This is a genomic window from Microbacterium bandirmense (assembly GCF_037204185.1).
Classification (GTDB): Bacteria; Actinomycetota; Actinomycetes; order Actinomycetales; family Microbacteriaceae; genus Microbacterium; species Microbacterium bandirmense.
In genome coordinates, this window is record NZ_JBBDGM010000016.1 from 1 (window position 1) to 83,652 (window position 83,652).

General features: G+C 67.7%; 76 protein-coding genes, 2 tRNA genes and 1 pseudogene. 44 read left to right on the forward strand and 35 right to left on the reverse strand.

What is annotated here, in order from left to right:
- Nucleotides 1-547 precede the first annotated feature (547 nt).
- Nucleotides 548-790, reverse strand: coding sequence for a hypothetical protein (locus WDU99_RS15010; protein WP_337333346.1), 243 nt, complete (start codon nt 788-790; stop codon nt 548-550).
- A 219-nt stretch (nt 791-1,009) separates the two neighbouring features.
- Between WDU99_RS15010 and WDU99_RS15015 the strand changes: the two genes are divergently transcribed.
- On the forward strand, nt 1,010-1,321 hold the full coding sequence (locus tag WDU99_RS15015; RefSeq protein ID WP_337333273.1) for a hypothetical protein: 312 nt from the start codon (nt 1,010-1,012) through the stop codon (nt 1,319-1,321).
- A gap of 49 nt (nt 1,322-1,370) precedes the next feature.
- Here the strand turns inward: WDU99_RS15015 and WDU99_RS15020 are convergent.
- The 12 genes from WDU99_RS15020 to dnaA all read right to left on the reverse strand — a co-directional run bounded on the left by WDU99_RS15020 (nt 1,371) and on the right by dnaA (nt 14,582).
- Nucleotides 1,371-1,443 (reverse strand) — tRNA-Ala (locus tag WDU99_RS15020).
- 37 nt (nt 1,444-1,480) lie between these two features.
- Nucleotides 1,481-1,554: transfer RNA gene (locus WDU99_RS15025), tRNA-Ile, on the reverse strand.
- A 53-nt stretch (nt 1,555-1,607) separates the two neighbouring features.
- On the reverse strand, nt 1,608-2,405 hold the full coding sequence (locus WDU99_RS15030; RefSeq protein ID WP_337333274.1) for a DUF4097 family beta strand repeat-containing protein: 798 nt from the start codon (nt 2,403-2,405) through the stop codon (nt 1,608-1,610).
- Nucleotides 2,405-3,136 carry a response regulator transcription factor gene (locus tag WDU99_RS15035; protein WP_337333275.1) on the reverse strand — a complete coding sequence of 244 codons (732 nt, stop codon included), beginning with the start codon at nt 3,134-3,136 and terminating at the stop codon, nt 2,405-2,407. Before WDU99_RS15035 ends, WDU99_RS15030 begins: the two co-directional genes overlap by 1 nt.
- A complete protein-coding gene (locus WDU99_RS15040; RefSeq protein WP_337333276.1) occupies nt 3,124-4,464 on the reverse strand; it encodes a sensor histidine kinase in 1,341 nt (446 codons plus the stop codon). Before WDU99_RS15040 ends, WDU99_RS15035 begins: the two co-directional genes overlap by 13 nt.
- A gap of 230 nt (nt 4,465-4,694) precedes the next feature.
- Entirely contained in the window at nt 4,695-5,099 is a 405-nt protein-coding gene (locus WDU99_RS15045; RefSeq protein ID WP_337333277.1) for a DUF3566 domain-containing protein, read from the reverse strand.
- Between the two features lie 20 nt (nt 5,100-5,119).
- Entirely contained in the window at nt 5,120-7,666 is a 2,547-nt protein-coding gene (gene gyrA / locus WDU99_RS15050; RefSeq protein ID WP_337333278.1) for a DNA gyrase subunit A, read from the reverse strand.
- Nucleotides 7,667-7,727: 61 nt separating this feature from the next.
- On the reverse strand, nt 7,728-9,800 hold the full coding sequence (gyrB, locus tag WDU99_RS15055; protein WP_337333279.1) for a DNA topoisomerase (ATP-hydrolyzing) subunit B: 2,073 nt from the start codon (nt 9,798-9,800) through the stop codon (nt 7,728-7,730).
- A gap of 117 nt (nt 9,801-9,917) precedes the next feature.
- The gene (locus tag WDU99_RS15060) at nt 9,918-10,403 is read right to left on the reverse strand and encodes a DciA family protein (RefSeq protein WP_337333280.1); all 486 of its coding nucleotides are present in this window, start codon (nt 10,401-10,403) and stop codon (nt 9,918-9,920) included.
- Nucleotides 10,396-11,574, reverse strand: coding sequence for a DNA replication/repair protein RecF (gene recF, locus WDU99_RS15065; protein WP_337333281.1), 1,179 nt, complete (start codon nt 11,572-11,574; stop codon nt 10,396-10,398). Before recF ends, WDU99_RS15060 begins: the two co-directional genes overlap by 8 nt.
- Nucleotides 11,575-11,627: 53 nt before the next feature.
- Nucleotides 11,628-12,770, reverse strand: coding sequence for a DNA polymerase III subunit beta (gene dnaN, locus WDU99_RS15070; RefSeq protein ID WP_337333282.1), 1,143 nt, complete (start codon nt 12,768-12,770; stop codon nt 11,628-11,630).
- A 417-nt stretch (nt 12,771-13,187) separates the two neighbouring features.
- A complete protein-coding gene (gene dnaA, locus WDU99_RS15075) occupies nt 13,188-14,582 on the reverse strand; it encodes a chromosomal replication initiator protein DnaA (protein ID WP_337333283.1) in 1,395 nt (464 codons plus the stop codon).
- A 319-nt stretch (nt 14,583-14,901) separates the two neighbouring features.
- Here dnaA and rpmH point away from each other — a divergent pair, with 319 nt between their 5' ends.
- The 10 genes from rpmH (at nt 14,902) to WDU99_RS15125 (ending at nt 22,874) form a co-directional block, all read left to right on the forward strand.
- On the forward strand, nt 14,902-15,039 hold the full coding sequence (gene rpmH, locus WDU99_RS15080) for a 50S ribosomal protein L34 (RefSeq protein ID WP_022879826.1): 138 nt from the start codon (nt 14,902-14,904) through the stop codon (nt 15,037-15,039).
- 21 nt (nt 15,040-15,060) lie between these two features.
- On the forward strand, nt 15,061-15,429 hold the full coding sequence (gene rnpA, locus WDU99_RS15085) for a ribonuclease P protein component (RefSeq protein WP_337333284.1): 369 nt from the start codon (nt 15,061-15,063) through the stop codon (nt 15,427-15,429).
- A complete protein-coding gene (gene yidD / locus WDU99_RS15090) occupies nt 15,426-15,776 on the forward strand; it encodes a membrane protein insertion efficiency factor YidD (protein ID WP_337333285.1) in 351 nt (116 codons plus the stop codon). Before rnpA ends, yidD begins: the two co-directional genes overlap by 4 nt.
- Before the next feature lie 3 nt (nt 15,777-15,779).
- Nucleotides 15,780-16,844, forward strand: a complete 1,065-nt coding sequence (gene yidC, locus WDU99_RS15095) for a membrane protein insertase YidC (protein ID WP_337333286.1) — start codon at nt 15,780-15,782, stop codon at nt 16,842-16,844.
- Nucleotides 16,844-17,338, forward strand: coding sequence for a Jag family protein (locus tag WDU99_RS15100; RefSeq protein WP_337333287.1), 495 nt, complete (start codon nt 16,844-16,846; stop codon nt 17,336-17,338). The genes yidC and WDU99_RS15100 overlap by 1 nt, the downstream gene beginning before the upstream one ends.
- 144 nt (nt 17,339-17,482) lie before the next feature.
- Nucleotides 17,483-18,103: a 16S rRNA (guanine(527)-N(7))-methyltransferase RsmG gene (gene rsmG, locus WDU99_RS15105; RefSeq protein ID WP_337333288.1), complete on the forward strand. Its 621-nt coding sequence runs from the start codon at nt 17,483-17,485 to the stop codon at nt 18,101-18,103.
- A gap of 540 nt (nt 18,104-18,643) precedes the next feature.
- Nucleotides 18,644-18,955 carry a GIY-YIG nuclease family protein gene (locus WDU99_RS15110; protein ID WP_337333289.1) on the forward strand — a complete coding sequence of 104 codons (312 nt, stop codon included), beginning with the start codon at nt 18,644-18,646 and terminating at the stop codon, nt 18,953-18,955.
- 530 nt (nt 18,956-19,485) lie between these two features.
- Nucleotides 19,486-20,367: a ParA family protein gene (locus WDU99_RS15115; RefSeq protein ID WP_337333290.1), complete on the forward strand. Its 882-nt coding sequence runs from the start codon at nt 19,486-19,488 to the stop codon at nt 20,365-20,367.
- Entirely contained in the window at nt 20,367-21,395 is a 1,029-nt protein-coding gene (locus tag WDU99_RS15120) for a ParB/RepB/Spo0J family partition protein (RefSeq protein ID WP_337333291.1), read from the forward strand. The genes WDU99_RS15115 and WDU99_RS15120 overlap by 1 nt, the downstream gene beginning before the upstream one ends.
- A 78-nt stretch (nt 21,396-21,473) precedes the next feature.
- A complete protein-coding gene (locus WDU99_RS15125; RefSeq protein WP_337333292.1) occupies nt 21,474-22,874 on the forward strand; it encodes a sugar porter family MFS transporter in 1,401 nt (466 codons plus the stop codon).
- Nucleotides 22,875-22,908: 34 nt separating this feature from the next.
- Here the strand turns inward: WDU99_RS15125 and WDU99_RS15130 are convergent, their stop codons facing one another.
- The 4 genes from WDU99_RS15130 to WDU99_RS15145 all read right to left on the reverse strand — a co-directional run bounded on the left by WDU99_RS15130 (nt 22,909) and on the right by WDU99_RS15145 (nt 26,879).
- Nucleotides 22,909-23,748: a TIM barrel protein gene (locus WDU99_RS15130; protein WP_337333293.1), complete on the reverse strand. Its 840-nt coding sequence runs from the start codon at nt 23,746-23,748 to the stop codon at nt 22,909-22,911.
- Nucleotides 23,745-24,578 (reverse strand): carbohydrate ABC transporter permease, encoded by an 834-nt coding sequence (locus WDU99_RS15135; protein ID WP_337333294.1) that lies wholly within the window; start codon nt 24,576-24,578, stop codon nt 23,745-23,747. Before WDU99_RS15135 ends, WDU99_RS15130 begins: the two co-directional genes overlap by 4 nt.
- Nucleotides 24,578-25,453 (reverse strand): carbohydrate ABC transporter permease, encoded by an 876-nt coding sequence (locus WDU99_RS15140; RefSeq protein WP_337333295.1) that lies wholly within the window; start codon nt 25,451-25,453, stop codon nt 24,578-24,580. Before WDU99_RS15140 ends, WDU99_RS15135 begins: the two co-directional genes overlap by 1 nt.
- A 106-nt stretch (nt 25,454-25,559) precedes the next feature.
- Entirely contained in the window at nt 25,560-26,879 is a 1,320-nt protein-coding gene (locus WDU99_RS15145) for an ABC transporter substrate-binding protein (protein ID WP_337333296.1), read from the reverse strand.
- A 270-nt stretch (nt 26,880-27,149) separates the two neighbouring features.
- On the opposite strand from WDU99_RS15145, the gene WDU99_RS15150 reads away from it, so the two are divergent.
- From WDU99_RS15150 to WDU99_RS15165, 4 genes are all read left to right on the forward strand, one after another.
- Nucleotides 27,150-28,151, forward strand: a complete 1,002-nt coding sequence (locus WDU99_RS15150) for an SIS domain-containing protein (protein WP_337333297.1) — start codon at nt 27,150-27,152, stop codon at nt 28,149-28,151.
- Between the two features lie 21 nt (nt 28,152-28,172).
- Nucleotides 28,173-29,063, forward strand: a complete 891-nt coding sequence (locus WDU99_RS15155; RefSeq protein ID WP_337333298.1) for a PfkB family carbohydrate kinase — start codon at nt 28,173-28,175, stop codon at nt 29,061-29,063.
- A gap of 67 nt (nt 29,064-29,130) precedes the next feature.
- Complete coding sequence (locus tag WDU99_RS15160; RefSeq protein ID WP_337333299.1) at nt 29,131-30,180, forward strand: LacI family DNA-binding transcriptional regulator; 1,050 nt, start codon at nt 29,131-29,133, stop codon at nt 30,178-30,180.
- Between the two features lie 51 nt (nt 30,181-30,231).
- A complete protein-coding gene (locus WDU99_RS15165; RefSeq protein WP_337333300.1) occupies nt 30,232-30,522 on the forward strand; it encodes a tryptophan synthase subunit alpha in 291 nt (96 codons plus the stop codon).
- A 74-nt stretch (nt 30,523-30,596) separates the two neighbouring features.
- On the opposite strand, the gene trxA is transcribed toward WDU99_RS15165, so the two are convergent.
- The 4 genes from trxA to WDU99_RS15185 all read right to left on the reverse strand — a co-directional run bounded on the left by trxA (nt 30,597) and on the right by WDU99_RS15185 (nt 35,851).
- Nucleotides 30,597-30,920, reverse strand: a complete 324-nt coding sequence (trxA, locus tag WDU99_RS15170; protein ID WP_337333301.1) for a thioredoxin — start codon at nt 30,918-30,920, stop codon at nt 30,597-30,599.
- A gap of 62 nt (nt 30,921-30,982) precedes the next feature.
- Nucleotides 30,983-31,957 carry a thioredoxin-disulfide reductase gene (trxB, locus tag WDU99_RS15175; protein WP_337333302.1) on the reverse strand — a complete coding sequence of 325 codons (975 nt, stop codon included), beginning with the start codon at nt 31,955-31,957 and terminating at the stop codon, nt 30,983-30,985.
- Nucleotides 31,958-32,076: 119 nt separating this feature from the next.
- Nucleotides 32,077-33,696: a murein biosynthesis integral membrane protein MurJ gene (murJ, locus tag WDU99_RS15180; protein WP_337333303.1), complete on the reverse strand. Its 1,620-nt coding sequence runs from the start codon at nt 33,694-33,696 to the stop codon at nt 32,077-32,079.
- Nucleotides 33,689-35,851, reverse strand: coding sequence for a DUF6049 family protein (locus WDU99_RS15185; RefSeq protein WP_337333304.1), 2,163 nt, complete (start codon nt 35,849-35,851; stop codon nt 33,689-33,691). The genes murJ and WDU99_RS15185 overlap by 8 nt, the downstream gene beginning before the upstream one ends.
- 87 nt (nt 35,852-35,938) lie before the next feature.
- Between WDU99_RS15185 and WDU99_RS15190 the strand changes: the two genes are divergently transcribed.
- The 4 genes from WDU99_RS15190 to WDU99_RS15205 all read left to right on the forward strand — a co-directional run bounded on the left by WDU99_RS15190 (nt 35,939) and on the right by WDU99_RS15205 (nt 44,476).
- Nucleotides 35,939-37,558, forward strand: coding sequence for a DUF7059 domain-containing protein (locus tag WDU99_RS15190; RefSeq protein WP_337333305.1), 1,620 nt, complete (start codon nt 35,939-35,941; stop codon nt 37,556-37,558).
- A 121-nt stretch (nt 37,559-37,679) separates the two neighbouring features.
- The gene (locus tag WDU99_RS15195) at nt 37,680-38,738 is read left to right on the forward strand and encodes an LLM class flavin-dependent oxidoreductase (RefSeq protein WP_337333306.1); all 1,059 of its coding nucleotides are present in this window, start codon (nt 37,680-37,682) and stop codon (nt 38,736-38,738) included.
- A gap of 24 nt (nt 38,739-38,762) precedes the next feature.
- Nucleotides 38,763-39,299 carry an alpha/beta fold hydrolase gene (locus WDU99_RS15200; protein WP_337333307.1) on the forward strand — a complete coding sequence of 179 codons (537 nt, stop codon included), beginning with the start codon at nt 38,763-38,765 and terminating at the stop codon, nt 39,297-39,299.
- Between the two features lie 188 nt (nt 39,300-39,487).
- Entirely contained in the window at nt 39,488-44,476 is a 4,989-nt protein-coding gene (locus tag WDU99_RS15205; RefSeq protein WP_337333308.1) for a metallophosphoesterase, read from the forward strand.
- Nucleotides 44,477-44,517: 41 nt separating this feature from the next.
- Here WDU99_RS15205 and WDU99_RS15210 read toward each other — a convergent pair whose 3' ends face one another.
- Complete coding sequence (locus tag WDU99_RS15210; protein WP_337333309.1) at nt 44,518-45,834, reverse strand: FAD-dependent oxidoreductase; 1,317 nt, start codon at nt 45,832-45,834, stop codon at nt 44,518-44,520.
- A 76-nt stretch (nt 45,835-45,910) separates the two neighbouring features.
- On the opposite strand from WDU99_RS15210, the gene WDU99_RS15215 reads away from it, so the two are divergent.
- Complete coding sequence (locus WDU99_RS15215) at nt 45,911-46,519, forward strand: TetR/AcrR family transcriptional regulator (RefSeq protein WP_337333310.1); 609 nt, start codon at nt 45,911-45,913, stop codon at nt 46,517-46,519.
- A 23-nt stretch (nt 46,520-46,542) separates the two neighbouring features.
- Here the strand turns inward: WDU99_RS15215 and WDU99_RS15220 are convergent.
- Together WDU99_RS15220 and WDU99_RS15225 are read right to left on the reverse strand one after the other, a co-directional pair.
- Nucleotides 46,543-46,968: pseudogene (locus WDU99_RS15220) on the reverse strand (LuxR C-terminal-related transcriptional regulator); the annotation flags it as partial.
- Nucleotides 46,905-47,954 carry a sensor histidine kinase gene (locus tag WDU99_RS15225; RefSeq protein WP_337333311.1) on the reverse strand — a complete coding sequence of 350 codons (1,050 nt, stop codon included), beginning with the start codon at nt 47,952-47,954 and terminating at the stop codon, nt 46,905-46,907. The gene WDU99_RS15225 and the pseudogene WDU99_RS15220, both read right to left, overlap by 64 nt.
- 167 nt (nt 47,955-48,121) lie before the next feature.
- Between WDU99_RS15225 and WDU99_RS15230 the strand changes: the two genes are divergently transcribed.
- The 5 genes from WDU99_RS15230 (at nt 48,122) to WDU99_RS15250 (ending at nt 53,826) form a co-directional block, all read left to right on the forward strand.
- On the forward strand, nt 48,122-48,691 hold the full coding sequence (locus WDU99_RS15230; RefSeq protein ID WP_337333312.1) for a small multidrug efflux protein: 570 nt from the start codon (nt 48,122-48,124) through the stop codon (nt 48,689-48,691).
- A 53-nt stretch (nt 48,692-48,744) separates the two neighbouring features.
- Complete coding sequence (locus WDU99_RS15235) at nt 48,745-50,232, forward strand: CCA tRNA nucleotidyltransferase (RefSeq protein WP_337333313.1); 1,488 nt, start codon at nt 48,745-48,747, stop codon at nt 50,230-50,232.
- A gap of 81 nt (nt 50,233-50,313) precedes the next feature.
- Entirely contained in the window at nt 50,314-51,666 is a 1,353-nt protein-coding gene (locus WDU99_RS15240) for a GAF domain-containing protein (protein WP_337333314.1), read from the forward strand.
- Nucleotides 51,667-51,883: 217 nt separating this feature from the next.
- Nucleotides 51,884-53,434 carry an acetaldehyde dehydrogenase ExaC gene (gene exaC, locus WDU99_RS15245; protein ID WP_337333315.1) on the forward strand — a complete coding sequence of 517 codons (1,551 nt, stop codon included), beginning with the start codon at nt 51,884-51,886 and terminating at the stop codon, nt 53,432-53,434.
- Entirely contained in the window at nt 53,434-53,826 is a 393-nt protein-coding gene (locus WDU99_RS15250; RefSeq protein ID WP_337333316.1) for a DUF779 domain-containing protein, read from the forward strand. Before exaC ends, WDU99_RS15250 begins: the two co-directional genes overlap by 1 nt.
- Here WDU99_RS15250 and WDU99_RS15255 read toward each other — a convergent pair.
- Nucleotides 53,817-54,158, reverse strand: a complete 342-nt coding sequence (locus WDU99_RS15255) for a hypothetical protein (RefSeq protein ID WP_337333317.1) — start codon at nt 54,156-54,158, stop codon at nt 53,817-53,819. The genes WDU99_RS15250 and WDU99_RS15255 overlap by 10 nt on opposite strands.
- Before the next feature lie 7 nt (nt 54,159-54,165).
- Nucleotides 54,166-55,206 carry a LysR family transcriptional regulator gene (locus WDU99_RS15260; RefSeq protein WP_337333344.1) on the reverse strand — a complete coding sequence of 347 codons (1,041 nt, stop codon included), beginning with the start codon at nt 55,204-55,206 and terminating at the stop codon, nt 54,166-54,168.
- Nucleotides 55,207-55,222: 16 nt separating this feature from the next.
- On the opposite strand from WDU99_RS15260, the gene WDU99_RS15265 reads away from it, so the two are divergent.
- The gene (locus WDU99_RS15265) at nt 55,223-55,636 is read left to right on the forward strand and encodes a VOC family protein (RefSeq protein WP_337333318.1); all 414 of its coding nucleotides are present in this window, start codon (nt 55,223-55,225) and stop codon (nt 55,634-55,636) included.
- A gap of 266 nt (nt 55,637-55,902) precedes the next feature.
- On the opposite strand, the gene WDU99_RS15270 is transcribed toward WDU99_RS15265, so the two are convergent.
- Both WDU99_RS15270 and WDU99_RS15275 read right to left on the reverse strand, forming a co-directional pair.
- Nucleotides 55,903-57,060: a hypothetical protein gene (locus WDU99_RS15270; RefSeq protein WP_337333319.1), complete on the reverse strand. Its 1,158-nt coding sequence runs from the start codon at nt 57,058-57,060 to the stop codon at nt 55,903-55,905.
- A complete protein-coding gene (locus tag WDU99_RS15275) occupies nt 57,057-58,055 on the reverse strand; it encodes a hypothetical protein (RefSeq protein ID WP_337333320.1) in 999 nt (332 codons plus the stop codon). Before WDU99_RS15275 ends, WDU99_RS15270 begins: the two co-directional genes overlap by 4 nt.
- A gap of 84 nt (nt 58,056-58,139) precedes the next feature.
- Between WDU99_RS15275 and WDU99_RS15280 the strand changes: the two genes are divergently transcribed.
- The 5 genes from WDU99_RS15280 to WDU99_RS15300 all read left to right on the forward strand — a co-directional run bounded on the left by WDU99_RS15280 (nt 58,140) and on the right by WDU99_RS15300 (nt 60,154).
- Nucleotides 58,140-58,346: a type II toxin-antitoxin system VapB family antitoxin gene (locus WDU99_RS15280; RefSeq protein ID WP_337333321.1), complete on the forward strand. Its 207-nt coding sequence runs from the start codon at nt 58,140-58,142 to the stop codon at nt 58,344-58,346.
- Nucleotides 58,343-58,783, forward strand: a complete 441-nt coding sequence (locus tag WDU99_RS15285) for a PIN domain-containing protein (RefSeq protein WP_337333322.1) — start codon at nt 58,343-58,345, stop codon at nt 58,781-58,783. Before WDU99_RS15280 ends, WDU99_RS15285 begins: the two co-directional genes overlap by 4 nt.
- A 79-nt stretch (nt 58,784-58,862) precedes the next feature.
- The gene (locus tag WDU99_RS15290; RefSeq protein ID WP_337333323.1) at nt 58,863-59,084 is read left to right on the forward strand and encodes a type II toxin-antitoxin system VapB family antitoxin; all 222 of its coding nucleotides are present in this window, start codon (nt 58,863-58,865) and stop codon (nt 59,082-59,084) included.
- On the forward strand, nt 59,081-59,485 hold the full coding sequence (locus tag WDU99_RS15295) for a PIN domain-containing protein (RefSeq protein ID WP_337333324.1): 405 nt from the start codon (nt 59,081-59,083) through the stop codon (nt 59,483-59,485). The genes WDU99_RS15290 and WDU99_RS15295 overlap by 4 nt, the downstream gene beginning before the upstream one ends.
- Nucleotides 59,486-59,794: 309 nt before the next feature.
- Nucleotides 59,795-60,154, forward strand: coding sequence for an avidin-fold protein (locus WDU99_RS15300; RefSeq protein ID WP_337333325.1), 360 nt, complete (start codon nt 59,795-59,797; stop codon nt 60,152-60,154).
- 72 nt (nt 60,155-60,226) lie between these two features.
- Here WDU99_RS15300 and WDU99_RS15305 read toward each other — a convergent pair whose 3' ends face one another.
- Nucleotides 60,227-60,814, reverse strand: coding sequence for an Lrp/AsnC family transcriptional regulator (locus WDU99_RS15305; protein WP_337333326.1), 588 nt, complete (start codon nt 60,812-60,814; stop codon nt 60,227-60,229).
- Nucleotides 60,815-60,966: 152 nt separating this feature from the next.
- On the opposite strand from WDU99_RS15305, the gene WDU99_RS15310 reads away from it, so the two are divergent.
- From WDU99_RS15310 to rplI, 12 genes are all read left to right on the forward strand, one after another.
- Nucleotides 60,967-62,559 (forward strand): ABC transporter substrate-binding protein, encoded by a 1,593-nt coding sequence (locus WDU99_RS15310; protein WP_337333327.1) that lies wholly within the window; start codon nt 60,967-60,969, stop codon nt 62,557-62,559.
- Between the two features lie 14 nt (nt 62,560-62,573).
- Nucleotides 62,574-63,635: an ABC transporter permease gene (locus WDU99_RS15315; protein WP_337333345.1), complete on the forward strand. Its 1,062-nt coding sequence runs from the start codon at nt 62,574-62,576 to the stop codon at nt 63,633-63,635.
- Entirely contained in the window at nt 63,632-64,540 is a 909-nt protein-coding gene (locus WDU99_RS15320) for an ABC transporter permease (protein WP_337333328.1), read from the forward strand. Before WDU99_RS15315 ends, WDU99_RS15320 begins: the two co-directional genes overlap by 4 nt.
- Nucleotides 64,537-65,328, forward strand: coding sequence for an ABC transporter ATP-binding protein (locus tag WDU99_RS15325; protein WP_337333329.1), 792 nt, complete (start codon nt 64,537-64,539; stop codon nt 65,326-65,328). The genes WDU99_RS15320 and WDU99_RS15325 overlap by 4 nt, the downstream gene beginning before the upstream one ends.
- Complete coding sequence (locus WDU99_RS15330; protein WP_337333330.1) at nt 65,321-66,205, forward strand: ABC transporter ATP-binding protein; 885 nt, start codon at nt 65,321-65,323, stop codon at nt 66,203-66,205. The genes WDU99_RS15325 and WDU99_RS15330 overlap by 8 nt, the downstream gene beginning before the upstream one ends.
- A gap of 85 nt (nt 66,206-66,290) precedes the next feature.
- The gene (locus WDU99_RS15335) at nt 66,291-67,262 is read left to right on the forward strand and encodes a glycosyltransferase family 2 protein (protein WP_337333331.1); all 972 of its coding nucleotides are present in this window, start codon (nt 66,291-66,293) and stop codon (nt 67,260-67,262) included.
- A complete protein-coding gene (locus tag WDU99_RS15340; RefSeq protein WP_337333332.1) occupies nt 67,259-68,611 on the forward strand; it encodes a polysialyltransferase family glycosyltransferase in 1,353 nt (450 codons plus the stop codon). The genes WDU99_RS15335 and WDU99_RS15340 overlap by 4 nt, the downstream gene beginning before the upstream one ends.
- Before the next feature lie 239 nt (nt 68,612-68,850).
- Nucleotides 68,851-70,203: a DUF6716 putative glycosyltransferase gene (locus WDU99_RS15345; protein ID WP_337333333.1), complete on the forward strand. Its 1,353-nt coding sequence runs from the start codon at nt 68,851-68,853 to the stop codon at nt 70,201-70,203.
- Nucleotides 70,204-70,323: 120 nt separating this feature from the next.
- Nucleotides 70,324-70,692: a 30S ribosomal protein S6 gene (gene rpsF, locus WDU99_RS15350; protein ID WP_337333334.1), complete on the forward strand. Its 369-nt coding sequence runs from the start codon at nt 70,324-70,326 to the stop codon at nt 70,690-70,692.
- Between the two features lie 5 nt (nt 70,693-70,697).
- Nucleotides 70,698-71,195, forward strand: coding sequence for a single-stranded DNA-binding protein (locus WDU99_RS15355; RefSeq protein WP_337333335.1), 498 nt, complete (start codon nt 70,698-70,700; stop codon nt 71,193-71,195).
- A 61-nt stretch (nt 71,196-71,256) separates the two neighbouring features.
- Nucleotides 71,257-71,511 carry a 30S ribosomal protein S18 gene (rpsR, locus tag WDU99_RS15360; RefSeq protein WP_071641238.1) on the forward strand — a complete coding sequence of 85 codons (255 nt, stop codon included), beginning with the start codon at nt 71,257-71,259 and terminating at the stop codon, nt 71,509-71,511.
- Nucleotides 71,512-71,523: 12 nt separating this feature from the next.
- Nucleotides 71,524-71,976, forward strand: coding sequence for a 50S ribosomal protein L9 (rplI, locus tag WDU99_RS15365; RefSeq protein WP_337333336.1), 453 nt, complete (start codon nt 71,524-71,526; stop codon nt 71,974-71,976).
- 52 nt (nt 71,977-72,028) lie between these two features.
- Here the strand turns inward: rplI and WDU99_RS15370 are convergent, their stop codons facing one another.
- From WDU99_RS15370 to WDU99_RS15395, 6 genes are all read right to left on the reverse strand, one after another.
- Nucleotides 72,029-72,868: an ABC transporter ATP-binding protein gene (locus WDU99_RS15370; RefSeq protein WP_337333337.1), complete on the reverse strand. Its 840-nt coding sequence runs from the start codon at nt 72,866-72,868 to the stop codon at nt 72,029-72,031.
- Nucleotides 72,865-73,950, reverse strand: coding sequence for an iron chelate uptake ABC transporter family permease subunit (locus WDU99_RS15375; protein ID WP_337333338.1), 1,086 nt, complete (start codon nt 73,948-73,950; stop codon nt 72,865-72,867). Before WDU99_RS15375 ends, WDU99_RS15370 begins: the two co-directional genes overlap by 4 nt.
- The gene (locus WDU99_RS15380) at nt 73,947-74,939 is read right to left on the reverse strand and encodes a putative F420-0 ABC transporter substrate-binding protein (protein WP_337333339.1); all 993 of its coding nucleotides are present in this window, start codon (nt 74,937-74,939) and stop codon (nt 73,947-73,949) included. The genes WDU99_RS15375 and WDU99_RS15380 overlap by 4 nt, the downstream gene beginning before the upstream one ends.
- A gap of 217 nt (nt 74,940-75,156) precedes the next feature.
- Nucleotides 75,157-76,632, reverse strand: coding sequence for a hypothetical protein (locus tag WDU99_RS15385; protein WP_337333340.1), 1,476 nt, complete (start codon nt 76,630-76,632; stop codon nt 75,157-75,159).
- Nucleotides 76,633-76,716: 84 nt separating this feature from the next.
- A complete protein-coding gene (locus WDU99_RS15390) occupies nt 76,717-77,730 on the reverse strand; it encodes a hypothetical protein (RefSeq protein ID WP_337333341.1) in 1,014 nt (337 codons plus the stop codon).
- A 544-nt stretch (nt 77,731-78,274) separates the two neighbouring features.
- Complete coding sequence (locus WDU99_RS15395) at nt 78,275-79,420, reverse strand: hypothetical protein (RefSeq protein ID WP_337333342.1); 1,146 nt, start codon at nt 79,418-79,420, stop codon at nt 78,275-78,277.
- A gap of 499 nt (nt 79,421-79,919) precedes the next feature.
- On the opposite strand from WDU99_RS15395, the gene dnaB reads away from it, so the two are divergent.
- Complete coding sequence (gene dnaB / locus WDU99_RS15400) at nt 79,920-82,496, forward strand: replicative DNA helicase (RefSeq protein ID WP_337333343.1); 2,577 nt, start codon at nt 79,920-79,922, stop codon at nt 82,494-82,496.
- Nucleotides 82,497-83,652 lie beyond the last annotated feature (1,156 nt).

Here is an 83,652-nt window from a genome sequence, read left to right on the forward strand (position 1 = left end):
CGATATGTCGGACGCTTTCACTATCAATGTCACCCAATTCAGACAATCTGACATCATCCGGCACAATATCCTTTTCTGCTTGCGGCATTCCAAGTGCAGGGATGAGTTCGTCGATCGACAACGCGGAACTGTCGCTCGCGACTGCCGGCGTCGCGGCTAAGATACCTGCGATGCAGACCGCTCCAATCGCATATAAAGGCTTCTTAGCTGGCTCATTTTTGTGTGCACTTCGAACCTCCACTATTGATGGACTTTATCGGCCCAAATACTGCTATCCACGTGATACATTCCGGCTTTCACGACTCACCGAGTGTGGGCGTGTTTTGCTTGCGCCTATCCACGTTTAGAGGACTGACCCTCGCCTGGAACTGGCCACCCACGCTATCTGTGCTGGCGCTGACCCGCAACTGGGCGCATTGTCTCGTCGTAGACGCGCGCGTGAGGTAGATGAGGGATGGAGCTCACGTGGACGCAGCGCGAGATGATCGCGAACGTCCAGTTGGCGAAGTGGCCGAAGGGCAGCAATGTTGCAGAAGATTGGGCGAGTTCAACCGATCGTTGCAACATCGTCGGTTTTGAGTGAGTGTATCTGTTCGGCGAAGACCTCGACTGGTGTCGTCCAGCCGAGGATTTTCCGGGGCCGGTTGTTCAGCGCGACACCGTCGAGGTCGATCGTCTGCTGCATGATGCCGACGAAGCGCGCCGACATGTGATTCAGCGATCGATCGGTGAACACCACCGAGTACTCGAGCAGTCCGTCAGGGTCGATGTCAGCGTGGGGGAGAGTCATGATGCCGGCATGGCACTGATCGGTGGGCAACGTGGTTCGCGCGCGTGGTGCGTGCTGCCATGGAGCCGAGCGGCGTATTACGGTTCGTAGCCGTGCGGCATTGAGTGGACGTCTCATCACGGTCATCGTTCTCGATCACAACGGCACACGTCATGGGGTGAACGGTTGGCCTTCGAATGATCTGGACACGCGGCGGTACATCACGGGAGGAGACACAACATGAGCGAGAACACCATCAAGCTTTCAGAACTGCTGCAAGCCGAGGCTGAGGCAGCTGAGGCCAATCCCGATGCGCCCGCAGCCGCAGGCACAGTCATCACGCGTCGCAACCAAGCGTCACGCGTGTACTCGATCCGGCTGAGCGAATCAGAGATCGCCTCACTCGAAGCAGCCGCCGAGAAGGCTGGACTCCCTGCCGCAACCCTGGCGCGAACCTGGATCGCTGAGCGTCTCGCAAGCGACGACCCGACGGATGTACACGCCATCGCGGATGCTCTCGCTGCGTTCTCACGCCGTCTCGCCGCGCTCTGAGGTTCGCGAACACGCAGAAACCCCGGCACGGGACCGGGGTTTCGTTCTGTGGAGCCTAGGAGATTCGAACTCCTGACATCCGCCTTGCAAAGGCGGCGCTCTACCAACTGAGCTAAGGCCCCGAGCGGCACGGTCACCGCGGGATTTCCGCGAACGGAGTGGGGCTACCAGGACTTGAACCTGGGACCTCTTCATTATCAGTGAAGCGCTCTAACCGCCTGAGCTATAGCCCCGTCAACCTCCAAGACTTTACCCGATGCAACGGGCAAATGAGAAATCGAGCCGGTCAGCCTTCGCGCAGGTTCACCGTGCCCGCCGAGACCGATACGCGTACGACGTTCGCGCTGTCGGGATCCTGGCGCAGTTCGCTGTTCAGGCTCCCGGCCGACACCTCCTGGCGCAGGTCGTACGTCTCCTCGGGCAGGGTCAGATTCAACTGCCCGGCCGAGACCTCGACAGACACCTCACTCGGCGCGGAACCCGTCAATTCAGCATCCGCCCGCCCTGCCGACACGTCGAAACTCGCCTCGTCGACACCGTCGAGCGTCACGCCGGCCGCACCTGCGCTGAGCGAAAGCTCCAGGCTGTCGGCCGAGCCGTTCAGATCCATCCGGCCGGCGCTCAGGTCAGCGTCCAGCTCACCGAACCGTCCGTCGGCCGAGAGCGCGCCGGCGTTCAGCGTCAGGTCGGCGTCGATACCCGCCAGAGACTCCGGCAGCAGCAGCGTGACGCTGTCGCCCTCGCCGAACCAGTCGTCGCCGAAGACATCGGGCGTGAACCACCCGAACCAGCCACGCTGCGGGCTGCGCACCTGCAGTTCGCCGCCGTCGGTGCGCAGCGTCCATCCGTCGGTCGATCCGCGTTCGGCCCGCAACCTCGCATCGTCTCCGTCATGGAACTCGACCCGCAGTTCGGCGCCGTCCACCCGGGCATCGAGAGACTGCACGCCGCGCACATCGGTGGCCGTCGCCTCAGACGTCGGGGCGATCGCATGGACACCGGCCACTGCTGCGGCGGTGCCGCCGCCGAGCAGCACCACCCCTCCGAATGCGGCCAGCGCGATTGTCACTGCCTTGGTAGCCATCACAGGCCTCCCTGTTCCTTGCTGTTCTGTGTGTTGTCGATGTGGGCGAGCGCGGCGAGCACCCGCCGGTTGCCGTCCTCGGGGTCGAGCCCCAGCTTCTGGAAGATCGAGGTGATGTGCTTCTCGACGCTCGCCGCACTGAGAAAGAGCAGGCCGGCGATCGAGCTGTTCGACTTCCCTTCCGCGATGAGCGCGAGCACGGTGCGCTCGCGGTCGGTGAGCCGCAGCATCCGCTCGTCGCGGTTGCGGCGCGTCAGCAGCTGCGCGACGACCTCGGGGTCGAGCACCGTCGCACCGTCGGCGATCCGCTCAACGGACTCGACGAACTCGGCCACGTCGGCGACGCGGTCCTTCAGCAGGTAGCCCAGCGCGCCGCCCTGAGTCGAGGCGGCCTGGGCCGATCCGCTCTGGGCCGATCCGCTCTGAGCCGATCCACTCTGGGCCGCGATGAGGTCGCTCGCGTAGCGCTCCTCGACATATTGCGAGAGCACGAGCAGGGGGAGGGTCGGATGCTGGGCGCGCAGCGCCAGCGCGGCGCGGATGCCCTCGTCGGTGAACGTCGGCGGAAGCCGTACATCGAGGATGCACAGGTCGGGGGCGGATTCCACCGCGGCATCCATCAGCCCCTCGGTGTCGGGCAGGGCCGCGACCACCTCGTGGCCGGCGTCGTCGAGCAGTCGCACCAGGCCCTCGCGCAGCAGCACGGAGTCCTCGCAGATCAGGATGCGCATGGCACCGTCACCTCCAGACTGGTCGGGCCGCCGGCCGGACTCTCCAGGCGGAACGTGCCGCCGGCGGCGAGAATCCGGTTGGTGATGCCGTCAAGGCCGCCGCCGGGCTGCACCTGTGCGCCGCCCATGCCGTTGTCCTCGACGCGGGCCCACAGGGCGCCGTCGCGGCTGCGCACCACGACGCGGCATTCGCTGGCGCGGGAGTGCTTGGCGGCGTTGGTCAGCGACTCGGCGATGGCGAAGTACACGGCCGCTTCGGCGTCGCGGCAGTCCGCCTGTGCCGGGTCGATGCGCACGTCGAGCTGCACGGGGATGTGCGAGCGTCCGGCCAGCGCCGACAGCGCGGCGTCGAGTCCGCGGTCGTCGAGCACGGAGGTGTGGATGCCACGGGCGAGTTGCCGCAGCTCGGTGATCGCGGCCTTGGTCGAGGTGTGCGCCTCGCCGATCAGCTCTTTGGCCGCAGCCGGGTCGGTGTCGATCTTCTGCTGAGCGAGTCCCAGCGTCATGCCGACCGACACCAGTCGGGGCTGGACCCCGTCGTGCAGGTCGCGTTCGATGCGGGTGCGCTCGAGCTCTGCCGCGCGCACGGCGCCGGCCCGCTGCGCGGTGGTGGTGCGCACCTGCGCGGTCAACTCGGCCTCGCGGTTGGGCACCACCAGTGCGCGGCTGATCACGCGGTGCAGCAGTGCCAGTCCGACCATGCCCGCGGCGGCGGCGAGCACGCCGAGGATGCCCGCCAGCGGGGCCCACGCGGTCTGGATCGCCGCGCCGAACGGACCGTCGACGGTGTCACTGCCGCGCACCGGGGCGAAGGCGAAGAAGGCCGACCAGATCATGCCCCAGAACAACCGGATCACGAGCGTGCCGGCGATGCAGGCCAGCACGAAGTTGGCCAGCGCGCGCCACATCGGACCGTTGATCGACTGGCGCGCGAGGTTGCTCAGCCACCCGCCGAAGCCCGGCTTGGTGCGTACCCGCCACTGCAGGGCGGGCAACTCCAGGTCGTACAGGGCGCTGATGCGGTGCACCTCGAACCAGGCGACGCCGAAGAGCCCGTAGACGAGCCCGACGAGGAAGACCAGTCCGATGCCGAACACGAACAGCAGTGCGAGACCGGCGCCGAGCGTGGCGGTCAGCACGCCGAGTGCGGCGGAGCCGATGGCGCCGAGGGCCGCCAGCTCGAGGATGGTCAGCACGATCCGCAGCGGCGCAGTGGCAGCATCCCGTGGTGCACCGGCCGTTGTGACGGGTGCCGGCGACGCGACGGAGGGCGCCGAAGGCGGGGGCACCGGCGGTGCCGGGGGCGGAGGGGTCGGATTCGTGGTCATGGCAACAACGCTACGGTTCACGCGTATCGCGCGACACGGGGTCAGCCGGAGACCTGGTTTCGGGTTTTCCCTACTCGGCTACTCGAGTACACGGCCCGCATAGCGTGCACGAACATCGCCGAGGACGCAGAAATCCCTCTGTCGTGAGCATCGGGGAGGGCCCCACGAAGTGGGAGGGGTCACCCGCTCTGCGAGCGAAAGAGGGATTTCGGAGTCCGTCTGAGGACGGGTCAGTTGGACATGAACCCGACGAGCAGCCCGCCCGTCACCTTCACTGCCAGGTTGTAGATTCCCGCGACGACGGCGCCGAGCACGGTGAACACGATGAGGTTGAGGATCGAGACGACGGCGCCGAACGCCATCACCTGCGGCAGCCCGAGCAGGCTCTCCAAGTCGACGCTGCCGTCGGTGAGAGTGTCGAGGATCTCACCGGCCTGGGCGATGACGTTCGTCGCCTGCAGCACCATGAAGACCAGGAAGAACGACACCATGGTCACGATCGCCAGCGCCACCGCGCCGAGGAACGACAGCTTCACGGCCGACCAGAAGTCCACGTAGACCAGGCGCAGGCGCACCTGCTTGCCGCCGGTCTTGCGGGTGGATTTCTTCGCCAGCTTGTCCGCGACTGTGCTCATGTGTCGGTGCTCTCTTCAGATCAGGCTTCGGGGGTCTCGGGTGTCTGCGGCTCGGAGGTCTCTTCCGCGGTCTCGTCCTCATCGGCGACGACCCGCTCACTGTTGCGGGCGACGGCGAGGATGCGGTCACCGCCCGTGGTGCGGGCGAACACGACTCCCATGGTGTCGCGGCCCTTGGCGGGCACCTCGGCCACGGCAGAGCGTACCACCTTGCCGCTGGACAGAACCACCAAGACCTCGTCGTCCTCGGAGACGATCAGACCGCCCGCGAGTTCGCCGCGCTCATCGCTCAGCTTGGCCACCTTGATGCCGGTTCCGCCGCGCTTCTGCACCTTGTATTCGGCGACGCTGGTGCGCTTCGCGTACCCTCCGTCGGTGACGGTGAAGACGAACGAGTCGTCGGCGACGACGGATGCTGACAGCAGGTGGTCCTCGTCGTCCTTGAACTTCATGCCGCGCACCCCCTCGGTCGCGCGGCCCATCGGGCGCAGCGCGTCGTCGGTGGCGTGGAAGCGCACCGACATGCCCTTGGCGCTGATGAGCAGGATGTCCTCATCGGCGTTGACCAGCTTCGCGCTGACCAGCTCGTCGCCCTCGCGCATGCGGATCGCGATGACACCACCCTGACGGTTGGTGTCGTAGTCGCCGAGGCGGGTCTTCTTCACCAGGCCGCCCTGCGTGGCGAGCACGAGGTAGTCCTTGGCCTCGTAGTCGCGGATCGCCAGCACCTGCGCGATCTTCTCGTCGGGCTGCAGGGCGAGCAGGTTCGCGACGTGCTGACCCTTCGCGTCGCGGCCGGCCTCGGGCACCTCGTAGGTCTTGGTGCGGTACACCCGGCCCTTGTCGGTGAAGAACAGCAGCCAGTGGTGCGTCGTGGTGACGAAGAAATGTTCCACCAGGTCGTCGGCGCGCAGCTGCGCGCCCTTGACACCCTTGCCGCCGCGGTGCTGCGACCGGTAGTTGTCGCTGCGGGTGCGCTTGATGTATCCCTCGCGGGTGACGGTGACGACCATCTCCTCGACGGGGATCAGGTCTTCCATCGACATGTCGCCGTCGTACCCGTGCAGGATGTGCGTGCGTCGCTCGTCGCCGAACCGGTCGACGATCTCGGTCAGCTCGGTGCGCACGATGTCGCGCTGCCGGGACTCGGTGGCGATGATGTCCTTGTAGTCGACGATCTTCGCCTCGAGCTCGGTCGCCTCGTCGATGATCTTCTGGCGCTCCATCGCGGCGAGGCGACGCAGCTGCATCAGCAGGATCGCGTCGGCCTGCGCCTCGTCGATCGAGAGCAGCCCACGCAGCCCCTCGTTCGCCTCGGCGACCGTGGGGGAGCGGCGGATCAGCGCGATGACCTCGTCGAGTGCGTCGAGCGCCTTCAGGAACGCCTGCAGGATGTGCATCCGCTCCTCCGCCTTGCGCAGGCGGTAGGTGGTGCGGCGCACGATCACGTCGAGCTGGTGGTCGAGCCAGTGGGTGATGAAGCCGTCGAGCGCGAGGGTGCGCGGCACGCCGTCGACGATCGCGAGCATGTTCGCGCCGAAGTTGTCCTGCAACTGGGTGTGCTTGTAGAGGTTGTTCAGCACGACCTTGGCGACCGCGTCGCGCTTGAGCACGACGACGAGGCGCTGACCGGTGCGGTCCGATGACTCGTCGCGGATGTCGGCGATGCCGGTGATCTTGCCATCGCGGGCGAGCTCGCCGATCTTCACGGCCAGGTTGTCGGGGTTGACCTGGTACGGCAGCTCGGTGATGACCAGGCAGGTGCGACCCTGGATCTCTTCCACCTCGACGACCGCGCGCATCGTGATCGAGCCGCGACCGGTGCGGTACGCCTCGTGGATGCCCTTGGTGCCGAGGATCTGCGCGCCGGTCGGGAAATCAGGACCGGGAATGCGCTGGATGAGACCGTCGAGCAGCTCCTCGCGGGGCAGCCCGGGGTTCTCCAGTGCCCAGAGCGCCGCCGCCGACACCTCGCGCAGGTTGTGCGGCGGGATGTTGGTCGCCATGCCGACTGCGATGCCGATCGATCCGTTGACCAGCAGGTTCGGGAACCGCGCCGGCAGGACGTCGGGCTCCTGCGTCTGACCGTCGTAGTTCGGCGAGAAGTCGACGGTCTCCTCTTCGATGTCGCGCACCATCTCGAGCGCGAGCGGAGCCATCTTCGTCTCGGTGTACCGGGGAGCGGCCGCCCCCATGTTGCCCGGTGAGCCGAAGTTGCCCTGGCCGAGGGCGAGCGGATAGCGCAGCGACCACGGCTGCACCAGGCGCACGAGGGTGTCGTAGATCGCCGAGTCACCGTGCGGGTGGTACTGACCCATCACCTCGCCGACGACGCGGGCGCACTTCGAGAACGACTTGTCGGGGCGGAACCCCCCGTCGTACATGCCGTAGATCACCCGGCGGTGCACGGGCTTGAGGCCGTCGCGCACATCGGGCAGGGCGCGGCCCACGATGACGGCCATCGCGTAGTCGAGGTAGCTGCGCTGCATCTCGGACTGCAGGTCGACCTGGCTGATGCGGCCGTGCACGTGCTCGGCGTTGGGGTCGGGGCGTTCTTCGTCAGTCATGTGTCTTTTCCGTACTCATGGTTCGGGATTGCGGATGCCGCTTCGCTCGCAGAGCGGGGTATTAGATATCGAGGAAGCGGACGTCCTTGGCGTTGCGCTGGATGAAAGTGCGTCGCGACTCGACGTCCTCACCCATCAGCACGCTGAAGATCTCGTCCGCGGCAGCCGCGTCTTCGATGGTCACCTGGCGCAGGGTGCGCGTGGTGTGGTCCATCGTGGTCTCCCACAGCTCCTTGGCGTTCATCTCGCCGAGACCCTTGTAGCGCTGCACGGGGGCGTCCTTCGGCAGGCGCTTGCCGTTCTCGGCGCCGTGCTTGAGCAGAGCATCGCGCTCAGCATCCGAATACACGTACTCGTGCGGCGCATTCGACCACTTCAGCCGGTACAGCGGCGGCATCGCGAGGTACACGAAACCGGCCTCGATGAGTCCGCGCATGTAGCGGAACAGCAGCGTCAGCAGCAGCGTCGTGATGTGCTGGCCGTCGACATCGGCATCCGCCATCAGCACGATCTTGTGGTATCGCGCCTTCTCGATGTCGAAGTCCTCGCCGATGCCCGTGCCGAAGGCCTGGATCATCGCCTGGACCTCCTTGTTCGCGAGAGCCTTGTCGAGACGCGCGCGCTCGACGTTGAGGATCTTGCCGCGCAGCGCCAGGATCGCCTGGGTGTGCGGATCGCGACCCTGTACGGCCGAGCCGCCGGCCGAGTCACCCTCGACGAGGAAGATCTCGCTGATCGACGGGTCCTTGCTGGTGCAGTCCTTCAGCTTGTCGGGCATGGCCGCCGACTCGAAGACGCTCTTGCGACGAGCGGTCTCACGCGCCTTCCGCGCGGCGAGGCGCGCAGTGGCGGCGTCGATCGCCTTGCGGATCACGCTCTTCGCCTGCGTGGGGTTGCGGTCGAGCCAGTCGCCGAGCTGGTCGTTGACGATCTTCTGCACGAAGGTCTTCGCCTCGGTGTTGCCGAGCTTCGTCTTGGTCTGACCCTCGAACTGCGGCTCGCCGAGCTTGATCGAGATGACGGCGGTCAGGCCCTCGCGCACGTCGTCGCCCGAGAGGTTGTCGTCCTTCTCCTTGAGCAGGTTGTTCGCGCGGGCGTACCGGTTCACGAGGCTCGTGAGCGCGGCGCGGAAGCCCTCTTCATGCGTGCCGCCCTCGTGGGTGTTGATCGTGTTCGCATAGGTGAACACGTTCTCGGTGTACGAGGTGGTCCACTGCATCGCCACCTCGAGCGAGATCTTGCGCTCGGTGTCCTCGGCTTCGAAGTCGATGATCTCGTCGTTGACGACGTCGATCTTGCGCACCTTGTTGAGGTATTCGACGTAGTCGACCAGTCCGCGCTCGTAGAGGAAGTCGTCCGACGGCTGCTTGCTGACGAGCGCACCATCGATCTCGACCTCGTAGGCGGATGCCGGTCGCTCATCGCTCAGCGAGATGCGCAGCCCCTTGTTGAGGAACGCCATCTGCTGGAAGCGGGTGCGCAGCGTCTCATAGTCGAAGTCGACCGTCTCGACGAAGATCGACGGGTCGGGCCAGAACGTGATGCAGGTTCCGGTCTCGGTGGTCTCCTCGCCCTTCTCGAGCGACTGCTGGGGTACGCCACCTTCGGCGAAGGTGTGCCGCCAGACGTGCCCCTTCTGCTTGACCTCCACCTCGAAGCGCGTCGAGAGGGCATTCACCACCGATGAGCCGACGCCGTGCAGACCACCGGAGACGGCGTACGCGCCGCCGCCGAACTTGCCGCCGGCGTGCAGGATCGTCAGCACGACCTCGACGGTCGACTTGGTCGGGTCGGAGGAGTGCGGATCGACGGGGATGCCACGGCCGTTGTCGACCACGCGGACGCCGCCGTCCTCGAGCAGCGTCACACGGATGCGGTCCGCGTAGCCGGCCAGCGCCTCATCGACGGAGTTGTCGACGATCTCGTACACCAGGTGGTGCAGACCGCGCGGGCCGGTGGAGCCGATGTACATTCCGGGCCGCTTGCGCACGGCCTCGAGACCCTCGAGGATCTGGATCGAATCAGCACCGTAATCGCTGGCGTCCTGCCCGCCCACGGTCTGCGCCGCTTGCCCTGAGTCCGTCGAAGGGTTCGTCGAGATGTCGTTGTCGTCGGCAGGGGTTTCAGGCGTCATCAGAGGTTGGTCTCCACATCGAAAGTTCCCTGCCATTCTAGCCGGTTTCGACGGGCGATATGCGGCTCAAAGACCGTGTGTGGCGTTCTGAGCGCTTGGAGGTGCGTTCGTGATGCCCTACCCGTAGGTGTCTCGTGGGCCCCGTCCGGGCACGACGCGCGGTCCCCACTTCCACGACGGCACGTCCGGTCCGATGAATCGCAGGTTCGCGACTCCGGCATCCGGATAGCGGTTCGTGATCTCGGTCATGATCACGGCGCGCATGAACTGCAGATTCTTCGCCCAGGCGGTGGAATCGCACTTCACGGTGAGCACGCCTCGCTCGAGTGAGACCGGCTCGGAGTGCTTCGCCGTGTCACCTCCGGCCAGCTCTGCCCACTGCCGCACCAGGTCCTCGGCGGCCAGGGTCTTCTCCCAGCCCGAGTCCTTCGTCAGCTTGTCGAGCACATCGCCGAGGGTTCCTGGATCGCGGCCCTTGGTGAAGGGTGCGTTGTCATCATCGACGACCAGGCGCTTCTTGCGCTTCCAGTTCTTCGAGCTCGGCTTCAGACCGCGCAGACGCAGATAGGTGGCGACGGTCTCAGGGGGCTGCGGGTCAGTCATCATCACCATCTTTCGCCGTCTCGGTGCGCTCGTCGCTGATCGTACCCGCACTGATGTGCACGACATGCCGGTGCAGCACTTCGGGGATGTCCGCCTCGACGGCTGCGGTGACGATGACCTGCTCGTAACCGGAGGTCAACGACGCGAGACGCCGGCGACGATCAGCATCCAACTCGGCGAAGACGTCATCCAGGATCAGAACCGGATCGCCGGCGGGCGACTCGTTGCGCAGCAACTCGGCCGATGCCAGCCGCAATGCCAGCGCGACCGACCACGACTCGCCGTGTGAGGCGTACCCCTTCACCGGAAGATCACGCACCCGCAGGATGAGATCGTCACGGTGCGGGCCGACGAGGGTGAGTCCGCGGTCCACCTCCTTCGCACGCTTCTGCTGCAGAGCTGTGCGGAAGAGGTCCTCTATCTCGCCACGGACATCGGCGTCAGCATCCGTCTCTCCGTCTTCGGGATCGCCACCGCGCACCGACAGCGCCCACTCGAGCTGCGGGCGGTGATCGGCGCCTGCGATCGCCGCGTATGCATCGGTGAGCGGACCCTGCAGATCGCTCGCGAGCCGCAGCCGGGCATGGATGATCTCCGAGCCGAGCGCGACGAGCTTGTCATCCCACACGTCGAGGGTGCTGAGGCCCTCGCCGCGCACGCCACGTGCGCGGGCCGACTTCAGCAGCGCATTGCGCTGCCGAAGCACGCGGTCGTAATCCGCGAGCACACCCGCCATCCGCGGGATGCGCTGGATCAGAAGCTGATCCGCGAACCGCCGGCGCGACGACGGATCGCCGCGCACGATCTGCAGGTCTTCCGGCGCGAACAGCACGACATGCGCATAGCGCGGAAGCTCATTGGGCTTCGAGGGCGATCCGTTGATGCGGGCCTTGTTCGATCCCTGCCGGTTCAGCTGCACCTCGACGAGCACGCTGCGCGTGCCGTGCGCCAGCCGGGCCCGGATGACCGCGAACTCGCTGCCATCACGCACCATCGGAGCATCCGACGACACCCGGTGGGATCCGAGCGTGGCGAGGAAGACGATCGCCTCGGCGAGGTTCGTCTTGCCCTGGCCGTTGCTGCCCACGAGCACATTCGGCCCACGATGAAGCGTGAGATCGGCGGTCGCGTAATTGCGGAAATCGACCAGATTCAGGTGCTCCACAATCACCCGATCAGCCTACCTTCGGGCGGGGACACGGGGACGGCGTCCCGTCGGGTGGGTCAGCGCAGCAGCAGGTTCGGCTGCAGCAGGTACTTGAACGAGTCCAGACCGGCCTGATCGACCGAGATCTGGCTGGTGATCAGCACCGGGCTGAGCTTGTTGGCGTTGTCACTCGATGTGAACGTGACGCGGGTGAATTCGCTCTTGACCGCACCGAGTGCCTCGAGCAGGTACTGCGGGTTCAGGCCGAGCGTGACATCGTCGCCGCCGTTCAGGTGCGCGTCGACCGACTCGGATGCCCGTGCCTGCTCGCTGCCCGACGCGTCCATGGTCACGCTGTCGCTCGAGAAGGTGAACCGCAGCGGCGCCGACCGGTCGAGCACGAGCGCGACACGGCGCACGGCCTCGATGAGATCGGCGGTGTTGACGACCGCGTAGTGGTCGGTCTGCTCGGGGAACAGCCGTCGCACCGGCGGGAAGTTGCCCTTGATCAGCAGCGAGGTCACCGTCTTGTTACCCGAGGTGAACGCGATGATCTCGCGGTCCCCGGCGCCCGAGAACGCGATCTCGATGTTGCCGGCGTGCGCGAAGGTCTTGCCGACCTCGGTCAGCGTGCGTGCCGGAACGAGGGCTGTCTGCTCGGATTCGGCACCGTCCCACGGCACATCGCGCAGCGACACCCGGTAGCGGTCGGTCGCGACCAGGCTGAGGTTCTGCCCGGCGACCTCCAGCTGCACACCGGTCAGCACCGGGGTGACGTCGTCGCGGGACGCGGCGAAGGCGACCTGTGCGATCGCGGTGCCGAAGTCCTCCGCCGGGACGACACCCGTGGCACCGGCGACTTCGGGAATCGAGGGATATTCCTCGACGGGCATAGATGCCAGCGTGAAGCGCGCGGATCCGCAGGTGACAGCGATTCCGCCGTCTTCCTCGACGGCGATCTGAATGGGGGCGTTCGGCAGTCGGCTCGCGATGTCGGAGAGCAGGCGCCCGTGCACGAGGATCGTGCCTGGCTCATCGACCGTCGCCTCGATCGTGGTGCGCGCCGATGCCTCGTAATCGAAGGCCGAGAGGGTCAGTCCCTGATCGGATGCCTCGATCAGCACACCCGCGAGGATCGGCTGGGGATTGCGCTGCGGGAGCAGCTTGACGACGAAGGACACAGCCTCGCTGAACACATCGCGGTTGACCTGAAACCTCACGGGCGCTCCCTCGTTGTACTTCTATCGCCTGCGGTGGGCCCACTGCAGGCGATCCCATGCTAGTCGCACGGTGCCGTGGCTCCACTATCCGGATGTTCTCGTCGTTCTCGGCTCGTCCACATCTGTCTGGTGATCGGATGACCATTCTCAGAGGGAGATCTCTTAACGATGTTAACAACTGTGGAGACTGTGGATAAGTCGGTGGATATCACTGGAGAGTAGGTAACTACATCCGTGTGAGATGTGGAGACCCTGAGGAATCCGCGGGTTTCGAGGGTGCGGGCACTCGAGATGCATTGTGGAGTTATCCACAGTCAGTGATGATTCGGGCATCCGACGCGCGTCTTTTGCACAAGTTATCCACAGGCCATGCGGATAACTGCGGTCTTCCCGCGTGATCGCAGGCGTGTCGGGGCGTCAGCGCCGACTGATCTGCGTGGTGATGTCGGTGACCTGGTTGTAGATCGAGCGGCGTTCCTTCATGAGCTCGCTGATCTTCTTGCACGCGTACATCACCGTGGTGTGGTCGCGGTTTCCGAACAGCTGACCGATCTTCGGCAGCGACAGACTGGTGCGCTCACGGCACAGGTACATCGCGATCTGCCGGGCCGTGGCGATCTGCTGCGAACGGCTCGACCCGTAGAGGTCGTCGACCGTCAGCTTGAAGTACGCCGCCGTCGCCGTGATGATGTCCGTCGGCGAGATGATGTTGTCCTCGGTGGTGTCGACGATGTCGCGCAGCACGGTCTGCGCCAGCGCGATGTCGAGTGACGACCGGTTGAGGCTGGCGAAGGCCGACACCCGGATGAGGGCACCCTCGAGTTCGCGGATGTTCGACGAGACCACCGTCGCGATGTATTCGAGCACCTCGTCGGGGATGTGCAGCGACTCGCTCTGCGCCTTCTTGCGCAGGATCGCGATGCGCGTCTCGAGGTCGGGTGCCTGCACATCGGTGATCAGGCCCCACTCGAATCGGCTGCGCATCCGGTCCTCAAACCCTGTCAGCAGTTTCGGCGCGACATCACTGGTGATCACGACCTGCTTGTTGTGATCGTGCAGCTGGTTGAAGGTGTGGAAGAACGCCTCCTGCGTCTCGGCGCGTCCCTGCAGGAACTGGATGTCGTCGATCAGCAGGATGTCGACCTCGCGGTAGCGGCTCTGGAAGGCGGCGCCGCGGTTGTTCGCGATCGAGTTGATGAAGTCGTTCGTGAATTCCTCGCTGGAGACGTACCGCACCTTCACCCCGGAATACAGGGACTGCGCGTAGTCGCCGATCGCGTGCAGCAGGTGCGTCTTGCCCAGACCCGAATCGCCGTAGATGAACAGCGGGTTGTAGGCCTTGGCCGGCGCCTCGGCCACGGCGACCGCCGCGGCGTGCGCGAAGCGGTTGGACTGTCCGATGACGAAGTTGTCGAAGGTGTACTTCGGGTTCAGACGCGATTCGTGGCGCAGGGGAGTCGGATGCTGATCGATCGGCGACTCGATGCGGATCGGCTCCGGCGTGGTGAAGTCGGGAACGGCGATCGGCGCTGTCTGCTGGTCGGCGAGCTCGTGGTTCACGACAGTGCGGTACGAGGTGACCTCGTCGCCGATCGACGAGAGCGCCTCCATGAGAGGGATCCGCAGGCGCTTGTTGATCTGGGCCGCGGTCAGGTCGTTCGGCACATCGAGGTACAGCACCCCGCCCATCACTCCGGCCGGCACCACCAGGCTGAGAAAGCCGCGCAGCTGAGGACTGACGCGCTCATCGGCGGAGAGACGCTCGAGCAGTGTCGACCAGATGGGTACGTCGGGCTGGGCTGCTGAGTTCATGGTGCTCCGGGCGAGGTTGTGGAAAGGTCGCCTTGAAGCGTGATCTCCCCCTGTGGATAACGTTCGATGCAACGGTAGCCACAGCCAGGGCGAACAGCAAGCCGCCCCCGGAAACACGCGGGTGTGTCGTACACCGTCGCCGTCTCCACAGTTGTGGATAATGGCTGTGCGCAACTCGCGGGTCAGATGGTGGCATCTCGCGGTGGATTTGCCCTGCGCCGCGGCAGGTCGTACCCTTAATCGGTTGACTTATGCCTAACGGCAGTACCCCCTTGTCTCCGGATGTCTGACCCGGTGACACCAGTTCCGGAGTGATTCCATGAGCAAGCGCACTTTCCAGCCCAACAACCGTCGTCGCGCCAAGAAGCACGGCTTCCGTGCACGCATGCGCACCCGCGCCGGCCGCGCCATCCTGTCGGCACGCCGCGCGAAGGGCCGCACCGAGCTCTCGGCGTAACGCCTTCGCCCGGACCACGTCGTGCTCGCCCGGCCGAATCGTCTGACCAGCGGCATCGACTACCGACAGGTCGTCCGTCGTGGTGCACGGTGTGGCGGCGCTCGACTGATCACCTCAGTGCTCGTGGGCGCGCAGCAGCGGCCTCCCAGGTTCGGTTTCATCATCAGCAAGCAGGTAGGAACCGCCGTGGTTCGCAACTCCGTTCGCCGTCGCCTCAAGGCCGTGTGCGCGGAGTTCGTCGCGATGGTTCCCGAGGGCACGGATGTCGTCATCCGTGCCCTTCCTGCGTCCGCGACGGCGGAGTACTCGGCGCTGCGTGCCGACGTGGCACGCTGCCTGGACAGGCAGATCGGTGGCGCGGCGCGGCCGGTCACCCCGGTGTCGTCGTGAGTGCGCTGCCCTCGTACGCCTTCGGAACGGCGAAGTTCCGGGCATCCGACCTCGCTCGCGGTCTCCTCGTGCTGCCGCGCAACCTCGTCCTCGCCCTCCTGGTCTTGTACCGGGCGATCATCTCGCCGCTGTATGGCGACGTGTGCAGGTATTACCCGTCCTGTTCCGCGTACGCTGTAGGAGCGGTGCAGCAGCACGGCGCAGTGTGGGGAGCAGTGCTCTCGACATGGCGCATCCTGCGATGCAATCCGTGGAGCAAGGGTGGCGTCGACGACGTCCGTCCGCACGCTCACTTCCGATACGACCTGACCGAACGCGGTTTCGTCGTACCTGCTCGAAAGGACTGAACAGTGGGTCTTGACCTCCTGGTCGCAAGCACTCTGGCCGCCGAGGATTCCGGCGGCGGGTTCGACCTCATCGGCGTCATCCTGTGGCCGCTGAAGTGGGCGGTCGAGCTGATCCTCGTCGCGTGGCACTGGCTGCTCACGGCAGCCGGCATGCCGGAAGCCGATGGCATCACGTGGGTGCTGTCGATCGTCGGGCTCGTGATCGTGGTGCGCGCGGCGGTCTTCCCGCTGTTCGTGAAGCAGATCAAGAGCCAGCGCAAGATGATGGAAATCGCTCCTGAACTGCGAAAAGTTCAGGAGAAGTACAAGGGCAAGAAGGATCAGCTCTCTCGTGAGGCGATGAGCCGCGAGACGATGGCGCTGTACAAGAAGCACGGCACGACGCCGATGTCGAGCTGTCTGCCGCTGCTGGTGCAGATGCCGATCTTCTTCGCGCTGTTCAGCGTGCTGCGCGATGTCAAGATGCACGCTGAGGCCGGAGTCGGCGGAGTCGGCCTGCTGAGCCCGGAACTCACCATGCAGTTCTATGACGCCAAGCTGTTCGGCTCTGTGTCGCTGCACGAGACACTCGGCGAGGCGTGGGATGCAGGCAACACGCCGGCGATCATCCTGCTCGCCATCCTTGTGGTGCTGATGATCGTGTCGCAGTTCTTCACACAGCTGCAGATCATCTCGAAGAACCTGTCGCCCGAGGCCAAGACCGGCCAGGCGTATCAGATGCAGAAGATCATGCTCTACGTGCTGCCGCTGGGCTTCATCTTCTCGGGTGTGTTCTTCCCGCTCGGTGTCGTCATCTACTGGTTCGTGTCGAACCTGTGGACCATGGGGCAGCAGTTCCTGATCATCCGCGAGATGCCGACCCCGGGTTCCGAGGCCGCGAAGGCTCGCGAGGAGCGCCTGGCGCGCAAGGGCAAGGCTGTCAACGCACAGGGCAAGGTCGTTCCGATCGAGATCGTGCAGGCCGAGGAGCAGCGCAAGCTCGAGGAAGCGGAGCGGGCCAAGGCTGCTGCGCCCAAGCGGGAGCAGCCGATGAGCAAGAAGCGCGCGAAGAAGAAGGGGTCCAACTGATGACTTCTGAAGATCTGAAGACTCACGCCGGCCCCACGGTCGAGGAGCTCGAGCACGAGGGCGACGTCGCGGCCGACTTCCTGGAGGAGCTGCTCGACATCGCCGACATCGATGGTGATCTGAACCTCGATGTGCGGCAGGGGCGTGCCTACGTCTCGGTCGAGGCGGAGACCGAAGGGCTGTCGGTGCTGTCTGCCCCCGACACCGTGCAGGCGCTGCAGGAACTGACCCGCCTCGCTGTGCAGAGCAAGACGGGCGCCTTCTCGCGTCTGATTCTCGACATCGGCGGTTCGCGCGACACCCGTCGCCGTCAGCTCGAATCGCTGGTGGATGCTGCTGTGACGAAGCTCGATGGCGGTGCAAGCCAGGCTTCGCTGCCGGCGATGTCGAGCTATGAACGGAAGCTGGTGCACGACATCGTGTCGGAGCGCGGCCTGGTGTCTGAGTCGTACGGAGACGGCGCAGACCGCCACACTGTCATCACCCGCCGGTGATGTTTCACGTGAAACGGTGGGGTGCGCCGGTCATTGAGCGAGTTTCCCCCACCGGTCATTGAGCGAGCGAAGCGAGTCGAAATGCGCCGGGCCGCAGACCCAAACACCGCCCATCCGGTCATTGAGCGAGCGAAGCGAGACGAAATGCCCACGACCCCTGAGATCGAGCCCGCCGCGGCCGTCGACCTGTTTGGCCCTCGCCTCGACCTCGCACGCCGGTACACGGATGCCCTGGTCGCCGAGGGTGAGACCCGCGGACTGATCGGCCCGCTGGAGCTTCCACGCATCTGGACGCGGCACATCCTGAACTCTGCGATCGCTGCACCGTTGTTCGACGGTTCGGTCGCAGATGTGGGGTCCGGCGCGGGACTGCCCGGTCTGGTGCTCGCGATTGCTCGTCCTGACGTGCAGCTCACCCTCATCGAACCGATGGAGCGCCGGGTCACCTGGCTGAACGAGCAGGTCGAATCGCTCGGTCTGGACAACGTGCGGGTGATGCGTGCCCGTGGCGAGGATGTGGGCCTCGAGTTCGACGCCGTCACCGCACGTGCCGTCAGCGCATTGCGCACCTTGGTGCCCATCACCGCACCGCTGGTGAAGGATGGCGGGGAACTGATCCTGCTGAAGGGGCACAACGTGCCCGCTGAGATCGACGCCGCGCAGAAGATGTTCAAGAAGCACAAGCTCTCCGACGTCAGGGTGGAAGTGCTGGGCGAGGGCGTTCTCGACGAGCCCACCCGCGTGTTCCGAGCCCGCGTGCGCTGACCGCTTGTTCCCGGTCGTTGAGCGAGCGCAGCGAGACGAAACACATCCCTTCACGCTTGTCCACAAGTACGCGTTTCACGTGAAACATCCCTGGTCGTTGAGCGAGCGCAGCGAGACGAAACGCGCCGGCACCAGCAGGTGGGCATTTCGCCTCGTCACTTCGTTCCTCGCTCAATGACCGGTGGGGGAGAAGCCCTCGGTCGTTGAGCGAGCGAAGCGAGACGAAACGCGCGGGCACCGACGGGTAGGCATTTCGTCTCGTCGCTTCGCTCCTCGCTCAGTGACCGGTCGGGGAAGCTCCCGGTCGTTGAGCGAGCACAGCGAGTCGAAACGCGCGGGCACCGACGGGTAGGCATTTCGTCTCGTCGCTTCGCTCCTCGCTCAATGACCGGTGAGGAGAAGCTCCCGGTCGTTGAGCGAGCGTAGCGAGACGAAACGCATCCTTCCACTGTTGTCCACAAGTAGGCGTTTCACGTGAAACATCCCCAGGTTCCGTATTGAGTCACCTCGACGCACTCCTCACGGACGTACGCTCCGACGATGACTGGATACACGTACGTTCTCCGCTGCGCCGATGGAACCTTCTATGTGGGCAGCACGAAAGATCTGGATACGCGACTGGAAACACACGCTCAGGGACTCGGCAGCGACTACACCTCCTGCAGACTGCCGGTGGAGTTGGTGTGGTGGGCCGAGTTCGATCGCATCGATGAGGCGTTCGCTCTTGAGAAGAGGATGCAGGGGTGGAGTCATGCCAAGCGACTTGCCTTCATGGAGGGCGGGTACGACGCCATCAAAGGGTGGAGTGCGCGGGAGAGGGCGTTGAGACGCGCAGGCTCGTCCGGTCGTTGAGCGAGTGGAGCGAGACGAAACGGGTGTCGTGCGTGGTGGTCATTTCGTCTCGTCGCTGCGCTCCTCGCTCAATGACCGGGAGTGTTTCACGTGAAACACTCCGAGTACGGAGCGGACCCGGCGATTGTTCCCGGGCGGGTGTCTCTCCCGGTCGTTGAGCGAGCGGAGCGAGACGAAACGCCTCGCGCTCCCGGAGGGCATTTCGTCTCGTCGCTGCGCTCCTCGCTCAATGACCGGCATGGTTACTGTTCCCGGTCGTTGAGTGAGCGGAGCGAGTCGAAACGCGCCCCTTCCAGGGTGGGCATTTCGTCTCGTCGCTGCGCTCCGCGCTCAATGACCGGATCTCGTCTCGTCGCTGCGCTCCGCGCTTAATGACCGGATCTCGTCTCGTTGCTGCGCTCCTCGCTCAATGGCCGGGGGGTGGATCGGGCAGTGGGGGTGGGGTCGGTTAGAGTGGAACACGGTCCCGAAAGGAGTCGATGTTTCACGTGAAACCATCCGACAACGCATCGCCGAACCAAGATTTCGGGATGGATACCCCGCTCGCACGGGAACTCGCCGACCTCTCCTCCCGTCGCAAAGCACTCAGCACGATCACGGTCGAGTTCGACGGTGAACCCCGCATCTTCACGGTGTCGAACCAGAAGGGTGGCGTGGGTAAGACCACGACCACGGTCAACCTGGCATCCGCCCTCGCCGAACTCGGCGCCCGGGTCCTCGTAGTCGATCTCGACCCCCAGGGCAACGCATCCACCGCACTCAGCGTGGAGCACACGGCCGACACGGCGAGCATCTACGATGTGCTGATCAACGACCTTCCGTTCGGCGACATCGTGCAGCAGAGCCCGGAGTCACCCAATCTGCTCTGTGCGCCGAGCACCATCCACCTCGCTGGCGCTGAGATCGAACTCGTCTCGCAGGTCGCGCGTGAGTTCCGCCTGCGCCGCGCACTCGAGACCTATCTGCAAGAGCACCCCGCCGACTTCGTGATCATCGACTGCCCGCCATCGCTGGGTCTGCTCACGATCAACGCCTTCACGGCGGCATCCGAGGTGCTCATCCCCATTCAGTGCGAGTATTACGCACTCGAAGGGCTGAGCCAGCTGCTCGGTAACATCCAGATGATCCAGAAGCACCTCAACCCCGAACTCGCCCTCTCGACGATCCTGCTCACGATGTACGACGCGCGCACGCGCCTTGCGCAGCAGGTCGCCGACGAGGTGCGCGCACATTTCCCGCAGCAGGTTCTCGACGCCGTGATCCCGCGCTCCGTGCGGGTGTCCGAAGCCCCGAGTTTCGGGCAGTCGGTCATCGCATATGACGGAACTTCGGCAGGCGCCATCGCATACCGGGAAGCAGCAGTAGAGATAGCTCAGCGGGGTCCGCAATCCGCTCAGAACAAGGGGGCATGATGGCCAAACGCACTGGACTCGGTCGGGGGATCGGAGCGCTCATCCCGACGGCGGATCAGACCGAGCGTCCCGTCGACGTCTTCTTCCCCGGCGCCGTGAAGATCGCTGCGGACGCGAAGATCGGTGACGGCACAGGCGAGAAGAAGTCGGATGCTGCGATGCAGACATCCTCCAGCGCCGATGTTTCACGTGAAACAGAGCAGGCGGATCTCGCGCAGATCCCGGGCATCCGACTGATTCAGGTCGACCCGAAGGCGATCGTTCCGAACCCTCGTCAGCCGCGTACCCACTTCGATGAGGATCACCTCGCCGAGCTGGTGCACAGCGTCCGCGAGTTCGGTGTGCTGCAGCCCGTCGTCGTGCGCAGGAACGCCGACGGCGACTACGAACTGATCATGGGAGAGCGGCGCACGCGCGCCGCTCGCGAAGCCGGGCTCGAGGCCATCCCCGCGATCGTCCGCGAGACTGCCGATGAGGACCTGCTCCGCGATGCGCTGCTTGAGAACCTGCACCGGTCTGAGCTGAACCCGCTCGAAGAGGCCTCCGCCTACCAGCAGCTGCTCGAGGATTTCGGCATCACGCAGGAGCAGCTCGCCACGCGCATCGGTCGGTCACGACCGCAGATCAGCAACACGATCCGCCTGCTGCGCCTGCCGGTGCCTGTGCAGCAGCGTGTCGCGGCAGGTGTGCTCTCGGCGGGTCACGCTCGCGCGATCCTCTCGGTCGACGACCCCGAGCAGATGCAGCGCCTCGCCGACAAGGTCGTGAATGAAGACCTTTCCGTGCGTGCCACCGAGGCAGCTGCGAAGACCCTTCCCACCACCCCGGGCAAGGCGACCAAGCCACAGGCGGGTGCCCGACGCGCGTACCTCGACGAGGTGGCCGGCAAGCTGGGTGACCGGCTGAACACCCGCGTGCAGATCGGCCTGGGCGCCCGAAAGGGCCAGGTCAAGATTGAATTCGCATCCATTCAGGACCTGAACCGCATCCTCGCCGAGCTCGGCGAAGAGGAGTACGGGTCGCGCTGACCCCGAATCGCCAAGTACTTCTTCTCTCGAACCCTCGGGTGGGTTAGGCTCCGGTCAACAGCACACCGGGGGGTCGAGATGGCTGAGGCACTGAAGTCCGGCGGGATCCGAGGGCGCGTCATCGGCGTGAGCATCGCCGCAGCGCTCGGCGGATTCCTGTTCGGTTTCGACACGGCAGTGATCAACGGCGCGGTCGATGCCCTCTCGAGCGCCTTCGATCTCGGCGTCACCCTCAAGGGCTTCGCGGTGTCGTCCGCCCTGATCGGGTGCGCGATCGGAGCGTGGTTCGCGGGACCGGTCGCGAACAGGTACGGACGCATCCCGACCATGGTGGTCGCCGCCGTGCTGTTTTTCGCCTCAGCCGTCGGCTCGGGACTCGCCTTCGGCGTCATCGACCTGATCATCTGGCGCATCATCGGCGGGTTCGGCGTCGGTGCAGCATCCGTCATCGCACCCGCCTACATCGCCGAGGTATCGCCGGCGCGCGTTCGCGGCCGACTCGGGTCGCTGCAGCAGCTTGCCATCGTCTCGGGCATCTTTGTGGCGCTGCTTTCGGATGCCCTCCTCGCCGGCGTCGCCGGCGGCGCCGCCGAACCCCTGTGGGGATTGGATGCCTGGCGCTGGATGTTCATCGTCGAGGCCGTACCCGCCGTCGTCTACGGTGTGATGGCGCTGCGCCTGCCCGAATCCCCGCGATACCTGGTGGCGCGCGGCGAGGTCGAGCGGGCCACCGACGTGCTCACGATGGTCACCGGCGAGCACGACGTCGAAGCGAAGATCGTCGAGATCACGGGCACGATCAACACCGAGCGCAAGGAATCGCTGCGTGACCTGCGCGGTCACCGGCTCGGGCTGAAGCCGATCGTGTGGGTGGGCATCCTGCTCAGCGTCTTCCAGCAGTTCGTCGGCATCAACGTGATCTTCTACTACTCGACCACACTGTGGAAGTCGGTCGGATTCGATGAATCGGACGCCCTCACGATCACCGTCATCACGTCGGTGACGAATATCGCGGTGACGATCGTGGCGATCCTGCTCGTCGACCGCGTCGGCCGGCGGCTGATGCTGCTGGTGGGCTCGATCGGGATGACAGTGACGCTGGGGCTCATGGCAGTCGCGTTCTCGTTCGGAACGGTCGATGCTGCCGGTGAGGTCGTTCTGCCTGAGCCCTGGTCGACGATCGCCCTCATCTGCGCGAACGGCTTCGTGGTGTTCTTCGGGGCGACCTGGGGACCGCTGGTGTGGGTGCTGCTGGGGGAGATGTTCCCGAATTCGATCCGCGCTGGTGCCCTCGCGGTGGCCGCAGCCGCTCAGTGGGTGGCGAACTTCTTCATCTCGACGACGTTCCCGGCCTTCGCCAACATCGGGCTGACGTTCGCATACGGGTTCTACGCGTTCTTCGCTCTGCTGTCGTTCTTCTTCGTCTACTTCAAGGTCGCCGAGACGAAGGGCAAGGAGCTTGAATCGATGACCGAATAGGTCATCGTCACGCGCCGCAGGCGACCCTGACCCCTCAGGCTGCTCCGGTCACCGCCCGCAGCGATTTCTCCAGTGCCGGCCGAGGGTCCAGGGCATACTGGCCGTCGCCGAAGAGCTCGATGGTCGCCCGGCCGGAGTACCCATGGCGAGCCAGGCCGGAGACGATGTCTGACAGCGGCAGCTCGCCCTCGCCCCACGAGAGGTGACCCGCCGGTACGCCGTCGATGAGATGCACGTGACGCACCCTGTCGCCGAGCAGTGCGAAGTAGTCGTCCACCGAATCGCCAGCGACAGCCGCGGCGACGGTGTCCAACGCGACACCGAGGTTCGACGCACCGACATCACGGAGCATCCGCTTCGAGTCGGCTGCGCTGTTGACCAGATTTGACTCCACGCGCTGGAGCGGTTCCAGTATGCAGTCCAGGCCGAGAGTGGCGGCATACCCGGCGATCGCGCCGATGGCATCCGCCGATCGACGCCAACCGGCATCCCGAGGCTCGTCCTCACCGCCACGACCCGCGGTGAGGAAGAGGAGCTCCGCACCGAACTCGACTGCCAGCTCTGCCGCTCGACGGAACATCTGCATACTCTCCGCCCGCAGCCGAGCGTCTGGTGAGGCGATGTTCACGGGGTACATGACCTGCTCCGGCGTGAAGCAGACGATCTGCAGACCGCGTGCGTGCGCGGCATCGCGGATCCGCCGCGCGTGGGCATCGGTCAGCCATGGCACATGAGCGTGAGGCGCGATGCCCCACAACTCCATCGAAGTGCGTCCGAGGTCGACGAGATCGTCCAGGCAGCGCTCGAGCGGCAGGTGCTGGTAGGAGAAGTTCGAGCCGCTCACCCGATCGATCAGGGGTGCAGTCGCCGTCATTTCCCGATCCCCTCGGACAGGCCCTTGATGAAGTAGCGCTGGCTGGCGAAGAACAGCACGATCACCGGCAGGGCGGCCATCACCATGCCCGCGAAGACGACGGGATAGTCGGTGCCATGCTTGCTCATCAGGCTCGTCAGACCCACCGGCAGCGTCTGCACGCCGGATCCGCTGGTGAAGACCATCGCGAACAGGTACTCGTTCCAGGCGAACAGCACGTGCAGGATGACGGTGGAGATGATGATCGGTTTACACATCGGCAAGGTGATGTGCCAGAACGTCGTCCAGCGGCTGGCGCCGTCGACCTCCGCGGCCTCATCGACCTCGCGCGGAAGATCGATCATGTAGGCGCGGATTAGGAAGGTCGTGAACGGGATGCGGAACGCGCTGTAGAGGATCAGCAGAGCCCAGAACGTGTTGTACAGCCCCATCGCCTGGAACATCCGCACCAGCGGAACGAGCGCGACGGCAGGAGCGAGCATGAGACCGCCCAGGATGATGCCGGACACGACGCGCCCGAACGGCATGCGCACGCGGGTGAGACCGAACGCCGCCCATGCGCTGATGAACACCGTCGCGATCGTCGAAGTCACCGTGACGAGCACGCTCGTGGTGAGGTAGTCGCTCACGCCGCGGTTCCACGCGTTCGCGTAGTTCTCCCAGTCGAGCTGCAGTGGCAGCGCGAACGGGTTGCCGAAGAGCTCGGCGTTCGTTTTGAAGCCGTTCAGCACCATCCACAGCAGCGGGTAGGCGACGACGACCACCAGTGCGAGCAGGAACGACCACATGAAGACGCGGACGATCGCGCCGAGGAAGCCGGTGCGGGTCATCAGAACTCCACTCTTCTGCGTCGTGTGTACCAGAGCTGACCGAGGGCCACCATGAGGGTAACGATGAAGATCACCGTCGCGATCGCGGCGGCGTAGCCGAAGTCGTTGCGCACGAACCCGCTGCGATAGAGCCAGGTGGCGAGCACCTGGGTCGAGTTGTTGGGTCCGCCGCTGGTCATCACCATGACTTCGTTGAACACCTGGAACGCTCCGGAGATGGTGACGATGACCATCAGGCCGCTCATCTCGCGCACGAGCGGCACGGTGACGTGGAAGAAGCGGCGGATCGGCCCGATGCCGTCGAGCGAAGCCGCCTCGTACAGCTCCGCGGGGATGCGTTGGATGGCGACAGCGAACAGCAGCGTGGAATAGCCGAAGCCCTGCCACTGGCTCATCGCGATGATGGCGACCATGGCGGTGGACTCCTGGCCGAGCCAGGGTTGGGCGAGCGCACTCAGGCCCAACGCGTCGAGCATATGGTTGAGCATGCCGAGCTTCGGCTCGTAGATGAAGTAGAAGAGCAGGCCAGCGACGGTGAGGGAGATCGCGGACGGGACGAAGTAGATCGCGCGGAGGATCTTCCGCCACCGAACGCTGCGCAGGCTCTCGATCATGGCGGCGAGCACGAGCGCTCCGGCCACTTGGAACACGATGGAGAGGAGCGCGTAGAGCACGTTGTTCCAGAGAGCACCCCAGAAGACGGGATCGCCGAGGAGCTTCTCGTAGTTCTCTATGCCGACGAACTCCGAGACTCCGGAGTAGATGTCCCACTCCTGCGTGGAGAACGCGAGGTTCTGCACGAGCGGCAGGTACACGAAGACGCCGAGCACCACTAGCGCGGGCAGGACCCAGGCCAGTCCGGCGACGCGCGCCATGCGACCTCGCGACCAGCGGACGGCGGCTCTATGGCCGCGCGGCGCCGGGTTGAGGATGGTCTCGGTGACGGTCGGGGGTCGGCGGAAACCGGCCCCCGACGGTGCGTCAGCGGGCGTCGTTGTTCGCTGCGCGAACACTTTCGAGCACCTCTTCCGGTGTGGAGCTGCCGCTGATGACGGCTTCGCCGCCTGCCAGCCAGGCATCGGCGACCTCGGGAACCGTCACCGTGTCGAGCCAGGCGACGAGACCCGAGGCGTCGTTGACCATCGAGATGCCCTCGTAAACCGACTTGCTCGACGTCTCCGCCGTCACCGCGTCGACGACAGCACTGGGCTGCCCGAATGGCGGAGAAGACAGCGTCTTGGCGTTCTCGGGCTCGGTGACGAACTTCATGAAATCGACGGCGAGGGCGGCGCGAGGCGACTGCGCGTTGATGAGATAGCCCTCGGGCGAACCCTCGATGACGCCCGGGTCGCCTTTCGATCCCTCGGGAACCGGCAGCGGGAAGATTCCGAAGTCGTCCGTGGTCAGGGTGGCGCCGTCAGCGGTGACCGTGTCGAACTCCAGGATCTCCTGGTAGTACATCGCCGCTCGACCGCCGGCGAGCGCCTGCTGAGCGGTCGTGTAGAGGACGCCGTTAGTGCCGTCGCCGGTGTCGGTGCAGTCGTTGACAAGGGTACTGAACTGTTCCAGAGCGCGCACATATCCGGGATCGTCCCATTCGGCGGTCTCCGGGTCGAAGTCCGCGCGCAGGACCTCCGAGGGGACGTTGTACGCGAACAGCTGCTGCAGATAGTGCAGGGCCGGCCAACCGTCCTTGTTGCCGAACGCGATTGGTTCGTAGCCCGCCGTCCGCAGAGGCTCGCAGGCGTCGATGAGCTCCTCGAACGTGGTCGGGACCTGGATACCGGCTTCGGCGAACGCGGACTTGCTGTAGCCCATGAACTTGCCGTTGTTGTACAGCGGGATGCCGTAGTACTTGCCGTCGTGCTCGAAGGCAGACAGCGACGCCTCGCCGAAGCGATCGCCCCATTCGGTTCCCGGGGCGATGACGTCACTCAGGTCGGCGGCGAGTCCGCCGTTGATGAAGTTGTCCGCCCAGTTGCCGGTCCAGGTGAAGTAGATGTCGGGCAGGGCCTGCGAAGCGGTGAGGGTCTTCGTCTTGTCCTTGATCGACTGGTCTGTCTCCTGGATCAGTTCGATCTTCACATCGGGATGCTCGGCCTCGTACGCCGCGGCGAGATCCTCGAAGTACGGCTCGAGGGGTTCGCCAGCGAACTTCGTGAGGATCGAGAGCGTGCCCTCGAAGACGGGGTCGGCGGTGACGTCCGCTGCCGGCTGGGGTGCGCTCGCCGCGCATCCGGAGAACACGAGGGCCGTCGCCGCAACTGTGGCAACGGTGGCGATAGTGCGGGTGGTGCGCATGGTCTGCCTCTCTGAGGGGCGGTCCGCCTGCCGCGACTCGCGGCCACCGATCCGCCGTTGGAAACTCGGTGCATGTCTTGGCTGGCGAGTGTAGCCGAAAACCTGGTACCGGTACCAGTCTCAATCTGCAGATCTTTCGTATCGGCTTGCAACCACGCTAATCCTCTGGACTATTGACGTAGTCGTGACAACTATGTCAGCATGATGCCGACCTGGTACCGGTACCACAACCATGACCCGGGCACTCTCGCCCAATCGAAAGGATCAATGATGCTCGGCTTCGACGAGACCGCATTCCGCTCCCAGACGGCCAGCGCCGTCGCACTCCGCCCGCAAATCGAGAACCTCGTCGATGCGCTGCTCGAGAAGGGCATCGACAATGTCCTGCTCATCGGGTCCGGAGGCACCTACGCACAGATGTGGCCATACGAGCTGCTGGCCCGCGAGCGCTCGGCGATCCCCATCCGCGCCGCCATCGCGGCGGAGCTCGTTGTCGCTGGCGACGCCCTGCTGGGCGAGCGCACCGCCGCGGTGTTCACCTCGGTCAGTGGCACCACCGAAGACATCGTGCGCGCCGTCGACTACGTCCGCGAGAAGGGCGCCACCACCGTCGCGTTCACCGGTTATCCGGAATCGCCGATCGCCCAGGGAGTGGACCACGCGCTGATCTCGGAACCGAAGACCTGGCCCTTCGACATGCAGATGCTGCTGCTGATCGGCCGGCTGCTCGAGCGACGCGATGAGTTCGACGGCTACACCTCGCTGGCGGACGAGCTGCAGAACCTGCCCGACGCCCTGGTCGCGGTCGCCGAGCAGGCCGAACCGGTCGCCGCGGCCTTCGCCGATGCTCACAAGGACACGGACTACTACTTCTTGATCGGCGGAGGGCCGATCTGGGCCTTCACCTACCTGTACTCCATGTGCATCCTCGAGGAGATGCAGTGGCTGAGGACAACTCGCGTACACAGCGCGGAGTTCTTCCACGGCTCGCTGGAGCTGCTCGAGAAGGACACCTCGGTCATCATCTTCCAGGGTGAGGATCAGACCCGTGGCCTGACCGACCGCGCGGAGTCCTTCGCCAAGAGGGTGTCGAAGGACGTGACGGTGTTCGACACCCGCGACTACGCGCTCGAGGGCTTCAGCCCCGAGAACCGCGCGCTCATCGCTCCGATCGTGCTCGACACCGTGATGGGCCGGGTGAGCAAGCACCTCGAGCGCGTGCGTGACCACTCGCTCGACCTGCGCCGCTATTACCGTGTGATGGACTACTGAGCGCACGAGGGCGGTGCTGTGATGAGAGTCCTCGGATTCGGCGACAATATCGTCGATCGCTTCGTCGATCGCGGGATCGAGTACCCCGGGGGGAACGCCGTCAACGTCGCCGTATACGCCCATCGCCTGGGCATGCACGCCGAGTATCTGGGGGTGTTCGGCGACGATGATCGCGGGCGGTTCCTCCGGGCGTCCATCGAGGATGCGGGTGTGGCGACGACCCGGAGCATCGTCCGCAGCGGAGAGTCGGGGGTTTCCTCACTACAGGTCGTGGACGGAGAGCGCGTGTTCCTCGGATGGAACGGTGGCGGCGTCACCGTTCGGGAGCCCATCGACCTCGGCGACGGACGGGAGGAGTACGCGGCGGGCTTCGACGTCGTTCACTCGAGTGTCTACTCCCGCACCGAGAGCCAGCTCGTGCGCCTTCGCGGGCACGACGCGCTCGTCAGCTACGACCTGTCCAGTGAGGCGGAGTTCCGGGAGGGAGCGTATCTGGATCGGATCGCCCCTTTTGCCGACCTCGTCCTCCTCTCGTGCGCTGGTCTTGAGGAGAACGAGGCCTTCACTCTGCTTGACGACGTCGTGTCGCGCGGAGCGGTACTCGCGCTCGGCACGAGGGGAACCGACGGCGCGCTCGTGACCGACGGGCGCATCCGGCGAAGCGCTCCCGCGCGGCTGATACCCGAGGAGAGCGATGTCGTGGACACGATGGGATGCGGCGACGCCTTCCTCGCCGGGTTCCTCGTGGCGCTGCACAGCGCCGGATGGCGTCGTGGACGCAACCCCGGTGGCGCCGCGCTGCAGCAGGCTCTCCAGGCAGGAGCGGATGCGGCCCACGATCAGTGCTTCGTGGAGGGGGCATTCGAACGGGGTCGGCCGAGTCCCGACGCAGTCGCGGCTATCATGTGGTGAACGGGTGATCAGGAAGGGGGCGAAGCGGATGGCAGCCGAGCGCTCCGCTCCTCCCACAATCTCCGAGGTGGCCGCAGGGGCAGGGGTCGGTCGCTCCACAGCCGCGCGAACCCTCGGCGGCTACGGCTACGTGAGTCCCGACGTGCGTGAGCGGGTGCTCGCAGCGGCCGAGCGCATCGGCTACCGGGCGAACGCTCTCGCCCGCAGCATGTCAACCGGTATCAGCAACACGATCGGCGTGATCGTGGCCGACATCGCCAATCCGTTCTTCGGTGGCGTGGTGCGGGGCATCTCGGACGCGGCGCACGCGCGGGGATACGACACGCTCGTGCTGAGCACCAACGAGAAGCTGCCCGAGGAGGTCGCCGCGACCAACGTACTCATCGACAAGCGGGTCGACGGCATCATCGTCGCGTCCGCCGCGCTGGACGCGGCGTCTGCGGCGCACTTCGAGCAGGCGCGAGACCACGGCATCCCCGTCGTGCTGGTGGACCGGGCGGTTCCGGGTCTCGAGCTCGACGCCGTCGTGATCGACAATCGCGCCGCCGCGCGAGACGCCGTCGAGCGCCTCATCGCCGCCGGGCACCGGCGGATCGGGTTCGTGTGGGGGCCGCCGGTTCAGGAGCGCCCCCGACTCCGCCGCGAGATGGTCGATATCGCCGCGCGCAACCTCTGGACCGATGGTGAGCGGCTGCAGGGCTATCTGGATGCGCTCGACGACGAAGGCATCGTCTTCGACGCCGACCTCGTCATGGTGGGTGAGAAGGTCGAGGAGAACGCCCGCGTCGAGGTGAGGCAGATGCTCGCGCTGACCGATCCGCCGACCGCGCTGTTCTGCACCGAGACGGATGCGATGACTGGATCCCTGCAGGCGCTGCGCGACGCCGGACTTCGGGTCGCGACCGACGTCTCGATGATCGGATTCGACGACAGTTCCTGGGCGAGGGTGCTTGAGCCGCCGCTGACGATGATCGAGCAGCCGATGCAGGCGCTCGGCACTCGCGCGGCGGAGGTGCTGTTCGGGGCGATCGACGGGCAGGAGCCCTCGGTCGAGCTGCACACGCTCGAGACGCGCTTCATCGAACGAGCGTCCGTCGCTCCGCCGTCTGACCGTTGATTCGGCCCCGGCCCCGGCCCTGGCTCGGGCACCGGATCGTAGAATTGTCAGGTGATCGACCGATTCCCCCGCCGTGCGAGCCTGGAAGTGCTGCGCGCGGAAGCGGGCGATGAGCGCTCGGTGCTCGTGCACGAGCGTCTGCGCAACGGTCAGGATCCCTGGGATTTCATGAGCGAGCTCCCGTCCGTCGACGAGCTCGTCGTGCTGCTGCTCCGCGCCGACGTCGTGGTCGATCGGGGCGGCGACGTCCGTGATCCGCACTGGAACGATCAGGTGCTGCGCAGCATCGCCCTGGAGTACCCCGAGCTGAGCACGACCGTATGGCGGATGCTGGCGGCGTGACAGACGCCGAGAGCCCGCCGCCCAAATAGGCGACGGGCTCTGAAGAAGCTCTGCAGAACTCCGAGAAGGCGAACTCAGCCGATGAAGTCGGCGAGGTCCTGCTCGAGGGCGAACTTCGGCTTGGCGCCGATGATGGTCTTCTTGACCTCACCGCCGTGGAACACCTTCATCGCGGGGATCGAGGTGATCTGGTACTTCATCGCGAGGTCGGGGTTCTCGTCGACGTTGAGCTTGAGGATCGTGATCTTCTCGGGGTTCTCGGCCTGGATCTCGTCGAGCACCGGTGCGACCATGCGGCACGGTCCACACCATGCGGCCCAGAAGTCGACCAGCACCGGACCATCGGCCTGCAGCACGTCCTGCTCCCAGGTGGCCTGCGTGGTTGCCTTGGCAGTCATTGAATCTCCTTGTTCGGTGTCACCCGATGAAACGCCGGGCGCGTGGAATGTGTTCCCGGCGGTCAGCTGACGATGACCTCGGCCGCGACGGCGGCGGGTTCCTCGACGGAGGCATCCTCCAGGTCGGCGAGGAAGTGCTCGGCATCCAGCGCCGCAACGACGCCGGAGCCGGCCGCGGTCGCCGCCTGACGGTAAGTCGGGTCGATCACGTCACCGGCGGCGAAGATGCCGGGAACCGAGGTGCGCGACGAGCGTCCGTCGACCCAGATCGTGCCGGCGTCGGTGAGTTGCAGTTTCTCGTGCACCAGGTGGGTGCGCGGGTCGTTGCCGATCGCGATGAACAGCCCGTCGATCTCGAGCTCGCGCAGCGAACCGTCGACGGTCGAGCGCAGCTGCACGCCCTTCACAGATTCACCACCGAGCACCTCGACGACCTCGCTGTTCCAGATGAACTCGATCTTGTCGTTCGCGAAGGCGCGCTCCTGCATGATCTTGGATGCCCGCAGGGTGTCCTTGCGGTGGATGACGTACACCTTCGAGGCGAACCGGGTCAGGAAGGTGGCCTCTTCCATGGCCGAGTCGCCGCCGCCGACGACGGCGATCGTCTTCTCGCGGAAGAAGAAGCCGTCGCACGTCGCGCACCACGACACTCCGTAGCCCGACAGGCGCTCCTCGCCCTCGATGTGCAGCTTGCGGTAAGCCGAGCCGGTGGCGTAGATGATGGTGGATGCCTCGTGCTCGGCGCCGCTGCCGAGGACGACCTTCTTGACCGGGCCGTCGACGTGCAGCTCGGTGACGTCGTCGTACAGCACCTCGGTGCCGAACTTCTCGGCCTGCTCCTGAAGCTTGGCCATCAGGTCGGGGCCGAGGATGCCCTCGGGGAAGCCGGGGAAGTTCTCGACGTCGGTCGTGTTCATCAGCTCGCCGCCGACCTCGACCGTGCTGGCGATCAGCAGCGGCTTGAGGTTCGCGCGCGCCGCGTAGATGGCGGCGCTGAATCCGGCGGGGCCGGAGCCGATGATGATGACCTGACGCATGTGCTCTCCTTGATCGCGGATGCCGGTATGAACGGCACCGACTGCTTCAACCCATGGTAACCGCGTCGCATTCCCCGGGTGCGGTCAACCAGGAGTGCCCAGCGGCTGTCCGAGGGTGCTCAGCGACCGGGCAGGAACCGCTTGACCAGGCCCGAGACGACGGTCAGCTCCGGGGCGCGCAGGATCAGCAGCACCACGCCGTACACGACGACCGCGACGAGCCCGATCACGCCGGTGCCCACGGCACCGAGCAGCTTGTCGACGAACGTCATGCCGGTCTGCCCGGCGGTCCACCCCTCGCCGGCGCCCATCAGCACGTACGTGCCCCACCCGGCGAACCCGGCGGGGATCGCCGCGATGAAGAACCTCAGCAGCGACAGCAGCGTCTTCGGCAGCTCGAGTCCGCCGAGGCGATTGCGCAGAATCCAGATCGCGATGATGGTCTGCACGAGCCCCGCGATCGACTGGCCGAGCGCCACGGCGGCGGCGAGCTGGCTGAGCGGCGCGACGGCGGCGGCCACGTACGAGAACCCGATGATCAGTGCCACCTGCACCAGGGTGAACAGGAACGGCGTGCGAGTGTCTCCATAGGCGTAGAAGGCCCGCTGCACGATGAACAGCACCGACAGCGGCACGAGCCCCACCAGATAGGCGATCAGCACGGGGGCGGCCTGCACAGCCTGTTCCGCGCTCTCGGTGAAGATCCGGGTGGCCGGTACGGCCGCGACGGCGAGGGCGATGCCGGACCCCACCACGAACAGCGACACCGCGCGGATGCACCGTGCGACGTCGCCGCGCACCTCGTCGTCGCGCCCGGCGGCGGCGTGCTCGGCGATCTGGGTGAAGTAGGGGGTGCCGATCGAGATCGCGAAGATCGAGTACGGCAGCATGAACACCAGCCAGGCGGCCATCATCAGCGCGGTCGACGGATGCTCGCCGGACGCGTCCGAGACGACTCTGGTCTGGATCAGTCCGGCGATCTGGCCGGCGATGACCATCAGGAAGGTCCACCCGGCGAGTGACCCGATCTCACCGAGTCCGACGCCGCGCCAGCGGAAGTCGGGGCGCAGCGCGAGCCCGGTGCCGCGCCAGGCGAACAGCAGCAGTCCGGCCTGCACGGCGATCCCGAGGGTGGCGGTGCCGCCGAGCACGGCGATCATCGTGGGATCCCAGACGTCCATCGCGTTCTGGTTGCCGCCGAACAGGGCGATGAACACCAGGAAGCCGGCGATGGAGATGATGTTGTTCGCGACCGGCGTCCACGTGTACGGCCCGAAGACGCGTTTGGCGTTGAGTGTCTCGCCGATCAGCGCGTACAGACCGTAGAAGAAGATCTGCGGCAGGCACCAGTAAGCGAACGCCGTGGCCAGCGCGAGCTGATCGGGCGTGAACTTGTGGGCGTACAGCGTCACCAGCCACGGTGCCGCCGCCATCGCCAGGGCCGTCGCGGCGAGGAACACCACGGTGCCGAGGGTGAACAGCTTCGAGATGTAGGCCCGGCCGCCGTCCTTGTGCACCGCAGACTTGACGATCTGCGGGATGATCACGGCGGTGAGGATGCCGGTCTGGATGATCGTGAAGACGTTGTTCGGCAGCTGATTGGCGACCGCGAAGGCGTCGGCGGGGCGCCCGAAGCTGCCGATCGCCGCGACGAGCACGATGGTGCGGATCAGCCCCGTGATGCGCGAGACGAGGGTGCCGGCGCCGAGGATCGCGCTGGCCCGGCCGAGACTACTCATCGTTCTCCCGTGTGATCGGCGCGGCGCCGGCATTCGGCGCGTCGCCGGCACTCGCAGCGTCGTCGACAGAATCCGCATCACCCGCAGCATCCGCCTTCGCGCGCTTCCGGCGCAGCACGGTGCGCACGGTTCCGAACACCAGCAGCAGCACGATCACGCCACTGAGGATCACCAGGCCGATGCCCTCCCAGTCGGCGCGCAGCGTCACGTCGGCCTCGGCCGGCTGCCCGATCGGCACGCCGGTCGGGCTGCTCAGCCGGAACGTGACCTGCACGTCGCCACTGGCGACGCGGGCCTCGATCGGCACGTTCACGCGGGTGCTGCCACCGGCCTGCGCGATCACCGGGGTGACCGGCTGGATGTCGAGCCGCACGTCGGACGGGGTGCTGAACAGCGAGACGTTCACGTTCCAGGGCAGCTCGTTGCGCACCCACACCGGCAGCGGCGCCGCCGAGGTGAACAGCTGCACGGGCTTCGGCTGCTGGATCCCGACCGCGTCGAGGGTCTCCTGCACGCGCTCCGACTGCGCGGCGACCGCGGCGGCGAACTCGGCGTCGTCGAGGCCGACGCCGATCGCACGCAGGATGCGGATGCGGGTGGGGCCGAGCAGCAGCGCCGGTTCGTCGAGGATCGTAGAGAAGTCGGTGAGGCGGCGTTCGCCCGCGAGCAGGTCGTTGAGTGCGGCAACTCGCGATGCGCTGTCGTCGGGCGAGAGGGTGGCGGATGCCGGTGCCGCGGCAAGCAGGTCGGCGAGCGTCACCGTGGGCGAGGCGAAGGCACTCAGGGCGGCGCGCACCCCGGCGGGCGTGCGGGTCTCCGATCGGTCGAGGGCGAGCACCGTCGACGCCGAGTGCTGCCCGGCGAAGAACAGATGACCGGCAGCGGCGGTCAATTCACGGTCGATGGCGGCGGGGTCGGTCTGCCCGACCGCGGCCGAGATGCGGGCGGATGCTGCCGTGTCGACCGTCAGCACGTTGTGGCCGTCGACCGTGCTGTGCGCCGCCGCACTGCCTGCCAGCGCTGCGGACGGCAGGATCGTGGTCACCTCGTCGCCGAGGTAGGTGTCGAAGGTCGCGAGATCGGCCGTGCTCACGGCGTCGCGGGGCCAGAGGATGCCGGGGGTCGCGCCGTCCACCGCGGTGAGTTCGTCGTTGCCGGGGAGAAGCGGCGCGACGTCTTCGGTCGGGGTGGGTTCGGGTGTCGCAGTGGGCACGGGCGCCGAGGGGAAGTCGGCGGGCTGCAGGAGCGGCGTGAGCTCGGGCGTCGACAGCAGTTCGGGCAGCTGCGCGTGCGCCTGCACAGCGGCATCCGCGTCACCGAACTGCAGGGCGAACACGTCGTTCGGCAGCCGTTCGAGCGCCGCCAGCCAGTCGATCGCGCTCTGCGGGGCGCTGATGCCCAGCATCCGAATCGCCGCGGGGATCGACGGATCGATCGCGAGGATCGCCGCGGTGCCCATCACCGCGTCGAGCAGACCCGCCAGCGAGCCGCCGTCGGCGGTGAGCTCGGCGAGTTCGTCGGCGGTGAGCAGCGAGCCGTTCTCGGGGGTGGCGGTGATCGGCACGAGCACCGCGCTCGCGCTCGCGTCCGATTCGGCGACCACCAGCACGTTCGACGCGGTGACGTTCCATGGCATCGCGTCGCCCTCGTCATCGGTCGTCGACGCACCCGACAGGCGCGCCTGCACCGGATAGACGCCCGGTTCGAGGTCGCCGAGGGCGCCGGCATCCACCACCGAGGTGACGGCGCTCTGATCGCCGGCGTCGACGACGGGCGTCGGCTCGGTCGCGATCGTGCGGAACGCACCGCTGACCGTGCCGTCGTCGAGCCAGGCGTCGAGGGCCGCCCCGTCGGTCAGCCGATCACTGTTGATCTGCAGGCTGACGGTGCCGGCGGTGAGTTCGGAGTCGGTGGTGTTCTCGACGGTGATCGAGCTGACCAGGGGGCCGCCGGGGGCGATCACGGTGCCCGATCCCGTCGAGACGGACAGCTCGACGATCGGGTCGGCCGGGGTGGGGGCATCCGATTCCTCGTCTGCGGATGCGGCCGGTGCGCCACCCAGGGCGAGACTGCCGACGACGAGCGCCGCGGCGAGGCGGCTCAGCAGCCGGCGCGCACGCGGGCGGGAGGCTTCGCGGGGATGCGTCGAGGTCATGATCGGAATCGGCCGCGCCGGGGGAGTGACACGACACCGCCCCTGATTCTAGGCGTGACGGCGTGCGAAACCCTGAAGGCGCGTAGAGTGACGGCCGTGCCGGACGATTCCCGACCCCACCCCGATCACGTTCTCGCGCAGGCTCTCGCCGCCGACCTCGACGATGCCGACTTCCGTTCCGATGCGCTGCGGCAGCTGTGGGGCGCCGAGTCCGACGACGCGCTGGCCCGCGGATTGCGCGAGCCGATTCTGCGCGCTCTCGCCGACCGCGAAGACGCCCTGCCGACACTCGGCCGCCTGTGGGTGCTCGGGATGCCGCAGCCGCTCGCGGCGGTGGAGCAGGCGCTGCCGCGGGTGGGGATCGATGGACTGGCCGCTCTGGGACTGGCGTCGGTCGAAGGCGCCAGGATCGTTCCGCGGGCGCTGATCCGCCCGCAGTCGTTCGTGGATGCCGGTGGCGTCGGCGAATGGTGGATCGCCAGTGACCTCGACGAGATCGCCCTCGGTTCGTCGCTGCCCGCCGACCACGTGCTGGGGGTGGGCGGGGCGTCGCGCACCCTGGCCGAGCTGGTGATCCCGACGCCGGTCGAGCGGGCGCTCGACCTCGGCACCGGCTGCGGAATCCAGGCACTGCTGATCGCCCGCAACGCCGGTCATGTCGTCGCCACCGACATCTCGTCCCGTGCGCTCGCCTACGCCGAGCTGAACGCGCAGCTCAACGGCGTGCGCAACATCGAATTCCGCGAGGGGAGCCTGTTCGAGCCGGTGGCGGGTGAGTCGTTCGACCTGGTGGTCTCGAACCCGCCGTTCGTCATCACCCCGCGCGCCACCGACGTTCCCGAGTACGAGTACCGCGACGGCGGGATGATCGGCGATGCGCTCGTCGAGCGATTCCTGCGGGCGGTGCCGCAGCATCTCTCGCCCGGCGGCGTCGCCCAGCTGCTCGGCAACTGGGAGTCGTCGTCGGCCGTCGGTTCGGGGCTCGACCGGGTGCGGTCGTGGGTCGCCGACGACCTCGATGCGTGGGTGATTCAGCGCGAGGAGCTGAGTCCGCTCGCCTACGCCGAGCTGTGGATCCGCGACGGCGGCACGCTGCCGCGGGATGCTGAGTTCACCCGGCTGCTCACCGCGTGGCTCGACGACTTCGCCGACCGCGGCGTCACCGCCGTCGGCTTCGGCTACATCCTGCTGCGCCGCCCGGGCGTGGCCGCCAGATCCGGTTACGAATCGGGGGCCGACACACCAGATGTCGGACGGGATGCCGGAAACGGGCCGACATCTGGCGTGTCGGCCCCCCAGGTGCATCCGTATGCCGCCCCACTTCACCGCTTCGAGACCGTGACTCAGCCCGTGTCGGGGCTGGGACGCGCCCTCGCGACGGGCCTGGCCGCACATGACCTGCTCGCCGAGGGCATCCCGCAGCGTCTCGTCGTCGCGCCGGACGTGACCGAGGCGCGGCACTTCATGCCCGGCAACGACGACCCGAGCGTGATCGAGCTGCGGCAGGGCGGCGGGTTCGGGCGCACGCTCAAGGTCGACCCGGCGCTGGCCGGCTTCGTCGGCGCCTGCGACGGCGAGCTCACGGTCGGTCAGATCGCCGCGGCGCTCGCCGACCTGTTTGACGTGCCGTTGCCCGAGCTGTGGGCGCAGATCGAGCCCCGTATCCGCGAACTCGTGTTCGACGGACTGCTCGTGCCGGCGGAGTGATCGTTTACCTCGTCCCGGTCGCAATGGTTGCCGCTATTCCACGCGAGTAGCGGCATCCATTGCGACCTGAACCTCGGGATGGCGGGGAATAGCGTCCGAGAACGATGCGTTCGCATAGACCATGAAGGCCTTCGGATTCCTCTCGTTCGGGCACTACGCCGATGTGCCGGGTTCGGTGACCCGCACCGCCGGCGACATGCTGCATCAGACCATCGAGCTCGCCGAGGGCGCCGACGAGATCGGCGTGAACGGCGCCTATGTGCGCGTGCACCACTGGGCGCGCCAGGCCGCCTCGCCCATGCCGCTGCTGACGGCCATGGCCGCGCGCACGAAGCGCATCGAGGTCGGCACCGGCGTCATCGACATGCGGTACGAGAACCCGCTGCAGCTCGCCGAAGAGGCCGCCGCCCTCGACCTCATCGCGGGCGGTCGCATCGCCCTCGGCATCAGCCGCGGGTCACCCGAGACGGCGCTGCGAGGCTACGAGGCGTTCGGCTACGTCGACGGTGAAGACGCCGAGCGCGGCAGCGTGCTCGCGCGCGAGAAGTTCGACCTGTTCCTGCGGGCGATCGACGGCGAGGCGATCGCCCCCGGTGACGCGCACATGGTCGGCCCGGGGCGTTACCTGGCGATCGAGCCGCAATCGCCCACGCTGCGCGACCACGTCTGGTGGGGCTCCGGCTCGCGCGCCACCGCCGAGACCACCGGCCGGCTCGGGCTGAACCTGATGAGCTCGACGCTGGTCACCGAGGCAACCGGGCAGCCGTTCCACGAACTGCAGCGCGAGCAGATCGACATCTTCCGGGCGGCCTACCGCGAGGCCGGGCACACGGGCACCCCACGCGTATCTGTGAGCCGCAGCGTGTTCCCGCTGATGGACGACCGCGACCGCGCCTACTTCGGGCTGCGCAGTGCCGAGAACGGCGACCAGATCGGTGTCATCGACGGGCTGCGGTCGACCTTCGGCAAGACCTACGCGGCCGAGCCCGACGTGCTGATCGAGCAGCTGAAGGCCGACGAGGCCGTGATGGCGGCAGACACGCTCATGCTGACCATCCCGAACCAGCTCGGTCCGGACTACAACCTGCACGTGCTGCAGGCGTTCGCCGAGCACGTGGCGCCGGCGCTGGGCTGGAAGCCGAACACCGAGGGGCCGGTGCAGGGCGACCCGGTCGTCTGACGCCCGTCCGCGTATCATCGCAGGGTGATCGCTGAAGCTCGGCACGTCGCGCACTCGCTGCCCGACCAGTGTCAGGGCCTCGCCACCCTGGCCGGGGCCTTCCAACTCGATCACGCCCAGCGCAGACTTCCCCGTCATGAGGTGATCGTGCACGACGCCGGCGTACTCGAACGGGCCGGTGATGCGCGGGCCGAATTCGAGGAGATGGCGGTCGTCCACACCGATCAGGCACTGCGGGACTTCGAGCGGTTCGTGCTGCCCGGCCTGCGCGGCGCCGATGCCCGGGTCATCGACCGATTGAGTGCGACATACGTCGAGGGCTATTCGCCGGAATCGGATGCCCGGGAGCCGTTCCTCGCACCGGCGCTGCACGTGTTCGGGCGTCAGGATCACGTGGTCGGCTACGAGGACGGGCTCGCCCTCGCCGATCACTATCCGCGCGGAAGCTTCGTGGTGCTGGACGGGACGGGGCACAATCCGCACCTGGAGCGGCCCCAGCTCGTCGGAGCGCTGATCCGGGATTGGCTCGGACGCGTCGACCGTCACCGCCCATGCGACTGATCCGGCGGTGATGGCCCGGCGACGGGTCGGCAGCGTGTCGGCCGTGAGGGTCGGCGGTGGCGCAATGTTCACCGACAGTTCAGAACTGGCCGGCCGGCGTCGACGGACGGCTACCTGCGCGTCACCGGGACTGAGTACGAAGAGGGGTGGCAATCGCCATTCTCCCTTCGTGAAGAGGTTCTCCGTCCATGCCCCATCCCTCCTTCCGTCGCGCCGGTGCAGCAGCGCTCGCTGCCGTGGTCGTCGCCACGGCGCTGGTCTCAGGTGTCGTGCCCGGCACGACGCAGCTCGCGCTCGCCGAAGAGGCGACATCCCCCACTCCGGCCGACGGTCCGCCTTCCGCCCCGTCGCCCTCGACAGAGGCGCCGACGCCGGCTCCCGAGACCCCGGCCCCGGACACCCCGACGCCGGCTCCAGAGACGTCGTCGCCCGCGCCGAATCCGGATGCCGGCGAGCAGACCGACCCCGAAGCGACAGACCCGACCGCGCCGGAGCAGACCCCGGCCCCTGAAATGCCCGCGCCGCAGGACACGGCACCGCCGGCATCCGACGAGACGACCCTCACGACACCCGAGGCGAACGCCGCCGCTGACGCCGTCACGGGCGAGAGCGGCAACGCCGCTGAGCATTGGCCGCTGATCATCACCGAGATCAACGGCGACAACGCCGGGGCCGACAACTACGAGTTCCTCGAGATCACCAACACGACCGATGCGCCGATCGACTTGAGCGCAGCCGGACTGCAGATCAGGTACCACACCAGCCAGTGGAACACCGGCAGCGTCCAGTCGCTGATCCACCTCGATGGTGAGGACGACGCGCCGGCCGTGATTCCCGCCGGCGGCGTCGCGGTGCTCTGGATGAACTACGGCGAGGGTGACCCGCGCCGCAGTCTCAGCAAGGACCAGTTCCGCGAGTTCTACGGCATCCCCTCCTCCGACGCACCCATCTTCCGCTTCGGGCCGCAGGGCGGCTTCGCGAACAGCGGCGTCCGCGGCTTCAGCCTGACGGATGCCGAGGGCACCGTGCTCGCCCGCGCCTGGGTGCCCGCCGACGACGGCGTCGGCTCCACGCCGTGGAACGCCCAGTTCGGCGTGACCGACCAGATCGGCGGCGTCGACGCGCGTCTGCTCGAGCACGACGTCACCGGCGCGACCGCGAATCCCACTCCCGGCACCATCACGCTCGAGCAGGTCACCAGCGCGCTGACGCCGCCGGTCAAGCCCACCGATCCCGACGCCGAGGGCCCGATCCTGCAGATCACCGAGCTCGCCCCCGACACGGCGAACGTCTCGGGCTCCGACGCCTACGAGTACATCGAGGTCTACAACGCCTCGGATGCACCGGTGAACTTCGGCGACTACGTGCTCAACTACCTCACGACCGACAACGCCCTCAGCGGACCCACGACCAACTCGTCGACGCTATGGCCAGCCGGCCCGGGCGAGCCGGTCATCGAACCAGGCGCGGCGCTGGTGCTGTGGATCCAGAACCCGGCCGTGCTCGCCGCCGGGTACACCGTGACCGACTTCAACGCGGCGCACGGCACCGATCTGGTGCTCGGTGAGGACATCCTCACCATCCAGTCCGGCGGCATGGCCAACGGCGGATCGCGTGGCCTGCAGCTGATGACGAAGACCGGCCACGACATCTCGCGGGCGTACTACTTCGCCGACGGGCAGACCACCCCGACCACGGCGATCCAGTACGGCTGGAACCCGGCCGACACCGCCGCCGCGCTGTGGCTGCCGGCCGATCCGTCCGGCACGACCCAGGTCATGCTCGGGCTCGCCGCGCCGACGCCGGGAGCAGTGACCGACGACCAGGTCTCAGGTGCGTACGTGCCGCACCCGGCAGCAGGGACCGCGCCTCAGATCATCGATCTCACCGGCGGCACCGAGCTGCCCGCCGGCGAGGGCATCGAGCTCGGCTTCGACATCACCGACGACGTGCTCGTGCGGCGCGTCACCCTCACGCTGACCGAGGACCTCGGCGCCACGCAGCAGCACGACCTGACATTCGGCACCCCTGGGCGCTACGTCTACAGCATCCCCGAGGTCGATGTATACGGAAAGCGCTGGGTGGAGTACTCGGTCACCGCAGGCGACGGAAGTCAGACCGCGTCGATCGGGCCGGTGCGCATCACTCTCGATGACGCCCCCGCCGACCCCGTGCGGCTGAACGTCGCCGACGGGCAGTTCGTCGGCGGGCAGACGCCGCTGGTCGCGACGACCGACGGCGACCCCGCCCAGCTCGCGCTCGGCATCGACGGCGAGCCCCTCCCCGAGACGACGCCGTCACTCGAGCGCGCCCCGAAGTTCGCGATCGAGGCGACCAGCACCGACGCGTTCTTCCGCAACGGCATCAAGCTCGGCGACAACGTGCTGACGATCTTCGACGAGGGGTACTACGACCGCATCGTCACGGTGGACGCCGACGTGCCGGTCGAAGAGGTCGTCCGGGGCCGGCCGCTGACCATCGGCGTGTACGCCGGGACGAAGGCGTGGCCCGAGCCGAACCTCGACGAGAACAACGACGACTACGCGGCGATGAACCCGCGACTCGTGCTGCCAGACGGCAGGGTGCTGCACCCGACCTCGTGCGCCGGAGCGGGTGAGGGGCAGGAGCCCACCGAGCGGGCATGCCCGGCCACGTCGACCGAGCGCATCAACTTCAGTGACGCGAACCTGGTGTACTTCCTGGCGACGTTCACCGTTCCGGATGACGCGTTCGACTCGGTCTCGACGCTGTGGGACACGACCGCCGTCGAAGACGGCGAGCACGTGATCACCGCCACGACGGGCGCTGCGACACGAGACGCGGCAGCAGCCGATGCCGGGCAGACCGTCACCCGCACCGTGCACGTCGACAACACCGCGCCCGAGATCGTCGGCACGATGATCGACGGCCGGCGCTACCGCGGCGAGTTCACCATCGACGCGACCATCACCGATCGCGGTTCGGGGTTCGAATCGGTGACCGCGACACTCGACGATGAGCGGATCACACTTCCTTTGACGACGTCGTCGCTCACGCTGGCGCCTGGCGATCACGTCGCGGTGATCACGGCGACGGATGCCGTCGGCAACGTCTCCACGAGCACGACGGTCTTCTCGACGGCCGACGAGAAGCCGCGCACTCAGCTGCTCAGCCCCGCTGACGGGGCCGAGCTCACTGGAGACGAGGTCGACCTCACCGCCGTGGCGGGCTCGAACATCGACGACCGTCTCGAGCTCTGCTTCGCCCAGGGATACACCTACACACCGTCGGATGCCGAAGTGCGCGTCGCCGGCGGTGCCACCACCGACTCGCGGTCTATCGACCGCGGCGAGGCGGTCGCGCTCAGCGAAGAGGCGCTGGCGCGGATGGCGCGTACGGACGGCATCGAGACGGTCGAGAGCTCTGACACGGCTATGCCGTATCAGCTGTTCACGGTCGCGGTTCCCGACGGCGCCGGCGCCGACGCACAGCTGCGTGTTGCGTGGGAGGGGTCGGCGAACGCGGATGCCAAGGTGCTGCTGTACGTGCAGAAGACCGACGGCTCGTGGCAGGAGATCGACCGACACGTGACGACCGCGGGAGAGTCGACAGACTTCACCCTCGAGGCGCAGGTGACCGTTGCCGGTCACGCGTCCCACGGGCAGCTGACCCTGCTCGTGCAGCACTCCGAGGGCTGGGCGGCTGCCGACACCAGTTCGCGCGACACCCCGGTGACGCCGTTCCACGAGGCGGCCACGCCGCGCGACCAGTACGACTTCACGCTGGGCTGGCTCTCCGACACGCAGTACTACAACCGCAACGAGGGAGAGCTCGCCGGTGGCGGCGGCGGCGACGTCTGGTACCAGCATCAGCGGAAGATGAATGAGTTCCTGGTCGCGCAGCGCGATGCGCTGAACCTGCAGTACGTCACGCACACCGGAGACATCGTCGACAATCACGACCAGCCGCATCAGTGGCAGAACGCCGATGCTGCGTACCGGATGCTCGACGACGCCGGAATCCCGTACGGTGTGCTCGCCGGTAATCACGACGTCGGCCACTGGGATGGCGACTACGGTCCGTACAGCGCGAACTTCGGCGAGGCGCGGTTCGCGCAGAACCCGTGGTACGGCGGCTCGTACAAGGACAACCGTGGTCACATCGACCTGGTCACCGTCGGCGGCATCGACCTGCTGATGGTCTACATGGGCTGGCCCGACCCGAACGACGAGGCGTCGAACTCCGAGGACATCGCCTGGATGAACTCGGTGATCCGGCAGTACCCCGAGCGCAAGGTGATGATCAACCTGCACGAGTACATGCTCACCACGGGCGGCCTCGGACCCTTCCCGCAGCGGATCTACGATGAGGTCGTCGCGCCGAACCCCAACGTCATCTCTGTCGGCTCGGGTCACTATCACGACGCCTACACGCGGCTCGACGATTTCGACGATGACGGCGACGGCGTGACCGATCGCACGGTCTACTCCATGCTGTTCGACTACCAGGGGCTGCCCGAGGGCGGTCAGGGGTACCTGCGCCTGCTGCACTTCGACAACCGGCAGGAACGCATCATCGTGCGCACCTACTCGCCGTCGCTGGACGACTTCGACTCCGATGACGCCTCGCTGAACAGCCCGGCCGGGATGCAGGAGTTCGAGATCCCGTACGCGGCCGGCGGCATCGTGCCGAAAACGAAGGTGCTGGCGACCGATGCGTTCCGTGCCGACATCCTGACGACGAACGAGATCGGCTGCGTCACCGACGTCGTGAGCGGCGAGCAGACCACGGTCACCTGGAGCGATCTGGATGCCGGCGAGCACGGTTGGTATGCGCGCACCACCGGTCCGTTCGGCGGGGTCGAGCTCTCCGCCGTGCGCACGTTCACCATCGACGGGAAGAGCACCGAGAACCCCGGTGAGGGCGAGAACCCGGGCGGTGGCGAGAACCCGGGCGGTGGCGAGAATCCCGGGGGTGGCGAGAATCCGGGCGGTAGTGATCCGGGGTCGGGTGACGGATCGGACACACCGGCTGGTACCGGAGGAACTGATGACGGTGCTGCCGGCGCGGTGGGTCCGGCCGGGGCGTTGGCGACCACGGGTGCGTCCGTCCTGTGGACGCTGGGTCTGGGGGCGGGAGCGCTGATGGTGCTCATCGCCGGGGGCATCCTGTTCCTGCGAGGTCGCCGCCGCACCTGACCCGCGTCGCCGACACCCCCGGCTACGACCGAGACCCCGCCCTATGGACGCCCATACGGCGGGGTCTCGGCGGCGACAGGGGGTGTCGGCGCCAGGGTCTGCGCGGCGCTGGTCTGAACGGCATGGGATCGAGCGGCAATGGCCTCGCGGGCGACTTCGTCCGGGTCGGGGCGCGAGGCCACCAGCTTGATGATCGGACCGAGCGCCGCGCGCACGCTCAGCATCCGCATCACGGCCTCGCGTAGCCAGGCGATCAGCCTGCCCCGACGGAACATCAGCTTCGCCAGCATCCGAGAGTTCGACTGCGCCGATTCGACCCGAGGTCGTTCGACGCGCTCCCACGCGGCGAGCACCGAGGCCAGGCTCGTACGGTCGGCGTGGGCGAGCATGCGCCCCAGCATCCACGCCGACTCCATGGCCATGCCCGCGCCGATGCCGGCGGTGGGCAGGAACCCCGCCGCCGCGTCGCCGAGCAGGACGCCGCCCGGCAGCACCCACCGCGGCACTCGGGCGTCGTGGAGACGCCACAGGTACGGATCGGGGTCGGTGGCGACGGCGTCGATGGATGCCGCCAGCCGGGCGTTCAGCCGCGGCAGCCGTCTACGCACGGATGCGGCGAATGCCGCAGGGCCGCTCGCGAGTTCGGCGTCGGGCCCGCCGAGGAACACCCCGAGCCGTCCCTTGACGGGGTACGCGCCGAGGAAGAACCCGTCTCCCCACAGCTCCTCGCCGAGCCCGCTGTCGCCGAGTTCGTCGGCCCAGGCGACCCATCCCGACCATCCGGTGTCGACGACGTCGGGCGCGCCGACGCCCAGCACGGCGCGCATGCGCGAGCGGATGCCGTCGGCCGCCACCACAAGGTCGAACTCCCCGGTGCCGACCTCCCTGTCATCGCGGTCGACGAACCGGGCCGTGGTGACGGAACCTGCACGGACGGTGCTCACGGTGGTGCCGTAGGTGACACGACAGCCGTCGTGCGTGAGCACGTCGATCAGTTCGCCGCGCGAGATGCCGCTGTAGTCGCCGTAGATGCTGAGCAGTTCGCCGAGGGCGTCGGTGCGCAGGGTCTTGCCGCGGTGCGATCGGAACGAGTAGCGCACCAGGGGCGTGCCGGCGGCTCGGTACTGCGCGCGCACGCCCAGGTCGATGAAGGTCTGATCGACGCTGGGCATGAGGGCGAGCATGTACCCGGGATGCTCCATGCGCGGCATTCGATCGATCAGCACGGGATGCAGGCCCTGTGTTCTCAGAAGCTGTGCGAGGGTGATGCCGGCGATGCCGGCTCCGACGATGAGCACCCGAAGACGGTCGTCCCGCTGGGCGGCGAGCTGCTCGGAGAGGGTGGTGTCGTTGAGCATGATCCTCCTCTGGACCGGGTGGTCCACACACCCACGGTACCTCGACCTGGACCGGGTGGTCCAGTAGGCTTCGATCATGGCCGAACTCACCGGACCCCACCGTGACCCGCTGATCGAGGCGACGGTAGCCGAGTTCGCCACCGCCGGATACGACGGCGCATCGCTGAACCGGATCATTCGCGCCGCAGGCATGAGCAAGAGCTCGTTCTACCATGCAGTCTCGTCGAAGGCCGAGCTGTTCGACGCCGTCGTCGAGGCGCTGATCGCCGACGTGCGGTCGCGGTGGTCACCGCCGTCACCCGCGGATTTCGCCGGTGACGCGTTCTGGGTCCAGGTTGATCGCGTGCTCGGCGACCTCGCCGCATTAGGCGCCGAAGAGCGCGCCCTCGCCATGCTGGGCAGCATCTTCTACCTGCCCGCCACAGTGCGCTCCGATACCCGCAGCGCACTGCTCGGCGCGGTTCGGGAATGGGTGGCAGAAGTGCTGCGGGTGGGAGTCGCATCGGGGGCGGTGCGCAGTGACCTGCCGGTGGAGGTGCTGGTCGCCGCTGCCTTCGGCATGCTGCAGGGGCTCGACGAGTGGGCGCTGGGCGCGGCGGCGTCGTCAGGAGGGACTGCTGTGCAGCTCGCGAGCGTGGCAGCATCCGCGCCGGCCGTGCTGCTGCGAGGGATGCTCGCGACTTAGGCGGTGATCGGTGTCCGACGGGCTCAGATCCAGCCCTGCTCCTCGGCCATCCGCACAGCCTGCTGCCGAGTCGCGACGTGCAGCTTCGACAGCACGGACGACACGTGGTTGCGCACCGTTCCCGGGGCCAATGAGAGAGCCGACGCGATCTGGCCGGTGGTCTCGCCGCGGCGCCCGGCCCGCAGCACGTCCAGCTCGCGGTCGCTGAGCGGGCTGCGCTGGTCGCTGAGCGCATCGGCGGCGACCTCGGGGTCGATGTAGCGGCCGCCGGCGGCGACCCGGCGGATCACCTCGGCGACCTCGTCGGCGCTGCGCGACTTGGGCAGGAAACCGGCCACGCCCGAGGCCAGTGCGCGTCGCAGCACACCCGGGCGCGCATGGCGGGTCACCACCACGCAGCGGGTCGCGACGGTGCGGCGAAGCCGCTCGGCGACCTCGACGCCGTCGAGCCATCGCGGACCAGCGACAGTCGCGCCCACTGTCCGCCGCCGTGCTTGAGCACGTTCGTGGTGGTCTCGCGGATCACCGGGCCCAGCACGGAGGCCGGTGCCTGGGCCGCCTGCGGATCCACCGTGGCGTCGGCGGTCGTGCCTGCGGCGCGCAGCAGGTCGATGGCATTGGCGATCTCGTCGGGCAGCGGAACTCCGCGGAAGCGCGTCGCAAGATCACGGGCGCCCTGTCGAGCCTCGGTCACGCTCGACCGTGCCAGGCGCAGCTGGTCCAGCGCGGCATCCGGCTGGCCCTTGTCGAGCAGCCGTTCGGCGAGCTCGAGCTGCAGGGCGATCACCTGCAGATGGTGGCCCTGCAGGTCGTGCACATCGGTCGCGACGCGCAGTCGCTCCTGGGTCGCGCTCAGCTGCGCTTCGGCGATGCGGGCACGGTCGAGGGAGATCACGACGTCCCACCACCACAGTGACAGCACGGTCATCGACGGCAGCATCACCGAGATGAGGCCGAACATGCCCCACATCCGGGCGGCCTCGTCATCGGCGACGATCACGCCGGCGCGCAGGTCGATGAACCACAGGGCGATCAGCGCGAGCGTGACGACGATGACCAGTCGCACCCGAACGCCGCGCTGCCAGTTGAGCAGCATCAGCGACTGCACGATCGGCAGCGCTGCCGCGATCCAGAGGCCCGAGAGGATGCCGGCGGCGACGCCGAAGGCGATGGCGAGTGCGATCGGCGCGACGGTGAGCCGCCAGCCGGCACCGAGCCCGAGCGCGTCGTCGCGGTTGCGGTACTGCAGCAGCAGCGGCACGCATGATGCGCACCACACCAGCCCGCCGATGATGATCGCGATGGCCGCGAGTGGGCTGGATGCCGTGCTCAGCAGGCCCAAGGTCCAGATGAAGACCACCAGCAGCTGGAACATCATCACACCGCTGAACGTGTACCACCACGTGGCGGTGATGCTCCTGCTGATCGTGCTCATGCGTTCAGCCTAGAGGCGTGACAGATGTCACCCCTCGACCGTGTGAACCGCACGTGAAGAGGTGACGGAACGGCACTTCTGAGCAGGCCCGCGAACCGGTGGACTTATGTCATGCCGGGAAGCGATCCCGACGAACACAGATCCAGCCCCACACAGGAGACACCATCATGAATCTCATCGAGACCTTCCAGAACCTCGTCGCCCAGGTGCCCGAGCTTGTGCAGCCGCTGATCGTGGCACTCGCCGCAGCCGTGCCCTTCATCGAGGGCGAGGGCGCTGTGAGCATCGGCATCATCGGGGGGATCAACCCGGCCATCGCGGCCATCGCCGCGATCTTCGGCAACTTCACCATCGTCGCGATTCTCGTACTGCTGGGCGCACGGGCCCGCTCGGCCGTCGTGAACCGTCGCCGCGCGAAGGTGCTCGCAGGTGCCGGTGGCGTCGAGACGGCGGATGCCGGCGACGAGGACATCCGCGTCGAAGACCTCGTCGCCGACGGCGACGGCCGCAAGGCCGCACGCCGCCAGAAGTTCCTGCGTGCGCTTGACCGCTACGGCGTGCCCGGCGTGAGCCTGCTCGGCCCGCTGCTGCTGCCCACCCACTTCACCGCGACCATGCTCGTCGCTGTGGGCGTTCGGCCCGGACGCGTCCTGGTCTGGCAGGCTGCGGCGATCATCGGCTGGACGACCGTGTTCGCCGTCCTCATCGGCGGTGTGGTCCACTTCGCCACCACGTGAACGGCGCGGGCCCCGACGAGGGGCCCCGCCTCACCCCCGGTAATCTGGAACCCATGCTCAACATGGCCGAGGGCCTGTCCCGACTCGGCGCACTCGCCGCGCATCCCGTCGTCGCAACCCTCGCGACGGCGTTCGCCGACGCGGGCTTCGAGCTCGCCGTCGTCGGCGGACCGGTGCGTGACGCGCTGCTCGGCCGCCCGACGCACGACCTCGACTTCACCACGAACGCCCGCCCGGACGACATCCTGCGCATCGTCACCCCGATCTCGACCACGCAGTGGGATATCGGGCGGGCCTTCGGCACGATCGGCGCCCGGGTGCCAAACCCGGGCGGTCCTGCCGAGCAGGTCGAGATCACCACGTACCGTGCCGACAGCTATGACGGCACGACCCGCAAGCCGGTCGTCGAGTTCGGCGACAGCATCGACGGCGACCTGCAGCGGCGCGACTTCACCGTGAACGCCATGGCGCTGCAGGTGCCTGCCGTGAAGCTGGTCGATCCGACCGGCGGGGTCGAAGACCTCGTCGCGGGCATCCTGCGCACCCCGATAGATCCCTCGGTGAGCTTCGGTGACGACCCGCTGCGCATGCTGCGGGCGGCGCGGTTCAGCGCTCAGCTGGACTTCGCCGTCGACGACGACACCTTCGCGGCGGTCGAGCGCCTGCGCGAGACGCTGAAGATCGTCAGCCCCGAGCGCGTGCAGGGCGAACTAGTGCGGCTGATGCAGACCGACGACCCGGCGCGCGGCATCCGCGTGCTCGTGGACAGCGGCCTGATCGACGAGTTCCTGCCCGAGGTGAACGCATTGCGCCTCGAGGTCGACGAGCACCACCACCACAAGGACGTCTACGAGCACTCGCTGACCGTGGTGCGGCAGGCGATCGCCCTCGAGAAGTCGCGCAATCCCGGCGCCGCTCCCGACGTGCCCCTGCGGCTCGCCGCGCTGCTGCACGACATCGGCAAGCCGCGCACCCGCAAGCTCGAACCGGGAGGAGGGGTGACCTTCCACCACCACGACGTGGTCGGCTCGCGGATGGCACGCAAGCGCCTGCAGGCGCTGCGCTTCGACGGCGAGACCACGGATGCTGTCGCGAAGCTCATCGAGCTGCACCTGCGCTTCTTCGGGTATGCCGAGGGCGCGTGGACCGACAGCGCCGTGCGGCGCTACGTGCGCGACGCCGGCGAGCTGATCGAGCGCCTGCACATCCTGGTGCGCGCCGACGTCACCACGCGCAACAAGCGCAAGGCCGCCCGCCTGGCGAGTGCCTACGACGACATCGAGCGCCGGATCGTCGAGCTGCGCGAGCAGGAAGAGCTCGACAGCATCCGCCCCGACCTCGACGGCAACCAGATCCAGCAGATCCTCGGCATCCCGCCGGGCCGTGAGGTCGGCGAGGCGTATCGCTTCCTGCTCGACGTTCGTCTCGACGAGGGACCGATCGGATCGGATGCTGCCGAGCAGCGCCTGCGGGAGTGGTGGGCGGACCGGCCTTCCCCGGTCGTTGAGCGAGCGAAGCGAGACGAAACGTCCACCGGCTGACCCGGCTCGGGAGCGAGCACAGCCGAAAGGGGGTCTGCGATCTACACTTGACCCACACCCGTCAGCGTCGATCGGAGTCCGGTGGTTGATAGGAGTCGTGGGCCGTCGCCATGGTCGTCATCGCGTGATCCCTCGCCCGAGGCCTCGCGTCTGATCATCGCGCGCGCGCACGACGAGCTGGTTGCCGGCAATCTCGACGATCATCGGCTCGAGCATGTGCGTCCGGTGGTGCGCGCGTCCTGGCAGCGTGCCTGGCGCGATCGCGTCGGCGCCGAGGGCCTGCCGCCGCTGGAGTTCACTGCGGAGGCGCTCGAGGCGCACCGCTCCGAGCATCCGCTCGCCCACACGATCGAGCTCATCCGCACCCTGCTGCTGCCCGGCGCCGCCGAGGACTCCGGCGTCGTGGTCGCCGTCGGCGACCACGCCGGGCGCCTGCTGTGGGTGGAGGGAGATCTGCGACAGCGGATGCTGTCGGGCGAGATGGGCTTCGTCGAAGGGGCGAACTGGTCGGAGGAGAGCATCGGCACCTCGGCTCCCGGCACCGCGCTGACCCTCGGCGAGTCCGTGCAGATCCGCCAGTCCGAGCACTACAACCGCCTGGTGCAGCCGTGGTCGTGCACCGCAGCGCCCGTCTTCGATCCCGAGACGCGCCGCATCCTCGGGGTCATCGACGTCACCGGTGGTGACGAGGCGGTCACGCCCCAGGCGCAGATGCTGGTCGATGCCACAGCCCGAGCCGTCGAATCCGAACTGCTGGTGTCGCGGTTGCGCGCGCGTGCCGAGAGCGCGCGAACGACCGCATCCGCTCCTCGCCGCGCCGTGCGCGAGGCTCCGCCGCGCGCAACACTGCAGGTGCTGGGTCGCGACCGTGCGCGGCTCGACGTGGCGGGCGACGGTGACGAGATCATCATCGAACTCAGTGCGCGGCACGCTGAGATCCTGCTCATGCTCGCCACGCACCGCCAGGGGCTGTCGGCCGAGCGACTGGCCGAACTCGTCTACGGCGAGGGCTCGACGCCCGACACGCTGCGTCCAGAGATGGTGCGTCTGCGCAAGGTGCTCGAGCGCGTCTCACCCGAGCTGGTGCCGCAGTCCCGGCCCTACCGTCTGCCGATGGTCGTCGAGACTGATGCGCAGAACGTGCTCTCGCTGCTCGACCGCGGTGCGCACCGGGTCGCCCTGTCGGCCTATCGCGGGCCGGTGCTGCCTGACTCCGACGCCCCAGGTGTCGTCGATCTGCGGGAGGGCCTGCGGGGGATCCTGCGCGAGACGATGCTCACCGAGGCGAGCGTCGAGGTGCTGCTCGCCTACGCCGAGATCCCCGAGGGGTCGTCGGATGCCGAAGTGCTGCGTCTCTGCCTGGAGATGTTGCCCGCGCGCTCGCCGCGCCGGGCGGGCCTGGTGGCGCGGATCGAGAAGCTCGACGCGAGCTGACCCGCGAGACGCGCGCGGTGTGCGGCTCGGCGCCATGTTCCTGCATCTGCGCCATCGATCGATGGCGCAGATGCAGGAAAGTGTGGCGGATGCTTGTCGGGCGCGTCCGCGGCACACCTCGCAACCCGATGCAACGTGACGCACGGGACCGCAACCTCGCGCGACGTACCTTCTTCGCATGAGCGGCGATGTGGCCGCACCGTCGAAGGAGACACACATGACCATCGTCGAAGAGACCGTGTCGACCGCCTACGCGGCACCCGGAACATCAGGCGCCATCGCCAACTATCGCCCCCGCTACGGCCACTACATCGGCGGCGAGTTCGTCGAACCGGTGAAGGGCCAGTACTTCGAGAACATCAGTCCGGTCAACGGCAAGCCGTTCACCGAGATCGCCCGCGGCACCGCCGAAGACATCGACCGCGCGGTCGACGTCGCCTGGAAGGCGTTCACGAGTTGGGGCAAGACCAGCCCGGCCGAGCGCGCGGTGGTGCTCAACAAGATCGCCGACCGCATGGAGCAGCATCTCCAGCAGATCGCCGTCGCCGAGACGTGGGAGAACGGCAAGCCCGTGCGCGAGACGCTCGCCGCTGACATCCCACTCGCGATCGACCACTTCCGCTACTTCGCCGGCGTGCTGCGCGCGCAGGAGGGCGGCATCAGCCAGCTCGACGAGAACACCGTCGCGTACCACTTCCACGAGCCGCTCGGTGTGGTCGGCCAGATCATCCCGTGGAACTTCCCGATCCTGATGGCCGTGTGGAAGCTGGCTCCGGCGCTCGCCGCCGGCAACTGCATCGTGATGAAGCCGGCCGAGCAGACACCGGCATCCATCCTCTTCCTGTTCGAGATCATCGGCGATCTGCTGCCGGCCGGCGTCGTCAATATCGTGAACGGCTTCGGCATCGAGGCAGGGGCCCCGCTCGCGCAGCACAAGCGCATCCGCAAGGTCGCTTTCACCGGCGAGACGACGACGGGCCGGCTGATCATGCAGTACGCCTCGCAGAACCTCATCCCGGTGACACTCGAGCTCGGTGGCAAGTCGCCCAACGTCTTCTTCGAAGATGTCGCCCGGTCGACGAACGACCCGTACTACGACAAGGCGCTCGAAGGCTTCACGATGTTCGCCCTCAACCAGGGCGAGGTCTGCACGTGCCCGTCGCGGGCACTGGTCCAGGCATCCATCTACGACGGCTTCCTCTCCGACGGACTCGAGCGCGTCGGCAAGATCATCCAGGGCAACCCGCTGGATCGGAACACGATGATCGGCGCGCAGGCCTCGAACGACCAGCTTGAGAAGATCCTCAGCTACATCGACATCGGCAAGCAGGGCGGCGCGCGGCTGCTCACCGGCGGAGAGCGCGTCGACTTGGGCGGTGACCTCAGCGAGGGCTACTACGTCGCTCCGACGGTGTTCGAGGGTACCAACGACATGCGCATCTTCCAGGAGGAGATCTTCGGACCCGTGCTGTCGGTGACGAGCTTCACCGACTTCGACGACGCGATCGGCATCGCCAACGACACGCTCTACGGTCTGGGCGCGGGTGTCTGGAGCCGCAGCGGTGACACGGCCTACCGTGCCGGCCGCGCGATCGAGGCGGGCCGGGTGTGGACCAACACCTACCACCAGTACCCGGCGCACGCCGCCTTCGGCGGGTACAAGCAGTCCGGCATCGGCCGCGAGAACCACCGCATGATGCTCGACCACTACCAGCAGACGAAGAACCTGCTCGTGTCGTACGCCGAGGGTCCGATGGGCTTCTTCTGATGTCCGATCAGCCATCGAGGGTCGCCGTGTCCGAGGACGCGGCGGCCCTGCTGCGGCAGCTGACCGCGCAGCACGGGCCGCTGATGTTCCACCAGTCGGGCGGATGCTGCGACGGCTCATCGCCGATGTGCTATCCGATCGGCATGTTCATCACCGGTGCCAGTGACGTGCGTCTCGGCGCACTCGAGGTCCCGGGGCTCGATCCGATCGAGGTGTACATGTCGGAGTCGCAGTTCGAGTACTGGAAGTACACCCACCTCACCATCGACGTCGTCGAGGGGCGCGGCGCCGGGTTCAGCGTCGAGGGCCCGACCGGCAATCGGTTCCTGATCAGGTCGCGGATGCTGGATGACGCCGAACTGGAGTATTTCGGACTCGCACCTCAGCCCTGAGTGCTCCCGATGAAGCGGTGCTGCTCACCCGGCATTCGATCAGTCGGACGGGTGCTGTGACGTTTCATCACCGACATCACCGACGATCTCGCGCAGCGCCGCAATATACGCATCGTATGCTGCCCGTCCATCCAATGTGAGCGAGTACCACGTGCCATGAAACCGCCACTGAGAAAGATGGTGCGATTCGTCGATGCCGTGGCAGCGGCGGGGACTGTCCGACCACACCAGGCGAGTACGGCGAGGACGACGCCGATGACGAGGATGCCGGGGATGATCATCTTGGCAAGACGCTCCGGCCACGACGCCAGCGCGAGTATGCGCAACGGCATTCCGACCTCAGACGGGGCCGTCCGTGATCGGCCCGAGGTCATCGACGGTTCGGGCGAATGCGCGGATGGGATCGCTTTCGGCATCGGTGCGCCAGACCAGTACGTAGGTGAGCGGACTCAGATCGGGCATCGGCAGCCAGCGGATGTGAGGCAGGGACCAGTAGTGCATCACGTGCGCTGGGAACGGATGGATGATCTCGCCGGTGCTGACGAGCTGCAGAAGCTCGTCGGCGTTTGTGACGGCCTCGACCCGCTTGATCGTCTTGCCACCGGGTGTGCGGAAGGGCAGGTAGCCGTTCTCCCAGGTCTCCGGCATGTTGGCCACCATGACATGAGCGAAATCCGCCAGCGCCTCGACGGGAACCGACGATCGGCTTGCCAGCTCGTGGGTGGCGGCCACCGCCAGCACATGGGTGTCGGTGAACAGTGTCGGTCCGATCGTCAGATCGGGTTCGTCCACCGGAAGCCACGTGACCAGCACGTCGATCTCGCCTCTTCGCAGACTCCCGAACGGGTCGGTGAACGAGGCGTAGCGCAGGCGCAGCTCGTAATGCGGATGGCGGGTGGTGAAGGCTTCCCAGTAGCCGTGCAGGGCGGGGACGTTGAAAGGCATCAGCCCGACGCGCAATTCGGCATCGAAGCCGCGGACTGCCAGCTTCGCCTGGTTCAGGCTGTCACGGAGAGCGCCGTAGACAGGGGTGAGATCGTCGCGCAGCCTGGCGCCCACGGGCGTCAGGCGAACGTCGCGGCGGTTGGAGCGATCGAACAGGCTGCCACCGATCTGTCGTTCGTACTCGGTGATGATCTGACTGACCCGCGCTTGCGATAGATGCAGCCGCTCCGCCGTGCGGCCGAAGTGCAGCTCATCGGCGAGGGTCAGGAAGACCTCGATGTCGCGAAGCTCCAAGGCGTCCCCATCTGGTTCTTCGTGTCTGGGATGGTCCTCACTGTACTCCGCGGTGTCATAAGCGTGACTGATCGATCTGGCCTGACATCTCCCGTTGATGAGTTTCCGTGCCTCTCGGAGGCTGGAACCGATCACCCACACGAACAAGGAGAAAGACATGAAAGCACACGTCAGCTCGATTCTGCTCGGCGTTCAGGACATGGACCGGGCCAAGCAGTTCTACACCGAGGGACTCGGCTGGAAGGTCCAGAGCGACTTCGGAATCTCGGTGTTCTTCGAATCGGACGGCGCCTCACCGGTCGGCTTCTACGGTCGCGACGGGCTCGCTGCGCAAGTGGGCACGAGTCCCGAGGGCAGTGGCTTCAGCGGCCTGGTGCTGACCTACGTCGTTCGCACCGAAACGCGCGTCGACGAGATCATGGCGGAGGCGCAGTCGGCCGGCGCGACGGTCCTCACGCCGGCCGGCCCGCTGCCGTGGGGTGGATACGGCGGCACTTTCGCCGACCCCGACGGCTACATCTGGAGCCTCGGCTACAGCGATCAGGCAGCCGACCAGCCGTACGCCGAGTAAGAGAAGGCTTCGTCCGAGGCGGCTGTGGCGCGCGTTGCAGCCGCCTCGGAGGAGCGCCCTGCCGGCACGCCACCGGGCTCGCACGACCCGTCGCAACATGATGCAACCCTGGCATCGCTAACTTAAACGCTTGACGCACTGTCGCCGATCCCCAGTCGGTCGGTGCGTCATGGTCTCGAGGCCGAAGACGACGACCCTGCTTTTTCGGGTCGTTCGGGGGATGAGACGGGAGTTGTCCCCCAGACAGCTCCCGTCTCTACCTCACGTCACCCTCTGAGCAGCGGGATCACGACGTTCTGGAAGATCACGAAGCCGACGATGAAGATGCCGATGATCACCAGGCCCGACTTGCTGCGCTTCAGCCGACGCCCCTCGGGGGCGACACCCGGCGGGGGCGCGAGCATGCCGGCCGGGGGAGCGAAGGGCAGAGCGGCCTGCGACAGGCTCAGCGACCCCGTTCCGGCGGGCTGCGCGATGGCATCCGACCTCGCCTGCCGAAGCCGATCGTCACGCCACCGCGACCACTGATCGAACTTGGTCATCAGCGCACCGACGGTGCTGAACAGCCACGCCCAGGTGTCGGGATCGACCGTCGACGCGGGCCGCTGCATGTACAGGAACATCCAGTCGTCGACGATCTCGACGTCGAGTTGCGCGGCGTTGTCGATGAACCGCGCCATGATGTCGGGCGTGAACAGGTAGAGTGCATCGGCCTCGTACCCCTCCGGGCAGTACAGCGTGAAGTACTGGTCGAAGTCGCCCTCCAGCGACAGACGCTGGTCGCGTTGGAAACTCGCCGGCAGGTTGCTGCCGAGACCATTGTTTCCGCGCGCGTCGAGCACGATGTTCGGCAGCGGCACGTCGAGTCGCACTGCGACGTATCCCCAGTTGTGGGTGGTGCGATTCTTGCCCGAGCCCGTCGTGTACTGGTAGTTGCCGAACTCCACGAAGCGCGGCCGCGATCCGCGCACGAGGGCGTGCGACTGCCGGCTCGAACCGTGCTGGAAGATCAGGCCGGGCAGCTGCGGAGCCGTGAGCTGGTCGATGTACTCCATGCCGTTCGCCATCGCGAAACGGGCGATGCGATAGCGCTGCACGCGCTTGCGCCGCCAGGTGACGATCGCGACGACGCTGATGATGACGAAGATCGCGACCACGAAGGCGGGCACGAGCAAGAGGAGCGGGCTCATCTCGCCCTGCGCCACGCCGGAACCGACGATCGTGATCATCGTCGAGCCGATGCCGATGAACATCGTCATCACGAACGCCACCACGACGATCGTGATCACCATCGAGACCGTCTGCGCCGTCGAACGCGGATGCCGGGTGCGCACCTCGCGCCAGAACTCCCGCACCGCCCGCGAGTCGACCGGGTCGGTCAGCGGGCGAGCGTCGAAGCTCGCGGTGGCCGACGGGGTGGTCACCGGTTGACCCCGTCAGCCTGCCAGCTCAGGTCGGCGTTCACCGGAATCGGTTCGGCCTCAAGTGTCGCGTCGGCGCAGATCGCCGTGATCAGCTCCGCCGAACCGGCGACGATCGTCGAGTCGAAGTCGATCTCGCTCACCATCACCCAGGCGTGGTCGTCGGGCCAGAGCATGTTCGGATGCTGCGCCGCGGGCGCGAAGCCGTGCGCCTCGGCCGGCCGGTCGCGCCAGGGCGCGTCCAGCACCCATGCCGGGTCGACGAACGCCGCCGGCGCCGCCGAGAACAGCACGTACGCGCGGTCGGGCAGATCGAGACGAGGGCCCTTGGAGACCTCGTCCGGCAGGATGCCCGGCTGCCAGGTCGGCTTGCGGAACGCGTCGTTGAAGGGATCGTGGATGCTGCGCGCCAGCATCTGCTGATGCGAGACGTACTGCAGGTCTGGGGCCGACGTCACGTCGGGATCGTCGGAGCCGAAGAACCCCCGTGACGGCCCGCTGCCGTAGAAGCCGAGCAGTCCGCCGTAGCCCTCCCAGACGGCGGCGATCCCGGCATCCGGTGTCGTGGTGTTCGCCGACAGGTGCGCGGCGATCCGGGCCAGCTGTGCGGGCTGGATCTCGCCCTCCATCGGCGCCGAGAACTCGCGACCGTCGGGGGCGATGCGCGTGTTCCAGTCGCCCTCCGGCGGCGTGCGCACGATGCGCTGCCACTGTGCGAGCGGATGCATGACGGTGCCGAACGCCGATGCGGCGTCGGCCCAGGTGGCCGGCCGGTCGACGTACTGCCCGATCAGCGCGTCGCGCTCGGCATCGGGCATCCGATCGTATTCCTCGGGCGTCGGCACGGCGCGCCCGGGCAGCGAGCGCACGGATGCCGGATGGAACACCCGCGCATACGCGGCGAAGCCGCGCGGCACGACGCAGTGCATCGTGTCGAAGCTGTCGTCGAGCAGAGGGCGCAGCCATTCACCGCGGGAGACGTCGGCGGTCCATTCCATGCGTTCCAACGTACCCGGGCAGGCCAGGCCGCGATATCTGTGACGGATATATAATTATGAACACGCATATATCCGGAGGAAGGCATGACGAAGACGCTCATCGACGTGGACGACGACCTGCTCGCTCGGGTGATGAAGCTGACGGGGGCGACGACCAAGAAGGCCGCGGTGAACGAGGCGCTGGCGCAGGCCGCGCGACGGGGGGAGGCTCTCGGGTACATCGACCTGCTGCGCGCGGGCGTCGCCATCGAGCTCGATGACGCGACGGTGATCGACGGCGCCCAGCGGTGAGGCTGATCCACCTCGTCGACAACTCGGTGCTGCAACGTGTGCACCGCTCGCCGGATGTCGCCCAGGCGCTGGTGGCGCTGCTCGAACACGGCGACCTCGGAGCGTGCCTGCCACAGCTGCTCGAAGAGGGGTGTTCAGCGCGCGGTGCAGACGAGCACGCCGCTCTGATGCGGGCGAGTCGGGTCGCGAAGGTCTTCCTGCCGCCCGACGAACGTGTCGCCGGGATCGCCGTCGACATGCAGGCCCGTCTGTTCGCGCAGGGGATCGGTCGTTCCGTGGGAGTCAGTGATCTGCAGATCGCCGCCACGGCTATCCGGCACACCAGCGTCGATCAGCGAGTGGTGGTCGTGCACTACGACGCCGATTTCGAGAACATCGCCCGCGTGTGGCCCGAGTTCTTGCACAGGTGGATCGTGCCGCGTGGGACTGTCGACTGAACGGTCGGGAGCACTCATGGCCCCCTGGACCGCGATCCTATATAATCGTTTATACAAGACTCGGCGAGAAGGAGGCGCCATGGCTGTCACATCCATCGACATCGATCCCATCGAACTGAAGCAGGCGAAGCAGCTCGCCGGCACGACCTCCAACCGTGAGACGGTCGACCTCGCACTGCGCACCCTGATCGCCGTGCGCCGTCAGCCGGCCGCCGTCGAGCGCATCATCGGGCGCCGGTTCACTCCCGATCAGATCGATGCGCCGACGATCGCACCTGCGGCGGACACTGCGCGCCCGTGACCACCTATCTGGTCGACAACAGCATCTGGCAGAAGGCCGGCACGAGCACGGCGATAGCGGAACGGCTCAGGGCTCTGTCGCCGAGTCACCTGATCATCACCTGCCCTCCCCAGGTGCTCGAGTACTGCCACTCTGCACGCGACCCTCAGGAGTATGCGCAGCTCCGCGAGGACATGGATCAACTGCTGCCAGCCTGGGAGCATCCCGATGAGCGGGCGGCGCTCGATATCCAGCAGGCTCTTTGGGACGCGGGGCTCATGCGTGCTGCGGCGGCATTCGGTTGCCTCATCGCCGCGTATGCCGTCGCCAACGACGCCGTGATCCTGAACTCCGACCACGATTTCGGGCACATCGAACGGGCGACAGACGGCCGGGTGCGCCAGGAGTACGTCGCGGCCTGACCGCCTAGTCTGACGTGATGGCATACACCCGCGCACAAGTGCGCCACCATGGGCGCCTCGGCGTCGAAGTCGGCGTCATTGTGGCGGCGGATCATCAAGGACCCGGCGCCGCCGGAGATGTGGGGGCAGTTGGACCGCCTCCGCGCACTGCTTGACGCGCACGGAGTCGATCACGATGTGCTCACGTCAGAAGACCCGGGCGAGATCGTCTACGAATCGCATCGTAAAGCGCTCGCCCCTCAGATTCGCGCTTCGCGGCAGTCAGGGTCACGGCACAAGACTGCCCCGCGACGCGGCCATAATCGAGAGGTGACTGCGACTCAGACTCTGCCCTCGCTCGACGGGCGCACCTTCAAGATGCTCTCCTCAACCACTTCGGCGGTGAACCCCGAGGCGCCGAGCACCTTCCGCTACTTCGAGCGCGACGGCGTGATCTGGGGCGACTACACCGGCGACACCGTCACGTTCGGGCGCTGCGTCGGCACGCGCGCCGGCGACGTGATCAACGTGTCGTTCGTGCATGTGCTGGTCGCCACTGGCGAGGTCGTCACCGGCACCGGCGTCAGCGAGATCGAGCAAGACGATGACGGGATGCTGCGTCTCGTCGAGCGCTACGAGATGCACGGCGCCCCGCAGCTCAGCATCTGCGCGGAGGTTCCTGCTGCCTGACGGCCACGGCTGCCGGACGGCCACGGCCGCCGGACGGCGCGCCGCCGGCATCCGACTTCGCGGGCATCCGACTCAGCGCGGCGGGAGCGTGTCGCGACCCGCCGTCGCCGGCGTCCACCGCGTCATGCCCAGCGGTACGTCCAGGCTGCGCTCGGGCAGATCGGTGGGCAGCACGTACGGGCGACGGATCACCTCGTCGAGCACGACGACGCTGACCACCGTGCGCACCTCGGGCAGCTGCGCGATCACGCCGGTCGAGAACTCGTGCACCCCGCTGACGTCGGTGGCGCGGATCAGCAGCATCGCATCGTGCTCGCCGGTGGTCACCGCGCAGTACTCGACGTCGGGCATCCCGGCCAGCTGCGCGCGGAACGACGCCCACGCCTGCGGATAGACGGTGACGAAGATCATCGCCCCGATCGACAATCCTGCCTTGGCGGGGTCGACCCGGGCGCTGAACCCGGTGATCACGCCGTCGGCCACGAGCGCCTCGATACGCGTGTACGCGTTGGCACGGGAGATGCCGACCTTCTCGGCCAGCGCGGCGATCGAGATTCGTCCGTTCTCGCGCAGAAGATCGAGGATTCGGTAGGACACCGGATCGAGTGCCGTGGCACTTCGTCCAGAATCCCGACCGGGTTCCGCGTCAGAGCTGGACATTCTGCATCCTAACCTCCATTGATTCGACAATCCTTGTCTGCATGACGCTTTGTCATTGGACAGATCGTCGCACATCATGGGAATGTGATCACGGTCGTCCATGTCGGACGTGTCCGGACTCCCGAATCCACCCCTGCCAATGGAGGTATTCCATGCTGTCGACGCTGCGTAAGTCGGCGATCGCCCTCGGAGCCGTCGCGCTCCTCGCCATCACCGGCTGCTCGGGAGGAAACTCTGCGAACAACAGCGGTGACGGCTCGAACGCCGCGGGCGGCTCGCTCGTGATCGACACGGCGTTCTCGGTCGAGACCGCCGACCCGGGTCACAGCTACGACCCGACCGGCAACATGCTCGCCAAGGCGATCTACGAGACCCTGGTCGACTTCAAGGGCTCCGACGTGTCGACGCCGATCCCCGGCCTCGCGTCGTGGGAGGCGAACGACGGCGCCACCGAGTTCACCTTCACGCTCGAGGAGGGTCGCGTCTTCTCCGACGGCTCGCCGATCGAGGCGAAGGACGTCGTCTTCTCGCTGCAGCGCATCCAGGGCATGGCCGACGCCAAGCCGAACTTCCTGCTCACCGGCGTGACGATCGAAGAGGTGGATGCCACCACGATCCGCTTCACCACCGAGACCCCGCTGCTGCAGCTGCCGGCGATCCTCGCCAATCCCGCGCTCGGCATCGTCAACTCGGACGTCGTCATCGAGAACGGCGGCACCACCGACGGCACCGACACGGCGCAGAAGTTCCTCGACGGCACCTCGGCCGGCTCCGGACCCTTCGTGCTCGACACCCTCGACCTCAGCTCGCAGATCGTGCTGACCGCCAACGAGGAGTACAACGGCGACGAGGAGCCCGCCTTCGACCGCGTGGTGATCCGCAACGTCAGCGAGAGCGCCACCCAGCTCGCCAACCTCAAGGGCGGCGACTCGATGGTCGCCATGGATCTCAACGGCGACCAGGTCGCCGGCCTCGGCGACGGCCTCACGGTCGACTCCGTGCCGTCCGGTCAGACGATCTTCCTGCTGCTGAACCAGTCCTCCGAGATCGCCGGCGACCTCGCCGACGTGAAGCTCGCCGAGGGCATCCGCTACGCACTCGACTACCCGGCCCTGCTCGAACTCGCCGGTGCGGGCTCGGTGCAGGCCACCGGCGTGATCCCGCCCGGATTCGAGGGCGCGCTGCCCGAGGGCGTCACGCAGGACCTCGACAGGGCCAAGGCCGCCTTCGCCGAGGCCGGCTACACCGGTCAGACCCTCAAGCTGCAGTTCCCCAACGACTACCCGGTCGGCGGCGTGGAGTTCACCCCGCTCGCCGAGCGCATCCAGGCCCAGCTGAAGGATGCCGGCGTGAACGTCGAGCTGGCACCGGCGCCGTTCGCCACCGAGCTCGACGCGTACGTCAACGGCACCGAGGGCTTCGGCCTCTGGTTCTGGGGACCCGACTACGCCGACTCGGCGAACTTCCTGCCCTTCGGCCCCGGCCTGAAGGTCGGCCTGCGCTCGGGCTGGGCCGCAGACGCGAACCCTGAGATCGCCGGCCTCGCGGCAGGCGCGGCCTCCGCGACCGACCCCGAGCAGCGCACCGCGGCGTTCACCGCGTTCGCCGAGGCCATGCAGGCGGAGGGGCCGTTCGTGCCGATGATCGTCCCCGGTCGCAACATCGCCACCTCCGACCAGGTCACCGGCGCCGTGTACAACTCCGTATGGGAGATGGACATCGCCGAGATCACTCCCGCCGACTGAGGTCTGCCCAGATGATGTCGACAGTGGCTGTGCGGACACAGGCACAGCGCAAGAAGTCGCCCCTCGCGGGATACCTGCTGCGTCGTGCCGGTACATCCGTGCTGCTGCTGATCGGCGTCACCATCGTGACGTTCCTGCTCACCAACCTGGTGCCCGGAGACCCCGTCTCCGCGGCACTGGGTGAGGGGGCGTCGCAGAACCCCGAGACCCGTGAGGCCTTCATAAAGGCCCACGGGCTCGACCAGCCCCTGTTCGTGCAGTACTTCATCTACATGGGCAACCTGCTGCGCGGAGACCTCGGCACCTCACTGGTCACCGGGCAGCCCGTCACCGCCGACCTGGCCACGGCCGTGCCGGCGACCATCGAGATCGCGATCTGCGCGATCATCCTCAGCCTCGCCGTCAGCCTCGTGCTCGGCACGCTCGCGGCGTACCGTCGCGGTCTGGTCACCGACCAGATCGTGCGCGTGGTCACGCTGATCGGCCTGAGCGTGCCGACGTTCTGGCTCGCGCTGGTCAGCTTCTACGTGTTCTTCCTCAACCTCGGCATCGCGCCGGGCTCGGGTCGCATCTCACCGTCGATCATCCCGCCGCCGCGGGTCACCGGGCTGTACACGATCGACTACCTGCTCAACGGCGACGGAGTGGGCTGGGCCGACGCGATGGCCCACCTGGCACTGCCGGTGATGGTTCTGTCGCTGGTGACCATCGGACTGCTCACCCGCTTCATCCGCACCTCGGTGCTCGAGGTGCTGGCCAGCGACTACGTGCGCGCCGCTCGCGCCAAGGGCCTGCCCGCGATGCGCGTGGTCGTCGACTACGTGCTGCGCGGTGCTGCCCTGCCCGTGCTGACGGTGGTCGGCGTCGCCTTCGGCGCCCTGCTGTCGGGCACCGTGCTCGTCGAGTCGGTGTTCGCCTGGCCGGGCCTGGGCACCTACGCGTACAACTCAGCCGCCAACCTCGACCTGCCCGGCATCATGGGCGTCGGTCTCGTGGTCGGCGTCATCTACCTCGTCATCAACTTCGTCGTCGACCTGCTCTACGGAGTGCTGGATCCGAGAGTGAGGATCGCATGAGCACCGCTCGCGAACCGCGCATGCCGATGCGGCTGAAGCTGCGCTGGCCCCGCGCCTGGCGCACCCCGCTGGGCATCATCGGCACCGTCATCGCCGTCGCCTGGATGCTGATCGCGTTCACCGCGCAGTGGTGGGTGCCATACCCGCCGAACGCACAGGTGCTGCCGCGCCTGCAGCCACCGGGCATCGAGACGCTGCTGGGCACCGACGGCAACGGGCGCGACATCTTCTCGCGCCTGATGACCGGCGCGACCGTCACGATCCCGCTGGCGCTGACCCTGGTCGTCGCGGCCCTGGTCATCGGCGCGGTCATCGGCGCGCTCGCGGGATACTTCGGCGGCTGGATCGATGAGACGCTGATGCGCATCACCGACCTGTTCATGGCGTTCCCCACCGTGATCCTCGCGATGGTCGTGGCCGCGTCGCTCGGGCCGTCGCTGTTCAACGCGGTGATCGCGGCCGTGGTGGTGTCATGGCCGCAGTACTCCCGCGTCACCCGCAGCATCGTCATGTCGCTGCGGGGACAGAACTACGTGATCGCCGGTCGTCTGCTCGGCCACTCGCCGGCGCGAACCCTGATCGTCGACATCCTGCCGAACATCGCAGGCCCCCTGCTGGTGCTCGCCACCCTCGACATCGGCGCCGCGATCCTGCTGCTGTCGGGCCTGTCGTTCCTCGGCCTGGGCGCCCAGCCGCCGATGGCGGAGTGGGGCTCGATGATCTCGTCGGCCATGCAGAACTTCGACGCCTGGTGGCTCGGAGTGTTCCCGGGGCTTGCGATCCTCACCGTGGTGCTCGCGTTCAACTTCCTCGGCGACGCCCTGCGCGACGTGCTCGACCCGACCGCCGAGGTCACGCACGAGAAGCAGAGCGAACTCGCCGCATCGAGCGGAGGCACCGCATGAGCATCCTCGACATCCGCGACCTCACCGTCGACATCGGACGACCGCTCGTGAAGGGCCTGTCGCTGCAGCTCGAGGCCGGGCGCATCCACGGGCTGGCCGGCGAGTCCGGCTCCGGCAAGACCCTGACGGCGATGGCCGTGCTCGGCCTGCTGCCGCGGCACGCCCGCACCGGCGGCTCGATCCGCCTGGGCGACACCGAGTTGCTCGGACTGCGCCGTCGCCAGCTGAACCGCATCCGCGGTCGTCGCATCGCGATGATCTTCCAGGATCCGTCGGCCTCGCTGCACCCGCAGCTGCCGGTCGGCCGCCAGCTCACCGACCACATGAAGGTGCATCTCGGTTTGAAGGGCGCCGCCGCCCGCTCGCGTGCCGTCGAGCTGCTCGAGCGGGTGCAGGTGCCGAACCCCGAGGCGGCGCTGCGCCGCTACCCGCACCAGTTCTCGGGCGGGCAGCGTCAGCGCATCGCGATCGCCTGCGCGCTGGCCTGCGACCCCGAGGTGCTGCTCGCCGATGAGCCGACCACGGCTCTGGACGTGACCGTGCAAGCGGGCATCCTCACCCTGCTGCGTGAGCTCGCCGATGAGCGGCGCCTGGCCGTGCTGCTGGTCACGCACGATCTGGGCGTGATGAGCGCGATCGCCGACGAGGTCGCCGTCATGAAGGACGGCCGGCTCGTCGAGCGCGCCGAGCGCGAGGAGCTGTTCCGCGACCCGCAGCACGACTACACCCGGCAGCTGCTGGCCGCGCTGCCCGGCTCGAGCATCGAAGGAGGCGATCAGGATGCCTGACGCGATCACCCCCGACAGTGCAGCCGCACCCGACAGCGGATCCGCGCCCGTGGTGCTCGACGCGCAGAACATCGTGGTGCGCTATCCCGGCAACCCGCCCGTCGTCGCCGTGAACGATGTGTCGATGCAGGTGCACGCCGGTGAGACCGTGGCGCTGGTCGGCGAGTCCGGCAGCGGAAAGTCCAGCCTGGCCCGTGCCGTGGTCGGCATCGAGAAGCTCGCCGGCGGCAGCGCCCGGTTCCTTGATGCCGACGTCACTCCGCTGAAGGTGCGTCGCCGCCCGCGCGCGCTCACCGGCATCCAGATGGTGTTCCAGGACCCGTCGACCTCGCTGAATCCGCGTCGGCGCATCGGCGACCAGATCGCCGACGGCATCGCGACCGCGAAGGCACGCGGCGCCGAGGGCTCACGCGTGGAGGAGTGGCTCGAGAAGGTCGGCCTGCCGACAGCATCCGTCTCGAAATTCCCGCACCAGTTCTCGGGCGGTCAGAAGCAGCGCATCGCGATCGCGCGGGCGCTCGCCGCCCGCCCGCAGCTGCTCGTCGCCGACGAGCCGATCTCGGCGCTGGACGCCTCGACGCAGACCAGCGTGGCCGCGCTCATGCGCGACCTCGTCAAGGAGGCGGGCGCGGGGATGCTGTTCATCTCGCACGACCTGGCCGTCGTGCGGCGCATCGCCGACCGCACGTTCGTGATGTTCTCCGGGCGGGTGCTCGAGTCGGGGCCGACCGAGGCGCTGTGGACCGACCCGCAGCATCCGTACACCCGTGCGTTGCTGGCCGCGATCCCCGAGCCGGACGGCGCGGGGCGGATCCCTGTGGCGCCGGATGCGGCCGAGCGCGCGATCTGGGCCGACGTGCCCGCCGTCGCCCGCTGACCGCCGCTGACACCACCGCGCTGCAGCCACCGCTCGTTCACCCGCGCGTCGCACGCACGTCACACGGGAGGCAGACGATGGGGCGGTGAGTGCTCCCTCGGTGACCGTGATCGTTCCAGCGAAGGACGCCGGCGCGCTCATCGGCACGACGCTCGAGACGCTCGCCCGGCAGTACGCCGACCCGTCGGCGCTCAAGCTGGTCGCCATCGACGACGGATCCGCCGACGACACCGGCGACGTGATGCGCCGCTACGCCGAGCGCCTCCCGCACGCGGTGGTGATCCGCAATGATGTGCCGCGTGGCCTCGCCACGGCCCGCAATCAGGGGCTCGCGCATGTGGAGGGCGACGCGTTCTGCTTCATCGACGGCGATGACTGGATGCAGGAGGGCAGGCTGCCGGTGCTCGAAAGAGAGCTGCACCGGCTCGGCTGCGACTTCGTGCGCACCGACCACGTGACCGTGAACGGCGCGGTGCGCCGGCTCGTGCGCGCCCCGTTCACGAGCCGCGGCGTCGCGACAGATCCCCGCGTGGCGGTGCTGCCCGTCGATGACCGCAGCATGGTCGACTACCCGTACGCCTGGGCGGGGCTGCTGCACCGGCGAACGCTCGACGACGGTCTCGCCGGGTTCAGCGACGGGCTGTTCACAGCCGAGGACCGGCCGTGGATCTGGCGCCTTCACCTGAACGCCGCCTCGTTCGCGGTGGTCGACGCGCCGCACCTGCTGTACCGGCGCGGTCGGCCCGATTCGCTGTCGAAGACGCTGGATCGCCGGCAGCTGCACTTCACTCGTGCGATGGGCGAGATGCTCGACGTCGTCGAGGCGGATCGCGACGCCGAGCGGATGCTGCCGAAGGCCGTCTCGACGGTGCTCGCGCTCAGCTCGCACCATCTGGTGCGCGCACGGCGGATGCCGGTCACCGTTCGTGCCGAGCTGCGCCGCGGCATCCGGATGCTGCTTGCCCGCCTTCCGCACGACCACGCCGAGACGGCGATCGCACGGCTCGACGGGCCGCGTCGGCGCGTGCTGGCCCGGCTGCTGCGGGCGGTGCGATGAGCGGCATCCAGCTCTTCGCCCTGCACAGCCCCTACGGTCTGATGACCGCCGTCGCAGCGCTGGATGCCGGGCTGCTCGGCGATGCCGCCGAGCGCGTGCTGGTGCCGATGAACACGGCGGCGGTGCCCGAGACGGCGATCGACCTCGCGACGGCGCCCGCGTACACGACGCTGCGGGGGCGCTTCGACCGGATCGAGCCGCTGAACGCGCTGATCGACCCCCTGCATCCGACCGACTGGCACCCGGATGAGCAGGATCTGCCGTTGCTCGGGCGACTGCTGCGGCGCGCGTGGGGGCTGGGTGACGGCGAGGTCGAGCTGTTCGTGCAGTCGCCGCAGGTGGCGCCGGCGCGCACCCTGATGGCGCTGTTCGATCGGGCGCGGCTGGGCGTCATCGGCGACGGGCTCATGACGTACTCGCCGATCCGCGCCCGCTTGCCGCGTCAGATCACCGAGCGCGTGGCGCGGGTGGTCTACCCCGACGTGGTCGCCGGCGTCGAGCCGCTGGTGTTCGCCGAGACCGACGCTCTGCGCGTGCCGGTGCCGGCCCCGGCGTTCGGCGCCGTGCTGCGCGAGGCGGGGGAGTGCGCACCGGATGACGCGCTCGACGCCCTGGTCGACGGCGGTTCCCGCACCGCGCTCGTGATCGGTCAGTATCTTGCCGCGCTGGGACTCGTCTCGGCCGCCGAGGAGAGGGCGATGCAGATGGCGATGATCGACCGCGTCGCGGGCGCCGGTGCGGAGCGGATCGTCTTCAAGCCGCATCCGGCCGCGCCGCCCTCGGGCATTGCGACGCTCGCTGAGCGCGCGGCGGATCGCGGAATGGCGTTCGCCACGTTCACGGGACCGCAGCCGGCCGAGTACGCCGCCCTGAGGCTGGGGGCGACCGACGTCGCAGCGGCCTTCTCGTCGGCGCTGCCGACCATGAGGGCACTGCACGATGCCCGCATCCACGCCGTCGGCGCCGAGACGATGCTGGCGCGGCTGACGCCGTACGAGAACAGCAACCGCATGCCGGTGACGATCGTCGACGCCATGACGCGCGGGATCGGGGAGGGGCGGATGCAGCAACTCGTCGATACCGTCGGCTACGCCATGCAGCCCGAGATCGTCGCGCACCTGCGGCCGCGGGCGGTGCAGTTCCTCGCATCGTCGTCGGATGCCGAGCGCGAGCGCTACGTGCCCGCCGGGCGACTGCGCGCCCTCGGCCTTCCCGGTGCCCCCGCTCCCACGGTGCTGCAGCGGCTGTCGCCCCGGGGTGGGGTGGGCAGGCTCGAGGAGCTGCGGCTGACGGCCGCCGGCGCGCGGCGCCGCGCGGGGCGCGTGTGGAAGGTGGCGCGGGGACGCTGACGGGTCGCCGCGTCATCCGCCCGCGCGCCAGCTCTCAGCATCCGCGCCATCGATAGGTGTGGCGGATGCAGGAACGTGTGGCGGATGCCGGCGGCGCACGCCCTCGCGCCCGGCGCACGCCCCCGTCGTCGGGGCTTCGCCCGTTCGTCACCACCGCGCCCACCCCGATTCACCTCGCCCCCGTAGACCGGAGGCAAGGGTCGGTGCAGTGTCGTGGCGCCGGCGGAACGGAGGGTCCGATGACGACCAGCAGCACAGGCCGCGAGACGTTCCCCGGCAGCAGGTCGCCGCGATTGCGGGTCGTGGCGATCGGCGACGCCGACTCGTTCGTGAAGTGGGCCGCGCATCTCGTCGATCAGGTCGATGACATCAGCCAGCACCTGCTGCTCGTGCAGACGCCGCTCGCCGTCAGCGATGCGCAGCGTGACGCCGCGATCACCGGCACGCGCTTCGCGCAGCATCCGCGCTCCGTCACCCGCATCCGCTTCGCCGATGTCGCCGCCTGGCTGGCAGGGGACGCCCCGGATGTTGTCGTGCTCGCCGGTAGGGCGCCGTTCGTGCGCCTGATGGGGCGTGAGATCGACCGGCTGCGACGCCGGCCGGTCGTGGTCAGCGGGCTGCCGGGCATGTCGATTCCCGCCCTGCGTGGTGCGCTCGAGTACCGCCGGCACTGCGATCTGATGGTGGTGCACTCGCGCCGTGAGGTCGCCGCGTTCTCGCGCCTCGGACGCGCCCTTGACATCGACGTGCCGATCGCACTGGCGACGCTGCCGTTCGCCCGCCCGTCCGGCGACCGGTCTCGCGGCACCGATCTCGTGTTCGCCGCCCAGGCGCTGGTGCCCGCCGAGCCGCAGGAGCGTCGACGCATCGCTGAGATCCTGCGGCTCGCCGCCGTCGCCGATCCCGCACGACGCGTCGTGGTCAAGCTGCGGTCGCGACCCGACGAGACCGAGGCGCACCAGGAGCGTGTCGGCTACGCCGAACTGCTCGAGAACGCGCCTGAGAACCTGGTCTTCTCGTACGCGCCGATGGTCGAGGCGCTGGCCACTGCCGAAGGGGTGGTGACGGTCAGCTCCACCGCCGCGATCGAGGCGATGGCCGCCGGCGTGCCCGTGATCGCCCTCGACGACCTCGGCGTGCGGCCCGCGCTGCTCAACCACGTCTTCACCGGCAGCGGTCTGCTCGGCGGTGCCGACGATGTGGTCGCGCGGCGATTCCGGCATCCCGACGCCGCCTGGGCGGCGACCAACTACTTCCACGACCCGCGCACGTCGACCTGGTGGGACCAGACCCGCGGCCTGGTGGCCCAGCGCCGCCGCGGCACGCTCGCGGCGCGTGTGGTGCCGGCTGAGCGGGGCGGCACCCTGCACGCCGCCTGGCACCGGCGCCACGTGCTCGGCGCGCACGACCGGTCCGCGCTCGGGCGACTCGCGGACGTGGTCGTCACGCCGGTCATCGCCGCGCTCACGTCGCTGCGTCGGCGCCGCACGGCGCCGGGATCGGATGCCGTCGACGACGACGTCACGCTGGCCCCGAGCCCTCTCGTCGAGCCGGTGAGACGGCGTCCAGCAGCATCGGCCCGGATCCGGTAGACTGTCGTGGTTGTCTGCCCGCTGGCATCCATTCGGGATTCCTCGGGCGGCGACGTGCAACACACCCTCCTGCTTCCGGGAAAGTCCCGGGAGCCGTTCTAGTCCGAAGGAGGTGGGTAAGTGACGCACCAGTACGAGCTCATGGTCATTCTGACCCCTGAGCTGGACGAGCGCCAGGTTGCCCCCAACCTCGACAAGTTCCTGAAGGTCATCACTAACGATGGTGGCTCGATCGACAAGGTCGACATCTGGGGCAAGCGCCGTTTCGCCTACGAGATCAACAAGAAGAACGAGGGCATCTACGCCGTCGTCAACTTCACCGCGACGAGCGAGGCCACGCAGGAGCTCGACCGTCAGCTGAAGCTGAGCGAGCTCGTGTTCCGCACCAAGGTCCTCCGTGCCGAAGAGGCGCAGGCGATGGTCGCGGCCGAGGCCAAGCGCGCGGCTGAGAAGGCCGCCCGCAAGCCCAAGACGGCAGCCAAGGCCTAAGTCCCATGGCCGGCGAAACCGTCATCACCGTGGTGGGCAACCTCACCGCAGATCCCGAGCTGCGCTACACGCAGAACGGTCTGCAGGTGGCGAACTTCACCATCGCCTCGACGCCGCGTACGTTCGACCGCCAGGCAGGCGAGTGGAAGGACGGCGAAGCGCTGTTCCTCCGCGCATCGGTCTGGCGCGACTTCGCCGAGCACGTGGCGGGCTCGCTGACGAAGGGCATGCGTGTCGTCGCGCAGGGCCGCCTGCGTCAGCGCTCCTACCAGGACCGCGAAGGCAACAACCGCACGGCGATCGAGCTGGAGGTTGACGAGATCGGTCCGTCGCTGCGATACGCGACGGCACAGGTCACGCGGGCCGCATCCTCGGGTGGCGGCGGCGGGCAGTCCCGTCCGCAGCAGCAGCAGGTCTCGGAAGAGCCGTGGTCGACGCCCGGCTCATCGAGCGCCGACGCCTGGAGCACTCCGGGCAGCTTCGGCGACGACACCCCGTTCTAATCTCCGGGTCCCCGAGCCTGTAGAAGGGCACGGGCATCCGATCACATCTCTAAGGAAACTCATGGCTGGAAAGTCGAGCGGCGACCGCCGCAAGCCGCGGAAGGGTGGCAAGCCCACCGCTCCCGCGAAGTCGATCCGCGTGGGCGTCATTGACTACAAGGACGTCGCAACGCTTCGCAAGTTCATCTCGGAGCGCGGCAAGATCCGCGCCCGTCGTATCACCGGTGTCTCGGTGCAGGAGCAGCGTCTGATCGCGAAGGCGATCAAGAACGCACGCGAGATGGCGCTCCTGCCTTACGCCGGCGCTGGCCGCTAAGGGGTACCGACAATGGCAAAGCTGATTCTCACGAACGAGGTCGCCGGGCTCGGAAGCGCCGGTGACGTCATCGAGGTCAAGAACGGGTACGCCCGCAACTACCTCATCCCGCAGGGCTACGCCGTGGCGTGGACCCGTGGTGGCGCCAAGCAGGTCGAGTCGATCCAGGCGGCCCGCAAGGCTCGCGCGATCCACGACCTCGACGAGGCGAAGGCACTCAAGGACAAGCTCGAGGGCACCAAGGTGCGCCTGGCCGTCAAGGCCGGTGGCGAGGGTCGCCTGTTCGGCTCGGTCAAGACCTCCGACGTGGCCGACGCCGTCGCCGCCGAGGGCCTCGGCTCGATCGACAAGCGCAAGGTGCACTTCACCGCTCCGATCAAGTCGATCGGCGAGCACGAGGCGAGCATCCGTCTGCACGACGACGTCACCGCCGTGATCACCCTGCAGGTCATCGCCGCGAAGTAAGCGATAACTGCACGAGAGGGCGGGGTTCTTCTGAACCCCGCCCTCTCTGCGTTCAGTGCGTGGCCGTCGCTGCCGGGATCGGCGCCGCGAACACGATCAGCGGATGCCCGTTGTGCTCGAGCACTTCGGCATCCACCCGCCACACCTCGCGCAGGCACTGCGCGGTGAGCACGTCGCCGGGCCGGCCGGCTGCGCGCACGATGCCGTCTGCGAGCACGACGACATGGTCGGCGAAGCGCGCGGCGTGGTTGAGATCGTGCAGCGCCGCGATCACGGTCATGCCGTCGTGCGCGAGGGAGCGCAGCAGGCCGAGGGACGACAGCTGGGCGTGCACGTCGAGGTGGTTGGTGGGCTCGTCGCACAGCAGCAGCTGCGGTTGCTGGGCGAGGGCGCGCGCGATGTTGACGCGCTGGCGCTCCCCGCCCGAGAGGCTGTCCGCCGGGCGCAGGGCGAGCGACGCTGCCCCGGCGCGGTGCAGTGCGTCGTCGACGATGACCTCGTCGACGGTGGATGCCGGCGCCAGCCAGCCCTGGTGCGGCATGCGTCCCATGTCGACGAGCTCGCGCACGGTGAGTCCGTCGACGTCGCTCCATTCCTGCTCGACCAGCGCCAGTGTGCGCGCCCGTTCACGGCGTCGCAGCCGCCGCAGGTCGGTGCCGGCGAAGAGGAGATCGCCGTGATCGGGGGAGAGGACGCCCGCGATCAGCTGCAGCAGGGTGCTCTTGCCGGCGCCGTTGGGGCCGAGCAGAGCGGTCACGGCGCCGTCGGGGGCGGTGATATCGATGCCGTCGACGATCAGGCGACCGGCGCGCGATAGCTGTACGCGCTGGGCGGTGAGCCCGGGCGCGATCGGTTCGGGCGCGGTCGGTGCGGTGGATTCCTCTGTGTTCATCGCCGCCCCCTCCGCTCACGGCGCACTCGGGTGAGCAGCACCGCGAACACCGGCCCGCCGATCAGGGCCGTCACGATGCCGACCGGAAGCTCGCGCGGATCGAACGCGGTGCGGGCGATCGTGTCGGCCCACAGCAGGAACAGCGCGCCGGCGAGGAAGGTGGTGGGCAGCAGAGCGCGATGCCGCACCCCGACGATGGCGCGGGTGGCGTGCGGCAGGATGAGACCGACGAACCCGATCGCCCCGCTGACGGCCACCAGGGCGCCGGTCAGCAGAGCGCAGACGGCGAACAGCGCCAGCCGCAGGCGCTCGACGGGGATGCCCAGGGCGGTCGCCGCCGTGTCGCCGAGCGCGAATCCGTCGAGCGTGCGGGCCGCGCCGAGCAGCGGGACCGCGCAGACCGTCGCGACGACGGCCACCAGCAGTACGTCCGGCCACTGGGCTCCGGCGAGCGATCCGAGCAGCCAGCCGAGGATCTCGCGGTAGCTGTCGTTGGTCGCACTCCAGAAGATCGTCAGGCTGGTCAGAGCCGAGAGCACGGCGGAGACGGCCAGCCCGGCGAGGATCAGCGAGGTCGGTGAACTGCGGCCGCCGGCCCGCCCGATCGCGAAGGTGAGCAGCAGGGCCACGATCGCGCCGGCGAATGCCGCGACCGGCAGAGCGATCGCAACGCCCAGCACCAGCACGATGACCGCGCCGGTGGAGGCCCCCGACGACAGGCCGAGCAGGTACGGGTCGGCGAGCGGATTGCGGGTGAGTGCCTGCATGACCGCGCCGCACAGTGCGAGCCCACCGCCGACGAGCGCCGCGGTCAGCACGCGTGGCACCCGCAGCTGCCACACGATGGCATCCTCCGTGGGTGAGAGCACCGGCTGCCCACCGGTCAGGTGCGCCCAGACCGTCGCGGCGACGTCGGAGGGCGCGATGGCCGCGGGGCCGAACCCGACGGCGACGAGAGCGGATGCCACCAGCAGGCCGCCCAGCACGACGACGGTGACCGCCGTGCGCGCCACTGGCCGACGCGCGACGTCGGCGGGGGAGCGTGCGGGCGCGGCGCTCGGGCGGATGGGGGTGGTGGTCATAGGTCTCCGAGCTGATCGATCAGCGACGCGACACTGTCGACGTTGCGCACACCGGCCTCGGCCGCGGCGAAGTCGAGGGTGACGTAGCGCTCGTCGACCACGGCATCCATGGTCGAGGTCACCGGGTGCGAATTCAGCAGCGCGATCTTGTCTTCGACGGTGTTGCCGGGTGAGCCGATCAGCACGAGCACGTCGGGGTTGATCTCGGCGACCTTCTCCCATGAGGCCGACATCCAGGTGTTGTGCTCATCGGCGAACGCGTTGACGAGTCCTGCTTCGTTCATCAGCATCGCGGGCGCTCCGATGCCAGCGCCAACGTAGGGCTCGTCGCGCCCTGATGAGTACCAGACCGCAGTGAGCTCCCGGTCATCGGGCTCGAGCGCCTCGAGCTGGGCGCGCTGATCCGCCACGAGACGGGCGGCAGCATCCTCGGCGCCGAAGATCTCACCCGCCTCGAGGAACTCATCGAAGACGGTGTCGAACGTCAGCGGGTCGGGCATGTACTCGGGGGCCTTGCAGGCAGATGGGGCGACGTAGGTGCCGATGCCGAGGGAATGCAGGGTATCGCGCTCGCCGACGCCGTCGATCGAGAAATTCGACTCCCAGCCGCCGAAGATGAAGTCGGGCTCGGCGGCGAGCGCCACTTCCTGCGAGGGGAGTTTGTCGGACACCACCGGGATGTCGGCGCCGGCCGCGGCGTACCGCTCGGGCAGCGGACCGTCGCTGTAGGCGCTGCCGATGATGCGGTCTTCGACGCCGAGGGCGAGGAGCAGTTCGAGAGTGGTCGACTTGATCGTCAGAATGCGCTGCGGTGGTGCGTCGACCGTCACCCGGGTGCCGCAGTTGTCGACGCTCACCGCATCCGAAGCGGTGTCGGTCGTGGCATCGGATGCCGGTGGCTGGGCATCCGCTCCCGAGCATCCGACGAGTGTGAGCGTGGTGAGTGCGGTGACCAGCAGTGCCGGGACGACGAGCATGGGGCGGGGCATGGTTCTCCGTGGGACGGGCATCCGCGGATGCCGGAGCAGACCGATTCGTGCAGAGCGCACGTTCCGGAGGCGCAGTGCATGCGCCGTCTGCGGCCCAGATCCAGACCACGCCGCTCCGGCCAATGCGGGCGGAGCGTCAGACTCATCGTACGACGATCGCAGGCCGCGTGCGCGTCCGCCGGGCGGGTGCCCGAGCGGACGCGCACGTCGGCTGCGCTCACGCGGTGCGTGTGCGCCGCATCAGCGTCCCTCCGATCGCCAGCAGCGACAGAGCCAGCAGCGTCAGCAACGGAGCCATTGCTCCGCCACCGGTAGCGGCCAGCGTGCCGTCGGAGCCGCCGGCGGCGACAACCGCCACGGGCATCGGCTCGCCGTCACCGGCGGGCATCGCCCCGGGGTCGGCGCCCGGCCCAGCACCCGGATCCGTTCCCGGGTCGGTGCCGGGGTCAGTTCCCGGATCGGTGCCCGGATCGGTGCCGGGATCGGTTCCCGGGTCGGTTCCGGGATCGGTTCCGGGGTCGGTTCCCGGGTCGGTCGACGTCCCGGGGTCGGTCACCGTGCTCTCACCCGCGACAGCGATGGCGTTGCCGCCGATCGTGATCGGCGCGGTGATCGGCAACAGCAGCTGCGAGCCGCCCAGCAGCGAGTCGAGCCCGCTGGTGATGCTGCCCACCGGTGCCGCGTCCGCGGTGGGCGACATCGCGCCGCCCCCGGTCACCGCGCTGGTGCCCAGTGCCGAGATGGCGTTGCCGGTCACCGTGATGGGTGCGGTGATCGGTGCGAGCACCTGGGTGCCGCCGAGGATGCTGTCGGTTCCACCTGTGGTGGCGTCACCGGTCGGAGCGCCAGCGGCCATGTCACCGGCCGGTTCGGCAGTGCCCCCGTCGGTGACGGCGCTGGTGCCCAGCGCGGAGATCGCGTTGCCGGTCACCGTGATGGGTGCGGTGATCGGTGCGAGCACCTGGGTGCCGCCGAGGATGCTGTCGGTTCCACCTGTGGTGGCGTCCACGGCCGTGTCACCGGCCGGGCTGCCGCTCGTCGCGGACGCGTCCTCGGACTGCTTGACAGCGCTGGTCCCCAGCACCGAGATGCCGTTGCCGGTCACGGTGATGGGGGCGTTGACGTCGAGCAGCGCCTGCGTGCCCGACAGCAGACCGTCGACACCCGAGGTCTCCACGACCGGTGCCGGCTCCTTCTCCGGTGCCGGCGCGTCGTCAGCATCCGACATGCTCTCGGCCGACGCCGACTCGGTCGCCGACGACGATGTGCCGAGCACGCTGATCGCGTTGTCGGCCACCGTCACCGGGACGTTGACGGTCACGACCGCCTGCGTTCCCGAGCCGACACTGTCGGAGCCGCTGGTCCGCGCGTTGGGCGCAGGAGCGGCCTCGACGGGCTCCGCCGGGGCGGAGTCGGGCGCGGGGGCTGGCTCAGATGCGGCCTCAGGGGCTGCTTCGGGTGCCGGCTCCGGAGCCGGGGCGGGAGTGACCGAGTCGACGACGCTGGTGCCGAGCACCGACACGGCGTTGCCCACCACCGTCAGCGGGGCGGTGACAGGCGCGAGCACCTGCGTTCCACCCAGCAGACTGTCGTCTCCGTCGGTCTCCGCCGCGTTTGCGGCGGACGCGCCGAGCAGCGTGATGCCACCGGCGATCAGCACACCCCACAGGGCGTGCTTGGCGAAATTGCGCATGAGTGTTTCTCCTGATCTGTACGAGTCGAGGGCGGCACGGTTGTGCGCCCGAGCGTGCCGATGCGTGCATCGGCCTGCCCCTCGTCAGTCAGGGGAGACGTCGGTGCTGCCAGCCGGAGACGGCGGCAGTGCGGAATCCACGGGAGGTCCCGCGGCGGTCCACGCCCCGTCGGCGTGTACCGGAAGATGATGCACAGCGGCGTGCACTCCGCCCGCCGAGCCACCCGGCCCCGCAGACGAACTCGCCGGCGCTGTCGCGAGTGGAGGGGCGGGTGCCCCGCCTGCTGGGCCCTCGGCGTCCGTGGCATCTGCCGTCGTCTGCACCACAGCGGCGGTGTTCGCGGCGAGCGAGGCGAGGAACACCGGTCCGGCGGTGGACGCCACAGGCGCGATGCTCGCTGCGTCCGGCTCCTGTGCCGTGCCGGGGAGGATGAGGGATGCATCGGCGCCGGGGGCGGTCGGCGTGAGCTCGGTGGGGGTCGTCCCGGTGGGTGCGTCCGGGGTGTCGGCACCGGGATGCTGCGGATCAAGCGCGTCGACGATCGGCGGCACGGTCTCGTCGACGATCGGGGTCAGCGTGCCCACGACATCGTCGACCGCTCCGGCGGAGTCGCCCAGCAGATCGGTGGCACCCAGGTCGTCGAGCACGGTGCCCACGACCGGGACGTCGCGCACGGCGTCGGTGACCGGCTCCACGACCGATGACACGGGGGACTCGGCCGCGACGTCGCTGACGGCCTCGGTGACCTTCGACACACCCTGGGTGGTGGCACTGAGGGCATCCGACGCCGACTTGCCGACCACGGGAACCTCGGAGACGGTCTTGGTCGTCTTCTCGACGACATTCTCGGCGGCATCCACCACCGGGGCTGTCGTCTCGGTGACCACATCGACGACGCCCTCTACGACGGGGTCGGCGACCTCGGAGACGACGCCGCTCAGCAGGGAGGAGACGCCCGACAGGGGCTTGTCCTCATCATCGTCGGCGCGGGCATCGCCGCCCCCGACGAGTGCGGTGAAGGCGGCCCAGACAAGCACGGTCAGAGCGCCCCAGAGCAGCACCGCGGGAATGCGGCCTCGGGATGCGCCAGTGTCCATACCCTTGCAAGCCCCCCAGCTCGACGTCGTCGGTACCGTGCTTGTGCGTGAGGCTACCCCATCCGGCGAGGCGAATCCACCACCATCGCGTGCGCGACGTTGAGCACGCGACGGTGGTGGAGCCGGCGGCGGCCGTGACGAGCCGCCGCTGCTGCGGGCATCACTGGGGACAGAGGGGATGTCCGGTGACCCGCAGGTTTTCGGCGGGTGCCTCGCGAAGGGGGGCGAGGGCACCCGCCGTGGCGTCGGCTTCGAGCCGACCGCCGGTGCGGGACCGGCCGGAGAGGGGTTCCGGTGCCGGTCCCTGCGGCCGGTGCGATGAACTGAGACTGGGGAGAATCAGCCACCGCACCGGCTTCTGGACCGTCGTTCGCAGCCCGCGGTCGATGCGGTGCTGCGGCGACGGAAGTCGTCAGGCCGAGTGGGTGTGGCGGATGCCCCATTGGATAGGTGGCGCTGAGATGCGCATGGAGATGCTCCTTGACAGATCGATCGGTGGGCGCGGCAATGCGCACGCGGTCGACCAGGTCGACCGCCCGGGCGATCAGTCGGGGGAGCAGTCCGTCGAGGTGCTGGGCCCGGAGGGCGGGCTCTCATCGGCGTGCGTGTGCACGCCGATGAGCAGTGGAGACGAGGGGGTGGTGCCGGTGACGGCTTCGCCGGTGGTCTGGAACGGCGTGACGCCGCCTGTGCCGGCGCCCGATGTGGCCGGCGCGGTCATCGGCTCGACGCCGGGCACATCGCCGGACAGCGGCTCGTGCTGCGGTCGGTGGCCGTCGGGCGCCGCGGTGTCGGACGGGGTGGCATTCGAGATGGTGGCCGACGGGGCCGGCGAGGGTGTGAGGTCGCGCCAATCGGATGCTGTCGCCGAAGTGCCGGCGGAGTGCATCGTTCCGCGTGCGTCGTGCATGGACGGGCGGGTGTCGTGCCTGGATGGGCGGGTGTCGTGCTCGAACGGACTGACGTGATGCCGGGCATGTCCGAAGGCATGGCCATTCCCCTGCCGGACGCCATGGCCGCGGGGATCGCGCGTGTCGCCGGGATGGCGTGTGTCGCGGGGATCGCGCTCGACGCCGCGCCGGGCATCATCGCGGTTCACGCGATGGTCGTCGTCCCGGGTGGCCTTCTGTCGCCCGTTGACTGCTTGGTGTGGCTTGTCTGCCTGACGCGGCTTGTCCACCTGGTGCGGCACGTTCGGCTTGACCTTGGCCGCAGCGTCGGACGCGGATGACGCGGATGACGCGGACTGGGCGGGCTTCTGGGGCGTGGTCGGCTGCGTCGGCGTGGCGGGCTGCGCGGGCTTGGTCGGCTGGGCGGGCTTGGTCGACCGCGCGGGTGCGGCGGGCTGCTGGGACTTGGCGCTCGAACTCGACTTCTGCGCGTGCCCCTTCGGCGCTACCGACGATGCCTGCACGGGCTTCGGCGTGTCGGCCTTCGGGTGGGCGTCGCGCTTCTGCCCGGAAGGCTGTTTCCGATCCGAGCGGTGCTCGCCCGATCTCCCAGGTGCGCCGTTCGTCTCGTGCGGTGCCGAGCTGGTGGCCGCCGGAGCGCTGTGATCGTCTCCGTGGCGGTCGGCGGCGGAAGCCGAGGGGGCACTGAAGAGCGAGGTCAGCACCAGCCACGCGAGCACGCCGAGCGCACCCCACAGCCACGTTGCCGTGCTGCGGCGATCTGCTGACGCGAACCGCACGATCCCTCCCCAGGGAACTCCAGACGAGGTCCTCCGCGCGGGCCGGCGAAAGATACTCGATCGTGCGAACATACCCCGACTTCCTGATGGTGTCCACATCGCTGTGCGGACGCAACACCCGGGCGTCGGGCGGGCTTGACTTTCCCCAGGTTTCTACACATGCGCGCGACATGCCGTCAACCTTCAATCTGCGGTTGAAGTCGATTGTCATCCACAGTATGGGGAAACCATAAACCCCTGTTCAAAATAGAAAACTGCACCGAAATGCAAGACTCTCCACTGAGTTCTCCACAGGCGTTCTGCACAGACACTCCAGAGTTGTTCGCAAACTCTCCACAGAGTTATCCACAGGCATGGTTGCATGGGGATAACCCTGCTCCTAGCTTGAAGAGGCCCGGGTGTCGGACCTTCATGGTTCGCTGGCGTCAGTGACCGGGCATCCACTCGGTCTGGTGGGATCGGCGGTGCGCTTCGCGCCGCCGTCGCAGGAGGGGGCACGGTGTCGATCGCAGATATCTCGGATGAGCGTCTGGGTGGTTCGCGACCCCCGGAGCGGACCCCTCCGCACGACCTGCTGGCAGAGCAGAGCGCGCTCGGCGGCATGCTGCTGTCGAAGGATGCGGTCGCCGATGTGATCGAGAGCCTCAAGGGCGCGGACTTCTACATCCCCAAGCACGAGCTCATCTTCGAAGCGATCCTGTCGCTGTACTCGCACGGCGAGCCCACCGATGTCGTTGCCGTCACCGATGAGCTCATCAAGACGGGCGAGCTCGGCCGTGCCGGGGGCGCCGACTATCTGCACACTCTCACCTCGATCGTGCCGACGGCGGCCAACGCGGGGTACTACGCCGGGATCGTCTCGGAACGTGCGATCCTGCGGCGGCTGGTCGACGCCGGCACCCGCATCGTGCAGCTCGGGTACGCCGGCGAGGGTGATGCGACCGATCTGGTCAACAACGCACAGGCCGAGATCTACTCCGTCACCGGATCCGAGACCGCGGAAGACTACGTGCCGCTGACCGTCGCCGTCGACGCCGCCGTCGAAGAGATCGAGGCGGCCAACGGCCGTGACGGCACGATGACGGGCATCCCCACCGGATTCCGCGAACTCGACGAGCTCACCAACGGCCTGCACGGCGGACAGATGATCGTCGTCGCGGCGAGGCCGGCTATGGGTAAGGCTCTGGCGCTCGACACCCCGCTCGCGACGCCGACGGGCTGGACGACGATGGGTGAGGTGCAGGTCGGCGACGAGCTGTTCGACGCTGACGGTCGCCCGACGCGGGTCGTTGCGGCGACGGAGGTGATGGTTGACCGACCGTGCTTCGAGGTCGAGTTCTCGGATGGAACGACGATCATCGCTGACGCGCAGCACCAGTGGGTGACTGAGACACGGGCATCCCGCCGCTCGGGTGCGGGCAAGACCGCGACCGTGACGACCGAGCAGGTGGCCGCGACCCTCACGGTCGGCTCCGACGATCGTGCCAACCACTCCATCCGCAATGCGGCACCGCTGCGCGCCGCGGAGGCCGAACTCCTGATCCCGCCGTACACGCTCGGCGCATGGCTGGGCGACGGCCACAGCGACAGCCCGCGTCTAACCAGCGAGACCGCGGAGATTCCGATGCTCATCAAGCGCGAGGGGGTCCGTGCCGAGTCCCGCGGCAACATGCTGTACGCGCTGAAAGTGACTGAGAGCACCCTGCTCATGCGCGACTGCGAGGTGTGTGGCAAGCAGTTCACCGCACGCCACCCGCATGTGCGCACCTGTGGGCGGATCTGCGGCCCGAAGAACAAGGGCGCGCATCCCGAGCGTCTTTCCTGCCCCGATTGCGGCGAGCCGTTCTCGGGCGAGGCGCAGCGCTGTGCACGCTGCCACCGCGAGCACGGTTCCACGACTGCGCTTCTGCGCACGCTCGGCGTGCTCGGTGACAAGCACATCCCGGCCGTGTATCTGCGAGCGTCCGAGCAGCAACGGCGCAGTTTGCTCGCTGGTCTGCTCGACACTGACGGCACGGTCGTCCGCGGTGTGGGGTCGGTGCAGTTCGCGGTGACCAGCAAACGGCTGGCCGACAGCGTGTATGAGCTCATCGTCAGCCTCGGCTACAAGTGCGGCCGCACGACGAAGCTCGTCGCGGGCAGATCTGAGGCGTCGTCGACCTGCTACATCCTCAACTTCTCGACGGTCGATGACGTGTTCCGGCTCGAGCGCAAGCGCGCCCTGCACGCGCAGGAGCGTCCATCGGGTACGGCGCGCATAGGGCGTCGTTATGTGAAGTCCGTCCGCCCGATTGCCAGCGTTCCGGTGCGCTGCGTTCAGGTCGACAACGCCGACCACCTGTATCTGGCGGGCGAGTCGATGGTTCCGACGCACAACTCGACCCTGGCGCTGGATTTTGCGCGCGCCGCATCCATCGGCCACAGCGAGCCGTCGATCTTCTTCTCGCTCGAGATGGGCAAGAGCGAGATCGCGATGCGTCTGCTCAGCGCCGAGGGAGCGATCCCTCTGCAGAACATGCGCAAGGGCACACTCGACCCGCGCGACTGGACCACTGTCGCCGCAACCCGCGGTCGCATCAACGACGCGCCGCTGTATATCGACGACAGCCCCAACATGACGCTGGTCGAGATCCGCGCGAAGTGCCGACGGCTCAAGCAGCGCGCCGGACTGAAGATGGTGATCATCGACTATCTGCAGCTGATGACCTCGGGCAAGCGCGTCGAGTCGCGTCAGCAGGAGGTCTCGGAGTTCTCGCGTGCCCTCAAGCTGCTGGCCAAGGAGCTGCAGGTGCCGGTGATCGCACTGAGTCAGCTGAACCGTGGACCCGAGCAGCGGCAGGACAAGAAGCCCGCGATCAGCGACCTGCGCGAATCGGGCTCGATCGAGCAGGATGCCGACATGGTGATCCTGCTGCACCGCGACTCGGTCTACGACAAGGACGTGCGCCCGGGTGAAGCCGACCTGATCGTCGCCAAGCACCGAAACGGCCCGACCGCCACGATCAACGTCGCCTTCCAGGGCCACTACTCGCGGTTCGCCGATATGGCGCCGGGCGACTTCGGTGGCGGCGTGTAGGGATTTTTTCGAGATGTCCTTTTCACGGGCGAAATGTCCATGCGATGTCCATATGGACATTTCGGGCTCTGTGATCGCGGTCGACGGCCGGCACCCCGGAACCGGTGGAGGTTCTCGACGAAGATGCCGAGCCGGTCCATCGAGGCGACGCGGACTGTGTCGCCTGCGCGGACGTATTGATGCGCTTCGGCGAGGTCTTCGCGGCTGTCGCTGCTGCGCCCGCTGACTTGTCCGCGAAGACCCGGTCGGCGTCGCCGATGGCGTCGAGCTTGGCGGGGAGGTTCTGATCGTAGTTGCTGACGCGAGATTGCCGACGGTCTTGATGTGTTGCGTCGTGTCTAGAGCTCCGGTCGGTTCTGTTGCAGTCTTACGGAATGGACCCTATTGCGACGCCCAGACACAGGCTTGGCACATGTTGCGTACGGGTATACTCCAAAGCGACAGGTTGATCAGTTCCGTGATGTCACGATCGGGATGCCCTATCTGTGAAACTGGAGTGAGACGCCAGGCCTGAGACCGGCGAACCCGCCAACCCGAGGAGATCCCCGAACCCGACTACAGAGCCCTCACCGCATAAACCGACGAAGAACCACGAGACCGATCCATGCACCTCAAAAACGACTTGACCGTGCTTCTTCGGATCCAGGTGCGAATCGTCTCCAGGGAGGCGATCCCAACGGCGACCATACGGACAGCGCGCTCACGAAGCTCGCGAGGGTACTTGCTGGGACGTCCAATGAGACAGATCCTTCTAAGGAATCGTGCCTCCGGACACGGGGGTTGACTCAATCGGCTCACTGTCATCGGGCTTCGCCGGGCCCAGGGGGCGCGAGTCTCATCAGAGTTCGAGACACAATACCGGGGCGGCGTCCGTCCTGAGTCGCGCGTTCCACGCGCGCGGTTCCCCGGCGAACCATCTGCCCGCCGATGTAACGTATGGGCTCGGGTGGGAAGGACCCTGTCGGGGGACGTACGAGTCCTAGCGACCCGTACTCATCCTCGACGTTCAACGCCATAGCCGCCAGGATTCGCCCGCCCACGTACGTGGGGACGAGACCGTTACTGAGTATTTGGAGTCGTGAGCGCCACTGATTATTGCGGTTGAGCGCCACTCGATATTCACTCTCAGGGCCACCGGTATTGCCGGTGAGCGCCA

What these genes read in the sequence shown, in the direction of transcription:
- WDU99_RS15010 (WP_337333346.1), bottom strand. Translation starts at nt 790, where the DNA reads ATGACTCTCCCCCACGCTGACATCGACCCTGACGGACTGCTCGAGTAC.
- WDU99_RS15015 (WP_337333273.1), top strand. Translation starts at nt 1,010, where the DNA reads ATGAGCGAGAACACCATCAAGCTTTCAGAACTGCTGCAAGCCGAGGCT.
- WDU99_RS15030 (WP_337333274.1), bottom strand. Translation starts at nt 2,405, where the DNA reads ATGGCTACCAAGGCAGTGACAATCGCGCTGGCCGCATTCGGAGGGGTG.
- WDU99_RS15035 (WP_337333275.1), bottom strand. Translation starts at nt 3,136, where the DNA reads ATGCGCATCCTGATCTGCGAGGACTCCGTGCTGCTGCGCGAGGGCCTG.
- WDU99_RS15040 (WP_337333276.1), bottom strand. Translation starts at nt 4,464, where the DNA reads ATGACCACGAATCCGACCCCTCCGCCCCCGGCACCGCCGGTGCCCCCG.
- WDU99_RS15045 (WP_337333277.1), bottom strand. Translation starts at nt 5,099, where the DNA reads ATGAGCACAGTCGCGGACAAGCTGGCGAAGAAATCCACCCGCAAGACC.
- gyrA (WP_337333278.1), bottom strand. Translation starts at nt 7,666, where the DNA reads ATGACTGACGAAGAACGCCCCGACCCCAACGCCGAGCACGTGCACGGC.
- gyrB (WP_337333279.1), bottom strand. Translation starts at nt 9,800, where the DNA reads ATGACGCCTGAAACCCCTGCCGACGACAACGACATCTCGACGAACCCT.
- WDU99_RS15060 (WP_337333280.1), bottom strand. Translation starts at nt 10,403, where the DNA reads ATGACTGACCCGCAGCCCCCTGAGACCGTCGCCACCTATCTGCGTCTG.
- dnaA (WP_337333283.1), bottom strand. Translation starts at nt 14,582, where the DNA reads ATGAACTCAGCAGCCCAGCCCGACGTACCCATCTGGTCGACACTGCTC.
- rpmH (WP_022879826.1), top strand. Translation starts at nt 14,902, where the DNA reads ATGAGCAAGCGCACTTTCCAGCCCAACAACCGTCGTCGCGCCAAGAAG.
- WDU99_RS15100 (WP_337333287.1), top strand. Translation starts at nt 16,844, where the DNA reads ATGACTTCTGAAGATCTGAAGACTCACGCCGGCCCCACGGTCGAGGAG.
- rsmG (WP_337333288.1), top strand. Translation starts at nt 17,483, where the DNA reads ATGCCCACGACCCCTGAGATCGAGCCCGCCGCGGCCGTCGACCTGTTT.
- WDU99_RS15110 (WP_337333289.1), top strand. Translation starts at nt 18,644, where the DNA reads ATGACTGGATACACGTACGTTCTCCGCTGCGCCGATGGAACCTTCTAT.
- WDU99_RS15115 (WP_337333290.1), top strand. Translation starts at nt 19,486, where the DNA reads ATGGATACCCCGCTCGCACGGGAACTCGCCGACCTCTCCTCCCGTCGC.
- WDU99_RS15120 (WP_337333291.1), top strand. Translation starts at nt 20,367, where the DNA reads ATGGCCAAACGCACTGGACTCGGTCGGGGGATCGGAGCGCTCATCCCG.
- WDU99_RS15125 (WP_337333292.1), top strand. Translation starts at nt 21,474, where the DNA reads ATGGCTGAGGCACTGAAGTCCGGCGGGATCCGAGGGCGCGTCATCGGC.
- WDU99_RS15130 (WP_337333293.1), bottom strand. Translation starts at nt 23,748, where the DNA reads ATGACGGCGACTGCACCCCTGATCGATCGGGTGAGCGGCTCGAACTTC.
- WDU99_RS15135 (WP_337333294.1), bottom strand. Translation starts at nt 24,578, where the DNA reads ATGACCCGCACCGGCTTCCTCGGCGCGATCGTCCGCGTCTTCATGTGG.
- WDU99_RS15140 (WP_337333295.1), bottom strand. Translation starts at nt 25,453, where the DNA reads ATGGCGCGCGTCGCCGGACTGGCCTGGGTCCTGCCCGCGCTAGTGGTG.
- WDU99_RS15145 (WP_337333296.1), bottom strand. Translation starts at nt 26,879, where the DNA reads ATGCGCACCACCCGCACTATCGCCACCGTTGCCACAGTTGCGGCGACG.
- WDU99_RS15150 (WP_337333297.1), top strand. Translation starts at nt 27,150, where the DNA reads ATGCTCGGCTTCGACGAGACCGCATTCCGCTCCCAGACGGCCAGCGCC.
- WDU99_RS15155 (WP_337333298.1), top strand. Translation starts at nt 28,173, where the DNA reads ATGAGAGTCCTCGGATTCGGCGACAATATCGTCGATCGCTTCGTCGAT.
- trxA (WP_337333301.1), bottom strand. Translation starts at nt 30,920, where the DNA reads ATGACTGCCAAGGCAACCACGCAGGCCACCTGGGAGCAGGACGTGCTG.
- trxB (WP_337333302.1), bottom strand. Translation starts at nt 31,957, where the DNA reads ATGCGTCAGGTCATCATCATCGGCTCCGGCCCCGCCGGATTCAGCGCC.
- murJ (WP_337333303.1), bottom strand. Translation starts at nt 33,696, where the DNA reads ATGAGTAGTCTCGGCCGGGCCAGCGCGATCCTCGGCGCCGGCACCCTC.
- WDU99_RS15185 (WP_337333304.1), bottom strand. Translation starts at nt 35,851, where the DNA reads ATGACCTCGACGCATCCCCGCGAAGCCTCCCGCCCGCGTGCGCGCCGG.
- WDU99_RS15195 (WP_337333306.1), top strand. Translation starts at nt 37,680, where the DNA reads ATGAAGGCCTTCGGATTCCTCTCGTTCGGGCACTACGCCGATGTGCCG.
- WDU99_RS15205 (WP_337333308.1), top strand. Translation starts at nt 39,488, where the DNA reads ATGCCCCATCCCTCCTTCCGTCGCGCCGGTGCAGCAGCGCTCGCTGCC.
- WDU99_RS15210 (WP_337333309.1), bottom strand. Translation starts at nt 45,834, where the DNA reads ATGCTCAACGACACCACCCTCTCCGAGCAGCTCGCCGCCCAGCGGGAC.
- WDU99_RS15215 (WP_337333310.1), top strand. Translation starts at nt 45,911, where the DNA reads ATGGCCGAACTCACCGGACCCCACCGTGACCCGCTGATCGAGGCGACG.
- WDU99_RS15225 (WP_337333311.1), bottom strand. Translation starts at nt 47,954, where the DNA reads ATGAGCACGATCAGCAGGAGCATCACCGCCACGTGGTGGTACACGTTC.
- WDU99_RS15230 (WP_337333312.1), top strand. Translation starts at nt 48,122, where the DNA reads ATGAATCTCATCGAGACCTTCCAGAACCTCGTCGCCCAGGTGCCCGAG.
- WDU99_RS15235 (WP_337333313.1), top strand. Translation starts at nt 48,745, where the DNA reads ATGCTCAACATGGCCGAGGGCCTGTCCCGACTCGGCGCACTCGCCGCG.
- exaC (WP_337333315.1), top strand. Translation starts at nt 51,884, where the DNA reads ATGACCATCGTCGAAGAGACCGTGTCGACCGCCTACGCGGCACCCGGA.
- WDU99_RS15250 (WP_337333316.1), top strand. Translation starts at nt 53,434, where the DNA reads ATGTCCGATCAGCCATCGAGGGTCGCCGTGTCCGAGGACGCGGCGGCC.
- WDU99_RS15255 (WP_337333317.1), bottom strand. Translation starts at nt 54,158, where the DNA reads ATGCCGTTGCGCATACTCGCGCTGGCGTCGTGGCCGGAGCGTCTTGCC.
- WDU99_RS15265 (WP_337333318.1), top strand. Translation starts at nt 55,223, where the DNA reads ATGAAAGCACACGTCAGCTCGATTCTGCTCGGCGTTCAGGACATGGAC.
- WDU99_RS15275 (WP_337333320.1), bottom strand. Translation starts at nt 58,055, where the DNA reads ATGGAATGGACCGCCGACGTCTCCCGCGGTGAATGGCTGCGCCCTCTG.
- WDU99_RS15280 (WP_337333321.1), top strand. Translation starts at nt 58,140, where the DNA reads ATGACGAAGACGCTCATCGACGTGGACGACGACCTGCTCGCTCGGGTG.
- WDU99_RS15290 (WP_337333323.1), top strand. Translation starts at nt 58,863, where the DNA reads ATGGCTGTCACATCCATCGACATCGATCCCATCGAACTGAAGCAGGCG.
- WDU99_RS15305 (WP_337333326.1), bottom strand. Translation starts at nt 60,814, where the DNA reads ATGTCCAGCTCTGACGCGGAACCCGGTCGGGATTCTGGACGAAGTGCC.
- WDU99_RS15310 (WP_337333327.1), top strand. Translation starts at nt 60,967, where the DNA reads ATGCTGTCGACGCTGCGTAAGTCGGCGATCGCCCTCGGAGCCGTCGCG.
- WDU99_RS15315 (WP_337333345.1), top strand. Translation starts at nt 62,574, where the DNA reads ATGTCGACAGTGGCTGTGCGGACACAGGCACAGCGCAAGAAGTCGCCC.
- WDU99_RS15320 (WP_337333328.1), top strand. Translation starts at nt 63,632, where the DNA reads ATGAGCACCGCTCGCGAACCGCGCATGCCGATGCGGCTGAAGCTGCGC.
- WDU99_RS15325 (WP_337333329.1), top strand. Translation starts at nt 64,537, where the DNA reads ATGAGCATCCTCGACATCCGCGACCTCACCGTCGACATCGGACGACCG.
- WDU99_RS15330 (WP_337333330.1), top strand. Translation starts at nt 65,321, where the DNA reads ATGCCTGACGCGATCACCCCCGACAGTGCAGCCGCACCCGACAGCGGA.
- WDU99_RS15340 (WP_337333332.1), top strand. Translation starts at nt 67,259, where the DNA reads ATGAGCGGCATCCAGCTCTTCGCCCTGCACAGCCCCTACGGTCTGATG.
- WDU99_RS15345 (WP_337333333.1), top strand. Translation starts at nt 68,851, where the DNA reads ATGACGACCAGCAGCACAGGCCGCGAGACGTTCCCCGGCAGCAGGTCG.
- WDU99_RS15355 (WP_337333335.1), top strand. Translation starts at nt 70,698, where the DNA reads ATGGCCGGCGAAACCGTCATCACCGTGGTGGGCAACCTCACCGCAGAT.
- rpsR (WP_071641238.1), top strand. Translation starts at nt 71,257, where the DNA reads ATGGCTGGAAAGTCGAGCGGCGACCGCCGCAAGCCGCGGAAGGGTGGC.
- rplI (WP_337333336.1), top strand. Translation starts at nt 71,524, where the DNA reads ATGGCAAAGCTGATTCTCACGAACGAGGTCGCCGGGCTCGGAAGCGCC.
- WDU99_RS15370 (WP_337333337.1), bottom strand. Translation starts at nt 72,868, where the DNA reads ATGAACACAGAGGAATCCACCGCACCGACCGCGCCCGAACCGATCGCG.
- WDU99_RS15375 (WP_337333338.1), bottom strand. Translation starts at nt 73,950, where the DNA reads ATGACCACCACCCCCATCCGCCCGAGCGCCGCGCCCGCACGCTCCCCC.
- WDU99_RS15380 (WP_337333339.1), bottom strand. Translation starts at nt 74,939, where the DNA reads ATGCCCCGCCCCATGCTCGTCGTCCCGGCACTGCTGGTCACCGCACTC.
- WDU99_RS15385 (WP_337333340.1), bottom strand. Translation starts at nt 76,632, where the DNA reads ATGCGCAATTTCGCCAAGCACGCCCTGTGGGGTGTGCTGATCGCCGGT.
- WDU99_RS15390 (WP_337333341.1), bottom strand. Translation starts at nt 77,730, where the DNA reads ATGGACACTGGCGCATCCCGAGGCCGCATTCCCGCGGTGCTGCTCTGG.